Below are 114,096 nucleotides of genomic sequence, written 5' to 3'. Positions count from 1 at the left end.
GGATGGTATTCATGGATCGTGAAGTCCGGCATCTCCGGACGATGGAACTCAGGCATCAGTGCCAGCTGACGCTGCAGATGGCCGGAAACGGGGACATAGCCGTGTTCAGAGCGCTGCATACCGATGGTCCCACCGGTGTAGGCAACGTAAATCGATTTTTTTTGCATAGCATCGCTTAGGTTGGTCGTAGACAGGCGCAGTATAAAGAGACGCAGGAAAAAATACAGTGTCGGTCGCTGGCTTTGTGGCGGTGTTGGCAGGAGAGGGAAAAAGGCTGCCCCGGGAGACGGGGCAGCCGCTGCGTACTAACGGATGTTGGCGCAGGTCAGGCAAAAGGCATAGCGGTTCTGCGGGTCGTTAAACGCCGCCAGCTTGTCGCTCTCCGCTTTCACCGTCTCGGCCGCCGCGGCGACTGGTGCAGGCAGCCAGGCCTGAATGGCCGCCGGCAGCGAGGCGCGTACCGAGCCGGTCAGGCTATCCAGCACCATCGAGAAGAAGGTCGGCTCTTCCTGATAGTAGTTGAGGTGCCAGGTTTTCAGCTTCGCCAGCTCGGCGGCTTTAGCCACCGCATCGTCGAAGTCGCCGAGGCTGTCGACCAGGCCGTTGGCTTTGGCATCTTCCCCGGTCCAGACGTGTCCCTGGGCAATCTGGTCGATTTTCTCCGGCGTGCTCTTACGGGCGTTAGCCACCAGGGTGATAAAGCGCTGATAGCCATTCTCAATGCTCAACTGCATCAGCTGCTGCACTTCCGGCGGCAGCGCTTTGGTGCTGGAGACATCCGCCAGCGGCGACGTGGCGACGCCGTCGGTATGGACGCCAATCGACCCGAGGGTATTTTCCACGGTGTTGATTACGCCAAAGATGCCGATGGAGCCGGTGAGGGTGCTCGGGTTCGCGACGATGTAATCCGCTGGGGTGGAGATCCAGTAGCCGCCAGATGCAGCCATGCCGCCCATCGAGACCACTACCGGTTTACCGGCGGCTTTGGCTGCCGCCAGCTCTTCACGGATAATTTCTGAGGCGGTCACGCTACCGCCCGGGCTGTTAACGCGCAGAACGATGGCCTTAATTTTCGGGTCGAGGCGCGCATCGCGAATTTGCGCAGCCGTGGTATCGCCACCAACGTTGCCCGGGGTCTCCTCGCCATCCATGATGGCGCCGTTGGCAAAGATCACCGCAATGGCGGAACCTTCGTCAGACGGTGTCTTCACGTTGTAGTCGTAATAGCTGATCGCCCGGTAATTGTTATCCGTTTTGCTCCAGCCAAACTGTTTGCTCAGCGCCTTTTCCACTTCCGTGGAGGTCGCCAGCTCATCCACCAGCTTATTGTCCAGCGCATATTTTGCCGTATCGCCGCCCACTTTACGCAGGCCATCGATAATGCCCTGGGCGCCCGGGAATAGCTGCTGGGCGGTGATCTGGCGGTTGGCGGCAATGGTGTTGAGGTAGTTCTGCCACAGTTCGCCAATCCAGCGGCTGTCCGCCTCGCGGGCGGCAGGGGACATATCATCGCGAATGAAAGGCTCGACGGCGGATTTATAGGTGCCGACGCGGAAGACATGGGTGGAGACCTTCAGCTTATCCAGCAGTGATTTGTAGTACAGCCCATTGGTGGCGAAGCCGTGCAGGTCAACCTCGCCCTGTGGTGAGAGCCAGATTTTGTTGGCAAAGCTCGCCAGGTAGTACTGGCCCTGGCTGTAGCTGCTGCCGACGGCATAGACCGGTTTGCCGCTGTCGCGGAACTCACGCAGCGCTTTACCGATGTACTGCATGGACGGCTGATCGCCGCCAACGAAGTTTTTCAGATCCAGCACAATACCGGTGATATTGCGGTCATCTTTCGCCTGGCGAATGGTCTGCACGATATCGAACAGAGAGTTCTCCTGCAGACGGTCCGAGCTGGCGCCAAACAGCTGGCGGCCAATTACGCCGAGCTTGCTGCTGGCGGAAGGTTTATCCACCACCACGCCGGTAATATCCAGCAACAGCGCGCCGCGCGCGGCATGTTCGCTGGTAGTGGTGCTGAACTGGCTCCAGATACCGATACACACCAGCACCAGCACCAGGAAGATCGCATTCAGAGCCAGTTTGCGAATAAAGTTGAGTATCCGCCACGTCCATTTAAAAAAGCTGGCAATCAGTCGCCAAAGGGTTCGCATGTCTTCTCCCTAACGTTATCTAAAAAGGGCAGGCCGCAGGGGCCGCCGCGTCTGGCTATCCTAAAGAGTGAGCCGTCGGTTGTCAGCAGGAATCACCGACCACGCTGTAACAAAATCCTTGTGCATGTTAATTTTATGAAAAATGACATCACAGGAGTTATACAGATGGATGCTCTCGATCTACTGCTTAATCGCCGGAGCGCTTCTCGCCTGGCGGAACCTGCCCCGGCTGGCGAACAGCTGGAAAACATTCTGCGCGCCGGACTGCGCGCCCCGGATCATGGCACCCTGCAGCCGTGGCGCTTTTTTATTATCGCCGATGACGGCCGCGAGCGCTTCAGCCAGCTGCTGGAAAAAGGGGCCACAGAGGCCGGCCAGGATGAGAAGGGAATAGAGAAAGCCCGCAATGCGCCGTTCCGCGCGCCGCTGATCATTACAGTGGTCGCGCACTGTGAAGACCACCCGAAGGTGCCGCGCTGGGAGCAGGAGATGTCCGCTGGCTGCGCGGTGATGGCGATGCAGATGGCGGCCCTGGCCCAGGGATTCAATGGCATCTGGCGCAGCGGAGCATTGACCGAGAGCCCGGTGGTGCGGGCCGGCTTCGCGTGCCGCGAGCAGGATAAAATTGTCGGCTTCCTCTATCTGGGGACGCCGCAGCTAAAAGCCTCAACCACCATTGCCCTGCCGGATACCGCGCCGTTTGTGACGCGCTTCTGAGTCGGTGCTTGTGATGCCGGGTGGCGGCTGGCGCCTTACCCGGCCAACGCATCCGGCTCTGACTGTCTGTAGGCCCGCGCAAGCGCAGCGCCGCCGGGCAAGGACAGCGGGCACGGAGCCGATTTTGTGCCGGGTGGCGGCTCGCGCCTGACCCGGCCTACGTTCGTACGACCTGTCGTTAATTTATTTACCATTGTTGCTGAAACTGCCGGTGCTGACGGCCTCAACATCGCTGAGACGTTCCCGGCAGGCCGGGGCAGCCCGCATGGATGCGGGCTGAGGGCCGTGTTTTGCAGGGACGCTGCCTCGGCCCGACCCGAAGCCTGCAGGGATAAGTCGAAGGCACCACGCAGTGGCGATGTTGCTGGCCGGAGCCCGGGGGTACAGGGGGCGGCGGCGACTGGCCGCCCCCTGTGCGCTCCCGGCGCCATGAGTGACATAACGCAGACGATTAACCGGGAGCGCAAACTACGCTGAAGCCACAGATAACATAAACAACCACACTGCAGTGCTTCCCCTCACCCTGGCCCTCTCCCGGAGGGAGAGGGAACCGTCCGGCTGGCCGCGCAAGCGCAGCGCCGCCGGGCGATGGCAGCAGGCTCGGAGCCGCATCTATGCCGGGTGGCAGCTCGCGCCTGACCCGGCCTACAACCCCTACCATTCGAATCAATCGCGGTTTTTGTAGCCCGGACAAGGCGCGCCAGGCGCCGCATCCGGGAGTTCAACGGCGATGACGTTACTTCTGCGTTTTGGCGAATTCGTCTTTGGCTTTCTGCAACTGCTGCTGGAAGGCCGGGTTGGTGTGCAGCGTAGCGACCACCGCGGAGCCGACGATGCGCGCCGCATCGACATCGCTCTGCCAGTGATAGCCGCAGATCACCCGGCTCTCGCCGAGCTCATAGCCGCGCTTCAAAATTTCATTTTGCCGCTGCGGGTTGATCTCCGCCAGCACCAGGGCGGTGGCCCAGCCGATAGAGGTATGCCCGGACGGGTAAGAGCCGTTTTTCGACAGCTTGTCCTGCTCGGTGGTGTTGCAGGTGGAGACGCCATAGAACGCAAACGGGCGAATGCGCATGTATTTCTCTTTCGCGCCGCGGGTCGCCAGATCGCCGGCGTCTTCAATCATATTGGTCAGCAGTTTGTGGAGCTGAGGCGCGTCTTTCTCGGTGATTGGGGAACCAAAGGCGCTGGAGAAGGCATTGGCCACGCCGCCCGCGCTGAGGTTGGCATCTTCTGCCGCCAGCTTCCCGCGCTCGGTATTGCGCAGCAGACGCCCCTGCTCATACATCGCCTGATCGTTTAAGAACGCGATACTGCCCACCGCCGGCGGCGGCGGCAACAGCGCCAGGCTGTCGATGGCCTGGGCATTGGTCAGATAGTAGAGATCGGGCTTGGTGGTGACATCGTTCCCGGGGGGAACCAGAGCAAAGGCGTTAACGGAGAAGAAACTGGCAGGCAAAGGGCAAGAACACGCTTTTTCATTAGAATTTCCTTACGTCATAATCATTCCAGAGAAGACAGTCCTGTGTTGTCACATTTCTGTCATCTTTAAGTAAAAGTGAAAATGGTCGGGAAAAAATTGCCGTGTCTCGCAAAAACGGCTTTTTGTCTGCTTAATGAGCAACCATACGCGATTTCAGACTGTCGTACTTACCACCCTGGCGTTTGGGCGCTAACATAGCGGGATTGCAATGACAGGAGATGTCCATGAGCGAGCAAGCCATTCGTTTAACGCAATACAGCCACGGAGCCGGTTGTGGTTGTAAAATTTCCCCGAAGGTGCTGGAAACCATCCTGCATAGCGAGCAGGCGAAGTTTGTCGATCCGAACCTGCTTGTCGGCAACGAAACCAGCGACGATGCCGCCGTCTATGATCTTGGTAACGGCACGTCAATCGTTAGCACCACCGATTTCTTTATGCCGATTGTCGATAATCCGTTCGACTTTGGCCGCATCGCCGCCACCAACGCCATCAGCGATATTTTCGCCATGGGCGGGAAACCGATTATGGCGATTGCCATCCTTGGCTGGCCGATCAACACCCTGGCGCCGGAAATTGCCCGTGAAGTGGTGGAGGGCGGGCGCTTTGCCTGCCAGCAGGCCGGGATCGCGCTGGCAGGCGGCCATTCCATTGACGCTCCGGAGCCGATCTTCGGTCTGGCGGTCACCGGCGTGGTGCCCACCGAGCGCATCAAGAAAAACAGCACTGCGCAGGCGGGCTGCAAACTGTATCTCACCAAACCGCTGGGGATCGGTGTGCTGACCACCGCGGAGAAAAAATCGCTGCTCAAGCCAGAGCATCAGGGACTGGCGACGGAAACCATGTGCCAGATGAACCTCGCCGGCGCCGCGTTTGCCGCCATCGACGGAGTGAAGGCGATGACCGACGTCACCGGCTTTGGCCTGCTCGGCCATCTCAGCGAGGTGTGCCGCGGGGCCGGCGTGCAGGCGCAGCTGCGCTATGCCGATATCCCAAAACTGCCGGGGGTGGAAGGCTATATTGCCGCCGGCGCGGTGCCGGGCGGCACCGGGCGCAACTTTGCCAGCTACGGCCATCTGATGGGCGAGATGCCGGCGGAGTGGCGGGACCTGCTGTGCGATCCGCAGACCTCCGGTGGCCTGCTGCTGGCGGTGACTCCGGAAGCGGAAGCCGAAGTCCAGGCCGCTGCGGCGGAGTTCGGCATTAAGCTGGCCGCCATCGGCGAGCTGGTCACCGCCCGCGGCGGACGACCCATGATCGAGATCCGTTGATTCGATGCGGTTGTTTATTGCGGAAAAACCGAGTCTCGGTCGGGCTATCGCCGATGTGTTGCCTAAACCGCACCGCAAAGGCGATGGCTATATTGAGTGCGGCAACGGGCAGGTGGTCACCTGGTGTATCGGCCATCTGCTGGAGCAGGCGCAGCCGGACGTCTATGACAGCCGCTATGCCCGCTGGAATCTCACCGACCTGCCGATTGTGCCGGAGAAATGGCAGCTACAACCCAAACCCTCGGTCACCAAACAGCTCAATGTGATCAAGCGTCTGCTTGGCGAGGCGCAGGAAGTGATCCATGCCGGCGACCCCGACCGTGAGGGGCAGCTGCTGGTGGACGAAGTACTCGATTACCTGCAGCTGGCGCCGGAGAAGCGTCAGCAGGTGCAGCGCTGTCTGATTAACGATCTCAACCCGCAGGCGGTGGAGCGGGCGATCAATCGCCTGCGCGCCAACAGCGAGTTCGTGCCGCTCTGCGTGTCGGCGCTGGCGCGGGCGCGTGCCGACTGGCTGTACGGCATCAATATGACCCGCGCCTATACTTTGCTGGGGCGCAACGCCGGCTATCAGGGGGTACTGTCCGTGGGGCGGGTGCAGACCCCGGTACTTGGCCTGGTGGTTCGCCGTGATGAAGAGATTGAAAACTTCGTCGCCAAAGACTTCTTCGACGTGAAGGCGCATATCGTCACGCCGCAGGAGGAACGTTTTGTCGCCACCTGGGTGCCAAGCGAAGCCTGCGAACCTTATCAGGATGAAGAAGGGCGTCTGCTGCATCGTCCACTGGCTGAGCACGTGGTTAAGCGCATCGAAGGCCAGCCGGCGCTGGTGACCGGCTATAACGATAAGCGCGATTCCGAACCCGCGCCGCTGCCGTTCTCGCTGTCGGCGCTACAGATTGAGGCGGCCAAACGTTTCGGCTTCAGCGCGCAAAACGTGCTGGATATCTGCCAGAAGCTGTACGAAACCCACAAGCTCATTACCTACCCGCGTTCGGATAGCCGCTACCTGCCTGAAGAGCACTTCGCCGGCCGTCATGCGGTGCTGAATGCGATTGCCGTCCATGCGGCGGACCTGCTGCCGCAGCCGGTGATGGATCCGGAGATCCGCAACCGCTGCTGGGATGATAAAAAGGTCGATGCGCACCATGCGATTATCCCGACCGCCCGCAGCAGCCAGGTCAAGCTCACCGATAACGAAGCGAAGGTCTACCACCTGATCGCCCGGCAGTATCTGATGCAGTTCTGCCCGGACGCGGTGTTCCGCAAATGCCAGATTGACCTCGAGATCGCCAACGGCAAGTTTGTCGCCAAGGCGCGTTTTCTGGCAGAGGCTGGCTGGCGGACGCTGCTGGGCAGCAAAGAGCGCGATGAAGAGAACGACGGCACGCCGCTGCCGGTGGTGGCCAAAGACGATGAACTGCTGTGCGAGAAGGGCGAAGTGGTGGAGCGTCAGACGCAGCCGCCGCGCCACTTTACCGACGCCACGCTGCTGTCGGCGATGACCGGGATTGCCCGTTTCGTGCAGGATAAAGATCTGAAGAAGATCCTACGCGCCACCGACGGTCTCGGCACAGAAGCGACCCGCGCCGGGATTATCGAGCTGCTGTTCAAGCGCGGTTTCCTGACCAAAAAGGGGCGTTATATCCACTCCTCGGACGCTGGCCGGGCGCTGATTCACTCCCTGCCGGAGATGGCCGCGCGTCCGGATATGACCGCCCACTGGGAATCGGTCCTGACGCAGATCAGCGAAAAGCAGTGCCGCTATCAGGACTTTATGCAGCCGCTGGTGGGGACGCTGTTCCAGCTGATCGATCAGGCGCGGAGCACGCCGGTGCGTCAGTTCCGCGGCCTGGCCGCGCCAGCCGGGGCGAAAAAACCGTTCACTAAAGGTAAAGGCAAGTCGAAAGGGAAAAAAGCGGCAGACGATGCTGCGCCGCCGCCGCAGTAACCCGCCGGTGGTCGCGAGGATGCGAATCCCCGCGGCCACCGCTTCTCCGCCAGCCAGGTCAATGGTCTACACTAAACAGCCGGGCAGGGCTTGACGACTTCCCCCCCTGAATGCGTCTTCGCGCTTGCCGATAATGTTGCTCATTTCTCTCACCGGCGATAAGGAGGACCCGTGAAATATATCGCTATTAGCCAACCGGGCGGCCCGGAGGTATTGCAGATCCGCGAAGGAGAAATCCCTGCTATTGGGGAGAATGAGGTGCTCATTGAGGTGAAGGCCGCCGGCGTCAACCGGCCGGATATCCTGCAGCGCCAGGGGCTGTACCCTATGCCCAAGGACGTCACCCCCGTACCTGGCCTGGAGGTGGCAGGCGTTGTGGTTGAGGTCGGCGCGCAGGTCACAGCGTTTGCGCCCGGCGATCGCGTTTGTGCGCTCACCAACGGCGGCGGCTATGCCGAATACTGCGCCGTGCCGGCAGGCCAGACGCTGCCGATCCCGGCGGGCCTCAGCTTTAGCGAAGCGGCCGCCATTCCGGAAACGTTCTTCACCGTCTGGGCGAATGTCTTCCAGCTGGGTAAGCTGCAGCCTGGCGAAAGCATCCTGATCCACGGCGGCGCCAGCGGGATTGGCACCACCGCGGTCCTGCTGTGCCACGCGCTGGGGATGACCGTCTATGCCACCGTTGGCCAGGACGAAAAAATCGCTGCCCTACGTCCCTATGCTACGGCGATTAACTACAAAACCGATGATTTTGCGGAAAAAATCGGCCAGCTGACCCACGATGAAGGCGTGGATGTCGTTCTGGATATCGTTGGCGGCCCTTACTTTAACCGCAACCTTGGACTACTGAAAAAGGATGGGCGGCTGGTGATCATCGGCTTTATGGGCGGACGAATCGCTCATGAGGTTGATATTCAGACCCTGATGCTCAAGCGAGCCACCGTCACCGGCTCAACCATGCGCGGCCGGACGGCGGCGGAGAAACAGGAGATTGCCGAGGCGCTGCGGCGCCACGTCTGGCCGCTGCTTGAGGCAGGGAAATGCAAGCCGATGATCTACGCCAGCTACCCGATGGCGGAGGTTGCCGAGGCGCATGCTTGTCTGGACAGTGGTCAGCATCTGGGAAAAGTGGTGATCACGATGACGTCGTGAGACGCATCCCGGCGGGCAGCCGCCGGGATGGCGTCAGGGGAGGTTAAATCACGCCCTGGGCCAGCATGGCATCCGCGACCTTCACGAAACCGGCGATATTCGCGCCGCGCACGTAGTTGGTCTGCTTTGCTTCGCCGCCGTACTGCACGCAAGCGTGGTGGATATCCAGCATGATGTGATGCAAACGGGCATCCACTTTTTCCGCTTTCCAGCCCATGCGCGCGGCGTTCTGCGCCATCTCCAGACCGGAAGTCGCCACGCCGCCGGCGTTGGCCGCTTTGCCCGGGGCAAACAGCACGTCAGCTTCCAGGAACAGGTCGGTTGCGGCGATGGTGGTCGGCATGTTGGCGCCTTCCGCCACGGCCTTCACGCCATTGGCAATCAGCTGGCGGGCGGCATCGACGTCCAGTTCGTTCTGGGTCGCGCAAGGCAGGGCGATATCCACCGGCACTGACCACGGCTGCTGGCCTTCAAGATAGGTGAGGCCAAATTCGCGGGCGTAGTCGGCCACGCGGCCATGGGCACGCTCTTTAATGTCGATCAGGCGGGCCAGTTTTTCTTTGGTGAAGCCCGCTTCGTCAACGACGGTGCCGTTGGAGTCAGAGGCGGTGACCACCCGCGCGCCAAGCTCCATCGCTTTCTCAATGGCGTATTGCGCGACGTTGCCGGAGCCGGAAACCGCCACGCGAGCGCCTTCGAAGCCGAGGCCGTGACGTTTGAGCATCGCTTCGGTGAAGTAGATCAGACCGTAACCGGTGGCTTCCGGACGGATCAGGCTGCCGCCAAAGGAGAGGCCTTTACCAGTAAAGACGCAGGCGCTGTTGTTGGAGAGCTTGCGCATCATCCCGGCCATAAAGCCGACTTCGCGGCCGCCGACGCCGATATCGCCCGCCGGTACGTCGGTATCCGGGCCAAGGTGGCGATAGAGCTCGGTCATCAGCGCCTGGCAGAAGCGCATCACTTCGCCATCGCTCTTGCCTTTAGGATCGAAATCGCTGCCGCCTTTCCCGCCGCCCATCGGCAGGGTGGTCAGGGCGTTTTTGAAGGTCTGCTCGAAGCCAAGGAATTTGAGAATCGACAGGTTAACCGACGGGTGGAAACGCATCCCGCCTTTATACGGGCCGATGGCCGAGTTGAACTGCACGCGCCACGCGCGGTTGACCTGGACCTGATTGCGGTCATCCACCCACACCACGCGGAACTGGATCACGCGCTCCGGTTCCACCAGACGTTCCAGCAAAGCAAGCTGACGATAGCGCGGATTTTCCTCAAGGAAAGGCCACAGGGTGGTCATCACCTCCCGGACGGCTTGAGCAAATTCGGTTTGATGAGGATCGCGCTGTTGAACGCGGGTGAGAAAGCCTTCCAGAGTGCACGTCTGATCCATAGATATAAGTTCCCCTTATGGTTGTGGTTGCATGTATTTATTATGATTCGGTCCTTGAAAAAACCGATTTTCCGACTATAACACCGCTAATCCTTAGGCAAGCAAGGAAAAATTAAGCCGACAACAAAATTTATAATTGTCCGCCCGTCATAACTAAAAACGATGATGAGGCGGCGGGCGGATCAGCGGCCGGAAAGGGTCGGGCGCTGGGCGATAAAGGCATGCAGCAGAGGAATATCGGCCGGGGCGAGATCGAGGGTTAAGGCGTCAGCGGGCAGGCACCAGCGCAGCTGAGTGTGATAGTGGGCCAGCGGTATGCCCTGAAAGTGCGGCACCCACCAGGCGTGCAGATGGATCTGGCGGCCGGAGACTTCCCGCTGATGGCTGGCGATATAGCATGCCGGGTGGGCGATGATGCCCATCTCCTCCTGTAGCTCGCGGGCCAGCGCCTGCGGCTGGCTTTCACCAGGCTCCACTTTGCCGCCAGCGAACTCCCACATCCCCGGCTGGTCGGCGTGGGGCGGACGCTGCGCCAGCAGAATCTTGCCATCCTGTTCAATAATGGCTGCGACAACATCAATCATTTTTAGCATAAGCATCAAGGTGAATAAGACGAATCTGGCCTATTATCACCGCCATAGACCTTGACTGACAACCGCCAACCCTGCTGGAGACCTCCGTGCTTGATAGCCACCTGCATCCGCGCCTCAAACCCCTGCTTAATGCTGTCGCCGGCGCGCTTGACCGCCCGGGTATTTCACCGGACGGGCTGACGCTCCTCGGTTTTGCCATCGGCGTGCTGGCTCTGCCCTTTCTGGCGCTGGGGTGGTATAGCGCGGCGCTGGTCGCTATTCTCTTCAACCGCCTGCTGGATGGTCTGGACGGCGCTCTGGCGCGGCGGCGCGGGCTCACGGACGCGGGGGGCTTTCTCGATATCGCACTGGATTTTCTCTTCTACGCCCTGGTGCCGTTCGGCTTTATTCTGGCAGATCCGCTGAACAATGCCCTGGCGGGGGCCTGGCTGCTGTTTGCCTTTATCGGCACCGGCAGCAGCTTTCTCGCTTTTGCCGCACTGGCGGCCAGGCATCAGATCGCCAATCCCGGCTACGCCCATAAATCGCTGTACTATCTTGGGGGCCTGACGGAGGGGACGGAGACCATCCTGTTGTTTGTCCTCGGCTGCCTGTTTCCGGCGCATTTCGCCTGGCTGGCGTGGCTGTTTGGCGCGCTGTGCTGGCTGACGACGGCGACGCGCATCTGCAGTGGCTACCAGACCTTAAAGCGGGTGGTGTGAGCGGGAAAGCGCGCGTCGCCGGCTGGGGGCGACGCGCTGAGGCGGGGCGAGTTACTGACTGCTTTCCGGGCCACGCTCTCCGCGGGCAACCGGATTGTGCGGGTTGCTGCTCCATTCGTACCAGCCGCCGTCGTACACCGCGACGTGCGGCCAGCCCATGGCGCGGGCATACATGAAGGTTTCCGAGGCCCGCCAGCCGGTCCCGCAATAGAACGCCACCTGCTGGCTCGGCAGAATGTTCCACTGGCGCCACAGGGTAGCGATATCGTCAGCGCTGCGCATGGTGCCGTCCGGGTTATGGAAATCCTCCATGTGCGTGGAGTCGCTCCCGGCGTGGCCCCAGCGGGCGCCGGCGATGTCGCCCTTCGACTTGATATAGCTGTAGCCGCTGGTGGTGCCGATAAACTCCGGCCACGAGCGGACGCTGACCAGCGAGGCGTCCTGACGATGCAGCAGCCCGCGGGCTTGTTCGGTATCCAGCATCAGCTGCGGCTGGCTGGGGATCGGCGCGCCGAAGTCCTGCGCCGGCTGCTGCGCCGGCGGCATGCCGCGCTCGACCGGCAGCCCGGCGTCGGACCAGGTCTGCCAGCCGCCGTCAAGCAGGCGCACGTCTTTGACCCCGGCGTACAGCATGATCTGCGCCACCCGCGCTGCGGCGTAGACGTCGCGACCGTAGAGGATCACCGTGGTGTCATGCCGGATGCCGTGCTTCGCCAGCATCGCTTTCAGCTGTGCGTCGGACACTTTATTCCACAGCGGTTCGCTTTCCACCTCATTGGTATCGATATAGCCCGCGCCAGGGATATGGCTCAGCAGATAGAGTTTCGGCGCTCCCCATGCGGCTTCGAACACTTTCCAGTCGCCGGTCGGGGCGGCGGCTACGCGTTTTCCCTGCTGCAGGTCGTGCAGCCACTGGGGGTAGACCAGCTGTTCAAAGTGCGTCAGCTTTTGCAGGCGGTCGGTCTGGCTCAGCGCATCGCTCAGGGTGCTGAGCCGGGTGAAGCCCGCTTGTTTCAGCCGCGCCGCGACGCTGGCATTATCTTCCGGGTTGCCGTACAGCGCGACGGGGGTATCCGGCTGGATCTGGTGCTGCTTAGCCCAGGCGCGGAGCTGATCGTCGCTCATGGCGCCGAGCCAGCGGGCGGAAAGATTCAGGGCCTGCGGCTCATGACCTTCGGGGCCGTTGGCGCGCTGCGGCCAGCCGTTGTAATAAGCGCTCAGGCGGGTGTCAATGGCCACGCCGTGCTGCTGTTGCAGGTGGGAGAGAGTGAGCGCTGGCATGGTTTCAGCGGCGCAGGTGGTGGAAGCAGCAAGCCCCATAAGCAGGGCGAGTGCGGTCAATTGAGAAACACGTTTCATCGAAATGCCCGACGGTAAAAAGTGGAGGGCGTATTCTCCGCTCGCCAGGCGCCGATTTCTTTGCGGTAACGCAGGTTTGCACGCTATTGCTCTTCATTGCCAGGTCTCCATCGCCAGGCAGCGTCCCGCCGGCGGACCGTCCTCGCGATCGTGGGTCACCAGGATCGCCGGAATGGCCTGGCGGGCCAGTTCCTCAAAAACCCAGCGGCGGAACGCGGCGCGCAGGGTGGCATCCAGACGGCTGAAGGGTTCATCGAGCAGCAGCGCCTCGGGGCGCGCCAGCAGGGCGCGCAGCAGGCTCACCCGCGCCCGCTGCCCGCCGGAGAGCGTGGCCGGGTCGCGTGGGGCGAAGCCATGCAGCCCGGCGCGGCTGAGCGCTTGCTCCACTGCGGCTTTTCGCGCCTCGCCGCGCACACTCTCCGGCAGCGCCAGCTGTAAATTTTGCCCGACGCTGAAATGGTCGAACAGTAACGGGTCCTGAAACAGGATGCCGATGCGTCGATGCTCCGTCGGCAGCGTATCGCAGCGACGTCCATTGAGCCACAGCTCGCCCTCGGCGCGGAAGTCGCCGGCCAGGGCGCCAATCATCCAGGCAAACAGCGTCGATTTTCCGCTACCGGAGGGGCCCATCAGCGTCAGCACTTCTCCAGGCGCCACCGAAAAGGCGACCTCCCGCAGCAGCGGCTGACGTTTCACGCTCAGGGTCAGATGGTTTACGGTTAGCACTAGCGAAGTCCTCGTCGATAGCGGCCCGCCAGCCAGGCGAGAAGGGCCGTCAGGGTAAAGCATACCGCCGGCAGCAGTAATTGCCACAGCGCCTGGGCGGCGAGCGTCTGCACCTCGCCGCCGCTGCTGAGCGCCACCGCCTGACTGGTGAGCGTCGGGATACGGCCTGCCCCCAGCCATAGCGTCGGCAGATACTGCGCGATGCTCACGGAAAAGCCCACCGCCAGCGCGGTCAGCAGCGGGCGGGTCAGCGAGGGCAGGGTCAGCAGCCAGAAAATACGCGTGGGCCCCCAGCCGAGCGTGCGGGCGATAATCGCCATCCGCGGGTCGCGCTGGCGCCAGGCCGGGCGCAAAATAAACAGCATCCATGGCACCACCCACAGCAGATGGCCCCACAGAACGGTCCACCATTCGCCGTCTAGCCAGGCGTACAGCGCCAGCCGGTACTGGCCAGCGGCCAGCGGCAGGGCCGGGAGGACCAGCGGCAGCCAGACCCAGCCATCTCCCCGCGTCGGGCCGCAGGCCAGCCACAGCAGGCAGACAGCCGCGCCGAGGGCGCAGGCCGCCAGCGCCAGGCCAAGGCTGTTGCCGAGGGCATCCATCTGCGGTGGCGCTGAGCGCGCCAGCCCCGCCAGCAATAGCGCGCCCAGCAGACCGCTCAGCGGCAGCAGCGCCGCCAGCAGGCGGCCGGGCAGGGCATGAGGATGAGGGTGACGAATACCGCGCAGATTGGGCTGGTACTGGCGCTGTATCCGCCACCCTCCCCAGGCCACCAGCGCCAGCCCGCCGAGGATCGTCATCAGTAACAGGCTGGCCAGCGCCCCTTTGGCCTGCTGCAGGTCATCGCCCTGGCTTAACCACTGCCACGCCAGCCCGGCGAGAGTGGGCGGATTGCCGGGCCCCAGCACCAGGGCGACATCGACCGCCGACAGACTCCAGGCGGTGGCGGCCAGCAGCACCATGCCGAGGGCGGGCAGCAGGGCGGGCAGCACCAGCCAGCGCAGGCACTGCCAGCGGCCGTAGCCGAGGCTCTTCAGCGCGGTCGCCTGGTCGGCGAGGCGTTTCTCCCCCAGCAGGCCATAGATCACCCACAGCATAAAGGCGCTCTCTTTCAGGGCCATCGTCAGGCCAAGCCCGATGCCATACCGGTCGACCGGCGGCGTCAGAAGCGGCAGCCACTGCCAGATCCAACCCCCTTCGGCGAACAGCAGCAGCGCCGCCGTCGCCAGGGCAAGATGGGGTACCGCCAGCAGCAGCGGCAGACGGGAAGCCAGTCGCCGCCAGCGGAGCGAGGGCCAGAGGGCAGCGACGACGGTCAGGGCGATCAGCAGCGCGCCGCCGACGGACAGCAGCGTCGAGACGAGCGTGGCGGCCAGCGCCTGGCCCAGCTGCGGGTCGGCGAACAGCGCCCGCCAGTGGGCCGGGGAGCGCGCAGCGCCCACCAGTTCCCCGGCGGCGGGGAGCAACGGCAGATAGATCGCCGCCATCGTCCCCCAGGCCAGCAGGATCAGTGGGTACCGTAGCGGCGCAGCCATTCCTGCTCCAGCGCGTCAACCCATGCCGCGTGCGGCTCGGCAAGCACCGGCGGTAGATCCTGCGGCACGGTAGCCGCCAGCGCCTGGCGCTGGCCTTCAGGCAGACGCTGCGGGTCCAGTACGCTCGGATCGCCCCAGACGGCGGCATCGGCCTTGCGCAGCTGCGCTTCAGGCGAGAGCAGGAAATTGGCCACCACTTTGGCGCCAGCGACGGCGCGGGCGTTAGCCGGGATGGTAACGAAATGGACGTTACCGAGGGTCCCCGCGGTGAAGCCGAAGCTGTAGCTGTCCGTCGGTAATTCGCCGCTGGCGGCTTTCTGCCGGGCGTGCAGCGGGTTAAACGTGAGTGATAAGCGGAGGGTGCCATTGTTGAGCATGGTATCCATCCGTGCCGGCGACGCCGGGAAATCCTTGCCCGCCCGCCACAGGGCCGGGTGCAGCGCATCGAGATAGCGCCACAGCGGGGCCGTGACCGCCGCGAAGGTCGCCGTCTGCGGCGGCTGGCGCAGGGCGGCCGGCTGGTCGGTGAGGGCGATCAGCAGTTGCTCCAGCAGGGCGGTGCCGGTGAAGTCCGGCGGCCGCGGGTAGGTCACGCTGCCGGGATGGGCCCTGGCGAAGGCCAGCAGCGCCTGCGGGCTGGTGGGTGGCTGCGGCGTTTGCCCGCGGCGGGCGATAAACGTCAGCTGGGCGCTGCCCCACGGCGACTCCGTACCGTCGGTGGCGACAGAAAAGTCCTCCCGAACCGGCTTTTGCAGATCGACAAAGCGCCAGTTGGGCAGTGATTCGGCCCAGCCGGTGAGCAGCAGGTTGGCCTGCTTAAGCGTGCGAAAGTTTTCGCCGTTGATCCACAGCAGATCCACCGACCCGCCCCGGCGACGGCCGGCCTGCGCCTCGCTCTGGATGCGTTTCACTGCGTCGGCGGCGTCGGCGATGGGGACAATATGCAGGTCGATCGCGTAGTGGCGTTTGACCTCCTCGCTGACCCACGCCAGATAGCGGTTGACGGCCGGGTCCCCGCCCCAGGCGTTAAACCAGACGGTCTGCCCGCGGGCTTCCGTTTGGATCTGCCGCCAGCTGTCGTTGGCATTAACCGCCAGCGGCCAGAGCAGCAGCAGGCACAGACAGAGGCTGAAATCACGCAAACGGCGCATCGTTACTCCTTATTCTGCGGGGAAGAGGTGGGCATCTGACAGAACCCCTGGGCCGGGATCGCCATCGCGGCATTGAACCGCGCTGATAAATTTTGCAGGCCGATCAGGGCGGTCAGCTCGGTGAGCGCCCTGGCGTCAAAATGCGCGGCCATCGCGCTGCGCAGGGCATCATCCACCTCCGGCGGCGTCTGGGTGGCGGCTTCGGCATAGGCCAGCGCCAGACGCTCTTTTTCGCTGAACAGCGTACTGCTGCGCCAGTCGGCGACCGCCAGCAGCTTGTCCTGGCTGCCGCTCCGCGCCGCGAGGGTCATGCTGGTGATATCGATACAGAATTCACAGTGGCACAGTTGGGCGATGCGGGCGCTGACCAGCGACCGCAGCACCGGATCCAGCGGCGAGCGGCGGCGTTCAATGTAGCCCACGAACAGCGAAACCAGGTAAAACAGCCATGGGATCCGTCCCCACCAGCGAATGGGGCTCAGCACCTGGCCGTAATGCCGGCGGTGCAGCCAGGCCTGCGGACGAAGGATCAGGGGGACAGAATCCAGCGGGGGTAAGCTCATGGCGACGATCTCTTATGACGTTCACGGTAAATATTTTTGGCGATAGAGATGACCACCGCCAGGGTAAAAAGCAGCGAAAGCCCGGTGGCCAGCCAGAAGGTGCCCCCGGTGAGCAGACTCCCGGCCCAGGAATAGACGATAGTCGCCGGCAGCTGGCCCACGCCGGTGGCCAGCATAAAGGGCCAGAAGCGCAGCGAGGTTAGTCCGGCGGCATAGCTGACCGGGTCAAACGGCACAAACGGCAGCAGGCGGCAGACCAGGATCGTCTGCGGGCCAAAGCGAGTGAAATAGCCGTCGACGCTGCGCAGCACCGCGCGGCCGGTGAGTTTTTCCACCACTTCGCGCCCCAGCGCTCTGGCGATGCAGAAGCAGAGCCCGGCCCCGACCATGGCGCTGAACCACGACAGCGCACCGCCCCAGAAGGCGCCGAACAGGGCGGCGTTCGCCAGGGTAATCAGGAAAGCCGGCAGCGGAGCGACGATCGCCTGGAGGATCATCAGCGCAAATGAGACCAGCGCGGCCTGCGGCCCCCAGGCGGCGATAAACCCTCTGACCTGCTGCGGATCCAGGGAGGCTAACGCCGTCAGACTCTGCTGCAGAAAGGCACGCCCGCCGGGGAACCACCACCAGGCGGCCAGCCCGGCGACGGCCACCACGGCAAGGGCCAGCCGGGCGCGGCGCAGGTGACGGCGATCAGGTTGGGTCATGGCGTACCTCCTCGCCGGGCGTTGCCATACGGCGGGCGCGGGCAAACCGTTTGCCCATCTGCACCAGGGCAAACAGCAGCCCGCCGGCGAGGCTCAGTTTGAGCGCGAAGGCGAGAGTTACGCCCTCGCGGGCCAGCTCGCTGGCCATTACCGAATAGATGACCAGGCCCGGCAGGGTGGTCACGGCGGAGATCAGGGTAAAGAGCCAGAAAGGGATCGCCGTCAGGCCGTAGGCGTAATTCTGAATGTTGTAGGGAAAGAGCGGCACCAGGCGGGTGAGGATCAGGAAATCGCAGCCGCTGCGGGCGATACCGCGCTCAATCGCCTGAAAGGCGGCGGTATGGCCCACATAGCGCTGCAGCAGGTCACGCCCAAGCCAGCGGGCGATTAAAAACGACAGCGCGGAGGCGAGGGTGGCGGCGGCAAACGAGAGCAGGGAGCCTGTCAGCGGGCCGAAGAGCATCCCGCCGGCGATCACCAGCAGGCTGCCGGGGATCAGACACAGGGTGGCAATGATAAACAGCGCGACATAGACCAGATATCCCCAGGCGCCCTGATGGCGCAGGGTGTCCTGAAGCAGATGAAGGTGAGTCAGCAGATCGTGGAGACCGACGCGATGGCTGATAACGGCCAGCGTGGCCACCAGCGCGAGAAGTCCCAGCCCTTTACCAATGGCCGGATGACGGCTTCTTTTGCATGAGGGGTGCTCCTGTACAGTCTGGACGCAGTGGACATCAAAAAGTGCGCGCGACAGTATCCTGTTCCGACGACCGTCACAATGGTTTACCGTCGCTTTGTTGATTTTGCTCAGGAAATTCTGCCCCCCGCACCGCGGGAGGCGAGAGAAGGGCGTAAATTATGGCCGGAAGGTGGCCCACACCGGCGCGTGGTCGGACGGTTTTTCCATTCCGCGGATCTCATAATCGATTCCGGTCTCCACGCAGCGCTGGGCCAGAGGCTGGCTGGCCAGCAGCAGGTCGATGCGCAGCCCGCGGTTATCGTCGAAGCCTTTGGAGCGGTAATCGAACCACGAGAAGTGCTCCTGATTGTCCGGATTAGCCTGACGCCAGGTATCCACCAGGCCCCAGCCCAGCAGGCGATCCATCCACTCCCGCTCTTCCGGCAGGAAGGAACATTTGCCGGTACGCAGCCAGCGTTTGCGGTTCTCTTCACCAATACCGATATCGAGATCGGTGGGACTGATGTTCATATCGCCCATGATCAGCACCGGATTCTCTTTGTTGAGTTCGGTCTCCAGATAGTTCTGCAGATTCTGATAGAACGCCGCTTTGGCCGGGAATTTGGTTTCATGATCGCGGCTTTCACCCTGTGGGAAATAACCGTTAATCACCGTGACGTTGCCGAAAGGCGACGGGATCTCCGCCATGATGATGCGGCGCTGAGCCTCTTCGCCATCGTCCGGGAAACCGCGGCGGACGGCAATCGGCGTGTCTTTGGTCAGCAGCGCGACGCCATAATGGCCTTTTTGTCCATGATAAAAGACGTTATAGCCGAGTTTGGCGACCTCTTCGAGAGGGAACATATCGTCGTGAACTTTGGTTTCCTGCAGGCCAATCACGTCCGGCTGGTGTTTTTCGACGATGGCGGCCAGTTGGTGTGGGCGGGCGCGCAGGCCGTTGATATTAAAAGAGACGAATTTCATAGTCGCTGCCACTGTGCAAGGTGAATAGTGCAGGGATGGTAGCAGAAATTCGCCTGGCTGGCTGCCACCGGATGCGTCATTCTGCCAATCGCTGCGCATGAGCGTGCCGTGGTTGCCCCTTTTACGGGCATGCCGCGCCAAAAAAGGGCAAATATCTACGATAAATTTCGCAGAGGATCACAATTACAGAATTATATCTTACCGTTGCATAACTTATCTTCTTTAATCACTGTTTATCCCCCTTTATCGGATACTTATTCACTAAATATGCATTTTATGTGAATAGCGTTCGGCTGTAACTCCTTGATTTTGCGTTATCTCAACCGGTTTATGCATTTTTATCGCTGGCTGGCACGAACCGTGCAATCTACATTTACAGCGTAATAACTCATATTTATTAACATTATTGCTACTTTTAATTTACCGGAAGAGGTCGATATGTCTCAGTCAATTACGCGTAACCACTTTGATGAATGGATGATGCCGGTCTACGCGCCAGCGGCGTTTATTCCGGTGCGGGGCGCCGGGTCGCGGCTGTGGGATCAGCAGGGCAAAGAGTATATCGATTTTGCCGGCGGCATCGCCGTGAACGCGCTGGGGCACGCCCATCCGCGTCTGGTGCAAGCTCTGACCGACCAGGCCGGCAAATTCTGGCATACCGGCAACGGCTACACCAATGAGCCGATCCTGCGTCTGGCCAAAATGCTTATCGATGCCACCTTCGCCGACCGGGTCTTCTTCTGTAACTCCGGCGCTGAGGCCAATGAGGCGGCGCTCAAGCTGGCGCGTAAATATGCCCACGATCGCTTTGGCAGTGAGAAAAGCGGCATCGTCGCTTTCCAGAACGCCTTCCACGGGCGGACGCTGTTCACCGTTTCGGCGGGCGGTCAGCCGGCCTACTCCCGGGATTTTGCCCCGCTGCCGCCGCAGATCCAGCATGCGGTGTTTAACGATCTCGAGTCGGCAAAGGCCTTAATCAATGACCAAACCTGCGCGGTGATCGTCGAGCCGGTGCAGGGCGAAGGGGGCGTGGTGCCGGCCAGCGGCGAGTTTTTACGCGGCCTGCGCCAGCTTTGCGACCAGCACAACGCTCTGCTGATTTTCGATGAAGTGCAGACCGGGGTCGGGCGCACCGGCGAGCTGTATGCCTATATGCACTACGGCGTGACGCCCGATGTGCTGACCACCGCCAAAGCGCTGGGCGGCGGTTTCCCTATCGGCGCGCTGCTGGCGACAGAGGCCTGCGCCAGCGTGATGACCGTCGGTACCCACGGCACCACCTACGGCGGCAACCCGCTGGCCGGGGCGGTGGCCGGCGAGCTGCTGTCGATCGTCAACACCCCGGAAGTCCTCTCCGGTGTCAGACAGCGCCACCAGTGGTTTTGCGAGCGTCTGCAGGCGATCAACGCCCGCTATGGTCTGTTCAAGGAGATCCGCGGCCTGGGACTGCTGCTCGGCTGCGTACTGAACGACGCCTGGGCCGGGAAGGCGAAAACGCTCAGCAACCTGGCGGCGGAAGAGGGGGTGATGATCCTGATCGCCGGCGCTAATGTGGTGCGTTTTGCGCCGGCGCTGAACGTCAGTGAAGAAGAGGTGAATAGCGGGCTGGATCGCGTCGAGCGGGCCTGCGCGCGTTTCGTGGCAGGAGTTTCATCATGATGGTTATTCGACCGGTGGAGCCGGGCGATTTGCCCGGGCTGCTGAAGCTGGCAGCGGAGACCGGCGGCGGGCTGACCTCGCTGCCGGTGGATGAAGCGACCCTCGCGGCGCGGATCGCCCGCTCGCAGCAGACCTGGCGCGGCGAGCTACCGAAAAGCGAGCAGGGCTATGTCTTTGTGCTGGAGGAGAGCGAAAGCGGCGCGGTGGTGGGCATCTGCGCGATCGAGGTGGCGGTGGGGCTCAACGATCCCTGGTATAACTACCGGGTCGGCACCCAGGTCCATGCCTCGAAGGAGCTCAACGTCTATCAGGCGTTGCCGACGCTGTTTCTCAGCAACGACCATACCGGCAGCAGTGAGCTGTGTACCCTGTTCCTCGACCCGCAGTGGCGCAAAGAGGGCAATGGCTATCTGCTGTCGAAATCGCGCTTCTTATTTATGGCCGCCTTTCGCGAGCGCTTCAATGAGAAGGTGGTCGCCGAGATGCGCGGGGTGATTGACGAGCAGGGCTACTCGCCGTTCTGGGAGAGCCTGGGCAAACGCTTTTTCGCCATGGAGTTTTCCCGCGCCGACTACCTGTGCGGCACCGGACAGAAGGCTTTCATTGCCGCCCTGATGCCCAAGCATCCGCTGTATATCGATTTCCTTTCCCCTGAGGCGCAGGCGGTGATCGGCAAGGTTCATCCGCAGACCGCCCCGGCCCGGACGGTGCTGGAGAAAGAGGGGTTCCGCTACCTGAACTACATCGATATTTTCGACGGCGGCCCGACTCTGGAGTGCGACATCGACAGGGTGCGGGCGATCCGCAAAAGCCGTCTGGTGACCACCGAGGCCGGTGAAACCCCACCCGGTGACTGGCCGCTGTGCCTGGTGGCGAATGAACAGTATCACCAGTTCCGCGCTCTGCTGGTGCATGCCGACCCGGATGGCGACACCCTGACCCTCAGCGCCCGCGAACTGGATATGCTGAAGTGTCATGCCGGCGACCAGGTGCGCATGGTGCGCCTGATCCCTGAGGAGAAAACCGCATGAGTCTGTGGATTAATGGCGAGTGGCGGCCCGGTCGTGGGCCAGGTTTCAGTAAACAGGATCCGGTTAACCTGAAGGTTGTGTGGCAGGGCGAAGCGGCGGATGCCGGGCAGGTTGCTGAGGCGGTGGCGGCTGCCCGCCAGGCGTTCCCGGCCTGGGCGCGGCTGCCGTTTGCCGCCCGTCAGGCGATCGTTGAAAAGTTTGCCGCCCTGCTGGAGGCCAGTAAGGCTGAGCTGACGGCGATGATCGGCGCCGAGACCGGAAAGCCGCGCTGGGAGGCGGCCGGGGAAGTGACGGCGATGATCAACAAGGTGGCGATCTCGGTGAAGGCCTACCACGTCCGCACCGGCGAACAGCACAGCGATCTGCCCGACGGCGCCGCCACGCTGCGTCACCGGCCGCACGGCGTGCTGGCGGTGTTTGGCCCCTATAACTTTCCCGGCCATCTGCCGAACGGGCACATCGTGCCGGCGCTGCTGGCGGGCAATACTGTGGTCTTTAAACCCAGCGAACTCACCCCGTGCAGCGGCGAAGCGGTGGTGAAACTATGGCAGCAGGCCGGCCTGCCCGCCGGGGTGCTCAACCTGGTGCAGGGCGGTCGGGAAACCGGCGAGGCGCTCAGCGGTCAGGCGGATATCGACGGGCTGCTGTTTACCGGCAGCTCAACCACCGGTTTTCATCTGCATCGCCAGCTGGCCGGGCAGCCGCAGAAGATCCTCGCGCTGGAGATGGGCGGCAATAACCCGCTGATCGTCGACGATCCGCGGGACGTGGATGCCGCGGTGCATCTGACCATCCAGTCCGCCTTTATTACCGCCGGCCAGCGCTGCACCTGCGCCCGCCGTCTGCTGGTCCGGCGCGGCGAGGCGGGCGATGCCTTCCTCTCCCGGCTGGTGACGGTGTGCCAGCGGCTGATCCCGGCGGCGTGGGACGCCGAGCCGCAGCCGTTTCTCGGCGGGCTTATCTCTGAACCGGCCGCGCAGAAAGTGCATCAGGCATGGCTGCAGCGGGTCGCCGCTGGCGCGGTCACGCTGCTGGAGCCACGTTTATTGCAGGCCGGAACGTCGCTGCTAACGCCGGGGATTGTCGACATGAGCGACGTGGCCAATGTTGAAGATGAAGAGGTGTTTGGCCCGCTGCTTGGCGTCTGGCGCTACGACACGTTCGAGGAGGCGATTGCCTTAGCCAACGCCACCCGCTTCGGCCTCTCCTGTGGGTTAATCTCTCCGGAACGGGAGAAGTTTGATCGACTGCTGCTCGAGGCGCGGGCAGGGATAGTCAACTGGAACAAACCGCTGACCGGGGCGGCGAGTACCGCGCCGTTCGGCGGCTCCGGGGCGTCCGGTAACCATCGTCCGGGGGCCTGGTATGCCGCCGATTATTGCGCCTGGCCGATGGCCAGCCTTGAATCGCCGACCCTGACGCTGCCCGCCAGCCTGAACCCGGGGCTCGACTTTCTGGTCGGGGAGGCGTCATGACCGCCCGCGAAGTCAACTTTGACGGTCTGCCCGGGCTGACCCATCACTACGCCGGGCTCTCCTTTGGCAATGAGGCTTCCACCCGGCACCGCCACCGGGTGTCGAACCCGCAGCTGGCGGCAAAGCAAGGGCTGAAAAAAATGAAAGCCCTCGCCGACGCCGGCTACCCGCAGGCAGTGATCCCGCCGCACGAGCGACCGAACGTGCCGCTCCTGCGCCAGCTGGGCTTTAGCGGCAGCGATGAGCAGGTGGTGGCCCGGGCGGCGCAGCAGGATCCGGATCTGCTGTCGGCGGTAAGTTCGGCCTCGGCGATGTGGGTGGCGAACGCGGCGACGGTCTGTCCCTCCGCCGATTCGCTGGATGGCCTGGTGCACCTGACCGTGGCGAATCTGCAGGATAAATTCCACCGCGCCAGCGAAGCACCGACCACAGAGGCGCTGCTGCAGGCGATATTCCCCGACCGCACGCGATTTGCCATCCATCCGTCGCTGCCCGCCTCGGCCTGGTTTGGCGACGAAGGGGCGGCGAACCATAACCGTCTCGGCGGCGAGTATGGCGCCCCCGGCGTCCAGCTCTTTGTCTATGGCCGCCGCCGGGGGAGCGAGGAGGCCCCGCGTCGCTATCCGGCGCGGCAAACCCTTGAGGCCAGCCAGGCGGTAGCGCGCCTCAATCAGGTCAATCCCCGTCAGCTGATCTTCGCCCGCCAGCATCCGACGGCGATCGACACGGGGGTTTTTCATAACGATGTTATCGCGGTGAGCAACCGTCAGGTCCTGTTCTGCCATGAGCAGGCCTTTGCCGACCAGACCGCGCTTCTCCAGCAGCTGGCGCAGCGGGTGCCGGGTTTTACGCCGCTGGTGGTCCCCGCCAGTCGGGTCACGGTGGCAGAGGCGGTTGCCACCTATCTGTTCAACAGCCAGCTGCTGAGCAGGGCGGATGGCAGCATGGCGCTGATCCTGCCCCACGAAGCGCAGGAGCATGCCGGCGTCTGGGAATACCTCAATGAGCTGCTGGCCGGGGACAACCCCATCGCCGCGCTACAGGTGTTCGATCTGCGCGAGAGTATGGCCAACGGCGGCGGTCCGGCGTGCCTGCGCCTGCGGGTGGTGTTGACGGCCGAGGAGTATCAGGCGGTCAATCCGCACGTCCTGATGAACGATACGCTGTTTGCCACCCTCAATGACTGGGTGGATCGCTACTATCGCGATCGCCTCACCCTGGCCGACCTCGCCGACCCGCAACTGCTGCGGGAAGGGCGTGACGCGCTGGATCGGTTGACCCAGATCCTGCAGCTCGGTTCGGTTTATCCATTTCAGCAATAAGGGGGCGCGGTGGAACATTTTCTGGCATTAACCCTGGCGGGGCGTTTGCCCCACCATTTTCACGGCGAGACGGCGCACTTTCGCTGGCACTGGTTGGGTGAGGGGATCCTCGAGCTGACGCCGCATGCGCGCTGCGAGCGCGGGCTGGTACTCTCCTGCGCCATTCATGGCAACGAAACGGCACCGGTGGAGATAGTCGACCACCTGGTGCAGCGACTGGTCCGGGAGGCACTCCCGCTGCGCTGGCGGTTGCTGGTGATCGTTGGCAACCCACCGGCGCTGCGGGCGAATAAGCGCTATCTGCACAGTGATATGAACCGGATGTTTGGCGAGCGCTGGCGGCAGTTTCCGCTCAGTGAGGAGACGCAGCGGGCGCAGCGGCTGGAGCAGGCGGTGGCCCGCTTCTATCGCGACCACGATGGTCCTCGTTGGCACCTCGATCTGCATACCGCGATCCGCGGGTCGCTACATCCGCGCTTCGGCGTGCTCCCGGCCCGCGATACGCCGTGGGAGGAGGATTTTCTTCACTGGCTGGGCGGCGCCGGGCTGGAGGCGCTGGTGTTTCATCGTCAGCCAGGCGGGACCTTTACCCACTTCAGCTGCGAACGGTTCGCGGCGCTGGCCTGCACCCTTGAGCTGGGCAAAGCGCTGCCGTTGGGTGAAAACGATCTGACGCAGTTTGCCGCCGCCGAAGGCGCGCTTTCCCGGCTGCTGGTGGGGGATCTGGCCATTGCCGACGCCCCGGCGCCGCTGCGCTACCGGGTGGTACAGCAGATCACCCGCCATAGCGATGATTTCCACTTGCATATGGCGGATCAGACGCTGAACTTCACCCCCTTCGAACCCGGCACGCTGCTGGCGGAGGAGGGCGAGGCGCGGTATGTGGTGGGGCCTGAGCCGGAGTATGTCCTGTTTCCCAATCCGACAGTGGCTAAGGGACTGCGCGCCGGCCTGATGCTGGAGAAATTATCCTGAGGGCAAGCCGTCCGCCGGGCGGCCTGCTTTATTTCGCGCGTCTTTTTTCACCATCTTATTTTTTCGTGCGCCAGTGTAAATTTGCAGATTATTCCTGGTAAAATGCTTTGTTTTTAATCTCCCCTCCTTTATACTCTCCATAATTTCTCTGAAAAACAGTGGGTTATTTGTTTTTTATTGCAATTCTTCGGCTAAATTCCTTATTTTCTCCATAATTGGCGAGAAACTGTTTTTTACACTTTCATTGTTTTACTCTTGCTCTGACTAATTGACGATTAACGTCGTAAAGTTAATCTCGTCAACACGGCAACGCGCCGTAAGAATAACGTAAAGTAAGGATTGAATGATGAAGAAACTCACTGCACTGTTTGTTGCCTCTACTCTGGCTCTGGGCGCGGCTAACCTGGCACACGCCGCCGATACCACCACCGCGCCGAGCGACAGCAAGCCGATGATGATGCATCATAAAGGCGGCCCGGGTCAGCATGACATGATGTTTAAAGGCCTGAACCTGACCGATGCGCAGAAGCAACAGATCCGCGACATCATGAAGAGCCAGCGTGAGAACATGAAGCGTCCGTCCCTCGACGAACGCCGCGCGATGCACGATCTGATCGCCAGCGACACCTTCGATAAGGCGAAAGCGGAAGCGCAGATCGATAAGATGGAAGCGCAGCATAAAGCGATGGCGCTGTCCCGCCTGGAAACGCAGAACAAGATCTACAACATTCTGACTCCAGAGCAGAAAAAACAGTTCAATGCTAATTTTGAGAAGCATCTGACAGAACGCAACGCGCCGGCAGGTAAAATGCCTGCACCTGCTGAATAATGTAGCGCACTGAATCAAGACCGCCGGTCTTGCCCAATAATGCCATCAGGCGTTGGGCAGGGCCGGCGGTTTTTTTATTGGTGGTTTCTCAGCCAAGCGGGTGCAGCGGATAGTGACCGCTGAGCAAAGGCTTACAGAGGATCTTGTAACCATCCTGGTCGAATCCGGCGGGCAGACGGGTCAACTCCGCGGCCTGGTCGAGCGAGTCGACGGCCCCCAGCCACAGCCAGTTATGAATGACGTGATACTGCGTCATATCCGGGCCGCGCTCCTCCAGCGCCACTGGCCCCGCCCACGGCCAGCACACCAGCTGCAGTTTACTCATCTGCGCCAGCAGGCGCTCGCTGTGCGCCTCCACGCTCTCCTTTCCACAGCAGGCGCCGGCGCAGCGGCCCAGCGCGGAGCGAAAGCAGGCGCGGCCGCGGCTGAGCGGTTCCAGACCAAGCAGGCCATAACAGAGGCGCTGTTCGTCGGCAAGGCTCTGCAGCATCTGCAGCGCCGCCCGCCGGTTGGCGAACAGGCCATAGAGATGCTGCTGGTGCGAGAAATCAACCTCGCGGGCATAGACAATCTGCGGCCGGTGGTCCGCAAGTCGCCAGGCGCAGAGCTGCTTGTTACGCCGTAGCCGCTTGTTAAACAGCGGCTGCTGCTCTTTAATCAGCCGCGCCTCCAGCAGCAGCGCTCCCAGCTCGCCTGCGGTGCGCTGCCAGGTGATACGCCGCGACTGACGCAGCATCGCGGCCTCTTCGGGCGTGCGCAGGTGAGATAACACACGGCTGCGAAGGTTGACGCTCTTACCGATATAGAGCGGCATTGTGTCGCTGTCGCCGTGAAACTGATAGACGCCCGGCAGCTTTGGCAGCGCCTCCAGCCACGGGCGAAGATGTTCGGGATATTCATAGATCGCCGCCGCTTCAAACTCCAGACGCGGGGCAGATTGCTTTCTGGCCACAATAACTCCTGATACTGTCTATCTATCCAGTATAGCAGGCGGTTTTTGCGGCGAAAAGCGCAAAAAATAACCCCGGCGCGGGCCGGGGCGGGGAGGGACTATTTTTTCCAGAAATCGTCAAAGACGGTGATCGGTGGCCGACGCTTGTGTTCGGTTTTCAGATACCAGCCTTCGATCGTTTTGGCGATACTGGGATCCAGCGTTTTGCCTTCCAGATAATCGTCGATGTTCTCGTAGGTGACACCCAGGGCCACTTCATCCGGCAGGGAGGGGCGATCGTCTTCCAGGTCGGCGGTCGGCAGCTTCTTATACAGATGTTCTGGGCAGCCGAGATGGGCCAGCAGCTGTTTGCCCTGACGTTTGTTCAGGCGGAAAATTGGGTTGATGTCGGTGCCGCCGTCGCCATATTTGGTGAAGAAGCCGGTAATCGCTTCCGCCGCATGGTCGGTGCCGACCACCACCCCTTTGGTCATTCCGGCGATGCTGTACTGGGCCTTCATCCGCTCACGGGCTTTTTCGTTACCGCGAACAAAGTCGCTCAGTTCGATCCCCGCTTCGCGGAGCGCCTGTTCACTGGCCAGTACCGAGGCTTTGATATTCACCGTCAGCACCCGGTCAGGCTGGATAAAGGCGATGGCGTCCTGGCAGTCCTGCTCATCCGCCTGCACGCCATAGGGCAACCGAACGGCAATAAACTGCAGGCTGCTGTCGCCCGTTTCGGCACGCAGTTCATTAATCGCCATCTGGCACAGTTTCCCCGTCAGGGTGGAGTCCTGGCCGCCGCTGATACCCAGCACCAGCGATTTAATAAACGGGTAGGTCTGCAGGTAGGACTTCAGGAAATCGACGCTGCGGCGGATCTCGCCGGCGACATCAATCTGCGGCTTTGCGCCCAGCGCCTGAATAATCTCTTGTTGTAGCGTCATCGCGCCCTCCGAAAGTGAATCTGTTTGGCAAGCTGTTGGCTTAAAGCTACCTCTTTGCCGCTGAAACGACAAGGACCGGGGTTTTGACTGCCGGAAAAGAAGGCAATCAATGACATAGGATTTCATTATAGATGCCACTGCGCGGGAGAAACCGCCGGTCGGCAGCGGCGCGTCAATCCTGTTTACGCAATAACACAATCAGACATGATTTCGCTGTTCGGCTTGAAAAATAACACTATTTATTCCAGGCTTATCGTTACACAGTAGAAAAGAGGAACCAAAATGAACAAAAGCTTAGCAGGAATACTGGGCGTCACCGTCGCGTTAACCTTACTGGCGGGCTGTACCGCTTACGATCGTACCAAAGACCAGTTTACCCAGCCGGTGGTGAAAGATGTGAAGAAAGGGATGTCGCGTCAGCAGGTGATGCAGATCGCTGGGAAACCTTCAACGGAAGTGACCATGGTTCATGCCCGCGGCACCTGCCAGACCTACATCCTCGGTCAACGGGATGGTAAAGTAGAGACCTACTTTGTGGCCCTCGACGACACTGGCCATGTGATTAACTCCGGCTACCAGACCTGCGCCGAGTATGATACTGACCCGCGCAACGCCAAGTAAGCTTCCTACTGTTTACTGAGCCCTACGTAAGCCCGACCACTGGTCGGGCTTTTTTGTGAGTACTGATGCTTATTTAATTGCGCGAATTATTTGGGTGAAAATGTGAGGGTAGTCAAAACCAGAGGTCAATGAGAGACAATTCTGTTCAACAGCGAATTATCCTGGCGGCTCAGCTTGCCGTATACTCAACCCATAAACAGAATTAACCGGATGTTACCAGTCTTACCGGCTCTCAGCGGTTGCTGAAGGCCCTGGTCTCACACATTGAGGAAGCGTTCATGGAAAAGAAACACATTTATCTCTTCTGCTCGGCAGGCATGTCTACATCACTGCTGGTCTCCAAAATGCGCGCGCAGGCAGAAAAATACGAAGTCCCGGTCATTATTGAAGCCTATCCCGAAACCCTGGCAGGTGAAAAGGGACCGGAAGCCGACGTGGTATTATTAGGACCACAAATTGCGTATATGTTACCGGAAATTCAGCGCCTGCTGCCGAATAAACCGGTAGAAGTCATCGATTCTCTTCTGTATGGCAAGGTGGATGGTTTAGGTGTATTGAAAGCCGCCGTCGCGGCCATTAAGAAAGCTGCAGCACAATAATTTTAACTTTTAAAACTCGATGTATTTTGACGCCTGGCGGCACCCTGTTGCCGGACGTCAAAAAATAAAGAGTTTATTTTCCCGTCAAAGAGTAATTTCATACATCATCGCCGTAATAGTTTATTGCGGCTTTTAAGGGTATTGACTATGAGTAAAGTGATCGACTCGCTTGAAAAGGTACTCCTTCCTTTTGCAGTGAAAATAGGAAAGCAGCCGCATATTAATGCGATTAAAAACGGATTTATTAAGTTAATGCCGTTGACCCTCGCCGGGGCCATGTTTGTATTAATTAACAACGTTTTTCTGAGCTTCGGCGAAGGCTCTTTCTTTTATTCTATGGGCATTCGACTGGATGCCTCCACCATTGAAACCTTAAACGGCTTTAAGGCTATCGGCGGGAACGTCTATAACGGTACCCTCGGCATTATGTCGCTGATGGCGCCGTTCTTTATCGGCTCCGCGCTGGCGGAAGAGCGCAAAGTTGACCCGATGGCCGCGGGCCTGCTGGCTGTGGCGGCCTTCATGACCGTGACCCCGTATAGCGTGGGCGAAGCCTATGCGGTGGGCGCCAACTGGCTGGGCGGGCAGAACATCATCTCCGGGATGATTATCGGTCTGGTTGTCGCGGAACTGTTCACCTTCGTGATCCGTCGTAACTGGGTGATCAGACTGCCGGACAGCGTGCCAGGGTCAGTATCGCGCTCTTTCTCCGCGCTGATCCCGGGCTTCTTGATCCTCTCTATCTTCGGCATTATCTCGTGGGCCCTGTCGAGCTACGGCAGCAACTTCCACCAGATCATCATGGACTCGATCTCCACGCCGCTGGCGGCGATGGGCAGCGTGGTCGGCTGGGCATACGTTATCTTTAACTCCCTGCTGTGGTTCTTCGGCGTGCACGGTTCCCTGGCGCTGACGGCGCTGGATAACGGCATCATGACCCCGTGGGCGCTGGAAAACATCGCGCTGTACAACCAGTACGGCTCGGTTGATGCGGCTATCGAAGCAGGCAAACAGTTCCACTTCTGGGCCAAGCCGATGCTCGACTCCTATATCCTGCTGGGTGGCTCCGGGGCAACGTTGGGTCTGATTATCGCCATCTTTATCGCTTCCCGTCGCGCTGACCATCGTCAGGTGGCGAAGCTGGCACTGCCGTCAGGCATCTTCCAGATTAACGAACCGATTCTGTTTGGTCTGCCGATCATTATGAACCCGGTGATGTTCATCCCCTTCGTGCTGGTCCAGCCGATTCTGGCGGCCATTACGCTGGCGGCCTACAGCCTGGGGATTATCCCACCGGTGACCAACCTGGCGCCGTGGACCATGCCGACCGGTCTGGGAGCGTTCTTTAACAGTAACGGCAGCGTGGCCGCCCTGCTGGTGGCCCTGTTCAACCTTGGCGTCGCGACTCTGGTCTACCTGCCGTTTGTGGTGCTGTCGAATAAAGCGCAGACCGTCATCGAGCAGGAAGAGAGCGAAGAAGACATCGCTAACGCACTGAAATTCTGATACCGCGCGGTACGGGCAGTGCCCCGTACCGCCTGATAAATGAGGGAAATATTATGTTTGATCTGGACAACATCGACGCGGTAGAAACCCCGGAAAATGACCTCGAAGAGGTGGTGATGGGGTTGATTATCAACTCCGGACAGGCCCGCAGCCTGGCCTATGGTGCGCTGAAGCAGGCGAAGCAGGGCGATTTTGCCGCGGCGAAAGCGATGATGGAGCAGTCGCGCCAGGCGCTGAGCGAGGCGCATCGCGTGCAGACCCAGCTTATCGAAAGCGACGAGGGCGAAGGCAAAATGAAGGTCAGCCTGGTGCTGGTGCATGCTCAGGACCATCTGATGACCTCGATGCTGGCCCGTGAGCTGGTCGCCGAATTGATTGAGCTGCACGAGAAGGTACAATAGGCCATCGCGACGATGAGGCAGCCCAGGATGATGACCACCGAGATCAGTACCGCCAGAGAACAACAGCTGTTCAACGGGAAGAACTTTCATGTGGTCATCTATAACAAAACGGAAAGCGTGAGCGGGCTTCACCAGCATGATTACTACGAATTTACCGTGGTATTAACCGGGCGATATTACCAGGAGATCAATGGCAAACGGGTGCTGCTGGAGCGCGGGGATTTCGTCTTTATCCCGATGGGTTCGCACCACCAGAGCTTTTACGAATTTGGGGCGACGCGCATCCTTAACGTCGGCATCAGCAGACGCTTCTTTGAGAAACATTATCTGCCGCTGCTGCCGTTTGGCCTGGTGGCCTCGCAGGTTTACGCCGTGCAGAGCGCTTTTCTCGGCTACGTTGAGTCGGTCATCGCCTCACTCAATTTTCGCGAAACGGAATTTGACGAATTTATCGAGCTGGTTTCCTTTTATGTCATTAACCGTTTACGCCACTATCGCGAAGAGCCGGTTGCCGATGTTATTCCGCAATGGCTAAAAAATACCGTTGAGGCCATGCACGATAAGCTGAAATTCGGGGAGGGCGCGCTTGAGAATATGGTTCGTCTCTCGGGAAAAACGCAGGAATATTTAACCCGGGCGACCCAGCGCTATTATGGTAAAACGCCGATGCAGATAATTAATGATATCCGTATTAACTTTGCCAAAAAACAGCTGGAAATTACCAACTATTCGGTGACGGATATTGCGTATGAATCCGGGTACAGTAGCCCGAGCCTGTTTATTAAAACCTTTAAAAAACTGACGTCGTTTACGCCGAGCAGTTATCGCAAACATTTGACCAGTATTAATTAAACCCGTGCGGTTTTAGCCGCCAGGTTTATACCGTAAATCATTCAAATTAACTGTCCGCATTGTTGCGGAGAGCGGCCTGCGTCCAGGCGTAGCGCCCAAGGGAGAAAAAGATGAGCCAGAAATTAAAAGTAGTCACTATTGGCGGCGGCAGCAGCTATACCCCGGAATTACTGGAAGGCTTTCTGAAACGTTACCATGAACTGCCGGTCACTGAACTGTGGCTGGTGGACGTGGAAGAGGGCCAGGAGAAGCTCGATATTATCCATGCGCTGTGCGAGCGGATGGTGGAAAAAGCCGGCGTGCCGATGAAGGTCTATAAAACGCTGGATCGCCGTGCGGCGCTGCAGGGCGCGGATTTTGTCACCACCCAGCTGCGCGTGGGCCAGCTGAAGGCGCGTGAAAAAGATGAGCGTATTCCGCTGAGCCACGGCTACCTGGGCCAGGAGACCAACGGGGCGGGTGGGCTGTTTAAAGGGCTGCGCACCATCCCGGTGATTTTCGATATCGTAAAAGATGTGCAGGAGATTTGCCCGGACGCGTGGATCATCAACTTCACCAACCCGGCGGGCATGGTCACCGAGGCGGTCTATCGCCACACCAGTTTCAAACGCTTTATCGGCGTGTGCAACATTCCTATCGGCATGAAGATGTTCATCACCGACGTGCTGCAGCTCAGCCCGAGCGATGAGCTGAATATCGACCTGTTCGGTCTGAATCATCTGGTGTTCGTCCGCGACGTGCTGGTTAACGGCGTCTCGCGCTTCGATGAACTGCTGGACGGCGTGGCCTCTGGCCGCCTGACCGCGAACTCGGTGAAAAATATTTTCGACCTGCCGTTTAGCGAGGGGCTGATCCGCTCCCTGCGCCTGATCCCATGCTCCTATCTGCTCTACTACTTTAAGCCAAAAGAGATGCTGGCGATTGAGATGGGCGAGTACTATAAGGGCGGCGCGCGCGCTCAGGTGGTACAGAAGGTGGAGAAACAGCTGTTTGAGCTATATAAAAATCCAGATCTCAAGGTTAAGCCGAAGGAGCTGGAGCAGCGCGGCGGCGCCTATTACTCCGATGCCGCTTGCGAAGTGATCAACGCTATCTATAACGACAAGCAGACTGAGCACTATGTGAATATCCCGCATCATGGCCACGTGGATAATATCCCGGCGGACTGGGCGGTCGAGATGAGCTGCACCTTAGGTCGCGACGGCGCGAAGCCGACGCCGCGCATCACCCATTTCGATGAGAAGGTACTGGGGCTTATCTACACCATCAAGGGGTTCGAAGTGGCGGCCAGCCAGGCGGCGATCAGCGGCGAGCTGAATGATGTGCTGCTGGCGCTGAACTTAAGCCCGCTGATCCATTCCGATCGTGACGCCGAGCAGCTGGCGCGGGAGATGATTCTGGCGCATGAAAAATGGCTGCCGAACTTTGCGGCGACTATCGAAAAACTGAAATCTTAACAGGAGCGGCCAATGGAACGCGTATTGATCGTCAATGCCGACGACTTCGGCCTCAGTAAAGGGCAGAACTACGGCATTATCGAGGCCTGCCGCAACGGCGTGGTGACATCGACCACGGCGCTGGTCAACGGCGCGGCCATTGACCACGCCGCCCAGCTAAGCCGCAGTACCCCGGAGCTGGCGGTCGGCATGCACTTTGTGCTGACGCTGGGCGAGCCGCTGTCGGCCATGCCGGGATTAACCCGCGAAGGCCGGCTGGGCAAATGGATCTGGCAGCAGGCAGAAGAAGGTCGCCTGCCGCTGGAGGAGATCGCCCACGAGCTGGCGTGTCAGTACCGTCGTTTTGTCGATCTCTTCGGTCATGAGCCGACGCATCTCGACAGCCACCACCATGTGCATATGATCGCCCCGATCTATCCCATCGTGGCGGCCTTTGCCCGCGAGAAGGGTATCGCGTTACGTATTGACCGCCAGGTGGCGGCGCAGAGTGGGCTCGATCAACAGGCGGCGCGCAGCAGCGCAGGCTTCAGCAGCGAGTTTTACGGCGAAGCTGTCTCTGAGGAACTGTTTCTGCAGACGCTGGATGCCTCAATCGCCCGCGGGGAGCGTTCCCTGGAGGTGATGTGTCATCCGGCTTTTGTCGATCAGACCATTATGGGCAGCGCCTACTGCTACCCGCGGCTGGGTGAGCTTGATGTGCTGACGTCTGCCGCGCTGAAAGCGGCGGTAGCCGACCGGGGTTATCGTCTGGGAACCTACCGCGACGTGTAAGCCCGATGGGGGAAAGGGAAAGTGAATCAAGCCCGGCACCGTGTGCCGGGCTTTTTACTACGCCGGAATAGCGGCGATTTTTGGACTTCTCGACCACACGCGATGCGCCGTCATCAGGGCGAGCAGTGTGTCCGCCGCTGGCGTGTCGAGAGCATCGGTGACGATGACCCCCTCTTCACCCTGGGCTGGGACCTGCAGAACGGACGTCAGCTGTCGCGCATCCCCTGCCAGCAGGATCGGCTTCAGATGCTTATAGGCTTCCAGCAGGTAATAGCGCGCGTCGCCGCTCTGGCTCAGGGCGCTGAGGTCGCCGCCAGGCACCACTACCGCATCCACCGTCAGCGATGGGGAACCGGCGAAGGTGCCGGCGATCGGCAGGGGAGAGCCATCGTCGGCGATGACTTCGCCCATCCGCGAGTAGAGCAGCTTGCTGTGCACGCCCTGGGCCTGCAGCGCCTGCAGGAGATGGACCAGATCCTGCGCCGAGGTGCGTTCGTTGAGCAGGACGGCCACTACACGGCCTTTCACATCCCCTTCGGCGTCGGCGTAGAGGCTGAGGCTGGGGTCTTTCTCCACGCCGTTGACCGGGGAAGGCAGGGTAATGTTACGCTGATAATCGCTCAGTTCGATACCTAAGTTCGCCCCGACCGCTTCCGCCAGCTTAGTATCAATGTGGGCCAGATGATCGACCACCCGCTCGCGGATCCAGGTGCGGACCACTTTGCTGAGTTCAAAGCTGAAACCATCGATAATATGCTGCTGCTCAATCGGCGTCTGGCTCAGCCAGAACAGACGCGGCTGGGCGTAATATTCGCCGAACGAAGGGCTGCGCTGGCGGATTTTTTCGCCGTCGACGCGCTCGGCGAGGGACTCAAAGCCGCCGCGTTTGGCCGCTGGCGGCGTCTCGCGCGGCCAGTTGTCGTTAATGGAGTTGGGCTCGTAGTTGGCCGGATTGGTGTCAATGTCCATCCGGTGCATCCCGTCGCGCTGGAAATTGTGATACGGGCAGGTTGGACGGTTGATGGGGATTTCATGGAAGTTCGGCCCACCCAGGCGGCTAATTTGCGTATCGGTGTAAGAGAAGAGGCGCCCCTGCAGCAGCGGATCGTTGCTGAAATCAATGCCCGGTACGATATGCCCGGGATGAAAGGCCGCCTGTTCGTTTTCGGCAAAGAAGTTGTCCGGATTGCGGTTGAGGACCATCTTGCCAACCCGTAAGACCGGCACCAGCGCCTCGGGGATCAGCTTGGTGGGATCGAGCAGATCGAAGTCAAAATCAAACTCGTTCTCCTCGGGGATGAGCTGCAGGCCAAGCTCAAATTCCGGGTAGTCCCCGGCTTCGATGGCCTCCCACAGGTCGCGGCGATGAAAATCAGGGTCGCGGCCGGTCAGCTTCTGCGCTTCATCCCACACCAGCGACGCCTTGCCGGCCACCGGTTTCCAGTGGAAGCGGACGAAGGTGGCTTTGCCCTCGGCGTTGATCAGACGGAAAGTGTGGATCCCAAAGCCTTCCATGGTGCGATAGCTGCGCGGGATGCCGCGATCCGACATCGCCCACATCACATTGTGCAGCGTTTCCGGTTGCAGGGAGACATAGTCCCAGAAAGTATCGTGGGCGCTCTGTCCCTGCGGGATGGCCCAGTGAGGCTCAGGCTTCACAGCGTGGACAAAATCGGGGAACTTCATCGCGTCCTGGATGAAGAAGACCGGTGTGTTGTTGCCGACCAGGTCAAAAATCCCTTCGTCAGTGTAAAACTTGGTAGCGAAGCCGCGAATATCGCGGACGGTGTCCGCCGACCCCGCGCCGCCCTGCACGGTGGAGAAGCGCACAAAGACCGGGGTGATCTTATCGGCTGCCGAGAGAAAATCGGCTTTGGTCAACGCTGTCAGGCTTTTGTAGGGCTGGAAGTAACCGTGGGCCGCTGAGCCGCGGGCATGAACGATACGCTCCGGAATTCGCTCATGGTCAAAGTGGGTGATCTTCTCCCGCAGAATAAAATCTTCCAGCAGCGTTGGGCCGCGGGCGCCGGCGCGCAGCGAATTCTGATCGTCGGCAATACGTACGCCCTGGTTGGTGGTCAGCGGATAGTCTTCTCCGCCTTTACGCTGCGGCTCCAGGGCGTCAAGTTTGCTGCTGTGGGTTTCCGGTGCTTTCAGGCTGCCGGGGGCGGTCGGTTCGGCGCCTGGGGCGGTGGGTTTCGGCGTGGGGCGCCACTCCTGGTCATCCGGCGCCAGCGAGTCGAGCCCCGGTTTCGCTTCCTCGCTGTCGTGGACCGGTGCCTGCTGGTGGTGAGGGTTTGGGTGCTTATCAGACATTACTCGTCTCCTGCTTTCATTGCTAAAAGTGGTCGTTGATAAACCAAAACCCTTCTAACTATAGAACATTACGCTGCCTGCGCCCGGCGCAGGGGCAGGGAGTTATCCTAAAATGCGCATCGGCGGCAGGGGGGCGACGAACGGGCCCACAATCGGCTATGATAGAGGTTTCTGTTTCCCGCTCTGTTTAGTGAATCCATTTGTTATGAAACCATTGCGCCAACAAAATCGCCCTGTCATTAGCTACGTGCCGCGCGTGGAGCCTGCGCCTCCGGAACATGCCGTGAAAATGGACCATTTTCGCGATGTCTGGATTTTGCGCGGGAAGTATGTCGCCTTTCTGCTGATGGGGGAGCATTTTCGCCGCTCGCCGGCGTTCAGCGTGCCGGAGTCGGCCCAGCGCTGGGCTAACCAGGTGCGTCAGGAAGGTGAGATTGAAGCCTGAGTCTGCTGCAGAAATAAAAAAACCGCTGATAATCAGCGGTTTTTTTGTGCTTACCGTTTAGCGATGCGCCAGTTCGGCCTCTTCTTCGCTATCGAAAATCGACTTGTCGGTCTGGCGCAGCCACTGGCTGGTCAGGGTCCCGGCGGTCATTGAGCCGTTAACGTTCAGCGCGGTACGCCCCATGTCGATCAGCGGTTCGACGGAGATCAGCAGCGCTACCAGGGTCACCGGCAGGCCCATCGCCGGCAGAACGATTAGCGCGGCGAAGGTGGCCCCGCCGCCCACCCCGGCGACGCCCGCCGAGCTGACGGTGACGATGCCCACGAGGGTGGCAATCCACATCGGATCCAGCGGGTTAATGCCCACGGTCGGCGCGACCATGACTGCCAGCATGGCCGGGTAGATGCCGGCGCAGCCGTTCTGGCCGATGGTGGCGCCAAAGGAGGCGGAGAAGCTGGCAATCGACTCCGGTACGCCGAGACGACGGGTCTGGGCTTCCACGTTCAGCGGAATCGACGCGGCGCTGGAGCGGCTGGTGAAGGCGAAGGTGATCACCGGCCAGACTTTACGGAAGTACTTCAGCGGGCTGATGCCGTTAATCGCCAGCAGCAGGCCGTGGACGACAAACATAATGCCCAGCGCAATGTACGAAGCTACCACGAAGCCGCCAAGTTTGATGATGTCCTGCAGATTCGACCCGGCAACCACTTTGGTCATCAGGGCCAGTACGCCGTAAGGGGTCAGCTGCATCACCAGACGAACCAGCTTCATCACCCAGCCCTGCAGGGTATCGATGGCCGTCAGCACGCGCTGGCCTTTTTCCACATCCTCTTTCAGCAGCTTAAGCGCTGCCACGCCGAGGAATGCCGAGAAAATGACGATACTGATGATGGAGGTCGGGTTAGCCCCGGTCAGGTCAGCAAACGGGTTCTTCGGCACAAAGGAAAGGATCAGCTGCGGTACGCTGAGATCGGCCACTTTTCCCACATAGTTGCTCTGGATGGCGTTCAGACGGGCTGTTTCTGCGCTGCCCTGAACCAGACCCTCGGCGGTGAGGCCGAACATATTGGTCACCAGCACGCCAACCAGCGCAGCGATAAGCGTGGTGAACAGCAGAGTGCCGATGCTCAGGAAGCTGATTTTTCCCAGCTGAGAGGCATTATGCAGCCTGGCCACCGCGCTCAGGATCGAGGCGAAGACCAGCGGCATCACAATCATTTGCAGCAGCTGGACATAGCCATTACCGACGATATTGAACCACTGGATGGAATCCTTCAGCACCTGGCTGTCAGACCCGTAGATCAGCTGCAGCGCCAGACCAAAGACCACACCAATGGCCAGACCAACCAGCACTTTCCTGGCCAGGCTCCACTGTTTATGGCGAGTTTGCCCCAGCGCAAACAGTAATACGGCGAACACGACTACGTTCGCTATTAATGGAAAGTTCATCCCCGTTCTCCTGATATTTTTATAACCTGGGCTGGTGGATAACCAGCTCTTATGACGGCAAGGTTAGCAGAAGGCGTTATCAAGGACTTATATTCAAATGGAATGGGTTATAACCAAATGGTGTTTTCCGGCGGTTTATCGGCCACTCTGATGACTAATGAAGCGATTGAAGGTGATTTGCAGGGAATTGATCACTCCGGAAGACCAGCGTATTGCGCTGTTGTCCGCCAGCGTCTGCGGCATCCAGACGGCATAGACGAACAGCGCCATGCATAAAGCGCGCTCCAGTTGGTTACCCTTGCGCGGCGCGAGGATCGGCAGCCGGAAGCGCCAGCGGCAGGGCCACAGCAGCGGCACCCCGGCGGGGGTGAGCATATCGGCGAGGATGTGGCTGAGATAGCCCAGCACCAGGCCCTGGAGGGCGTCCGCCGGGACAATCCAGCTGTCAGGCACCTTGAGGTAGAATAGCGTCAGCGCGCCAAAGACGGCCAGCAGGCTGTGGGTGAAGCCGCGGTGGCCAAAGGCCCGCGCCACGGGCTTTGAGATCCAGCTCAGTCGTTGGCCGAGAAATGACTTAGGGTGATCGATGTCCGGCAGCAGGCAGGTCAATACCGCAGAGGGCACAATATGCCACCAGTCGCCCTGCGCCAGCACCGGCGTTAACTCTGCGTTTTTGGCAAATACTGCGCAGGCGATTGAAAAGAAGAGATGGCCTTCCGCCGTCATGATAACACACCCTAAACTGTCGATTCATACAGTATAGGGTTTTTATACAGTGTACGGAAGAGGTGACGGTGTAACTCTTTGTCACAAATTTTCAGCGCGCCAGCCATCCGCCATCAACGGCAAGCGTATAGCCGTTAATATAGTCGGCGGCAGCCGAGGCGAGAAACACCACCGGCCCCTGCAGGTCTTTGGGTTCTCCCCAGCGACCGGCGGGAATGCGCTCGAGGATCGCCTGGTTACGTTCTTCATCTTCACGCAGCGCCTGGGTGTTATTGGTGGCCATATATCCCGGCGCAATGGCGTTGACGTTGATGCGTTGGCCTGCCCATTCGTTGGCCAGCAGGCGGGTCAAACCCAGCACGCCGCTTTTCGAGGCGGTATAGGAGGGGACGCGGATCCCGCCCTGAAACGAGAGCATCGAGGCGATGTTAATGATTTTGCCGCCATCGCCCTGGCGAATGAACTGCCTGGCGACCGCCTGGCTGAGAAAGAAAACCGCTTTGAGATTCAGATCGATCACCGCGTCCCAGTCGCTTTCCGTGAAGGTCAGGGCATCATGGCGGCGGATAATCCCGGCGTTATTGACCAGAATATCGACCCGACCCATCGCCGCCACCGCCTGGTCGACCAGCACGCTCATCTCATCCTGACGGCTGAGATCCGCCTGAATGGCATGAAAGCGGCGACCCAGCGCCTGAACCTGTGCTGCCGTGTCATGGGGAATTTTACGGTTGATGCCGACGATATCGCACCCGGCCTGCGCCAGGCCCAGCGTCATTCCCTGTCCCAGGCCGGTATCGCAACCGGTCACGATGGCGACCTTACCCGTCAGGTTGAAGGCGTTCAGTACCATATTCACCTCTGTCAGCTGATCTTCAGGCGTACGATGACGCCACCTGTGACCAGCATAGAGGCAGGAAAACAAAATTACAATAAAAATGAAACGTCGTTTTGATTTTATTACTGGCGGCGTGACAGCGATCGCGTCACCCGCCAGCGGCCTTACCCGAGCAGGGCTTCGGCTGTCAGGGCCTGCAGTGACGGGAGCTTGACGTCCGCCAGCACGAAGCGCGGGTCGCGGCTGTTCTCCGCTTCCGGTACCACGATAGCGCGCATGCGCGCGGCTTTGCTGGCGATCATGCCGTTGACCGAATCCTCCAGCGCGACGCAGCGCTGCGGGTCGACTCCCAGGGCAGCGGCGCAGTTGAGGTATACCTGCGGGTGCGGTTTGCTCCAGGGCAGATGTTCCGCGGAGGCGAGCGCATCAAACTGGTCACGCAGTTCGAACATGTTGAGCACTTTCTCCAGCATCACCAGCGGCGAGGCCGAGGCCAGGCCCACCTTTAAGCCCTGAGCTTTACACAGGGCCACTGCCTCGCGTACGCCCGGTAGCAGCGGGCGTGAGGCTTCCACCAGCTCGATGGCCCGGCGGATAATGCGCGCGGTGGCTTCTGCGCGATCGACGCCGTGCCACGGCTGCTGCGCATACCACAGATCCACCACCAGGTCGATTCGCAGACCAAGCAGGTCGGGCAGTTCATCGCGGCGGCGGGTATCCACCCCCAGGCTTTCCATGACCTCGACCTCCGCCTGATCCCAGAGCGGCTCAGAGTCAATCAGCAACCCGTCCATATCAAAAATCGCGGCCTCAATGCGGCGCTTCGCTGACATATGTCCTTCTCCTGTTGCGTAATCAGATAAACGAATCGGCATTCATGGTATATCATACCGCGCGTTATTGGGCGAAATTCGCCGTGGAAGATAGACTTATACCCGACACATTCGGGTCAGCGAGGAGCGCCTGCGCCACGCAACAGGCGGCAGGCGAATCACCAACGCGTCTTTAACAAGGGGAACTCATGACGTACCAACAAGCTGGACGCATAGCGGTTATCAAACGCATTTTGGGATGGGTCATCTTTATTCCCGCCGTGCTGTCGACGCTGATTTCTGTGCTCAAATTTATGTATGAGCACAGTGAAAAGAAACCCGGCATTGACGCGGTAATGATGGATTTTGCGCATGTCATGATTGAGATGATGCGCTTTAACACGCCGTTCCTGAACTTTTTCTGGTACAACTCGCCGCTGCCGGATTTCCACCACAGCCTGAACATCGGCTTCTGGATCATCTTCATTCTGGTGTTTGTTGGCATGGCGCTGCAGGCCTCCGGCGCGCGGATGGCGAGGCAGGCGAAATTTCTTCGCGAGGGGATTGAGGATCAGCTGATCCTCGAGCAGGCCAAAGGCGCAGAAGGGTTATCCCGTGAGCAGCTCGCTGAGCGGATCGTGGTACCGCGCCATACCATCCTGGTGCAATATTTCCCGCTGTATGTGCTGCCGGTGATCGTGATTATTATCGGCTACTTCTTCTTCTCGCTACTGGGCTTTCTGTAAGCCAGGTGCCCGGTTAGCCGGGCGCCATCTTATTCTGCCGGCAGAGCCCGCGGTTTACCCTGATTATCGACAGCAACGTAGATAAACAGCGCTTCCGTCGCCTTATAGCGCTGGCCAATCGGTTCAGAAGAGACTTTTTTCACCCACACTTCGATGTTAATCGTCACCGAGGTGTTGCCGCGCTTCACGCAGCGGGCGTAGCAGCACACCACGTCGCCGACGGCGACCGGGCGTAAAAAGGTCATCCCATCCACGCGCACGGTCACCACGCGACCCTGAGCGATCTCTTTGGCCATGATGGCGCCCCCGATATCCATCTGCGACATCAGCCAGCCGCCAAAAATATCCCCGTTGGCATTGGTATCCGCCGGCATCGCCAGGGTGCGTAAAACCATTTCGCCCTTCGGGGCAAGATCTGTAGTTGTCATGCTCTACTCTGTTGTGGTCAAAGACGATCAGCGGGATGCTACTATGAAAACGGGGCGGAGAGAATAGGGGAAAGCGCCCGCAGAGGCGGGCGCGGCACTTCAGAAGGAGAGGGTAACGCCGGCGTAATACGCGCGGCCAGGCTCATTGTAGGTCGAGGCGCCGGCATTTTCGCGATACAGTTGTTTATCAAACAGATTACTTATTCCGGCATTCAGGCGAATATCCCGGTTTAGCTGATACTGAGTACCAATACCCACGATGGAATAGGCGCCAACCTCGGTGGTGGCAAGGGTCCCGGTTTCGTTGCGGATCTCCGCATACTGACGCGGCTTCTGACGGCCATAAAGCGTCCAGTTCACATTCGCAGACAGGGCGTCGTTTACCTGCCAGTCGAGCATCGTGTTAACGGTATATTTCGGGATAACCGACAGCGGATTGCCTGTCTCTTTACTTTCTGATTTGAGCATCCAGGTGGCATTGGTCCGCCAGCTGAGGACATCTCTCAGCACCGGGATCAGCAGATTTCCTTCCAGCCCCTCGACCACGGCTTTGCCGCCGTTCTGCCACTGCAGAATATTATTGCCGCTGGAGGTATAGCCCAGCACCTCGGTTCCGGAGACGATTTTGTTTTTGTAATCGTTGCGGAACCAGGTAACCCCGGCAGCGTAACCATTAAGGTTGAATTCGATACCGATCTCTTTGTTAATACTGATCTCCGGATCGAGGTCAGGGTTGCCCAGCAGATAGCAGCTGCCTTCAGCGATAGTGTTCGGACAACCGTTGCCGCGGGTGGAGAGCAAATAGCCTTCACTGGATTGATAGAGGTTAGGCGCTTTAAACACGCGCGCGATACCGGCCTTCAGCGTGAACATATCGCTCAGCGCCTGAGACAGATTGAGGCTTGGGCTCCAGTTGCTGCCAAACTGATTATGATAATCGAAGCGGATGCCGGGGATCAGGTTGGTGCCAGGCACGGCTTCGATATTATCTTCCAGATAGATACCGGTGAGGGTGGCGCTGTTTTTGGTACTACGTTGCGTAGGGTCGCCCGAGGTCCCAGGGATAGTCTCGCCGTTGCTGTTAGTGGCCTGCATTGATGCCGGGTCGTCGAGCTGATCATGGTTCCATTCCATTCCCAGCGTCAGCGTCTGGTCCGCCAGCCAGAAGAAAGGCACATTGAATTCCGAGGTAGTACGCCAGGATTCCAGACGGCTGGTGGCATAATCCTCACTGTTGATCATGCCCTCGACGCGGCCGGTGGAGCCTTCCTGCAGGCGGGTATTGTTGGTTTTCTCGTAGTAAACACCGGCTTTGGACTGGCCCCAATCCCATAGACCGTTGTAGGTCAGTCCCCAGGACTGGCGATAGAGGCGATTAGTTTCGTGGCCGTACAGGGAGTCCACCAGCCCGTTCGGGCTAAGATTGCCGTTGCTGTACTGGGTATCACCAGCATAGATATTCCCCTGACGACTATAGGCATAGCTGAAATCGAGGATCTGTTGCGGGGTCATTTTCCATGACAGCAAGGCGTTAATATCTTTATTGCGTACCCCTTCGCGCCCCGCAGCGTAAGAGCCGTTTTGCGCATGGTTAATATCCCAGGCGTCGGGTTCCGTTTTATTGATATTGCCATACAGGCGCATCGTCAGCGCTTCGCCGGCCAGTGGGCCGCTGAGATTGAAGTTAGCGCGATTGGTCGTGCCTTCCTTGTTGTTTTCCGGCTGGTTGGTAAAGAAAGACAGCGAACCGTGCCAGTTGTTGGTCGGGCGTTTGGTAATGATATTGACCACTCCGCCCGCCGCGCCGGAACCATAGCGCGCGGCTGCCGGACCGCGGAGAACTTCAATCCGTTCGACCATCTCTGCAGGTACCCAGTTGCTGTCGCCCCGGGTATCGCGTTCACCGCGCCAGCTATAGCGAACCGCGTTACGTGACGTGACCGGTACCCCATCTATCAGGATCAGGGTGTTCTCCGGCCCCATGCCACGGATATCAATCTGGCGGTTGTTGCCCCGACTGCCGCTGGCGCTGTTGCCGGTCAAGTTCACCCCGGGCATTTTACGGATGATGTCTGAGAGATCGTTGACCGGCGGCTGCTTAGCAATATCATCTGCCGTGATAATCGACACCCCGGGCTGTTGCTTAAGCACCTCTTCCGCCGTACTGCGCACAATCATCGTTTCGGTATCTTGTTCTGATTCTTCAGCAAAGGCGTTAGGGGCGAGGAGACTGGATATGACCAGCGCCAGGGTCGTGGGGACAGAATATTGCGGCGATCTCATGTAAATATCCTTTTCAAAGCAATGCAAAATGAGATCGAGAATATTAATGATAACCATTATCATTACAATGTAACGAGATGAATCTCCATAAAATCCTCACAATTACCGCAACTTTTTATGCAGTTGAGAGAAATCGTGAAGAGAGCCTGCACAGTGTGGCCGGGAAGCTGTCAGCGTATGCGCTGAGGTTGTGTGGTTGAAGGGAATGTTTGCCAGCGCAGTGAGATTATAGGGGGCGAGCGCGGCGCGCGATGGCGCGCCGGCGGAGGAGTTAGTGGTGGTCGTCCTGCGGCATATGGCGGTAGATGTAGATCCCGCTCAGCAGGGTAAAGACCAGCGTGAGGGCGGTTAAGCCAAAGACCTTGAAGTTCACCCAGATATTCTGCGGCAGCCAGAAGGCGATATAGATATTGGCCAGCCCGCAAAGGATAAAGAACACCGCCCAGGCCAGGTTAAGCCGCGACCAGACCTGCTGCGGCAGGGCCAGCTCTTTGCCCAGCATGCGCTGAATCAACGGCTTTTTCATCACCCACTGGCTGAACAGCAGCGCGCCGGCGAACAGGGCATAGATCACCGTCACCTTCCATTTAATAAACTCATCATTGTGGAAGAAGAGAGTTAACCCGCCGAAGACGGCCACCAGCACAAAGGTGATCAGCGCCATTTTTTCGACTTTACGGTAGCGTACCCAGCTGTAGATCAGCACGATAGCGGTCGCGACGATCAGCGCGGTGGTGGCGGCGTAGATATCGTAAAGCTTATAGAAGGCAAAGAAGACCACCAGCGGTAAAAAATCCAGAAACTGCTTCATACATCGATCCCGTCTTTCAGGACGGACCGGGGAAGACCCCGATCCTGGTTAAGATTAGTTGCGGATAAGCATATACACGCGGAATAAATAGATCAGCAACAGGGCGGATATCAGGTTGCTGATGGTATTGATGACCACCGCGCCGACGTTTGGCGTCAGGACAGCAAAGCTGGAAGCGAACAGTAACAGCAGGGTTTTTGCCACCAGCCAGCCAATGATAGCCGGCGCCACCAGCCGCAGATTGGCCCACGCCAGGCGCATGCTGCTGCGCATGGCGCTGAGGATACCCATTTTGTCCTGCACCAGCATGATCGGCGCAAAGGCTAACACGATGGCCAGCAGCACGCCGGGCACCAGGACCAGCATCATCCCCATCTGCACCAGGAAGGTAGTGAAGAGGATCAACAGCAGCAGCTTCGGCAGCACCGGGGCTGAGGCGCCGATGGCACGCAGGGCGCTAACGCGATGACCGGCGGAGACCAGCTGGATCAGCAGCAGAACGCCGCCGGCGAGGATCGCATTGCCCACCAGACCCGAGAAGGTTGATGCCGCCGAGGCGCGCAGCAGAACCTGCTGCTGCTCCGGCGTCATGTTCTGCACCAGCTCAAACAGCCCGGCGCTACCGGCGAGGTTATCGCCTTCGCTGAGTATCGACAACTGCTCGTCACTGGGTGAAAAGGCATGGCCAAGTACTACCGTAATAAACGCGCACAACAGCGCAATCAGCAAAATGGTAATGAACTGATTACGAAAAAAATTCCCGGTGTCACGGTAGACGGACTTCGCCGTGATAGACATGCATTCTCCTTGAGTGTCGCAGGTGTTAACTAGCCGGCGATTGTACCGCAAATCGTTCCCTCGTAGCACTCTCTGCACCATTCAGGGCAGGTATATCTTTGTAAAGAGGCCGCAATGGCGGTAGGCCATAGCGCGCCCGCGCCCGGTTGCAGGCGTCATTTTCCTCACCATTCTCACCGGACATGGCGAATTCGCGGCACGGTGAGGGACGGTTTTCATAAATAGTGCAGTGGACGGCGTCACCGATGTCGCCTGACAGCGCCGCGCAGCGGCTCTGGCGCTGGTTGGTGCCGCTCATGCAGCGCAGGAAAGGGGTCAGCGGCTCGGTCAGCGCGGAAGGCACCAGGCCACCCGCGTCGTCGGCTTCCGCCCAGTAGAAAGAGACACGAAAATACGCACAACAGGCACCGCACGTCATGCACGGGTTGATTTCACTCATAATTACACCTGAAAAAAACGCATCAACACAGATTGTCGGCAGTTAACTTATCCAGCCGCTTTTGCGGCGGCAAGAGGGGGAGAAATATTTTTTTCACGGAAAGTGAAAATTGATGTGAGAAGGATTCAGGGTGTTTCGATCGGTAGCAAAAATTAATCTGGATCAATAAATGTTAAATCTAAGGTTTTAGTGTGATCTAAAACAGATCAAACGTAACTCGTTATAGGTATATTTGGCCGCGCTGAAAAACCATAATGAGGAAGTGGATATGAAGAAGTTAGCAGCGGCGGCATTAATTCTTAGCACGCTTTCCACCGGCAGCGTCTGGGCGCATGAAGCGGGTGAATTTTTCATTCGTGCCGGGACCGCCACCGTCCGACCGACGGAGGGCTCTGACAATGTGTTAGGCAGCCTTGGCAGTTTCAACGTCAGTAACAACACCCAACTGGGTTTAACCTTTACCTATATGGCCACCGATAACATCGGCGTGGAGCTGCTGGCGGCAACGCCGTTCCGCCATAAGGTCGGCACCGGGCCAACCGGGACTATCGCCACCGTCCATCAGTTGCCACCCACCCTGATGGCGCAGTGGTACTTTGGCGATGCGCAAAGCAAGGTGCGCCCGTACGTGGGGGCGGGTATTAACTACACCACCTTCTTTAATGAAGACTTTAACGATACCGGCAAGGCGGCCGGGCTTTCCGATCTGAGCCTGAAGGACTCCTGGGGCGCGGCGGGGCAGGTCGGCCTCGATTATCTGATTAACCGTGACTGGCTGCTGAATATGTCGGTGTGGTACATGGATATCGACACCGATGTGAAATTCAAAGCCGGCGGCGTGGACCAGAAAGTCAGCACCCGTCTGGATCCGTGGGTGTTTATGTTCTCCGCGGGTTATCGATTTTAAATCCTGCTGAAAACTGGCCAACGGATGGCCAGTTCATTGTCACGTCACACCTGTCTGCCGCAAGCCTTCGCCATCGATAGCGGATCACACTTCCGTCCACTGGCGCAGCAGGTTGTGATACATGTTGAGCAGGGAGAGGACCTCTTCTCCGTCGCCAAAGCGGGCCTTCAGAGACTGGATGGTGCGGTCCAGGTCGTAAAGCATCGCGCGCTGCTTATCGTCGCGGACCATCGACTGGATCCACAGGAAAGAGGCCTGACGTACGCCGCGGGTAACCGGGGTGACGCAGTGCAGGCTGCTGGCGGGATAGAGCACCAGATGCCCGGCCGGGAGCTTCACCCGGTGCTGGCCATAGGTGTCTTCAATCACCAGTTCACCGCCCTCATAGCTCTCCGGCTCGCAAAGAAACAGCGTCGCTGACAGGTCAGTGCGCATCCAGCCCGCCTCGCCGTTCTGGCGAACGGCGCCATCGACATGAAAACCGTAGGTCTCCCCTGGCCCATAGCGGTTAAACAACGGTGCGGAAATCGTCCGCGGCAGCGCGGCGGAAAAAAACTGCGGGTGGCCGCGCAGCGCGTCGAGCACGGCGGCTTGCAGGCGGGCATACAGCGGCGTACGGGTATCGATCTGTTGGTTCTGTTTGACGGCCGCCCCCTGGCTGCCCACCGTAACCCGTCCGTCGACCCACTCGGCCTGCGCCAGCTGCCGGGTAAATTCCGCCACCTGGTCTGCCGATAGCACGTCAGGAATGTGATACATCATCGCGGTGTTCTCTCTAAAAGGTGGGGCGCAACGGCCCCACGCACAGACTCAGAAGTGGACGTTCGCCGTCAGCATAAAGGTACGGGGTTCGCCCGGATGATAGCGATAGCCGCTCTTGTTGATGGAGGCCACGTAATCGGTATCAAACAGGTTGTACATATTGAGCTGCAGATCGAGGTTGCTGTTGACCCGATAGCCCAGTTTGGCGTCGGCGACCCAGTAGCCCTCGGTGTGATCCGGGGTACCGACCGCGCCATCGCTGCCCCGGCGCAGGCTTCCGACATAGCGCACACCGCCGCCGACGGACAAATCGCTGGTGGCCTGATACTGCGTCCACAGCGTAAAGGCATGTTTCGGGGTGTAGGCCAGGGCGGAAGATCCATCCTGCGCTACGTTCTGTCCCTCCGTCACTGTCGCATGCTGCTGCGTGTAGCCGGCGATGATCGTCCAGTCCGGGGTCAGGTTTCCGGTTGCGGAGAGTTCATACCCCTCCACGCGCTTTTTGCCGTACTGCGACCAGGTTCCGTCATCGTTGGCGGCCACTTCGTTTTCAATATCGGTACGGAATAACGCCGCGCTGAGCAGCAGACGGTTGTCGAAGATTTGCCACTTAGTGCCCAGCTCGCTGGATTTCGCCTTCTGCGGCTTAAAGTCGGTTCGGTTGGCGCTGTTGCCGCTACCGCTGGCGGCCAGGGCGAAACTGCTGCCCCCCGGCGGCTGCTGTGAGATGGCGTAGTTGACGTAGACATTGCCCTGCTCGGTTAAGCGGTACAGTGCCCCGGCTTTCCAGTTAACCAGATTGCCGGATTTGGCGGTATCCACGGTGGTGACCGGGCTGCCCGTCGACTGGCCGGGCGGGCAGGCGATAGCCCCGCGTCCGCTGCCGCCGCAGGCGGTGGCGCTGTCATATTTAGTATGATAATTGTCGAGACGTAGCCCGCCGTTGACCTCAATCCGTTCGGTCAGCGTCAGCGTATCGAAGGCATAAATCCCGAAGGTATCAGTCTGGCCGTTGGCATTCGCCCCGTTTCTGTCCAGCCCGCCAATCGACAGGTTGCTCACCGGATGGTAGAGATTCACCGCCGGCGCGGTCATGGCGTTCACGCCATAGTTGGTCTGGTTTTCCCGGGTAAACTCCACGCCGGCGCTGACGTCATGGCCTATCGAGCCGGTATTGAAGGTCGAGGTGATATTGGTCTGGTTGGTCAGAATGCGGTTGCTGACATCTTTGGTATTAACCAGACGCGACCAGCTCCAGGTGTTGACGTCATTGATATCGGGGGCGGTGATATTGCTCGCGCCGCCCATCACCGCGGTCAAAAGATACTCCTGTTTCACCCGCGACCAGCGGGTGGTATTGCGCACGGTGGTATTGTCCGTCAGATCGTGCTCGAAGCGCAGAGTGCCGCTGTCGGTGGTGGATTTATCATAATCGGAGTCGGTGCCATAGAAATTGCTGGTATCGACCTTACCGGCGGAGTTGAGCGCGGCATACTTCGGCGAAGGCGCCGAATAGCCCGGCAGGCCGACGGTGGGGATCCCGCCATCCGGGGTGTTGTTCTGCCGGACGTGCAGATAGTTCAGATACAGACGAGTTGGGGTATCGAGGCCGAAGGCCAGCGACGGCGCGATGCCATAGCGTTCGTTTTCAATGCTATCCCGACCGGCGTCATGGGTTTTTTCCCCCATCAGGTTCAGACGGAACGCGGCGCTGTCGCTAAACGCCTGGTTCAGGTCGAGCGTTCCCCGACGCGACCAGGCGCTGCCGATGCTGGCCGAACCGTCGATCCCGGAGTCAAGGCGCGGCTGCTTGCTGATCATATTGATCGATCCTGAGGGCGCGCTGCGGCCATAGTCCGTGCCGGCGGGTCCTTTGATGACTTCCACCTGCTGGGTGTTGAAGGTATCGCGCGTCACGCTGCCGATGTCGCGGATGCCGTCCACATAGATGCTGTTAGAGGTATCCACGCCGCGCATGTAGATGGCATCCCCGGTGGTTGAACTGCCATTCTCGCCGGCATAAAACGCCCCGACGCCGGGGACGTTTTTGAGGGCGTCAGTCAGGTTGGTGACGCCCTGATCTTTAATCACCTGTTCCGGGATCACGGTGATGGTGCGGGTGGTATCGACCAGCGGTTTATTGAACTTGGGATCGGCGGAGGCGCCGGGAGAGTAGAGTGAGGGCGGAGTGGCTTCCACCACCAGCGTCTCTTCACTATTTTTGACTGATTTTTCCGCTGCGATGCCCGTTGCCGGTGAGGCCCCCAGACACAGACCCGTAAACAATGCCAATGAGTTGAAACTGCCAAACGGCAGAGAAGCGTTTTTTTCCATGATAAATGCAGGCTTATTTTTTGTTATGAGCACATACCACACCGCGCAAAAGCGACGTTTTTCGTCGTCTGGCTTGCGCTGACCCGGTGTGATTCTATAAATGATAAAAAGAATAGTTATCATTCGCCTTAATATTTACATAGAAATGTTGACGTTTAAACATATTTCTTCATCGCGATTTACATAGTTCATAAATTTTGAACGAAAAGGGCGGGGATGAAGCAAAAGAGCGGCTGGAAGAGGCCGGTGACAGGCCGCGCCGCGAGGTGACAGGCGCCAGGGCTAACCCGGCGCTTCGTGGTTTTTGGCATAAAAGATGCCCTCCTTCTGCGCGAGGAGAACGCCGTTCTGGAAATTGGTGTAATGAAAAATAGCGGCCCACCGATCCCTCTGCAGGCACTGTTCCGCGACCGCGTTATTGGGGGGACGACCAGCGAGCGTTCTCCCGCCGCGTGACGGAGAACAATGCCGCGCCGTATGTCGTCTGGAGCAGGCGGCGGGCCACTGCTGGCTGCGGCAACTGGTGCGTGAGGTGTGTCGCCAGTAAAAAAAAGCCCGCACAAGTGCGGGCAAAAATACTGGAAGCAATGTGAGCAATGTCGTACTGAATACCTGAGTTGTTTACTCAACTATTCAGTAATGAGAAAGATAATATTTCTCATTTAAGATATCAACCCCATCTTTTGTGCGGAAGCGATTTTTTATCCGAGGGTGAAAACCGTGCGCTTCTGGCTGTCGTCCTGCGGCCAGGCCGCCGCGATCTCCTGCAGCGGCCGCGGGGTGGTGGCGATGGTGAATTTACCCGGCACCGCCGCCTGCAGCATTTCACCTGTCGCCGCCAGCAGCTGCGGCATCGACAGGCTACCGATACCGCTGCCCATCAGCACGAGCGGTGCGGAACGCAGAACTGCGCCATTTAACGCGATATCGGCGCCAGCCAGGGACCCCACCTGCACATAGCGCACCGGTCTGCCGGCTGGGGTATATTTCGCCAGGGCCGGCAATAACACTTCCGCGCTGTGTCCCCACAGGTAATCGATGACCACGTCAATCTGCGCAGCGCTGGTCGCTGAAAATTGCCCGCTCAAGGTTTTATCATCAGCGGTTAAGTGAATACACTCATCGGCGTCCAGCGCCGCCAGTGTCTGCGCATTCCGTCCGGTTGCAATGATTTTTTTCGCTCCCAGATAGCGGGCAATCTGCACCGCCAGCTGACCGGCGCTGCCGGTGGCGCCGTTAATCAGCACCGTTTCACCGGCCTGGATCTGGGCGCGAGTCACCAGAGACGCCCACGCGGACATGCCGGGATTGGCCATCGCCGCGGCGCTAACATCATCGAGCGCATCCGGCACCGGCAGGCAACTCTGCAGGGCAACCGGCGCCTGCTGCGCCATACTGCCGAAGGGGGCGGTGGGGAAGGCGAAATAGACGCGCTGGCCCTGAGGTGTGGTGCCGACGCCATCGATACCGGGCACAAAGGGCAGATTGCCGTCGAAGCTGTAATGGCGTCCGGATGCGCGGGCCTTAACCACATGGCTCAGCGCGGCGGCGCGGACGTCAATGATCGTCTGGCCGGGCGCGGGCTGCGGGTCGATAAAATCGGCCCAAACCGGGCCTTCTGCGAGGTCAAAAACCACGGCTGCTTTCATAAATTATCTCCTGTCGGGAATTATGTGTAAAATACACATATTGTTTTACAGCACTATACGCGGAAAATTAATATATGCAAGATGCACATAATGACTACGACATTACCGACTTTCACGGCGCGCTACTGGATATCATCAGCGTGATGAACCAGCCGCTGCGCGACGAGCAGATCCTCCAGGCGGCCGGCGTCCAGCTGGAACAGATGCTGTTTCCGCTGCTGGTGGCGGTAGGGCGCCATGGCCCGGTAGGGGTGGTTGAGCTGGCGGATCATTTAGGGCGCGATTACACCACCGTCAGCCGCCAGGTGAAAAAACTGGAAGCCCAGGGACTCGCCTGTAAGCAACCTAACTGTCATGACCGACGGATCAGCGAAGTGACGCTTAGCGCCAGCGGACAACAGATGATCGACAGTATTGCGGTAGCGCGGCGGCGGTTAATGAATCAGGTGCTGGCGCAGTGGCCGGAAGAGGAGGTGCAAGCGCTGTTTCGCTTAACGCGCAAATACGCCGACAGTTTGCAGCAACCGAGCTAAATTCTCGCGTGCTAACAATCATCTTGTTCGTCACAAATCACGGGTCAGCTCGTCGATGTTGTCGGAAAGTATCTCCAGCAGGGATCGTACATAGATATTGTTATTTCCCTGATGCCACATCGCGCTGAGGGGAAGGCCTTCGATATGTTTTTTGGGCGTGAGCGCAAGGTATTTCACGCCGTCCGCATTCATGTCTTTATAGGACGCAGGCACCAGAGCAATGCCGAGTCCTGCGGCAACAAAACTCAGGATAGTCTGCTTCTCTTCAGCATACTGCGCGATAACAGGCATGCTGCCACCTTCCTTGAAAATATTCATTGTCAGGTCATGGCTGTGACGCCGGGTGCGTCTTTCCGGCAAGATAACAGGCTCGTGCCGAAAGTCATTGATACTGACTTCATCATAACTGACCAGCCGGTGGTTAGTGGGCACGGCGAGCACGCAAGTTTCATTGGCGATAAATCGCGTTGTCAGCATGGCATCAATGTGTTCCGGCGGGCGCACAAAAACCACATCCAGCCACCCTGAAATGAGTCGGGGGATAAGTTTGTGAGATTTATCTTCTGTAAGATGAATATCTGCTTCAGGAAAACGCCTGACGAAAAGATTAAGCAATTCAGGAAGTAATCCTTTGGCTGCGCTGTCGATAGCCCCGATCCGCAACGTTCTTTTCTGCAACAGGCTATTTTTCCGGAATCGCTGCCGTAGCGCATCGAAATCAGCAATGACCGTTTTGGCCTCATTTAAAAAGGCGGCGCCTTCAGGTGTTAGCGACACGTTGCGGGTCGATCGATTCAGTAGCCTGATCCCCAAATCATCTTCCAGCAGTTTGATGAAGCGACTCAGTGACGCAGGCATCATTTCGAGTTTACGGGCAGCCCGGCCAAAGTGAAGCTCATCACCTAATACCACAAAGCAACGTAGCTGATTTATATCCATTTTTTCACCAAAACCTGATTATACAAATTATTTATATAAAGCTGTGCCGATGATAAAGCGGTTCAAAACTTCATACTGGGATTATTACAAAACGATAACAACCCTACATCACTATGGAGCATCCCGTCATGAATAACGACCTCGAAAAGAAGGTGATGCGCAAAGTTACCCTGCGCATTATTCCTTTCATCATGCTGCTGTACTTCATTGCCTTCCTTGACCGAGTCAATATTGGCTTTGCCGCCCTGACCATGAACCAGGACCTGGGGTTTTCACCCACCGTTTTTGGGCTGGGCGCCGGCATTTTCTTCCTGGGTTACTTTCTGTTTGAGGTGCCGTCAAACTTAATTCTCCATAAAGTGGGCGCCCGCATCTGGATCGCCCGCGTCATGATTACCTGGGGATTCGTCTCTGGCTGCATGGCTTTTGTGCAGGGCACGACGAGCTTCTACATTCTGCGTTTTCTGCTCGGCGTGGCGGAAGCCGGTTTCTTCCCGGGTATCATTCTCTATCTCAGCTACTGGTTTCCTGCCGCCAGGCGTGCGCAGGTCACTGCCATCTTTATGGCCGCAGCCCCCCTGTCGACAGCACTGGGATCGCCGGTTTCGGCCGCTTTGCTCGAGATGCATGGCTTCCTCGGCTACGCCGGCTGGCAGTGGATGTTTGTACTGGAAGCTTTCCCGGCGCTGGTGCTCGGTGTTGTGGTTCTGTTCTTCCTGACGGATCGTCCGGCCAAGGCCAAATGGCTGACTGATCAAGAGCGTGCCTGGCTGGAAAACGCCATGCAAGACGAGGAGCGGGCACGGGCGGCAAAACAGAGCCATTCCAGTGCATGGCGAGGGCTAGCGGATATACGCGTCCTGGCGCTGGCGCTGGTCTATTTCGGTACCTCAGCCGGGCTGTATACGCTTGGCATCTGGTCCCCGCAAATCATTCGCAGTTTCGGTGCTTCCTCGCTGGAGATTGGTTTCCTGAACGCCTTTCCGGCGGTGATCGGCGTCATCGCCATGATCCTCTGGGCGCGTCATTCCGATCGAACCAAAGAGCGCAGCTGGCACGTCATTGGCGCCTGTCTGCTGGCGGTTGGCGGGCTGATATACGCCGGTAATGTCAGCACATTGTTTACCGTGATGCTTGCCTTAACGCTGGTCACTGTGGGGATTAGCGCATCAAAACCCCCTCTGTGGAGCATGCCAACCCTGTTCCTCAGCGGCCCGGCTGCGGCCGCTGGCATTGCCGCTATCAACTCCATCGGCAACCTCGGTGGTTTCGTCGGCCCGATGATGATTGGCGTGATCCGCGAGCAAACCGGTAGCTACAGCTGGGGCCTGTATTTTGTCGCCGGATTGCTGGCGCTCTCGGCCCTCGTGGTCGTGATTCTTTCTGCCAGAGCGAACAAATCGCCGACGGCAGAGCTTCCACATCCTCATACTCATTAACTGGAGAAGTAACGATGCGTCACTACAAAATTGCTGCCATCCCTGCGGACGGTATCGGACCGGAAGTCATTTCGGCAGGTATTGAAGTCTTGCACGCGCTGACGCGCCACGATCCGCAACTGAAATTTGATATAGAGACCTTTGACTGGGGGTCAGACTATTACAAAAAACATGGCGTGATGATGCCGGAAGAAGGACTGAACATGCTGAAAGCATTCGATGCCATTTACTTCGGCGCGGTGGGGGCACCGGATGTCCCTGACCACATCACACTCTGGGGCCTGCGGCTGCCTATTTGCCAGGGCTTTGACCAGTACGCCAATGTGCGACCCACCAAAATTCTGCCGGGCGTCACTTCACCGCTGCGCAACCGCGGGCCGGGCGATCTTGACTGGGTCATCGTGCGTGAAAACTCTGAAGGTGAATATTCTGGTAACGGCGGCCGTGCGCACCGTGGTTTACCTGAAGAAGTCGGTACCGAAGTGGCAATCTTTACCCGTGTTGGGGTAACGCGCATTATGCGCTATGCCTTCAGACTGGCGCAGTCTCGGCCACGTAAACTGCTGACCGTGGTAACCAAATCCAACGCCCAGCGCCATGGCATGGTGATGTGGGATGAGATTGCCGCTGAAGTGGCGCAGGAATTCCCGGATGTGCAGTGGGACAAAATGTTGGTCGATGCCATGACGCACCGTATGACGTTGCATCCCCAGACCCTGGATACCATCGTTGCCACCAATCTGCACGCCGATATCCTTTCCGATCTGGCTGGCGCGCTGGCGGGTAGCCTGGGCGTAGCGCCGACCGCGAATATTGATCCTGAACGCCGCTTCCCTTCCATGTTCGAACCGATCCATGGTTCCGCATTCGATATCACCGGCAAAGGGATTGCGAACCCCATTGCCACTTTCTGGACCGCGGTACAGATGCTTGAACATCTGGGCGAACGCCATGCCGCTGCGCTGATTATGGAAAGCATTGAGTATGTGTGTGAAAAAGGCATTCTGACGCCAGATGTCGGTGGCTCAGCCAATACCGCGGAGGTGACACGCGCCGTGGTGCACTACATTGACGCTAAAGCTGACATTGCCGAGACCGCATAACCATGAATAACGAACAGGCTGCAGAGATCCTGCAGGATATCTTTCAACATGCGGTCAACAGTGCCCGCGCCGGGCCGGTGACCCTGGCTAACCTGCCGGAAAAACCTCGCGGCCGTTGTGTGGTGATCGGTGCGGGTAAAGCATCCGCGGCAATGGCGGCTGCCGTAGATGCAGCCTGGCCGGATGTGGCGGTGTCGGGCGTGGTGGTGACGCGTTACGGTTACGCGGTTCCTGCGGGCCGCATCCGCATTATTGAGGCGGCTCATCCCGTATCAGATGCCATGAGCGAGGTTGCCGCAATGCTGATTGTGGAGACGCTGCGCGGTTTAACTGCCGATGATCTGGTGCTGGCATTGATTTCAGGGGGAGGGTCGGCGCTGATGGCGCTGCCCGCCCCGGGGTTAACGCTGGCAGATAAGCAGACCATCACCCGGGCCCTGCTCCATAGCGGGGCCAGCATCAAAGAGATGAATCTGGTACGTCGTCATCTCTCAGCGGTGAAAGGCGGAAAGCTGGCGACCATGGCGCAACCGGCGCGCATCGTATCACTGATTATCAGCGATGTGCCTGGCGATGATCCGACGGACGTAGCGTCTGGCCCCACCGTTGCCGATAACAGCGCACCACGTGATGCGCTCCGGGTACTGCAGCGGTATGGCATTGCGATCCCGAAGCCCGTTAGCGAACGGCTAAACCAGCCGGCCGGCCCGATGGAAAACGCCGCGACAGGCGAGGTCAGGCTTATCGCCACGCCGGCGATGGCGTTAGCGGCGGCGGGGCTGGCCGCACGACAACATGGGCTCACCCCCCTTATTTTGGGGGATGCGATAGAAGGTGAAAGCAGGGAAGTGGCGGTGGTCATGGCCGGTATGGCGAAATCGGCGAAGCAGTATGGTCACCCGATTTCAGGGCCTGCTGTACTGTTGTCAGGTGGCGAAACCACGGTGACAGTAAACAACACTCCGCCTGGAAAAGGGGGCCGCAATACCGAGTTTTTACTCAGTCTGGCCTGTGCGCTCCAGGGGGAACACGGTATCTGGGCCATGGCGGGAGATAGCGATGGTATTGATGGCACAGAAGATGCCGCAGGTGCGATCGTCTTCCCGGATACGCTTGCGCGCGGCAAGCTGAGCGGTCTTAATGCAGTGCAATATCTGGATGGCCATGATAGTTACTGCTATTTTCACGCGCTTAATGATTTGCTGATCACCGGCCCGACGTTAACCAACGTCAATGATATTCGGGCAATATTGATTGCCTGACTGTATCGCTCTCCTGTGCCAGGGAGAGCGATATTTTTCCCTTTCTACATTGTTCAAATCTTCGGTATCCGCCCGCCATCCATTTCCACGCTAAAGCGTATCGCCTGGCGCCAAGGTGTCGATCATCGTTCCGTCTGATGTGTTGGCGTGCAAGATGACATGGAGGGGAAGGTAACGCGAGGAAATCGCCGCCTGGCGCAATACCAGGCGGCTAACGGTCAGGCGGTTTTGGTCGCCGCCTTCAGGCTCTGGACGAAGGCTTTCAGTTCGTCGAGCATGGTCTGCGGCTCATCGAGGTGGTGTTCGATGATTTTGACGATGGCGGAACCGGAGATAGCCCCGGCGGCCCCGGCGTCAATGGCGGCGCTCACCTGCTCCGGCGCGGAGATACCAAAGCCCTGCAGCGGCGGCGCGGCGTGATATTCTGCCAGCTTCTCCACCAGGTGGTGCAGCGGCAGCGCGGCGCGATTTTCCGCACCCGTCACCCCGGCACGCGACAGCAGATAGGTGTAGCCGCGGCCATAAGAGGCAATCTGGCGCAGTAAATCGTCATCCGCATTGGGCGGGCAGATGAAAATCGGCGCGATGTTATGGCGCATCGCCGCCTGGCGGAACGGGGCGGACTCTTCCACCGGCACGTCGGCCACCAGCACCGAGTCGACGCCGACGCGGGCGCACTGGGCATAGAACGCATCGATGCCCGGGCTGAAGACGAGGTTGGCGTACATCAGCAGGCCGATTGGGATGGTCGGATGCTTCTGGCGGATCGCCGCCAGCATCTCAAAGCACTGCGCCGGGGTCACTCCGGCGGCGAAGGCGCGCAGGGCCGCGCCCTGGATGGTCGGGCCGTCCGCCAGCGGGTCGGAGAAAGGGATCCCCAGCTCAAGGGCATCGGCGCCGCCTTCGATCAGCGCATCGATAATTTTGAGCGACTGCTCCGGTCCCGGATCGCCGAGGGTGACAAAGGGAACGAAGGCGCCTTCCTGGCGATTTTTCAGTTGGGCAAACAGCGTCTCATAGCGTTCCATCAGATTTCCCCTCGCGCTTTCAGGATGTCATGTACGGTGAAAATGTCTTTGTCGCCGCGACCGGAGAGGTTAACCACCAGCAGCTGCTCTTTTTCCGGGTTCTCGCGCATCATCTTCAGCGCGTGGGCCAGAGCGTGAGAGGACTCCAGCGCCGGGATAATCCCTTCGTGGCGGGAGAGCGCTTTAAACGCGTCCAGCGCTTCGTTGTCGGTGATCGACACATAGTCAGCGCGACCGGTGCTGTTCAGAAACGCGTGCTGCGGCCCAACGGACGGGAAGTCCAGCCCGGCGGAAATGGAGTAAGACTCTTCGATCTGGCCGTCGGCGGTTTGCATCATCGGCGACTTCATACCGAAGTAGATCCCCACGCGGCCATGCTTCAGCGGCGCGCCGTGCTCGCCGCTTTCGATACCGTGCCCGGCCGGTTCCACGCCGATCAGGCCGACGTTGGTTTCATCAATAAAGTCGGCAAACATGCCGATGGCGTTTGACCCACCGCCAACGCAGGCGATCACCGCGTCCGGCAGACGTCCCTCTTTTTCGAGGATCTGCGCTTTAGTCTCTTCGCCAATCATGCGCTGGAATTCACGTACAATGGTCGGGAACGGATGCGGACCGGCGGCGGTGCCCAGCATATAGTGCGCCTTCTCGTAGCTACCAGACCAGTCGCGCAGCGCCTCATTACAGGCATCTTTCAGCGTGGCGGAGCCGCTGTGCACCGGGATCACCTCGGCACCCATCAGGCGCATACGGAAGACGTTCGGCGACTGGCGCTCGACGTCCTTGGCGCCCATGTAGATACGGCATTTCAGGCCGAGCAGGGCGCTGGCCAGCGCTGAGGCGACCCCGTGCTGACCGGCGCCGGTCTCGGCGATAATTTCGGTTTTACCCATCCGTTTGGCCAGCAGGGCCTGGCCCAGCACCTGGTTGGTTTTGTGCGCGCCGCCGTGCAGCAGATCTTCGCGTTTCAGGTACAGGGTGGTGCGAGTACCTTCGGTCAGATTCCGGCATTTGGTCAGGGCCGTCGGACGTCCGGCGTAGTTTTTCAGCAGGTCAGTGAATTCCGCCTGAAAGGCCGGGTCCTTCTGCGCGCTGACAAAGGCTTCTTCCAGCTGGCGCAGGGCGGGCATCAGGATCTGCGGCACATACATGCCGCCGAATTCGCCGAAGTAGGGGTTCAGTAAAGTGCTCATTATTGCTCCTTAATATGCGCGCAGCGTCTGGAATACGGAGGCCAGTTTGCTGGCGTCTTTAATCCCGGGTTGCGACTCTACGCCTGAATTGAAATCGAGTCCGGCACAGCCGCTTTTGGCCGCTTCCACACAGTTATCGGCACCCAGGCCACCCGCCAGCATGACGTTGCGCAGATCCTGGCCCTGCAGCAGGCTCCAGTCAAAGCGCTGGCCGCTGCCGCCCTGGCCGTTGTCGAACAGGTACTTGTCGACATGGCGGAGCGTACGGGCCGGGAGGGTTTCACCAACGCTCAGCGCTTTCCAGATACGGACGTTGTCCGCGAGGGCGTCGCGCAGCGCGTCGATATAGGCCTGGTCCTCATCACCGTGCAGCTGCACGGCGGCCAGCCCCAGAGCCTGCGCGCGGGCGACCACCTCGTCCAGCGGCGCATTGCGAAACACGCCGACGTACTGCAGCGGCGCTGCGGCGATCACCGCTTTGGCCTGGGCGTCATTCACCGCCCGCGGCGAAGTCGGGACGAAAATCAGGCCACCGTAGATGGCGCCGGACTCCCAGGCCACCTGGGCATCCTGCGGGCGCGTCAGGCCGCACACTTTATTCTCGCCGAGCAGCACGCGTTTAACCGCCGCTTCCAGATCCGCCTGCTCCATCAGGGCGGAGCCGATCAGGAAGCCGTTGGCGAAGTGGCTCAGCTCGCGCACTTCAGCATAGGTATGGATGCCGGATTCGCTGATCACCGTGACATCCGGGCCGAGACGCGCCGCCAGCTGACGGGTGCGGTTAAGGTCAATCGACATATCGCGCAGGTCGCGGTTGTTAATGCCCACCACCTTCGCCTTCAGGGCGATGGCGCGCTCCAGCTCCTCTTCGTTGCTGACTTCGGTCAGCACGCCCATATTCAGGCTGTGCGCCACCGCGGAGAGCTGGCGGTACTGCTCATCGTCGAGCACCGAGAGCATCAGCAGGCAGGCATCGGCCTGATAGTAGCGCGCCAGGTAGATCTGGTAAGGGTCGATGGTGAAGTCCTTACACAGGATCGGCTGCGGCGCGACCTTGCTGACGATCGGCAGAAAATCGAAACTGCCCTGGAAATATTTCTCATCACACAGCACTGAGATCGCCGAGGCGTAGTGTTTGTAGATGCTGGCGATCGCCGCCGGATCGAAATCTTCGCGAATCAACCCCTTCGACGGCGAGGCCTTTTTGCACTCGAGAATAAACGCGGTGCGGGTGCCGGCCAGCGCGTCATAGAAATTGCGCTGCGTCGGGACCACTTCATTCTGAAAACTGGCTAACGGTTGTTGTTGTTTGCGGGCTTCTACCCAAATCGCTTTGTCGGCAACGATTTTTGCTAAAACGGTCTGCATTCTTTACCCTCTTGCCGCTAAGGCAGTCACTCTGTCATAGGCCGCGCCGCTGTGCAGCACATCCAGTACCTGCTGAGCGTTAGCTTTCAGATCTTCATGCCCGTGTAAACGCATCAACATGGCGACGTTGGCGGCGACGGCGGCTTCGTGAGCGGCTTCACCTTTACCTTGTAGCAAGCGCGTCAGAATGTCACGATTTTCTTCCGGCGTGCCGCCCGCCAGCTGCGCCTGATGGTAAGGCGTCAGGCCGAAGTCGTCAGCGGTCAGCTGATAGCTTTTGATTTCCCCGTTATGCAGTTCGGCGACCACCGTGGGCGCATGCAGCGAGACTTCATCCATCCCGCCGCTGTGCACCACCGCCGCGCGCTGATAGCCCAGCACGCGCAGGGTCTCGGCGATCGGCAACACCAGTTCCGGGCTGTAGACGCCAATCAGCGCCAGCGGCGGATGCGCCGGGTTGATCAGCGGCCCCAGCACGTTAAACAGGGTGCGGGTCTTCAGCTGCTGACGGACCGGCATCGCGTGGCGGAAACCGGTGTGGTATTTCGGCGCGAACAGGAAACAAACCCCCAGCTCATCGAGCGCCGCGCGGGATTTATCGGCGTTCATATCGAGATTGATGCCGAAGGCCGCCAGCAGGTCAGAAGAGCCTGATTTACTGGAGACGCTGCGGTTACCGTGTTTCGCCACTTTCAATCCACAGGCCGCAGCGACAAAGGCGCTGGCGGTGGAGATATTGATGCTGTTGCTGCCGTCGCCACCGGTGCCGACGATGTCGGCAAACAGGTAGTCCGGGCGCGGGAACGGCGCGGCGTTTTCCAGCAGCGCGGTGGCGGCGCCGGCAATTTCCTGCGGCTGCTCGCCGCGCACTTTCATACTGACCAGCGCGGCGGCCAGTTGCTCAGGCTTCACTTCACCGCGCACGACGGCGGAGAACAACTGGTGGCTCTCCTGCTGGCTCAGGGTTTCCGCCTGATAGAGCTTCTCAAGGATCGGCTGGAGGGTGTTAGTGTGCTCCAGCTTCTGCAGCGCCCAGGCCAGGGTCTGCTCCAGCAGCCGTGCGCCCTGAGTGGTAAGGATCGATTCCGGATGGAACTGGAAGCCGCACACCCGGTCCGCATCGTGACGCACCGCCATCACCATACCGTTGAAATTGGCGTTAATCGTCAGCCCGGCGGGAATATTGCTGCCAACCAGCGAGTGGTAACGCGCCACCGGCAGTGGGTTAGCCAGACCGGCAAACATGGCCTGGCCGTCGTGCTCAATGCTGGATGCTTTGCCATGGAGGATCTCGCCCGCCTGGCCGACATAGCCGCCGTAGGCTTCGACAATAGCCTGATGACCGAGGCAGATGCCGATGATCGGCAGCTTGCCACGCATACGGGTCAGCAGTTCCGGCATGCAGCCAGCTTCGCTCGGCGTACCCGGGCCCGGGGAGAGCATCAGCACCGGGTTGTCCATGGTGCCCAGACGCTCAATCAGCGCCTGCGCCGGGACGGAGTTACGGTAAATCACCACGTTATGACCATTGGCCCGCAGCTGGTCTGCCAGGTTATAGGTGAAAGAATCGATATTATCGAGCAGCAGAATGTCAGCCATCAGAAAATCTCCTTCGCGTGATGGGCCTGGGCAATGGCGCGCAGCACCGCGCGGGCTTTATTTCGGGTCTCATCCGCTTCCGACTGGGGAACCGAGTCGAGCACAATGCCGGCTCCGGCCTGGACGGTAGCGATACCCTCCTGCACGTAGGCGGAACGGATGACGATGCAGGTGTCGAGGTCGCCGTGGGCGGTGAAATAGCCCACCGCGCCGCCGTAGCTGCCGCGGCGTTTACCTTCGGCGGCGGCAATCAGCTGCATGGCGCGGACCTTCGGTGCGCCGCTGAGGGTGCCCATGTTCATGCAGGCGCGGTAGGCGTGCAGCACATCGAGGTCCTGACGCAGTTCGCCGACCACGCGGGAGACCAGATGCATCACGAAGGAGTAACGGTCAACCTTCGTTAAATCGGCGACATAGCGGCTGCCCGGGGTACAGATGCGGGCCAGGTCATTACGCGCCAGATCCACCAGCATCAGGTGTTCGGAAAGCTCTTTATGGTCGGTGCGCATTTCCAGTTCGATGCGGCTGTCAAGATCGCGATCCAGCGAACCGTCGGCGCGGCGGCCGCGTGGCCGGGTGCCGGCGATAGGGTAGATCTCAATCTGACGGCTGACGGCGTCATATTTCAGCGAACTCTCCGGCGAGGCGCCGAACAGGGTGAAATCGTTGTCCTGCATAAAGAACATGTACGGGCTGGGGTTGCTCTTCTTCAGCACATCATAAGCGGCCAGCGGCGACGGGCAGGGCAGCGAGAAGCGACGGGAAGGAACCACCTGGAAGATTTCCCCGGCGCGGATCGCGCGCTGCATTTTGCGCACCACCGCGCCGTACTCTTCATCGCTCTGGTCAACGTCGCACTGCATTTCGGCCACAGTGGTAACCGGCAGCGGCGCCGGCGGCTCGTTCAGTTGCTGACGCAGCTGGCTCAGGCGCTGCTCCAGGCGCTGTTTTTCACTCTCCAGCGGGGTGAACAGGCTGGCCTGAATGCGGGTATGCTTGGTCTGATGGTCGATGACCAGCAGAGTTTCTGCCAGATAAAAGCAGTAGTCCGGGCAGGCGGTGTCGCTCTGCAGCGGTGGAAGATCTTCAAAGCCGGCGACCAGGTCATAGGCGAACAGGCCGCCGAAGAACATCGCTTCACGCTCGTTGGCCGGGACGGTCACCAGCTCCTGCAGGAGACGGAAGGCGTCAAACACCGACAGTGAGCAGAGGCGGGCGTCTTCATCGAGCAGGGTGCTGACCGCGGGGAAGGTCAGGATGCGGCCGTTGGGCTGGCGCTGATTGGCGATCCCGGAGGGCAGCGCGCCGTCCAGCAGTTCCAGCAGCGCGGCGCCGTTAGCGGAAAGTGCCTGAATAGTGACAGTGTCACCAAGAGCGGTGATGCGCAGCGCGCTGTCGACCAGCAGCAGGCTTTTTAAGTCATCTTTGCTGTCGATATCAGCGGATTCCAGCAGCAGCGTGGCCGGACGGGCGCCACACAGTTGGTGGAATAACGCCGTCGGGTTCTCCCGGTAGATGGCGTCGCTGGTGAGAAGCTCGAGTGCCGGTTTGGATGTTTGCATTATTGTTCTCGCCTGTTCGTATTATTTTTGTCCAATAAAAAGCCCGCTCATTGGCGGGCCGGGTATCTGTATGCTGAATGCAAAACGCGATCACGCCGCCCGTTATCAGGAGGTGCGCCACCAGCTGTGCAGAGTGATAAAGTGCATTTTCATCGTGATACCCCTTCATGTGAACTTGCGTACTAGTTAACTAGTTCAATGGAATAAAGTCAACCCTTGTTTGCAGATTTTCTCTGCCTGTCGGTATGATAATGCGCTTATTTACGTTGATGTCCAGCAGGAGTCCTTTTGAGCGACAGCCAATATGCAGTGATTTACGATCTGCACAGCCATACCACCGCCTCTGACGGGCGGCTGACTCCGCAGGAACTGGTCCATCGCGCCCATGAGATGCGCGTAGGCACCCTGGCGATCACCGACCATGACAGCGTGGCGGCGATCCCGGCCGCCCGGGAAGAGATCGCCCGTGCCGGATTACCCTTAACGCTGGTAAACGGCGTCGAGATTTCGACGCTCTGGGAGAATCACGAAATACATATCGTGGGTCTGAATATTGATATTGCGCACCCGACGATGACCGCGCTGCTGGAGGAGCAGAAAGCGCGACGCCAGCTGCGGGGCCAGATGATTGCCGAGCGTCTGGAGAAGGCGCGGATCCCTGGCGCCTGGGAAGGGGCGCTGCGGCTGGCAGACGGTGGCGCCGTCACCCGCGGCCATTTTGCTCGTTTTCTGGTGGAGGCCGGCCATGCGAAAAACATGGCGGAGGTCTTCAAAAAATACCTTGCCCGCGGGAAAACCGGTTACGTGCCGCCGCAGTGGTGTACAATAAAACAAGCGATTGATGTCATTCATCATTCTGGCGGCAAGGCGGTGATAGCCCATCCCGGGCGCTACGATCTCTCCGCCAAGTGGTTGAAGCGGCTGTTGGCCCACTTTAGCGAGCAGGGCGGTGATGCCATGGAAGTGGCCCAGTGTCAGCAGGCGCCCCATGAACGCGCCCAGCTGGCCACCCTGGCCGTGCAGTTTGGTCTGCTGGCGTCACAGGGCTCCGATTTTCATCAGCCCTGTGCGTGGATCGAGCTTGGCCGTAAGCTCTGGCTTCCTGCCGGCGTGGAAGGCGTCTGGCACAGCTGGGAAGCGGCCGCCAAATAAAAATTGAGAGGGAAGTATGAGCCAGTTTTTTTATATCCATCCGGATAACCCGCAGGCGCGGTTGATTAACCAGGCGGTGGAGATTGTGCGTAAGGGCGGGGTGATCGTTTATCCGACCGACTCCGGCTACGCCCTGGGCTGCAAAATTGAAGACAAGGGCGCGATGGAGCGGATCTGCCGTATCCGTCAGTTGCCGGACGGCCACAACTTTACCCTGATGTGCCGCGATCTGTCCGAGCTGTCAACCTACGCTTTTGTCGACAACGTGGCGTTTCGTCTGATGAAAAACAACACGCCGGGCAACTACACCTTTATCCTCAAGGGGACCAAAGAAGTACCGCGCCGGCTGCTGCAGGAGAAACGTAAAACCATCGGCATGCGCGTCCCGTCTAACCCTATTGCTCAGGCGTTGCTCGAAACTTTAGGCGAACCGATGCTGTCCACGTCGCTGATGCTGCCTGGCAGCGACTTTACCGAGTCCGACCCGGAAGAGATCAAAGATCGTCTGGAGAAAGTGGTGGACCTCATCATTCACGGCGGTTTCCTCGGGCAGCAGCCGACCACGGTTATCGACCTGACGGAAGATACCCCGGTTGTGCTGCGCGAAGGCGTCGGCGACGTGAAGCCTTTCCTCTGATCGTCATCGTCGGGCGGTGGTTCATGCTCCGCCCGGCACCCCGCGTTTCCTTCCTGACGGCACGACAATCAACCACAGCGCCAGACCGATCAGCAGTGCGCCGAGAATCAGCCCTTTTTGTATGGTTTCTCCGAGGCACAAATAGCCCCACAGCGCCGCAAAAGGTGGGATCAAAAAGGTCACGGACAGCGAACGCAGCGGTCCTATATCAGCAATCAGGCGAAAATAGAGAATATACCCTGCTGCTGTACAGACCACGCCCAGCATGGCTATCGCTATCCACGGCAGGCTCTGTCGCCAGTCTATGACCGGACCATACCAGCCTGACCAGAGAAAGAAAGGCAACAGAAACAGCGTGGCGCCGACCTGGCTGCCCAACGCGACGCGCTCAGCCTCAAGGCCGCCCCGCTGCTGGATCCAGCGACGGGTCAGAAAGCCAGCCAGGCCGTAACAGGCGGTCGCGATCAGGCAGGCCCCGATCCCCGGCAGCAGGAGGGCGGCGCTGAGGCTGGAGGTTGGGCTCGCAATGACTGCCACGCCAATGGCGCCCAGTAACGCGCCGCCGCCTTTGCGCAGGGTTAACGGTTCCGCAAAGCATAACGCGCCGATAAGCATTCCCATCATCGGCGCCGTGGCGTTGAGCGTGGCGGAGTACCCTGCCGGCAGCCACTGTGCGGCAAGGCAGTACATCAGAAAAGGAAGGCCTGAATTAATGACCCCCAGCTTCAGAGTGGATATGAATTTTCCCTGATACCCGCTCCATTTACCCTGCACGCCGAGTAACAGCCCGAGCGCGATAGCGGCAAACAGTACGCGAAGAAAAGCGCTGGTCATCGCCCCGAAGGCCGGGGTGGTGATGCGCATAAACAAAAAACTGGCGCCCCAGAGAGCGGCGAGCAGCAGCAGGCGGCCATAGTCGATAACACGCATGATTGACTCCTTGTATTCACGAAGGAAGTCAACTGTAGAACTCACGTGCAGCGTCCGACAAACGCGTTATGCTTACATGATTAAGTTATTCTTAACTGAGATGCCATGTCGATGAAACTTCCACCGCTGAATGCGCTGCGCTGCTTTGAAGCGGCGGCACGGCTGCTTAGTCTGAAGCAGGCCGCCAGTGAGCTTTGCGTTACGGCAAGCGCCGTCAGCCAGCAAATTGCCCGCCTCGAGGAAGCGCTGAATACCCCGCTTTTTATTCGTACTCCCCGACAGTTACAGTTAACGGAGGTGGGGGAGATCTACCTGCGGGCCGTTCAGCCCGCCTTTCTCCAGATAGCCGCCGCCACCCAGCGCCTGCAGGTGCCCGCGGGGCCAGAAAAGGTGACGCTCAGCTGTACCAGCGGCTTCGCCATTCAGTGGCTGCTGCCGCGGCTGGCTGATTTTGAACGACGTTATCCAAAGATTGAGATCCAGATCGGCACCACCAACCGGCGAGTAGATTTGCTGAGTGAAGGGATCGATTTTGCCGTGCGTCATGGTGTCGGCGGCTGGCCGGAACTGCAGGCTTACCGCCTGCTGGATGACGACCTTATCCCGGTCTGTAGTCCGCAACTGATTGCTCCGCGCCGGTCCCTCGCCGATGCGGGCGATCTGCTGCAGTATCCGCTGCTGCACGATGAGCATCGTGAAGACTGGGCGCTGTGGTGTGAGGCCGTGGGGCTGGAGCCGGACCGCGCGCGCCGCGGTCCGGTGTTCACTGATTCCAACGGCGTGACGGAGGCGGCGTTCGCTGGTATGGGGATGGCATTACTGCGACGTTCATTCATAGCGTCTGCGCTGACGCAGGGGCGGCTGGTTAATCCTCTGGCGCAGCCCATCGCCTGTCCGCTGGCCTATCATCTGGTTTACCACGAGACCGCGCTGCTGGCGCCTGCCAACCGCTGTTTTCGCGACTGGCTGCTCGGCCAGCGCCCGGCTGTTGTTGAGGAGGGCGCGCAGTGAGGAGGATCACTGTCCGGTAAAGATCTCTATGTGTGAAGGCGCACAGGAGAATGAGGAAAATCTGTTCCATACTCAAGGTGCGATACGGCGAACAGAAGCTTTCCCGACGAAGTTAGTGTAGTATGTTCGGCCACGATTACGGGCTCGCGGTGAATGTTTTGCGCATGCCAGCGAGACTTTACGTAAAAAGTATATACGTAACAATGAGTTGTTCATACAGGCCTCATTGTTTCATAAAGCATACCAGACGCCTGGGAAGGCGACACCTTAAGGAAGCTCAATGAGCGAGAAACTGCAAAAAGTGCTGGCCCGCGCCGGCCACGGCTCCCGCCGTGAAATTGAAGCGAAAATCGAAGCTGGCCGCGTCAGCGTCGACGGAAAAATCGCCACCCTCGGCGATCGTGTGGAAATCGTCCCCGGTTTAAAAATTCGTATCGATGGTCATCTGATCTCGGTGAAAGAGTCTGCTGAGCAGATCTGTCGCGTGCTGGCTTACTATAAGCCGGAAGGCGAGCTGTGCACCCGTAACGATCCCGAAGGGCGCCCGACGGTGTTTGATCGCCTGCCAAAACTGCGCGGCGCGCGCTGGATTGCCGTTGGCCGTCTGGACGTGAACACCTGTGGCCTGCTGCTGTTCACCACCGATGGCGAACTGGCAAACCGCCTGATGCATCCGAGCCGTGAAGTCGAGCGTGAGTACGCCGTTCGCGTTTTCGGCCAGGTGGATGATGATAAGCTGCGTCAGCTGTCTCGTGGCGTGCAGTTAGAAGATGGTCCGGCAGCATTTAAAACCATCAAATTCACCGGCGGTGAAGGGATTAACCAGTGGTACAACGTCACCCTGACCGAAGGGCGTAACCGCGAAGTGCGTCGCCTGTGGGAAGCGGTCGGCGTGCAGGTCAGCCGTCTGATCCGCGTGCGCTATGGCGATATTCTGCTGCCGAAAGGCCTGCCGCGCGGCGGCTATACCGAACTGGACCTGGCGCAGACCAACTACCTGCGCGAGCTGGTGGAGCTGACGCCGGAAACCAGTTCTAAAGTTGCTGTCGAGAAAGACCGTCGCCGGATGAAAGCCAATCAGATCCGTCGGGCGGTGAAGCGTCACAGCCAGACCAGCGCTAACCCGCGCCAGGGTAACAACAGCAATCGTCGTTCCAGTACTCGCAATAAGACCAACGGTTAATGTTGTGCGTTCCGGTGGATTGCCGCCGGAACGCGTCCTGCCTTTCGCCGTATCAGGCCCTCAGTAGTCAATTCCCATCTGCGCTTTGATCCCGGCATCAAACGCATGCTTGACCGGACGCAGTTCGCTGACGGTATCCGCCAGTTCAATAATATCGCGATGGCAGCCGCGGCCGGTAATGATCACCGACTGATGGGCAGGACGCTCACGCAGGGCGCTTAGCACCGACTCCAGCGGCAGGTAATCGTACGCCACCATGTAAGTCAGCTCATCCAGCAGCACCAGATCGAGCTGGTCGTCAGCCAGCATACGGCGGGCATGCTCCCAGACCGCCAGACAGGCGGCGGTGTCGCTGTCGCGATCCTGGGTGTTCCAGGTGAAGCCTGTCGCCATCACCTGAAATTCGACGCCGTGGGGTTCCAGCAGGTTACGCTCACCGTTAGGCCAGGTCCCCTTAATAAACTGGATCACGCCGACTTTTTTGCCGTGGCCGACGGCGCGGGTCGCGGTGCCAAAGGCGGCGGTGGTTTTGCCTTTGCCGTTGCCGGTAAAGACCATCACAATGCCGCGTTCGTCCTGGGCTGCCGCCACCCGGGCGTCAACTTTATCTTTCAGCCGCTGCTGGCGTTCGCGGTAGCGTTCATCACTCATTGGGCAATTCCTGGCTTACGGCCCGGTTGGGCGTCAAAGGTCATTCCCGTCTTGCGGCGACTGTCGTCACCCATCAGCCACAGATAGACGGGCATAATGTCAGCGGGGGTCTTCAGTTTTAGCGGATCTTCCGTCGGGAAGGCGCTGGCGCGCATCCCGGTGCGGGTGCCGCCGGGGTTGATGCAGTTCACCCGCAGATGACGGCTTTGGTACTCGTCGGCCAGCACCTGCATCATCCCTTCGGTGGCGAATTTGGAGACCGCATAGGCGCCCCAGTTGGCGCGGCCCTGACGACCAACGCTGGACGAAGTGAAGACCAGCGAGCCCGCATCCGAACGGAGTAATAAAGGAAGAAGCGCCTGGGTCAGCATAAAAGTGCCATTGACGTTCACCTGCATCACCTGCTGCCAGACCTCCGGCTTCTGCTCGTCCATGGGGCAGATGTCGCCGAGCAGGCCGGCGTTGTGCAGCACGCCGTCAAGACGGGGATAGTGCATACTTATCTGCTGCGCCAGCTGCTGGCACGCCTGCGGCGTGCAGGTTAGCAGGTCGAGGGTAAACCAGCGGGCGGGAATGCCGCCCTCGCGTTCAATCTCCTGGGCGACGGCGCGCAGTTTTTCGTCGTTGCGGCCAAGCAGAATCACGCTGGCGCTATAGCGCGCGTAGGTCAGGGCCGCTTCACGACCAATCCCGTCGCTGGCGCCGGTGACCAGGATGATGCGATCTTTCAGCAAGTGGCGTTGCGGTTGATAATGCACGGCGACTCCTTGGGCGATCGGTTCCCGATCGCGCTTCATCTTTGGTATCTCACTTTTGCGCTGTTATGCCTGAAAGTGCTCGCCATTGCAATCGGCGAAGCGGAAAGTATTCAGAAAATTAATATCTTGCAACGATTTCAGCCTCGCTGAAAAAAAACGGAATCCGCTGCGCACAAGACACAAAGCACAAAGACTTCTCGTCAGGGGCTGATGTACACTGTGCAGCAACGTCAGTGCTTTACACAAGGTGAAAACGTGGAATTACTTGCTCAGTACGGCTTATTTTTAGCCAAGATCGCGACGGTTGTCGTCGCTATCGCGGTGATTGCCGCTATTATCGTCAACCTGGCCCAGCGTAAGAAGCAGCGCGGCGAACTGCGGGTGACCAATCTTAGCGAGCATTACAAAGAGATGAAGGAATCGCTGGCGGTGGCGCTGCTTGACGGCCCGCAGCAGAAACAGTGGCATAAAGCGCAGAAGAAAAAGCAAAAACAAGAGGCGAAGGCCGCGAAAGCGCGGGCGAAGCTGGGTAACGTGGAGCCGGAAGGCAAGCCGCGCGCCTGGGTGCTGGATTTCAAAGGCAGCATGGATGCCCATGAGGTCAACAGCCTGCGGGAAGAGATCACGGCGGTGCTGGCGGCGGCGAAAGCGCGTGACCAGGTGGTGATTCGTCTGGAAAGCCCCGGCGGGGTGGTGCACGGTTACGGGCTGGCAGCCTCTCAGCTGCAGCGGTTACGCGACAAACAGATCCCGCTGACGGTGGCGGTTGACAAAGTGGCGGCCAGCGGCGGCTATATGATGGCTTGCGTGGCGAACAAAATCGTGTCGGCGCCATTTGCGATCCTTGGCTCCATTGGCGTGGTGGCGCAGATCCCTAACCTCCATCGCTTCCTGAAGAACAAAGATATTGATATCGAACTGCATACCGCCGGGCAGTACAAACGGACGCTCACTATGCTGGGCGAAAATACCGAAGAAGGGCGGCGCAAGTTCCGTGAGGATCTCAATGAGACGCACCATCTGTTCAAGGATTTCGTCCATCGGATGCGTCCGGGACTTGATATTGAGCAGGTAGCTACCGGCGAGCACTGGTACGGGGTGCAGGCGCTGGAAAAAGGGCTGGTGGATGCGGTTGAAACCAGCGATGAGCTGTTGCTGGGGCTCATGGAGAGCCACGAGGTGATCGGGGTGCGTTATCAACAGCGTAAGAAAATGCTCGACCGCTTCACCGGTAGCGCCGCGGAGAGCGCCGATCGACTTCTGCTGCGCTGGTGGCAGCGCGGTCAGAAACCGCTGATGTAAACAACATAACGCGAGGCCAGGGCCTCGCGTTATCGTTTCCACCGGCCTTAATCGACCAGGTGATACTTGTCTGACAGCTCGTGGGCGAGGTACTTAAACATGTTAAATACCGCCGTACTCTTCGGCGTCGGTAAGCCCTGCTCGTCAAGATAAAACTCACCGCTAAACACCAGGACATTGTTGCGCTGAACGACGTCGGTGGCTTCGATACCGGCTAACGTATCCTCATGTTCGCGAATAAGTTTGTTGGCTTTTTCGAGCAGCGTCTGGCGATCGATAGGTTGGGTTGTACCTTGCATAACGGACTCCTCTTTTTCTCCGCGCGTAGTTTACGCCGCGCGGCGGCGTGGGGCAAATTTTCCATGGACAAAACAGGGTTAATCGTAACCAGTGGAGAAACAGCCGTTTACTGGCGGGTTTCGCTTTTGCATGCTAATAAAGTTGCGTAACGAATTTTATCAGGTACAGTGTGACGCTTTCGGCGATCTGGCAACAGATTTGCTTGACATTCGGCCAAAAATTCTTCGTGCTATGTCACCTGACGAAAAAAAGTCAGCAAACTCAAACGCCTGGTTTTACGGAGATGAAGCGGGTGTTCAGGGTTGATATTCACCGACGGTGCCGCAACATATGAGGCAGTCGCCAGTGGAGGGTGTATGAATGTGCGATGTATTCCTGGATGAATCAAATTAGGTAAAGGTGAATATGGGTAAAGCTCTCGTTATCGTTGAGTCCCCGGCAAAAGCCAAAACGATCAATAAGTATCTGGGTAATGACTACGTGGTGAAATCCAGCGTCGGTCATATCCGCGATTTGCCGACCAGTGGATCAGCTTCCAAAAAGAGCACCGACTCTACCGCCACCAAAGGGGCTAAAAAGCCTAAAAAGGACGAACGTGGTGCTCTGGTTAACCGCATGGGCGTGGACCCATGGCATGACTGGAATGCGCACTATGAAGTACTTCCGGGTAAAGAAAAGGTAGTTTCAGAACTCAAACAGTTGGCGGAAAAAGCTGACCACATCTATCTCGCAACCGACCTTGACCGCGAAGGGGAAGCCATTGCCTGGCACCTGCGGGAAGTGATCGGCGGCGATGAACAGCGTTACAGCCGCGTGGTGTTCAATGAGATCACCAAAAACGCTATTCGTCAGGCCTTCGAAAAGCCGGGCGAACTGAATATCGATCGGGTTAACGCCCAGCAGGCGCGCCGCTTTATGGACCGCGTGGTGGGCTATATGGTCTCGCCGCTGCTGTGGAAGAAAATTGCCCGTGGTCTTTCTGCCGGGCGCGTGCAGTCCGTTGCGGTCCGCCTGGTGGTGGAACGTGAGCGTGAAATCAAAGCCTTCGTCCCGGAAGAGTACTGGGAAGTTGATGCCAGCACCACCACGCCGGGCGGCGACGCGCTGCCTCTGCAGGTGACTCACAAAGACGATAAGCCGTTCCGTCCGGTCAGCCGTGATGAGACCATGGCGGCGGTATCGCTGCTGGAAAAAGCCAGCTACAGCGTGCTGGAGCGAGAAGACAAGCCGACCAGCAGCAAGCCGGGCGCGCCGTTCATCACCTCCACGCTGCAGCAGGCGGCCAGCACCCGTCTCGGCTTCGGCGTGAAAAAGACCATGATGATGGCTCAACGTCTCTATGAGGCGGGGCACATCACCTATATGCGTACCGACTCCACCAACCTGAGTCAGGACGCGCTGAACATGGTTCGCGGTTATATCAGCGACAACTTTGGCAAAAAATATCTGCCGGAGAGCGCTAACCAGTACGCCAGCAAAGAAAACTCGCAGGAAGCGCACGAAGCGATTCGTCCTTCTGATGTGAGCGTGCTGGCGGAAACGCTGAAAGATATGGAAGCCGATGCGCAGAAGCTCTATCAGCTGATCTGGCGCCAGTTTGTCGCCTGTCAGATGACGCCGGCGCAATACGATTCCACCACGCTGACCGTGGCGGCGGGCGATTTCAAACTGAAAGCACGCGGTCGTACCTTACGTTTCGACGGCTGGACCAAAGTCATGCCGGCGCTGCGCAAGGGCGATGAAGACCGGACGCTACCGGTGGTTAAACAGGGCGACCGCCTGAGCCTGGTGGAGCTGACGCCTGCGCAGCACTTTACCAAGCCGCCGGCGCGCTTCAGCGAAGCTTCGCTGGTCAAAGAGCTGGAAAAACGCGGTATCGGCCGTCCTTCCACCTACGCTTCGATCATCTCGACCATTCAGGATCGCGGCTACGTGCGGGTGGAAAACCGTCGTTTTTACGCGGAGAAAATGGGCGAAATCGTCACCGATCGGCTGGAAGAAAATTTCCGCGATCTGATGAACTACGACTTCACCGCGCAGATGGAAGATCGTCTCGACCAGGTGGCCAACCACCAGGCCGAGTGGAAAGAGGTGCTGAACCACTTCTTCGGCGATTTTACCACTCAGCTGGAGACCGCAGAGAAAGATCCGGAAGAGGGCGGCATGCAGCCGAACCCGATGGTGCTTACCAGCATCGACTGCCCGACCTGTGGACGTAAAATGGGCATCCGTACCGCCAGCACCGGTGTTTTCCTCGGCTGTTCGGGCTATGCTCTGCCGCCGAAAGAGCGTTGCAAAACCACCATCAACCTGGTGCCGGAAAACGAAGTCCTCAACGTGCTGGAAGGCGATGACGCGGAAACCAACGCGCTGCGTGCCAAACGTCGCTGTCAGAAGTGCGGGACCGCAATGGACAGCTACCTTATCGATCCTAAGCGTAAACTGCACGTGTGTGGTAATAACCCGACCTGTGACGGCTATGAGATTGAAGAGGGCGAGTTCCGCATCAAGGGCTATGACGGTCCGGTAGTGGAGTGCGAGAAGTGCGGTTCTGAAATGCACCTGAAAATGGGGCGTTTCGGCAAGTACATGGCCTGTACCAACGACGAGTGTAAGAACACGCGTAAGATCCTGCGCAACGGCGAAGTGGCTCCGCCGAAGGAAGATCCGGTGCCGCTGCCGGAGCTGCCGTGCGAGAAGTCTGACGCGTACTTTGTGTTGCGCGACGGGGCGGCGGGTGTCTTCCTGGCGGCCAACACCTTCCCGAAATCACGGGAAACGCGTGCGCCGCTGGTGGAAGAGCTGTACCGCTTCCGCGATCGTCTGCCGGAAAAACTGCGCTATCTCGCCGATGCGCCGCAGCAGGATCCGGAAGGTAATAAAACGCTGGTGCGCTTTAGCCGTAAAACGAAACAGCAGTATGTGGCTTCCGAAAAAGAGGGTAAAGCGACCGGCTGGTCAGCCTTCTTTATTGACGGTAAATGGACTGAAGCCAAAAAGTAATCGTGCAGTATCAGGCAGGAAAAGCGCGCTTTTCCTGCACTAACGGCCGGCAGAGGCAGTGGATGCCTCTGCCGCGCCGTTTCCCCTTCTGGATGATCTTTTCTTCCCCTTATAACCACCTATATTATTTTTCGTTAGTGTCTATACACTGTTGATATAAATGATATAGTGGTTATAGCTAATCCCTTTTTTATTATTAAAACGTCTTATACATCATCGCTTTCAGGATGCGTTGCGGCGCCACTACGGCCAACTGCCGGGAGGCCGGGCCTCACGGTCGACAAGTTGCCTGAACGTAAAGTGTATTAAGCGGCTTCATTTTACGCGCAAACGGATATCAGCATGAAACTACAACAGCTTCGCTACATCGTAGAGGTGGTGAACCATAACCTGAATGTTTCATCCACCGCCGAAGGGCTTTATACCTCCCAGCCGGGCATCAGTAAGCAGGTCCGCATGCTGGAAGATGAGCTGGGCATCCAGATTTTCGCCCGCAGCGGCAAACATTTAACCCAGGTGACGCCTGCCGGGCAGGAGATCATCCGTATCGCCCGCGAGGTATTATCGAAAGTCGATGCGATTAAATCTGTCGCCGGGGAGCATACCTGGCCTGATAAAGGGTCGTTATATGTGGCGACGACCCATACTCAGGCGCGCTATGCGTTACCGGGGGTGATCAAGGGCTTTATTGAACGCTACCCGCGCGTGTCGCTGCATATGCATCAGGGCTCGCCAACCCAGATTGCAGAAGCCGTATCGAAAGGCAACGCCGACTTCGCCATCGCCACCGAGGCGCTGCATCTGTATGACGATCTGGTGATGTTGCCATGCTATCACTGGAACCGGTCGATTGTGGTGACGCCTGAGCATCCTCTGGCCGCGAAGGGCTCGGTTTCCATTGAAGAGCTGGCGCAGTACCCGCTGGTGACTTATACCTTTGGCTTTACCGGCCGTTCGGAACTGGATACCGCGTTTAACCGTGCGGGTCTGACGCCGCGCATTGTCTTCACCGCCACTGACGCCGACGTGATCAAAACCTATGTTCGCCTGGGGCTTGGGGTCGGGGTGATAGCCAGCATGGCAGTCGATCCGGTCTCTGACCCGGACCTGGTGAAGCTGGATGCGAACGGCATATTCAGCCACAGCACCACCAAAATTGGTTTCCGCCGCAGCACCTTCTTACGAAGCTACATGTATGATTTTATTCAACGTTTTGCACCCCATCTGACCCGGGATGTCGTGGATACCGCGGTGGCTTTGCGGTCGAATGAAGATATTGAAGCGATGTTTAAAGATATAAAACTTCCGGAAAAATAACCCTTAAAAAAATAATGGCATTCCCTGTGGGGAGTGCCATTGACTATCATGGTCCTAATTTAACATCTTAAACCTCGAACCAATCACAAAATTAATAATTTCTGGCAACACGTTTGTCATTATGCCCGCCGCGATCAAATAACCGGTTAAATATATTCCATCAGGCCTAAATTCACTGGATTAATCTTTTATCCATAATTAAGATTTATCTGTACCTGATGATTTGAGCAATTGGTGGTGACAATATGATAAGTAATATCGATTACATGAAACTGGCGATGTCATACGAGAATGACAAAACCGAAATCGATCCCGTTCTGCGTAGTCGCGTATGGGGCGTAGTGTTGGTAGGGCTGGCGATGTTCTGGAGCATCATCGCGCTTACCATCTGCAACATCTGGATTGTCAGCTAAAGCTGTAGGTCATCGTTGTAGATACATGTCATTTTTATGACAGTGAAAGGAAACTGTAATATAAAATCAGTGACCGGCAATACAGGGAGAATATATTTTGCCGCTGGATTCATCCAATCTGAAATCACTCACAAGAGCTAATCATAGCCAGCTGGCCGATTAGCTCTTTTTTTGTCCTCGTGTACTAATACAATATCGTCTTAATCATCGCTTCTGCACTATTTTGGTGCTATTTCTCCGATTCCAGGATAATTCCCGATTAATCACTGTCGACCTCGGCGCATTTAGCAATTTGGGTTGTTATCAAAGTGTTATGCTCGGTATGTGTTATCTTTAATGGAGACCCTGAGGAGAATCAGGGTATGCCATCCCTGAGATAAAGGAGGAGCTATGTCGTCAACCCTACGAGAAGCCAGTAAGGACACGCTGCTGGTCAACGAGAAAACCTGGCATTACTACAGTCTGCCGCTGGCAGAGAAACAGCTGGGCGATCTCAGTCGACTGCCTAAGTCGCTGAAGGTGCTGATGGAGAACCTGCTGCGCTGGCAGGACGGTGACTCGGTGACAGAAGAAGATATTTGTGCCCTGGCCGGCTGGCTGCAACAGGCCCATGCCGACCGGGAGATCGCTTACCGTCCCGCGCGCGTCCTGATGCAGGACTTTACCGGCGTGCCGGCAGTCGTGGATCTGGCCGCCATGCGCGAGGCGGTGAAGCGCCTGGGCGGCGACACCGCGAAAGTGAATCCGCTGTCGCCCGTCGATCTGGTGATCGACCACTCGGTCACTGTCGACCGTTTCGGCGATGACGAGGCCTTCGAAGATAACGTCCGTCTGGAAATGGAGCGTAACCACGAACGTTACGCTTTTCTGCGCTGGGGACAACAGGCCTTCAGCCGCTTCAGCGTAGTGCCGCCGGGCACCGGTATTTGTCACCAGGTCAACCTGGAATACCTCGGTCGGGCCGTCTGGAGCGAAGAGGTGAATGGGAAGTGGATGGCGTGGCCGGATACCCTGGTGGGCACCGACTCTCATACCACCATGATTAACGGTCTCGGCGTACTGGGCTGGGGTGTGGGCGGGATTGAAGCGGAAGCCGCCATGTTGGGTCAGCCGGTGTCGATGCTGATCCCGGATGTCGTGGGCTTTAAGCTCAGCGGCAAACTGCGCGAAGGCATCACCGCCACCGATCTGGTGCTGACGGTCACCCAGATGCTGCGCCAGCACGGTGTCGTCGGCAAGTTTGTTGAATTCTACGGCGATGGCTTGGATACCTTACCCCTGGCCGATCGCGCCACTATCGCCAATATGGCCCCGGAATATGGCGCCACCTGTGGTTTCTTCCCGATCGATGATGTGACGCTTAGCTATATGCGTCTGAGCGGCCGTAGCGAAGAACAGGTCGCCCTGGTGGAAGCCTATGCCAAAGCGCAGGGCATGTGGCGCCAGCCGGGCGATGAGCCGGTCTTTACCAGCACCCTGGCGCTGGATATGGGCAGCGTTGAGGCAAGCCTTGCCGGGCCGAAACGGCCGCAGGATCGCGTGGCGCTCGGCGATGTGCCGAAAGCCTTTGCTGCCAGCGGCGAGCTGGAAGTTAACCATCCTCAGCGTCAGCGCCAGCCGGTGGATTATACGCTGAACGGGCATCACTATTCGCTACCGGACGGCGCCGTGGCCATTGCGGCCATTACTTCCTGTACCAATACCTCCAACCCCAGCGTGCTGATGGCCGCCGGTCTGCTGGCGAAAAAAGCCGTCGAGCGTGGCCTGCAGCCGCAGCCGTGGGTAAAAGCTTCCCTGGCGCCAGGCTCGAAAGTGGTGTCGGATTATCTGGCTCATGCCGGCCTGACGCCTTACCTCGACCAGCTCGGCTTCAATCTGGTGGGATATGGCTGTACCACCTGTATCGGTAACTCCGGTCCGTTGCCGGAACCTATCGAAGAGGCGATCAAAAAGGGCGATCTGACCGTCGGGGCGGTGCTTTCCGGTAACCGTAACTTCGAAGGGCGTATCCATCCGCTGGTGAAAACCAACTGGCTGGCCTCGCCGCCGCTGGTCGTCGCTTACGCCCTGGCGGGGAACATGAATATCGATCTCACCCGCGAGCCGTTGGGGCAGGGCAGCGATGGCGAACCGGTTTATCTGAAAGATATCTGGCCGAGCGGGGAGGAGATTGCCCGTGCGGTGGAACAGGTCTCCACTGAGATGTTCCGCAAAGAGTACGCGGAAGTGTTTTCCGGTACCGAGGAGTGGAAAGCAATCAAGGTGGAGGCGTCAGATACCTATGACTGGCAGGAGGACTCGACTTATATTCGCCTGTCGCCGTTCTTTGACGAGATGGGCGTCGAACCGCTGCCGGTAGAGGATATTCTTGGCGCGCGGATCCTCGCCATGCTGGGCGATTCAGTGACCACTGACCACATTTCGCCGGCGGGGAGCATCAAAGCCGATAGCCCGGCAGGCCGCTATCTGCAGGAGCATGGGGTTGCCCGGCGCGACTTTAACTCCTATGGTTCCCGTCGCGGTAACCATGAGGTGATGATGCGCGGCACCTTCGCCAATATCCGTATTCGTAACGAAATGGTACCGGGAGTGGAAGGCGGTATGACCCGACATCTGCCGGACCGCGAACCGGTGGCGATCTACGATGCGGCGATGCAGTATAAAGCGGAAGGCATACCGCTGGCGGTGATTGCCGGTAAGGAGTATGGCTCAGGTTCCAGCCGCGACTGGGCGGCGAAGGGGCCGCGCCTGCTGGGCATTCGGGTGGTGATTGCCGAGTCCTTCGAACGTATCCACCGCTCCAACCTGATCGGGATGGGGATTTTGCCGCTGGAGTTCCCGCAGGGCGTCACCCGTAAAACGCTGCAGTTGACCGGGGAAGAGCGGATTGATATTAGCAATCTGCAGTCGCTTCAGCCTGGCGCTACGGTGCCGGTGACCCTGACTCGCCCTGACGGCTCGCAGGAAGTGATCCCTTGTCGGTGCCGTATCGACACCGCGACCGAGCTCACCTACTACCGCAACGACGGCATCCTGCACTACGTTATCCGCAATATGCTGTAAAACAAAGGGCCAGCATCGCTGGCCCTTTCTCTTTTATTCAATCGGTTTATTCCGCCGGCTTGCTGTTCAGCAAATGGCCCATTTTGGCGGCTTTAGTATCCAGGTAGTGAGCATTTTTCGGGTTACGCCCGACGATCAACGGTACCCGCTCCACAATGTTGATCCCGGCTTCGGTAAGAATTTCCACTTTTTTCGGGTTATTGGTTAATAACCGAACCTGCTCAACGTTGAGCAGTTTGAACATATCGGCGCACAGGGTGAAGTCGCGCTCATCGGCGGCGAAGCCCAGCTGATGGTTCGCCTCAACGGTGTCGTAGCCCTGATCCTGCAGCGCGTAGGCGCGGATTTTATTCAATAAACCAATGTTGCGTCCTTCCTGGCGGTGATAGAGCAGGATCCCCCGACCTTCTTCGGCGATATGCGACAGGGCCGCTTCCAGCTGAAAGCCGCAATCACAGCGCAGGCTAAACAGGGCATCGCCCGTCAAACACTCTGAATGGACGCGGGCCAGGACCGGCGACTGCCCCGAGATATCGCCATACACCAGCGCGACATGATCTTGTCCGGTTGCCAGTTCTTCAAAACCCACCATCAGGAAATCGCCCCATGGGGTTGGCAGTTTGGCTTCTGCCACACGTTTAAGCTGCATGTGATTCTCCAGATTCTGTCAGCACCTGAATGTGCTTTCTGTTTGCCGCTATTTTGCCACAAGGCCGGGACGTTCTCCTAATCGCGAACGGTTAGCCGCGTGGAAAGCGCACAAACGAACTACTTTCCGCTATGATGTTCATCTACAAGGAGAAGGAGAGAAAATGCTGTTGATTGCCCGACGAACCGCTCTCGCGGCGGCGCTGCTGCTTGTTATGCCTGTTACGGTCTGGCTGTCTGGTTGGCTGTGGCAGCCAGGACTGCCGGTTGCTATGTTGAAAACCCTCTGGTGGGTGACGGAAACGGTGACGCAGCCGTGGGGAATTATCACGCATGTTGCACTGTGCGGCTGGTTTCTCTGGTGTCTTCGCTACCGGCTGCGCGCGGCACTGATCCTGTTCCTGATTCTTGCCGCCGCCATCCTGGTGGGACAGGGGGTTAAATCCTGGGTCAAAGCGCGGGTTCAGGAGCCGAGACCCTTTGTCATCTGGCTGGAAAACTCAAGACAGGTGCCGGTGACGCAATTCTATGCGTTGAAGCGTAAAGAACGCGCTAAACTGGTGCATGCCCAGCTGGCGCAGGCGCAGGACATTCCGCCGTTTTTACGCAAGCACTGGCAGAAAGAGACAGGCTTTGCTTTCCCGTCGGGTCACACGATGTTCGCCGCCAGCTGGGCGCTGCTGGCCGCCGGGCTGCTGTGGCCGCGTCGGCGTTGGGGCACGGTCGCCGTGCTGCTGGTATGGGCGACGGCGGTGATGGGCAGTCGCCTGGCGCTGGGCATGCACTGGCCGCTGGATCTCATTGTCGCCACGCTGATCTCCTGGCTGTTGGTCACGGTGGCCTGCTGGTTGACGCAGCGCCTGTGCGGGCCGCTCTCGCCGCCGGGAGAAGAGGCGCAGGATATTAAAAAACGGATGCCCGAAGCAGAATAATGTTGATTTTAGCGGCATCCGACCGCATATCCTGTACAGTTGCCATGCTTTTTCATTCCACCGCTGCGGCGAAAATGATACTTTATAGGGCTGAAAGCGGGCTTTTTTTCGCGCAACCCACATAACGGGAAGTCATGTGAAATATTTACTCATTTTCTTACTGGTGCTAGCAATCTTCGTCATTTCAGTGACGCTGGGGGCGCAGAATGACCAACAGGTCACGTTCAACTATTTACTCGCGCAGGGTGAATTCCGCATTTCGACACTGCTGGCGGTGCTGTTCGCCGCAGGCTTTGCCATTGGCTGGCTGATCTGCGGCTTGTTCTGGCTGCGGGTGCGTGTCTCGCTGGCGCGCGCGGAGCGAAAAATTAAGCGCCTTGAGCACCAGATTGCCCCCGTCAGCCCGGTCGCTGTCGACGCAGGCGTGCCTGCCGTGAAGGAATAACCTCTTATGCTGGAGTTGTTGTTTCTGCTTTTACCCGTTGCCGCCGCCTACGGCTGGTACATGGGGCGCAGAAGTGCACAACAGTCCAAACAGGACGATGCGAACCGCCTGTCACGGGATTACGTGGCGGGGGTTAACTTCCTGCTCAGCAACCAGCAGGATAAAGCCGTCGATCTGTTCCTTGATATGTTGAAAGAGGATACCGGCACCGTTGAGGCCCACCTGACGCTCGGTAACCTGTTCCGCTCGCGCGGCGAGGTTGACCGCGCGATCCGTATTCATCAGAGCCTGATGGAAAGCGCATCGTTAACCTACGATCAGCGCCTGCTGGCCGTCCAGCAGCTGGGGCGCGACTATATGGCCGCCGGGTTGTACGATCGTGCGGAAGATATGTTCAAACAGCTGGTGGATGAGACCGATTTCCGCCTGAGCGCTCTGCAGCAGCTGCTGCAGATCTACCAGGCGACCAGCGACTGGCAGTCAGCGATCGAAGTCGCTGAACGGCTGGTGAAGCTGGGTAAAGAGAAACATCGTGGCGAAATCGCCAATTTCTGGTGTGAGCTGGCCCTGCAGCAGATGGCGGCCAACGATCTGGATAAAGCGATGGCGCTGCTGAAGAAAGGCGCCGCCGCAGACCGCAACAGCGCCCGGGTCTCAATAATGATGGGCCGGGTGTGGATGGAAAAGGGTGATTACGCCAAAGCGGTAGAGAGCCTTGAGCGGGTTATCGATCAGGATAAAGAGCTGGTCGGTGAGACGCTGGAGATGCTGCAGACCTGCTACCAGCAACTGGGTAAAGCCGAAGAGTGGGAGGTTTTCCTGCGCCGTTGTGTGGATGAGAACACCGGGGCCACCGCTGAACTGATGCTGGCGCAGATCCTCGAGCAACGGGAAGGGGTCGAAGCCGCGCAAAACTACGTTACCCGGCAGCTGGAACGTCACCCGACCATGCGCGTCTTCCATAAGCTGATGGACTACCATCTCAACGAAGCGGAAGAAGGGCGCGCTAAAGAAAGCCTCGGGGTGCTAAGAAACATGGTCGGCGAGCAGGTGCGCAGCAAACCGCGCTATCGCTGCCAGAAATGCGGCTTTACTGCTCATACGCTCTACTGGCACTGCCCATCCTGCCGCTCGTGGGCCACCATCAAACCCATTCGCGGTCTCGACGGCCAATAAAGTCAAAAAAAATCCCTCCATTAGTTACAACATACTCATCGTTTTTCTCCTCTCCAGGCGCGGCCCCGGCAGCGCCATCGTCCGGCCAGCGCTACTACAGCAGCCTGTTATTTTGTTAGCATCACAGGTAGAATGCTGCCCGTTTACCTTTTTTGCGCCGCCCTGGCGCCCATCAACACTAAGGTCTGGTCATGACGTCTACAGCTATCACATCTTCCCGCGCTGTCACATCCTCTCCCGTTGTGGTTGCGCTCGACTATGATAATCGCGATAAAGCGCTGGCATTTGTCGACCGCATCGACCCGCGAGACTGCCGCCTGAAGGTGGGCAAAGAGATGTTCACCCTGTTGGGCCCGCAGTTTGTTCGCGATCTGCACCAGCGCGGGTTTGAGGTGTTCCTTGACCTTAAGTTTCACGATATCCCCAATACCACGGCCCGCGCGGTGGCGGCGGCGGCCGAACTCGGCGTATGGATGGTGAATGTCCATGCCTCCGGCGGCGCGCGGATGATGACCGCCGCGCGTGAAGCGCTGCTGCCGTTTGGTAAAGAGGCTCCGCTGCTGATCGCTGTCACCGTACTCACCAGCATGGAGGCCAGCGACCTGCAGGATCTGGGCATTACCTTATCCCCGGCTGATTACGCGGCGAAGCTGGCAGCGCTGACCCAACGCTGTGGTCTTGACGGGGTCGTGTGCTCAGCTCAGGAGGCGGTGCGCTTCAAACAGGAGCTGGGGCAGGCGTTTAAGCTGGTGACCCCGGGGATCCGTCCGCAGGGGAGCGAGGCTGGGGATCAGCGGCGGATTATGACCCCCGAGCAGGCCCAGGCGGCGGGGGTGGATTATATGGTTATTGGTCGCCCGGTCACTCAGTCGGCCGATCCTGCCGCAACGCTGCGGGCAATCAACGTCTCGTTGTCAAAGGAGGCATAATGAGCGATTCCAATAGCCGCCTGGTCTACTCCACGGAAACCGGGCGTATCGACGAAGCGAAACCGGCGCCGGTGCGGCCTAAAGGCGATGGTATTGTCCGTATTCAGCGCCAGACCAGCGGTCGCAAGGGCAAAGGCGTGTGCCTGATTAGCGGCATCGATGCTGACGATGCCGCGCTGAACGCCCTGGCTGCAGAGCTGAAAAAGAAATGTGGTTGCGGCGGCGCGGTGAAAGATGGTGTGATCGAGATCCAGGGTGACAAACGGGATTTGCTCAAATCGCTGCTCGAGGCGAAAGGAATGAAGGTTAAGTTAGCCGGTGGCTGAGTGCTATTTCGGCAATAATTAAAGTAATGCTGAAATAACAAGGCCGCGGTGAATGCCGCGGCCTTGAATGATTTAACGTGCGTAAGTCAATTCGTGTGAATTATTCTTTTATTTCGTCAGGTAATTATATTATTTGCCAACCTGGTGACCAATAATACCACCGACCGCCGCGCCACCCAGGGTTCCGAGTGCGCTACCGTCAGTTAACACCGCACCACCGATGGCGCCGGCGCCAGCACCGATAGCGGTGTTACGGTCACGTTTAGACATGTTAGAACAAGCGCTCAGAGACATTGCTACAGTGACAGCCAGAACGACGGCAGCCATTTTTTTGCTCGTTGAAGTCATCATTTTTTTCTCCTGAATAATCTATTCATGGATACTACGCTCCTTTAAGCATAGCCTGAAATAGCAGCTTTAGGGCAATTCCATGAAGTTAGGGTGCGCAGGTGTCACGAAAATCACGCAGGTGATAGTCACTTCCTGTTATATCGCTAATAATAATTTTACTTTTTTTTAAATGTATCGTCAGGTAAAAAATCTTAATTAGCGGCTCGGAATACTCTCAGAGCGTAATATCGCCCCGAATGGCGCATTGGCATGGCTCGGGGCGGGTAAAGATCAGACGTATGGCACGATATCGACGGTCAGGCCGCTGTGCAGTAACTGGTCGCGGCAGGCGGCCGGCAGGCGATCGTCGGTAATAACGCGGTTAAAGCGCCCGGCGGGACCGAGGGGATAGGGATGAACCGCGCTGAATTTCGAGCTGTCGCTGAGAATAATCGCTTCACAGTGCTTTTCCAGCACGGCGTTAACCACATCCGCACGCATCATATCGCGACCGGTAAAGCCGGTTTCTGCCTGCCAGCCATCGATCCCGATGAAGGCTTTGCTGAAATGCACCTGCTGGATGAACTGGCGGGTCAGCGGGCCCACCATGCTTTCACTGCGTTTCTGGTAAATCCCGCCCAGCAGGATCACCTCTCCCGGCGTCTCTTTCAGCAGATGGGCGATATAGCTGCTGACGGTTATGATGGTGATATCGCCGCGTTCGGCGAGGGTGCGCGCCAGCAGGGCGTTGCTGCTGCCGTTTTCGATGAATACCGTTTCGCCGGCGCTCACCAGCGCCGCCGCCCGGCTGGCCAGTTCACGTTTAATGGCGAAATGGGTCATCATGCGGGTTTCAACATCTTCACTGTCCAGTGGGACTGCATAGCCATGGGTGCGGCGCAAATAGCTCTGCTTTTCCAGCAGATTCAGATCCTGGCGAATGGTGACCTCTGAGACACCGGTCATCTTCGCCAGATCGGCGACGCTCATCCGGCCTTTATCAATGACCACTTGCAAAATACTTTGTTGTCGGGCGTTCATAGCAACATCACTGTTAGGGGGCTATATGGCGAGCAACCGGTATGAGTCACCGGTTGCGGCATGGGCGATAATCAGATTTCCCAGGGAGCCTTGGGCTGGTTTTTTTGCTCAGCGTCGTCCGCTGCCAGTGCCAGCAGCTCCGCTTTGAGGATTTCCAGATTATGGATCGCAGAGTGGTAATCACCGGCAACCAGAATATCCAGCACGGTATCGATACGTTGGGCGAGCAGGTGGGCATTCACATCTGACATGGCATTATCCTGGTAACAAAAACGAATGAAATCAATGATGCTAAAAATGGATGAAAAAGAGAAGCGAAAAAAACGCACAACCTTAATCGGTGCGACGGAAATAGCAGGATGGAGAGGAAAGAAGCAGCGGTTCCCGGAGGAACCGCTGTGAAGAGGCGTCAGACTGCCGGACGCGCAATAATGCTGCGGGTTTCCATGCGGACTTCGGCGATGGTGACATCGATAACGTCAGTCACTTTGTAGACCACCTCACCCTTGATCTGCACGGTGCCGTTCTCCTGGCTGCACACCAGTTCGTCGCGAACGGCGTGGAGGAAGGGGGCCGGAATAAAGGCGACCGCGCCATTGTCCACCAGGCGCACGCGCATCCCGCCGCGGCTGATGTCGATGATCTCCGCCGCAAAGCGGGTATCGGTCCCGGCTTTATCGTTGAGGAAACGGGCATACAGCCAGTCGGCGACGTCGCGCTCTGCCATCCGGTTAAGACGACGGCGCTCCGCCATCTGTACGGTGGCATCATCCTGCGGGCGCGCAATGGTCTCGCCTTTGATGATGGCCTTCAGCAGACGGTGGTTGATCATGTCGCCATATTTACGGATCGGCGAGGTCCAGGTGGCATAGGCCTCAAGGCCGAGGCCAAAGTGCGGGCCCGGCTCGGTGCTGATTTCCGCAAACGACTGGAAGCGGCGGATGCGGCTGTCGAGGAATCCGGTCGGCTGGGCGTCCAGTTCCCGGCGTAGCTTGCAGAACCCTTCCAGCGTCAGCACCTCCGTCGGGTCGACGTGCACGTCGTGGGTTTTCAGCAGCGCCGCCAGCTGTTCGGTATTCGCCGGGTCGAAGCCGGTATGGACGTTATAAACGCCGAAGCCGAGCTTGTCGCGCAGAACGCGGGCGGCACAGATGTTGGCGGCGATCATCGACTCTTCGACAATACGGTTGGCAATGCGACGTGGTTCCGCGACGATATCCAGCACTTCGCCTTTTTCGCCAAGAACGAAACGGTAGTCCGGACGGTCTTTGAACACCAGCGCATGGGTCTGACGCCATTCGCTACGACGCTGGCACACGTCCTTCAACAGTGTAATTTGCTGCGCGATCGCGTCGCTGCCCGGCTGCCAGCTGCCGCGGCCTTCCAGCCAGTCAGAGACATCGTCATAGGCCAGCTTGGCTTTCGACTCGATGGTGGCGGCAAAGAACTCGATGTTGTCTTCGATGGTGCCATCGGCCGCCAGAGTCATCTGGCAGGCCAGCACCGGGCGCACTTCGTTAGCGCGCAGGGAGCACAGGTCGTCTGACAGCTCGCGGGGCAGCATCGGAATATTGAAGCCCGGCAGATAGTTGGTAAAGGCGCGCACTTTTGCGGCCTTATCCAGCTTGCTACCTTCGGCAATCCAGGCGGTCGGGTCAGCAATGGCGACCGTCAGCAGCAGTTTGCCATCAGCAGTGGATTCGACGTACAACGCATCGTCCATATCTTCGGTGCTGGCGCTGTCGATAGTGACGAAGTCGAGAGCGGTTAAATCGCGGCGCGTCAGCCCTTCATCGAGCATTTCCGTGGCCACGCCGTCCGGCGCTTCTTTTTCGAGGTTATGGCGCGCCAGGGTTACCCACCAGGGGACGAAGTGATCGTCGCTGAAGGTGATGAACTGGGTCAGCTCCGCGTAAAACCCGCGGTCGCCTTTTAACGGATGACGGCGCATCTCGGCGACGGCCCAGTCACCCTGTTTGAAATCATGCTCAACGCCACGGGCGGCGCGGCAGGGAATGGCATCTTTCAGCAGCGGGTGGTCAGGAACGATAGCGAGGCGATCGTCTTTCTTCTGGACTTTACCGACGAAACGGGTCAGGAACGGCTCAACCAGGGTTTCTGGTTCGGCGCTTTCGCGATCTTTTTCAGAATGGATCACCGCGACGATACGGTCGCCATGCATCACTTTTTTCATCTGCGGCGGCGGAATGAAGTAGCTCTTCTGAGCGTCCACTTCGAGGAAGCCAAAGCCCTTTTCCGTGCCCTTAACGACCCCTTCCGCGCGCGGCGTCTGGGAATGCAGTTGCTGTTTAAGCTGCGCTAGCAGCGGGTTATCCTGAAACATAATTAGGTATTTTCGTGGCTAAAAGAGCGGCTGACATTTTTACGCGAATATGCCTGCCGCAGCAAGCGCTGTTTCAGCAATTTACGTCTGCTGACGCACATTGCCGAGGGCGATTTTCAGACGATTCATCCATCCGCACAGCCCGCTCCAGGTCAACAGATCGATCGCTTGTTCCGCAGAGAGTCCATATTCCGCGAGGGGCGTTAACTGGGCGGCGCTAAACCGGTCCGGCGAGCGGGTTAACAGCTGCACCGCGGTCACGAGAGACCGGGACTGAGGATGCTGCTGGAGCCAGTGATGGAGGGCCTGGTCGCCCTCCCGCAGATGGCTGGCGAACTCCTCTTCACCCTGCCAGTGGGGGAGCCAGGCGTCAAAACAGGTGGGGCTGCCATTGGTGCGCGCCGCGAGTAAGGCGACCTGCGGGCCAAAGGTATCATCCGTGCTGAGCTGGCGGATCAAGGTCTCCAGAGGCGTGAACAACGGTGGGTCGCAGGCCAGCAGTGGGGCCAGCTCACCCAGACCGGGCAGCGACTGCCAGCCGGCGATGCGCCGCTGGCGCTCATCATCGGCATACTGCAGATCGGGATCCTCAAGGTCGCTCTGCCACTCTCCTGGTGGCGCGGTGAACAGTTCGGCAGGGGCCTCCTCTTGCTGAGGCATGCCGGGGATCCAGCGCACCGGATAGCCCAGCGCCGCCTGCAGGACGGCAATCGCCCGGGCCTGGAAGCCCACGAAACCGATAATCTGGTTGATCAGGATAATATCCCGGCTGGTTAAACCCACTTCGTCCAGCTGGCTGCGCGAGAGGGCGTTAATGACGGAGGGCGAACTGGCGAGCTGACGAGCATACTGAGTGATCTGCGCCAGGCGACGGTTGCTCTCGCGCGAAGAGTCAGGGCCAGGGAGGGGAGCCAGGCGGGCGGCATAGTGGTTACACAACCGCTGGACACCATAAACCTGGGCGACAGTCAGCGCGGTGCTCAGGCGATCGTAGGCGGTAAAGGTCTGCAGGCGACTCACCGCCACCTGGTCGGGAAACAACCGCTCTGCCAGCTGGCGAGCGGGGTGCAGCCAGCCTGCGTGGATGTGTAGCCAGGCTTCCGGCAGCGTCAGGTCCAGCAAAAAGCGGTCTTCAACATGGGCGGCTTCAGGGACAAGCGGTAGAACATCCACCGGGCAGATTGTTGACTGGGTTTCGTGATACCAGTGGTTTTTGCCATTCACGCGGCGTGGCTCCATGGGCTTTCCTTGTTCGGTATGTGGCGAACCGCCGTTCCGCGGATCGTTTATGCAGAACTATCCTGGCGTAACCCGGAAGCAGGAGAAAATATTGATACGTGCTAACAAATAGCCGATTGGAATAACAGGGGGAGCGTAAGGGATGGGGGGAAGGAAGAACCCTCCTCACCGGGGTGAGGAGGGAAAGAACTTACTTCAGTTCCAGCTCGTTCATGGCGGCGATATTGAACCCGCCGTCAACGTGAACGACTTCACCGGAGATACCCGCGGACAGGTTAGAGCACAGGAAGGCTGCGCTGTTGCCCACATCTTCAATGGTGACGGTGCGACGGATCGGGGTGACCGCTTCGCAGTGCGCCAGCATTTTACGGAAATCTTTAATGCCAGAAGCAGCCAGCGTACGGATCGGACCGGCAGAGATGGCGTTAACGCGAACGCCTTCCGGACCCATGGCGTTAGCCATATAGCGGACGTTAGCTTCCAGAGAGGCTTTGGCCAGACCCATTACGTTGTAGTTCGGGATCGCGCGCTCTGCGCCCAGGTAGGAGAGCGTCAGCAGAGCAGAGCCCGGGTTCAGCATGCTGCGGCAGGCTTTGGCCATCGCCACGAAGCTGTAGGCGCTGATGTCGTGCGCGATTTTAAAACCGTCGCGGGTGACAACGTCAACGTAGTCGCCGTCTAACTGGTCAGCCGGGGCAAAACCGATAGAGTGGACGAAACCATCGAATTTCGGCCAGACTTTTTCCAGCTCGGTGAACAGCGCGGTGATGCTCTCATCTTCAGCAACGTCGCACGGCAGCACAATGTCAGAACCCAGCGCGGCAGCAAATTCTTCTACGCGACCTTTCAGTTTTTCATTCTGATAGGTGAATGCCAGTTCCGCGCCTTCGCGGTGCATTGCTTGCGCAATACCGTAGGCGATGGACAGTTTGCTGGCGACGCCAGTGATCAAAATGCGCTTACCGGAAAGAAAACCCATAGCTTTAATCCTTATCGTTATTGCTTATTTTTACTTTAACAATCATAACGTTAACATTGTTATTTCAAAATAACTCAAATTTAGCCGGGAATTATATCCCACTGACGACCCCTTGTGTCACGATATTTTTCAGCCGCGCCAGCGGCGTGCGGAGCAAAAGCGTATCGCGATAGCTCCAGTATACTCTCTCTTCTGATGATTATTTGAGCGCGATCTCCGCCAGCAGCAGACACCCGTTGGCACTGAGGGGGTGCAGCTCGCCAGGGGATTCACCGCGCCAGCAGAGACCGCTGCCGGCCACACTTCGCTGCCCGGCCAGATCCCACTCGCCCTGAAGAACATAAGCGACTCCCTCAGTGGCAGGGCGTTGCTGGTCGTTTATCACCTTTACTCTCGCCGAGGCACGTCCGCGCTGGGTCATGATATTGAAGTCCAGCCCTGGCTCAACGATCCCGACGCTGGACAGCGCCCATTCGCCGGGGAACGCCCACGGCTGCCAGAGCGTCAGCGGATGGTCGATGTCCCCGCCGCACAGTCGTAGTGGTTGTCCCGCCAGCAGGGTGATCACCCGATCGACGCCGGGGAAGGGGGAAAAAGGACCATCCGCCTGCAAAGTGGCGATGCTGGCTCGCCAGAGAAAGGGGGCGTCTGTGGAAGGAACGGCGATAATTTCCCGGGTGGCACCGGCACCGTTCTTCCACGGCGTGATGGGTAAGGTGGCGATATCAAAAAAAAAGATCATGGTCTGCTCGGCGGAATTCAGAGGGTGGATGGTTTTTGTTACAAGTGTGTCGCAACATGCTTACAAATTATTTACAACAGGGCTCACAAATCCATCATCGAGCGCGTGTGTGGGTTTGTCAATGCTTGTATATACATGAGCAGTCATCTACGAATTATCTTATCGCAGTGACCAGAGCCATCATGACAAAACGCGATCGGGAGAATGAAAATGCAACAGCGTATTACTTTCCGCCAGGCCTGCCTGGTCACCCTGTTTTCGGGGCTACTGCTGTCTGGTGGCTCAACATACGCTAAAGAGTGGAAATCAATCACCATCGCTACGGAAGGCGGCTATGAACCCTGGAACCTGACGCTTCCCGGAGGGAAGTTGAGCGGCTTCGAACCTGAGCTCATGGCGAATTTATGCCAGCGGATGCAGATCGAATGCAAGCTGGTGGTACAGAACTGGGATGGCATGATTGCCGGACTTAACGCCGGAAAATATGACGTGATCATGGACGCTATTGTCGTCACCCCGGAGCGATCGAAGGTCGTGGCGTTTACCCAGGCCTACGCTGCCACGCCGGCCTCTTTCATTGCGGTAAAAGGGTCGCTGCTCCCTCCGTCTCCGACGGTCAAGCTTCATGATGATGAGAAAGAGATTCAGGCGGCGATTGCGCCTCTGCGCGCGGCGTTGAAAGGGAAAACTATCGGCATCGCTTCCGGCACCGTGTACACCCCGTTTATTGATAAGTATTTCAAGGATATCGCTGATATCAGGGAATATAACAACTCAGCGGATGCGATCCTCGACCTGCAGGCTGAGCGCATCGATGCGGTGTTTGATGATATTACCTTTGCCAACACCACCCTGTCGCGACCGGAGAATAACAATCTGGCATTGAGCGGTCCGCTGATGAGCGGGCCGATCTGGGGAGGCGGTGAGGCGATGGGCGTGCGCCTCACCGATCCCGATCTCAAAGCGAAACTGGATAGCGTCATTCAGGCGGCGCTGGCCGATGGGACGGTAAAAAAACTGAGCGAGAAATGGTTTAAAAGCGACGTTACCCCCTGAGTGAGGCTCTCATGTTGAATCTTCTGAGTTTTGGTGAAAACGGGTGGGGGACGCTGATCCTCAGTGCCACGCTGACCACGTTGCTGCTGTCGCTCGCCGCGCTGGCCGTCGGTGCCGGGGTAGGCGGCGTCATTGCCGCCGCAAAGCTGTCCCGGCATGCGCCAGCGCGCTGGTTTGGCGCCGCCTGGTCGGTAGTATTCCGCGGTATCCCTGAGTTACTGGTGATCTACCTGTTCTATTTTGGCGGCTCAGGGATGATTTCATGGGTGGGGCGACTGTTTGGCGCTGACGGTTTTATTGAGGTTCCGCCCTTTCTGATTGGCGCCCTGGCGATTGGTTTGATCTCCTCCTCGTATCAGGCGGAAGTCTACCGTGCTGCTCGCCTGGCGCTGATGCCCGGTGAAGTGGAGGCGGCTACCGCTATCGGCATGCCGCGCTGGCGGATCCTGCAGCGCATTCTGTTGCCGCAGATTGTCCGTTATTCGCTGCCTGGGTTATCCAACGTGTGGCAAATGAGCCTCAAAGATTCGGCGCTGGTATCGGTGACCGGCATCGTTGAGCTGATGCGCGCCAGCCAGATTGCCGCTGGCTCGACCCGCGATTATTTCCTGTTCTATCTGATCGGCGGCGGCTGTTATCTGATCCTGACGCTGCTCTCTAACCGCGCGTTTACCCGGGCGGAGAGCCATCTCAACCGCGCCTGGCTGCGTCGCAGCGCCGCGCAGGCGTAAGGAGCCCGTATGTTTATCGATTTTGCCTTCCTCGGTGAGACGTTATTGAAGCTCGGCGCGGCGCTGCCGGTGACGCTGGGGCTCTTTATTTGCTCTTTTATCCTCGGCGGCGTACTGGCCCTCGGCGTTTTAGCGCTGCGAATGAGCCACTGGCCGCTGGCTAGCGGTTTCGCCAAAGGCTATATCCTGATCTTTCGCGGTTCGCCATTGCTGATCCAGCTGTTTCTCATTTATTACGGGCTGGGTCAGTTTGGGGTGATCCGTCACAGTTTCCTGTGGCCGCTGCTGCGCGAACCCTTTATCTGCGCCGTTCTGGCGCTGGCGCTCTGTACAGCGGCCTACACCGCGGAAATTCTTCGCGGCGGGTTGCTGGCGATACCGCCGGGTCAGATTGAAGCCGGTCAGGCTTGCGGCATGTCGCGCTGGCTGTTGTTGCGGCGGATCATTGCCCCGGTGATGCTACGTTATGCACTGCCAGCCTACTCCACGGAGGCTATTCTGCTGGTCAAGTCTACGGCGCTGGCAAGCCTGGTGACCGTCTGGGACGTCACCGGGGTGGCGCAACAGATTATTCAGCGTACCTACCGGACGATGGAGGTATTCCTCTGCGCGGCGGCCATCTATTTGCTGCTTAATTTCATCATTGTGCAGCTGTACGCCCTGCTAGAACGGCGATTAACGCCGCATACCCGGCAAAACCCGGCGACCGTGTCGCTCAAGCCGATAACCAAAGGAGAGTAAGATGCTCGATTCACGTCCGGTGACCTTATCGGTCAGCGATATTCATAAGTCCTTTGGCTCCCTGGATGTCCTGAAGGGGATCACCATCCAGGCCCGGCAGGGCGATGTCATTTCGATCCTCGGCGCCAGCGGCTCCGGTAAAAGTACGCTGCTGCGCTGCATTAATCTGCTGGAAACGCCCGATGCCGGGGTGGTCAGCGTCGGTGGCGAGACGATTGAAATGAAGCACCATGCCCGCGGGCATCGGCTGGCGGCGAATCCCCGGCAGATAGAGCGCCTGCGTTCGCGGCTGGGGATGGTCTTTCAAAGTTTTAACCTGTGGTCGCATATGACGGTCCTGCAGAATGTCATTGAGGGGCCGCATTATGTGCTCAAACGGGATAAACGGACCTGCATTGAACAGGCTGAGCAACTGCTGGAGCGGGTGGGGATGTTGAACCGAAAGGATTTCTATCCGGCACAGCTCTCCGGCGGCCAACAGCAGCGCGTGGCAATAGCCCGCGCGCTGGCGATGGAGCCAGACGTCATGCTCTTTGATGAACCCACCTCAGCGCTGGATCCCGAACTGGTCGGCGAGGTGTTAAAGGTCATGCGCAGCCTGGCGGAAGAGGGGCGGACGATGCTGGTGGTCACCCACGAACTGGGATTCGCCCGCCATGTCTCCAACCGGGTGGTATTTATGCACCAGGGGACGATTGACTGCGACGGTGCGCCTGAGGCGCTATTTGGCACTCAGGGTTCCGCGCGCTTTAAGCAATTTATCTCCAGCCATCAACAGCCAGGACAGGTCGTATGAATATGATCCAGTGGGGCGATGCACCGATACGCTGGCAGGAGGTGGCTTGTGTCGCCCGGGGCGAGGCGATCTTGAGCCTCAGCGAAAGCGCCTGGGCGCGTATCGAGCAGGGGCGGGCGATTGTCCAGCATATCGTTAGCGCCGGTCAGGTGGCCTATGGGATCAACACCGGGCTGGGGGCGCTGTGCAACATTACGCTGCCGGAAGCGCAGTTACACCAGCTGTCGCGCAATACGCTGCTCAGTCATGCCTGCGGGGTGGGGCCGCTGCTGGAGGTCGCCCCAACCCGGGCCATTATGTGCGCCGCGGTGGCCAATTTCAGCCACGGTAAATCCGGTATTTCCGCCGGGATAGTGCAGCAACTGCTGATGTTTTTGCAGCATGGCGTCACCCCCCAGGTGCCCTCTCAGGGGTCGGTTGGCTATTTAACGCATATGGCGCACATTGGCCTGGCCCTGATGGGAGTCGGCGATGTGCTATGGCAAGGGCGAACGTGGTCTGCGGCAGAGGTCCTGTCGCAGCTGAATCTGCAGCCCATCGCGCCGGGAGCGAAAGAGGGGCTCAGTCTGGTCAACGGTACGCCGTGCATGACCGGCCTGGCTTGCCTGGCCTTAGACGACGCCGAGCGCTTAATGAACTGGGCCGATGTGACCGGGGCGATGAGCTTTGAAGCGCTGCGCGGCCAGCTTGTGGCGTTTGATGCCGAGATCCTGGCGCTGAAAGCCAGTCCCGGGATCCAGACCAGCGGCCAGCGGCTGCGTGAGCTGCTGGCGGGCAGCCGTCTGCTGGCCGAAAGCGAAGGTCTTCGCACCCAGGATGCGCTGAGTCTCCGCTCGATGCCTCAGGTGCATGGCGCCTGCCGCGATCAGTTTAGCCATGCGCAGACGCAGATAAATATCGAACTTAACGCCTGTACCGATAATCCCCTAATCCTGGGCACCCTTGAGCAGTGGCGGGTGGTGTCCCAGGCGCATCCCCATGGTGAATCGGTGGCAATGGCCTGCGATTTGCTGGCTATTGCCATGGCTGAGCTGGGCGCTATCGCCGAACGACGTCTTGACCGGCTGGTGAATCCTCTGGTGAGCGGCTTGCCAGCGTTTCTGGTCGCCCGACCCGGGGTGAATTCAGGCATGATGATTGCCCAGTACGTCGCCGCGTCGCTGTGCGCGGAAAATAAGCAGCTGGCGCAGCCGGCGGTGCTGGATAATTTTGTTACCTCCGCTTTGCAGGAGGATCATTTAAGCCTGGGTACCAGTGCTGCGCTGAAATTGCAGCGCCTGCTCGGCAACCTCTATCAGATCCTGGGTATCGAATATTTACTCGCGGCCCAGGGGCTCGATTTTCACGAGCCGCAGACGCTGGCGGCGGGTACACGTCGGGCGCGCGATCTGCTGCGCCAAAGCGTGCCTGGCTGGGAGGAGGATCGCTGGCTGGCGCCAGACATCGCCAGCGCAGTGGCTATCCTCAAGCGGAACGCTGGCCACGCGCCGGCATGACGTCACCAGCGAGATAAGTGAGACGGGGCTATTTCCCGTCTTTGCGCCAGGCGTCGGCGGTGAGAGCTTCACCGAAGTGGCCGGCGATCAGGCGTCGGGTCAGGTCGTGCAGCGGCGAGGCCAGCACATCGGCAGTGCTGCCGCGCTCGACCACTTCGCCGTTATGCATCACCAGCACTTGATCGCTGATGTGCTTCATCATTCCCAGGTGCTGAGTGACATAGATATAGGAGATGCCCTGTTTCTCCTGCAGCTCCAGCATCAGATTGATGAGCTGGGAGCGCATCGACATATCCAGCGAGGCCAACGCCTCATCGCAGACGATGACCTTCGGGCGCAGGATCAGCGCCCTGGCGAGGCCGAGACGCTGCTTCTGCCCGGGCGCCAACATATGGGGGTAATAGCTGACGTGGTCCGGCAGCAGACCGACCATGCGCAGCGTGTCGATAATCTGCTTTTGCCGCGCCTCGGCGTCGAGGTCGGTATTCAGCCGCAGTGGAAAATCGAGGATCTGCGAGATGCGCTGGCGCGGGTTCAGTGAGGTCGACGGATCCTGAAAGATCATACGAATCTTCTGGCTGCGGTAGGAGTAGTCCCCGAAAGTCAGCGGATGGTCGTCGATCAACAGCTCGCCGCTGGTGGGTTCCACCATGCCCGCCAGCATCTTGGCGAGGGTGGATTTCCCGGAGCCGTTCTCGCCGATAATCGCCAGCGTCTGGCGTTCACGCAGGGTAAAACTCAGCGGCTTGACGGCCTCCACCGTCTGGCGGTGAAACCAGCCGGTGCGGTAGCGAAAGGTCTTACTGAGTTGGCGAACTTCCAGCAATGTTTCGACCATTTCACTCTTTCTCCATGTTCAGCGGGAAATGACAGGCGTACAGATGGTTGCGCGCCCCGGTAAGACGCGGCGTTTCGATACACTCGCGCTGGGCGTAAGGGCAGCGCGGCCCCAGACGGCAGCCGATGGGCAGCTGCTCCAGCAGAGGGATCGCCCCTGGCAGGGTGTTGAGGCGGCTTTTATGCGGCATGGCGCTGCCAAAATCCGGGATCGCGCGGATTAACGCCTGGGTATAGGGGTGATGCGGCAGGGTGACCAGCTCTTCGCTGGGCCCGCTCTCCACCGTCTGCCCGCAGTACATGACGTTGATTTTATCCGCCCATTTGCTGAGCATCTGCAGATCGTGGCTGATCAGCAAAATGGTGGTGTTGTTGTTCTGATTGAGCCGCGTCAGCAGGCGGATAATCTGCGCCTGAGTCGTTGGCTCCATGGCGTTGGTCGGTTCATCGGCGATCAGTAGGCGCGGCTGGTTGGCCAGGGCGATGGCAATCATCACCTTCTGGCACTCGCCCTCGGTCAACTGATAGGGGAAGCTGCGCATGGCATCTTTGTGATCTTTAATGCCGACGCGGTGCAACAGCTCGATGGCCCGGCGCTTACGCCAGCCCAGCCGTTGCCACCAGCGCCCCTTGTAGGTCCAGCCGGGGATACTCTGAATCAGCTGCTGGCCGATACGCTCAGAGGGATCAAGACAGGACTGCGGCTCCTGAAAAATCATCGACACGTTATGGCCGATCAGTTTCCGCCGCTCGCGGTTCGACAGTCGCAGCAGGTCGATGTCATCGAAACGCATGCGGTCGGCGGTGACCCGCCAGTTGTCTTTGGTCACCCCGCAGATAGCTTTGGCAATAAGGCTCTTCCCGGAACCGGATTCGCCCACCAGGCCGCGGATCTCGCCTTCAGTCAGGGTCAGACTGACGCGATCGACGGCTTTCACCCAACCTTCGTTGGTTCTAAATTCGATAGTTAAGTGACGAATATCGAGTAACGGCATTATTCTACCCCGGCAATGATCGCCCGGCGAATACCGTCGCCCAGCAGGTTGACCAGCAGTACGCTGAGCATAATCGCCGCCCCGGGCAGCATCACAGTCCACGGTGCGACATAGATAAGCTCCAGCGCATCGCCCAGCATGGCTCCCCATTCCGGCGAAGGCAGCTGGGCGCCGAGATCAAGAAAGCCCAGCGCGGCAATATCCAGAATAGCCATCGACAGGGCGCGGGTGATCTCGGTCACCAGGCCAGAGGCAATATTGGGCAGAATGGCGAACAGCAGAATGTTCAGCGTCGAGGCTCCGTCGAGGCGGGCGGCGATAATGTACTCTTTCTCCAGCTCGTCGTGGACCAGGCTGTAGACGGAACGCACCATGCGCGGGAGCAGCGCCAGCCAGACGGCGAACATCGCATGGCTGAGGTGCGGCCCGGCAAAGGCGACGACGATAATCGCCAGCAGCAGCGAGGGAATAGAGAGCAGGGTATCGAGAATATGGTTCATCACTGCCGAGCGCAGGCCGTGAGTCGACCCGGCAATCACGCCCAGCACCAGGCCAAACAGCGTCGCGCCGAGGGTGACGACAAAAGCGCCACCGACGGTTGGCGCCGCGCCGCTCAGCAGCCGGCTCAGCACATCGCGGCCCAGGTCATCGGTCCCCAGGAAGAAGGAGACTTCGCCATAGCGCGACCAGGACGGCGGCAACAACTGATAGCCAAGGAACTGCTGATCGATACCATAGGGGGCGAACCAGCCGCCGAAGACGCAGAGCAGCAACAGGCCCGCGCAGCCGTACAGGCCGATCATCGCCGTGGTGTCACCATAGAATTTACGCCATACGGTGCGCAGCGCGCCGGGCGGACGCTTTTCCAGATAAACGCTATCGTAGGGCATATGAATCCGTTTTAAGTTTGTTAGTCATGCTTTAAGTCTTTTCAAAAATCCCGCTAATACCAACACTTTGCCAGCATGGAGTGCTTTAATTTTGTGTGTTCTGCATTGATTTGAAGGTAATCAATTTAAGTAAAATGTGTACACTGATGTGTATATCGTCTTCCGGAGTGTACATATTGCTTACCGACACAAAATTAAGAAAAGCTCTTGGCAAAAAGAGAGACCAGATCGAGGTCATATCGGGCGCTTATGGTCTGAATGTCCGGTTGTCTACTTCCGGCAGTATAACATTTTTTTACCGCTACAGATGGAACGGGAAAGCCGCTCTGCTAACGATTGGCGATTATCCAACCACCTTCTTATCTCAAGCTCGCGAATGTAGACAGCAGTTCAGGGCCTGGTTGACAGAAGGACTCGATCCGAGACGGCAAACAGTTCTGGAGAAACAGAAAAAAATCGAAGCACTTACCGCTAAAGAGGCTTTCGATTACCGGGAAAAGTATTACTGCATCCCTGAAGGTCTTGTGAAAATCAAGGTTAACCGGCGACTTCAGTAACCATATAGCGCCTGTGCTGGGGAACATGATTGTTGATCAGACCACTAAAGCGCACTGGCTTAACCTTTTTGATGGCATGGGGTGAAGAGTTGTCACTGGTCAGATGCTGGGGCTGATGCAGCGTACGTTCCGTTTCTGCTCCAATCGAGGGGTAATTAATGTGAACCCAATTGAGAGCCTTAGACGCTCTGACGTAGGTCTCACAGCATCCGTAAAAGATCGCAGATTGATTGATGAGGAAATCAAAACAGTTTGGAACATCCTTCCTGAATTGAAGGACAGACAACAGCTGATAATGAAGTTTCTCATCATGACTGGCTGCCGGAGTACAGAGATCAGGACAGCAAGATGGGAGTGGTTCGATTTCCAGGAGCAAACGTGGACCATTCCGGCAAGCGATTATAAAACCGGGAAATCGGTCAGAAGGGCACTTCCCGAGGCAGTAGTAAGAATGATGTTAGCAGAGAAGGAAACGTCAGTTTCAACACACGTTGTGACACTGTCACGTTACAGGGGGCCAGAAGATGACAGACCGCCACTACAACCAAACGTCGCTCTGTTTTCTGCTCAGATTAAAGCTAAAACAAGCATGAAACCCTGGTCTCTCCATGACCTCAGGCGAACAGTGGCGACACGCCTTTCTGAAGGACGTGAACGAAATCCGCCGTCAGTGGGTGCTAGCCTTCAAGGAAAACGGGATTAACACCATGGAGCAGATTGACGCGGGCATGCGCGTGGTTCGCCGTCAGGAGCGTCCATTTCTGCCGTCGCCTGGCCAGTTCATCAAGTGGTGCAGGGAAGGGCGATGTGTGCTGGGGATCACCACCGCTGAGGTGATGGCTGAATACTGGAAATGGCGGAAGCTGGTATTTCGATATCCGAGCAGCGAACAGAATCCGTGGCTGAAGCCAGTTTTTTACCATATTTGCCTCGAACTGCGGCGCCGTGGAACAGATTGCCAGTTGAGCCACAAAGAGCTTGAGCGTGAAGCTTGCGATATGTGGGAAAAACGTGTGCGGGAAGGTGAGCCTATCCTACCGGTACGGCGCGCGTTGGTAACTCTAGTGACGCCAAAAGGGCCTACACCTGCTGAGTTGCTTAAGGAAATGTATGCACGTTCAAAAGCTGTTGAGAAAGGTTGAGCGCCCCTAAGGCAGAAGGCTAAAAGAGAACCCACTCATATATGGGGTGGAGTAAAACACCCACCCCATATAACATGTAAGGAGATGCCTAGCTTACGCCTTAATTTCTACTACTTTTAGGCTTAACGCCACCCTTTCTGCCCAATCCAAATCCAACTCTATATAAATCAGGCATATCGACTCGGCCATCTTTTTTGGTTTCAATCAATCCTAGATTTTCAAGGTCTTCTCGAATACCTGACCAACCTCGTTCTGCATGTTGAGCAGGTAAACGATTGGTATTAACCTGCTGTGGACCTAATGGAAACTGAGCTGTCCATCTTTGTTCAACTGAATCACTATCACAAGGAACATTAAGTCCTTTTAAGGTAGATAATATATCAGGAACCCAAGGATAATCTTCTGCAACCTCGGTAACACGAATCTCGGATGCTTGTTGGATACCTCGCTTAAGGCTCTCATAATGTAAAGCAAATTCATGATTAGGATAGCGAGAAGTAGAGTCTTGAGCCGCTTGACTAATTGCTGCTAAAAAGGATCTTGGCGAGGTTTGGCCGCGGCCATCTGATAAATGGTTTACGGACCAAGTGTAAGGAACACCGCGTCTTTTATCTTTCCCCATCCATGGGCCAGCTAATTTTTCGAATGCTTTTCTTTGCGCATCGGTTTCTCTTTTCATTTCTTCTGGTAACTGAAAAGAATTATTGGCAGAGATTAGTTGCTTAGAAGTTACGTTTTGACAGATTTCCCTTAAAACGTTACCTTGTCCATCAATTACATTGATTAATCTTTGCCAAAGCAGACCATGAAGATCATGCCTACTCCATGTCAACTCTGCTTTAGTCGCTAATATTTTAGATGCATCAGGGAAATTGAATACTGTTCTAGCAGCTTGATCTTCTCGTAAGAAAACTTTTGCAGTTAAACCTGTATATGATTTTAACCATAAAACAGTTCGCAAAAGTCCGCGTACAATTTCATCCATTTTTTGCCAATCGTTGCTTGTTCTGTCCAATGCATCAAAAATAATTAACCCATCCCAACTGCGCGCAGAGGTCATTAGTCTCGCAGCTTTTTCAGGCTCCGATTTGAACCAATCGATTGTTTCTTTCCATGTAGCGTTTGGGATCGCGATACTGGATTTAGAGGCAACCCAGCGAATGATAACTGTTCTCCAAATATCATAAGGCTCATAATTATCTTTAAGCAAAAGTTGAAAAGTATCTTCGTTAGGATAGCTGTTGACATCATCAACATTAGAGAAACCAACAAAAATTTCGAGGTTCTGCAGTTCAGGAACATATTCCTGCATTGTCGCTCGGAGATGATGTGATTTAAGAACTGCTGTCCAAAAAGACTTACCAACACCCCTTCCACCAACAACTATATGAGAAGCAAGTTTCAATGCTTTAACATGAGATAAAGGGACATATAAATCGCCAGCATCAGGTTCATTTCCAAAGCTACTGGATTCTAGAGACGCGAGGGATATCGCCTGCCTAATTTTTTGAACATCAATCATCAGATTTCTCCGGGATGAAAATACTCTCAATACCTTCTATCAAAGGTCCAAAAATTGATTTGATAGAGTTTTCATCTATTGTTGCTAGTCTGCCATGGAGCGTTAAAGAACCTGTGAAGCTACGATGCCATTGAATTGCCCACGGGTTATGAGGCGCACCTTCATCAGAACTATCGAAATTCCATCCCTCGACCAATGAATTAACTTTCCATTTGATTATTCCATTAGTTGTCGGGCCGACTGTACCGCTTGGGGCTGCTTCAATCTCATCGTATAAATTATCTGCGAAAAGATTATATGAATTCTCACGAAGAGACATGAGATAATCTATTTTATCTGTTTCAGGTACCATTGCGGCAACAATTTGTAATCTTTCTCTAATGTCTTGTGCAACCTCATTTTTAAGCCAGTGCTCGAATAATATTTTATAGCCATTCCAAGTTTGCAGCCCATCCAAGGCGAATAATAATATTAGATTAGCTCCCAAATCTGTAACACAGCATGATGCTATCTCATCAATTCCAGAACGTGAATCAATCAAAATTACATCTGGTGAAATGTTTTTTTCAAGCTGATCTATAAGACGATTTAGTCTTTGAGACCATTTTTCTTTTCGACCATGTTGATCTATTTTGGGCATCCATACTCTGCCTAGTTTGGATACATATTCACCAGCTTCAGCACCATGAGCCGGAACCACAAAAATTTCACCATCGTGGGAAAGTAAGCTGGTTGAAACCATGGATTCAATTATATGATCACCATTGTCAACTAAGTCTTCAATGAGCCAATCTGTTATGCCAAACTTTGGTTGACGATCAATCGGTAAAAGAGCGGTGGACAAACCTGGGGACTCAAGATCAAGGTCTAAAACTAAAACTTTTTTTCCTTGCTGTGCGAGTTGCCACGATACCGCAGCTAATGATGTTGATCGCCCAACGCCACCCTTTATAGAGAAAAAAACCACTCTTGGGGAGTTTTTTGTTAGTTGTGACACGTTTCCCCAAGAAGATTCATTGGCATATCGATCTGCAAGGAAAACGTTTGAAAAACCATCGATTCTGCTTACTTGTGCACCATTCTTAACGAATTCTATATCATTCTCATACAATGTCGCAACATTATGATAATGACCTTCTAAATGAGTCGATAAATCATTTTCAAGGGCATGTAAACGCTCAATCTCCTGGGGACTTTCTTTGATTTTTTCAGGCGCAACTAGACGAACTCTTCCATTCAAGTCGCGATTCAAAACTAACCAATCCAAACTTTGAACAAAGTTGCTATGTGAACACAAAACTTGGGCAGATAAAGGTAAAATTTGATCGAAAGTTATCATACTAAGCCTGCTAATTTTGCATTTTTAATCAACTGGTTAACTTGTACTGCCGCCGCCTGATGCGGGGAGACTTTTACAGCATCAAAGCTTGATTGGTTATGATAACGTTGAGACGCGCTCCAATCGTTAAATGGATTAGTTCCGCTCAGTTGGTAATTTGCACCACTTGAGTGCGATGAGCGATAACTTTCGAACCTATCCCATACTTTGTCTGCGTGAACACTATCCGATTGATTTGCAGGCATTTGTTTCACGTTATTGAAAGGCATTCCAAACGCTAACATTAGAGATTTAAGACCACATTCTACTGAAAAACCATACAACTGGTCTGCGTTAGCGTATCTCCCAGATGTAAATAGTTGGTTGGCATCTTCTAAATGCCTTTCATGCGAATCAACGAAATCAGCGTTCATTTGTTGACCTTAATTGTTGAAATTGACTTTAGATCGAAATGTTGTATTAAAATACTATATATAGAAAGTCTTGAACACCCTGAATCACCACGGGTTTAACAGACACCTCAGAGTCATTTATGGAGTGCCCCCGAGCCCGTAGACAAATCTGCCCTATAGTTTGAGCATAGGAGGAGTCTATGGGCACACCACGTTTTACCCCTGAATTTAAGGAAGAGGCCGTCCGCCAGATCACCGAGCGGGGCTATTCCATCGCTGAAGTATCTGAACGGCTCGGCGTGTCGGCGCACAGTATTTATAAATGGCTCCGGGCTGTTAAGCCTGACAACAGTGAACAGCAGGCACAGGATTTACTTGATGCCAGAACAGAAATTCTCAGGCTGAAAGCACAGCTTAAACGCGCTGAGGAAGAGCGGGATATTCTGAAAAAGGCAGCGCGGTACTTTGCAAGGGAGCCCGACTGAAGTACCGCTTTATCAACGATCACCGTGAAATCTGGTCGATCGTTACAATGTGTCGGGTTCTCAAGGTTGCCCGTGCCAGATTTTATGTCTGGCTCAACAACCCTGTATCTGCCGGAGAAAAGGATAACCAGCGACTGCTGGCGCTCATCCGCGACTCCTATACGCTGAGTGGTAGGGTTTATAGTTATCGCCGAATCCATGGCAATCTTCGTGAAATTGGTGAAGTGTGCAGCAGAAACCGGGTCGCCAAAATCATGAGGAAAAACAGGATACAGGCCATACATGGTTATAAAGTGCCACGCGGGACACGGGGACGACCGTCACTGATAGCGCCTAACCGCGTACAGCGTGAATTTACTGTGGTAAAGCCCAATCAGGTCTGGGTAACAGATATTACCTATATCCGCACCTGGCAGGGCTGGCTGTATCTGGCAGTGGTCATCGATCTCTTCGCCCGTAATGTGGTGGGCTGGTCGATGAAACCAACACTGTCGCGCGAGCTGGCACTGGATGCGTTGCTGATGGCGGTCTGGCGGCGTAAGCCTTCAGAAATGTCATTGTGCACAGCGATCAGGGTAGTCAGTATGGCAGTGATGACTGGCAGCGGTTCTGCCGGGCCAACAATCTGGCGCCAAGCATGAGCCGTCGCGGAAACTGCTGGGATAATGCAGTGGCAGAATCGTTCTTCAGTTCACTCAAAAAAGAGCGCATCAGGAAGCGGATATATAAAACTCGGGGCATGGCCCGGGCGGATATTTTCGATTACATTGAAGTGTTCTACAACCGTAACCGACGCCACAGCCACCTCGGTGGCGTCAGCCGGAGGCCTTCGAAAAGGCCTCGCCGTGAGGACAGAAACTGTCTACCGGAGCGTGGTCACTCCAGTATTTTGCAGGGCAGGGGATCCAGACAACCTGGCAGATGAAGCGAGAAATGCTTTCGCCTCGGTACACCACTAGATACACTGACTTGCTCAAAGTCAGGTGATTCAGTCCATTAACAATACTCATTGTGCTTCTACCAGAGTCCGCATTGAGAGAAAACTCACGTTATGCTTACAATCGGTTTGTAATACCTACGTTATTTATGATAATTCAGTACGCGATTGAATCTAACGATTGAAGATTGGTTTGTTTTTTATTTGTATATTCATACTCAAGTAGACAATAAAATGAGTCAATGTAAAGAAACTTTACGAGATGCCTATCGTGCGATGGTTTACGTATCTCAACATACGCCAGCTACGGCAAGACGTGTTCGAACTATTTTGACACATTCATATCCTGATCTTCTTGCATCGTACACACGCTTCTCAGGTTATGTTTCTCAAGCTGCATTGGAAGAGGCTGCAGTTAATGGATATAGAAAAGGTGTATTTATTCGAGAGCATCATCTAAGAATGCAATCCTCCTTAACAGAGTGGATTAAACAAGGCTTTCTTGATCATGGTTTTAAAACTTTTGAAGACAAAGTTATTGAGTTATCTGAAATCCATATCACTCTTAAAAGTGAAAATAGCAAGTTGATATCAAAAACAGCAAGCTACCAAAATCTTGGCATTTCGCTGATTTACTGGGAGGATATACCTCCGATTAGCCGTCATGTTTTTCATAAAATTCTCAAAGGAAAGGTGAAAAATCTTGTAGAATTCCCCATATAGATATATTCAATGGAGTTGGGATTAGCGGCCGATAATTATTGGTGGCAAATTAATTATCTATTGCTAATAGATGTGGTAGTGAGGTCTGCTGTGTGGGGAGTGAAGTTTTGATTCATTAAATGCAAGTTCATTGCACAAAGTAATCAATCACGTGTAACAACTTCGCATTTATGCTCAGATGAGTTGTTTTATCAATTCTGGTCCTTGATTTTTTACATTACCAACCGCGCTCGAAACGAGGTGCCATGTAAAATGGTCTGCTGGTACTGCACCATCTGTAATTATTTCCTCCGCGTCTTTTCCTCCAGTATCCTGCCTCAACCATTCTCGCGCTGCTTCCGGCGTCAGAACCAGCGGCCGGCGGTCGTGAATATCGACCAACCCCTGATCGTCCGCAGCGGTGACAATCAGAAAGCCTTCGGCTTCGTCTCCACGTTCAAATGGTGTACTCCCGATCGCCGCCATGAAGATGGGCTTGCCATCTTTACGGTGGATGAAATAGGGCTGCTTCTTGTCGCCTTCTTTTTTCCATTCGAACCATCCATCAGCAAAGCAGATCGCCCGGCCATGTTGCCAGAGAGGTTTAAACATTCTGCTGGCGGCCGCCGTTTCAACGCGTGCGTTAATCAGAGGCGGTTTATCCCACCACCCGGGTGCGTAACCCCAGTGAACCGGATCGAGGTGCAGCTGTTCGTTTCGTTCGCTCAGAAGCAAAACTTTAGTCCCCGGCGCCACGTTGTACCGGCCGATTGGTTCTGGATCATAGGCGATATCCCGATCAGCTTCTTCTGCAAGATAAGCCAGGTATTCTTCGCGTGTCTGTGATTGGGCAAATCGTCCGCACATGGTTACCTCCAGTCTTCAGACTGAAAGTATAGAAGGTGTGGAGGAAACGTAGGAAGGGAACTCCGACAGCCATCTAACTGATGACTGTCGGAGATGACGTCAAAAACAATGTGTACAAAATTGTGTATTAAAATCAGGAAAATTGCACAATTTAAAAATTTAACTCATTGTTTTTAATTGACAAAAGTATTTATTTTGTAGGTGCTATCGTAGGGCATACCATTCCTTATGTTTCAGCGGGTTAGCCATGGCACCGAGGATATCGGAAATCACGTTGACGATAATGACCAGTGCGCCAATCACCATGACGCCGGCGGAGATCGCCGCGTAGTCCTGCTGGCGGATCGCGTTGATCAGCCAGCGTCCCAGTCCGGGCCAGCTGAACACCATCTCGGTGATCATCGCCAGGGTGAGCATGGTGGAAAACTGCAGGCCGAGGCGCGGGATCACCGGCGGCAGGGCGTTGTGCAGTACATGGCGCAGTAAAATTTTGCGTCGCGACACGCCGCGGGTGGCAGCCGCTTTGACATAGTTGGTGTCATACACCTCGCTGGTGCTGATGCGCATCAGGCGGATCACCTCGGTGGTGGGCGCCACCGCCAGGGTCAGCACCGGCAGCACCATATGCCGCGCGGCGCTGACGATCATCTCATGGCGCCATGGCGAGTCCGAGATCCAGGCGTCAATCAGCGCAAAACCGGTGACGGTTTTCACCTCATACAGCAGATCGAAGCGGCCAGAGACCGGAAACCAGCCAAGAGTCAGCGAGAAGAAGAGGGTCAGGAGCAGCGCCAGCCAGAACACCGGGATCGAGAAACCGACCAGCGCGACGGCGCTGATCAGGGTATCAGGCCATTTGTTGCGCATTACGCCAGCGATCATGCCCACCGGAATGCCAATCAGCAGGGCAAAGCCGAAGGCGAGGATGCACAGCTCCATGGTCGCCGGGAACACCTCGCGCAGCTGCTCAGAAATCAACTGGCCGTTAATGCTGGAGACGCCAAAATCCCAGTGCAGCACCCCTTGAAACCAGAACAGCCACGCATTCCACAGGGAGGCGCCCTGTAGCGGCGCATGAGGGGTGAAATAACTCAGGCTGAAGCCGATAAAGGTCAGAAAAAAGAGGGTGACCAGCAGCAACAGCAGACGACGCAGGGTAAAAATAATCATGGTTTTTTCACCTCTTCGGTTTTCTCCCGCGATACGCCAGCGAACGAAGCGTTACCGAAGGGGCTCAGCACGAGGCCTTTCATATCATAGCGATAGGCCTGCAAACGCAGCGAGGAGGCCAGCGGCAGGACCGGCAGTTCGCGGGCGAGGATCCGCTGTGCCTCTTTGTAAGCGTCTATCCGCGAGGAGAGCTGCTGCGAAAGCAGCGCTTTTTGCAGCACGTCATCAAATTCCCGGTTACACCAGTGGGCAAAGTTGGTTTGTGAGGCGATCGCCGCGCAGCTCAGCAGCGGCCGGAAAAAACTGTCCGGATCGTTACTGTCCGTCGCCCAGCCGGAGAGCGTCAGGTCATGGTTCATGTCCATCAGCCGCGCCTCCTGGAAGCGCCCCTCCACCGGCATGATGATCACCTTGACGCCAATCTGCGCCATATCCGCCTGGATCAGCTCCGCCGTTTTCAGCGGGCTGGGGTTCCATGCCTGAGAGCTGGTGGGCACCCACAGCTTGAGGGTCAGATTTTCCAGCCCCAGGGCCTTCAGGCGGGCGCGGGCTTCCTGGGGATTGTACTCAGTAATTTTAGCGTCGTTATCGTAGGCCCACGAGGCGCGCGGTAGCATGGATGCCGCCGTCTCTGCGGTGCCGTAGTAGATGGACTGCATCAGGCGCTGGTTGTTAATAGCCAGCGCCAGCGCATGCCGCACCTCAGGGTTGTCCAGCGGCGGCTTGGCGGTGTTGAAGGCCAGCCAGGCAATGTTCATTCCCGGGCGCAGCGTCAGGCGCAGGCGCGGATCGTCGCGCAGGATCGTCAGCTGGCTGGCGGCGGGCCAGGCCAGCACGTCGCATTCCCCGGTGAGCAGTTTCGACAGTCGGCCGGTACCACCGGAGCCGAGGTCCACCACCACCTGCGGCATCAACGGTTTGCCGCGCCAGTAGTCGGGGTGACGCTGCAGACGGATATATTGCCCGGAGCGGTACTCGGACAACTGGAACGGACCGGTACCGACCGGCTGGCGATCCAGCTGCTCCTGGCGGTCGTCTTGCGTTAAGCGGGCGGCATATTCGGCAGAGGTAATTGACGCATAGTGAGTGGCCAGATGCCAGAGGAACGAGGCGTCCGGCCGCTTGAGGCGAAACTCCACGGTCTGATTATCCAGCTTACGCACACTCTCCACGCTGTCAGCAAACTGCAGACTGTCGAAGTAAGGGAAGCTGCTGCCGTTGACGTTGTGCCACGGATGGTCGCGGTTAAAAATACGGCCAAAGGTAAAAATCACATCATCCGCGTTGAAGTCCCGCGTCGGCGTAAACCATGCCGTGCGTTGAAACGGGACATGGCGGCGCAGGTGGAAGCGGTAGGTGGCGCCGTTATCAAGGACTTCCCAGCTCTCCGCCAGCTCGGGGACCAGCCGGTAGGTATAGGGATCGACGTCAAGCAGACGATCGTAGATCTGAGCGGCCAGCGTATCGACAATCAGGCCGCTGCTGACTTTCTGCGGATTAAAGGTATTCACCTGGCCGCTGACGCAATAGACGAAACCGCTGTCGCGGATATCGGCGCGGTCAGGGAGCACAGGGGCGGCAAAGGCCTGCCCACACAGCAGGGAAACGGCTGCCAGGAGAGATGACAATTTCAGGCGCATATTTTCTGTTTGATTATAGAGTTGAACTCTATCTTATTAAGATTTATAGACATTCACCACCGCCTTCAACAAGCCTGAGGGATAATGCGGTTACCGGGAGCGTATAGTATTCAGTCAATTGATTAAAATAGTAGCGGAACCGAGTCTGTATATTGAAACATGGTAACTTTTTATCGCCGATATCGCCAGTCAGGTCTGTTTGGCCGCGGTTTGCCAGACGATGAAACAGACGCTGACGCCGGGGAGATATATTCAGTATAGCGGGGAGAAAGCAGAGGGACTGACGGGCAGAGGGCGAGCCCGTCAGAAAATTAAACAGAGGGTTTCGCTCGCTTATCGTGACAACGTCACTTTTTGGTAATCCATATTCCGCAGGTCCTCCAGCAGCCCGGGGCCAACCGGCTGCCACTGCAATCGCTCACGGGTCCATGCTGAGCTGGCGCGCAGGTCAAGGGCGGTAAACGGCGCAAACCAGCCGAACCAGGCGTCGACCTGCGACTCATCCAGGTGGGTCAGCGGCAGGTTTAATCCCTGAGCAATTACCGTAGCAATATCGCGTAACGCGATCCCCTCTTCGTCCACCGCATGGTAGCGCTCGCCGGCCGCGCCCTGCAGCAGGGCGCTAACGTACAGTCGCGCGACGTCATTGACATGGGCGGCGGACCAGCGGTTGCTTCCCTCGCCGCGCAGGGCCACCGCCCCGTTGGCGACCGCGCGTTCGATATAGCTGGTCAGTAGCCCCTGGCGCACGGTGTCATGCACCTGCGGCAGGCGAACCACCCGAACATCCACTCCCGCCTCCAGCAGTTGCTGACCGGCGAGCTCAGAGGCGGTGCGCGGGCTGGGGTGCCCTGAGTTGAAGAACGACTCCCGGGCCGGGACGCCGCTCCCGTCGTCGCCCATCAATGTGCCGGAGGTGATGACCAGCGGCCGCGCGCTGCCTTGCAACGCCCGACCCATGGTCAGGATCGCCTGGCGGTCTTTCTCGCAGTTGGCGGCAAAGCGGCTGAAGTCGTGGTCGAAGGCGGTATGGATCACCGCGTCAGCGCCCTCGACGCCAGCCAGTAGCGAGTCCGGGGCGTCCAGCGTGCCGCGGTGCACCTCGACGCCTGCCGCTTTCAGGGTCTGCGCTGCGGTGTCGCTGCGCGCGAGGCCGATAACCTGATGGCCCGACGCCTGCAGGGCCGGAAGAATACGTGAGCCGATAAATCCGCTCGCGCCGGTAAGAAATATACGCATCATGGATCTCCTGAACGGGTTTCAGGCGTATCCTACCTGCGATGTCATACTATAAAAGTAGAGACATTATCGGGGTATAAATTCTAACAGGCAGAACCCACAGGCAGATGATGAACACTTCTGACAACCATGCTTTAGGCGATTTTCTCCGCGCCCGGCGCCAGCGCCTCGATCCGGCGACGTTTGGCTTCCCGGCGGGACGCCGGCGCACGCCGGGTCTGCGCCGCGAAGAGGTCGCGCAGCTCGCCAGTATCAGCCCGACCTGGTATACCTGGCTTGAACAGGGGCGCGGCGGGGCGCCCTCCCGCGAGGTGCTGGAGCGGATCGCCTGCGGTCTGCGGCTGACCACCCCGGAGCGCGAGCATCTGTTTATTCTCGCCTTTGGCCATCCGCCGCAGACGCGTCTGACGGTGACAGATGATATGACGCCGCGGCTGCAGCGGGTGCTTGACGCTTTTACTATTCCGGCGATTATCCGCACCGCCAGCTGGGACGTCATCGCCTGGAACGCGGCGGCGGCCAGGGTGCTGACCGACTACAGCCAGCTACCGCTGGCGGAGCGCAACGTACTGCGTCGCCTGTTTACCCGACCTGAAGCCCGCTGCACGCTGGAGGACTGGCAGACGGTGGGGCAGCTTATCGTCAACGCTTTTCGCGCCGACGTCACCCGGATGGGGGCGACGACGGAAACTGACCAGTTGATCGCTGAACTCACGCAGCAGAGCGTTGAGTTCGCCCGTTTCTGGCAAAGCCATGACGTCGCCGGCCACGGAGAAGGCTATAAGCGCATTCACCATCCGCAGATGGGCCCGCTCGATCTGGAGTTCACCTCTTTTGCCGTGGAAGGCCGCCCCGATCTGTCGCTGCTGGTTTTCAACCCGGCGACGACGGAGAGCCAGCGCAAAATTCACGGATTGCTTGCGGGGGCGGGATCCTCGCCGGGAGCGCGCTGAGGCGTAAATTCGTACAGCGCCAAAGCGTTGCTTTCCAGCGAGTCGACCCGCAGCCAGTGTCCGTCAAGCCGGGCATCTTCCACACTGAGCGCCGGACGAGCCCGATGCATCAACCACTGGTAATCCTCAGCGTCGGGGCCGCTGCGGCTGCGAAAGGCGTCGACCAGCGGGAATAACGCGCCATGATGCTGATCGAACAGGTGCTGTTTGACGCGCCAGCCGCCCTCCAGGCCCTGCAGCCGCACGCTGTAGGGCTGGCTGAAACGCTGGATAAAGGCCGCTTCGCTGGAGAGCCAGGGATTGTAGACCACCGTATTGCGCAGCAGCAGCTGGTAGTGCCCCTGGTGGTGAAGCAACAGCAGGTTTTTATCCTGAAACAGGATCTCGCCGCGCAGCCGCCGCCAGAGCCACAGTACCCAGTAAACCGGGCGAGGCAGCCCGTGCAGATAGTGCAGCGCCAGGCTGGAGGTATCGAGTTTCCCGTTAGCGCGGGCTTCGCCCTGGAGGCCTGAATTTAACCAGAAGCCCGCCAGCCAGACCTGGTCCGCCACCCCCAGCAGATTATCCATCAACAGCGCGCCGCGAAAAAAGCGGCCGTTGGTATCCCGCGTATCGCCGGTCAGGGTATTCCAGGAGAGCAGCCACAGCGGCAGGTTAAGCTGTCGCTGGCGCAGGGCGCTGTGGATCTGCCGCAGCTTGTGCAGCGGATAATGTTCGCTGGAGGCCAGGCGGCTGCTGTCTGCCTGCGCCAGATCCAGTTGTTCGTTGGCATCTGCCTGGCAGGCGAGAAAATCCGCCTCCGCCAGCAGCGGTGAGTGAAACAGCGGATCGTTCCCGGGATCGCTGGGAGCAAAGCGGTGCCAGATCCCCAGCTGCGGCTGCGGCAGCAGGCGGTGAAGAACCTCGCGCTGCTGGCGCCAGGCCGCCTGGCGGGTCGCTTCGCTGGCCTGCGGCGACCAGTGCCAGACAAAGCGCCAGCTGTTGAGCGTGGCCGGCGGAAAATGGTTGGCGGCGAGCAGCAGAAACCGCTGCAGCAGGTCGCTGCGGGTGGTGACGCCGGTGTGGAGGATCACGTTCCAGCCCATCGCCGCCAGCCAGCTAAAAATCTGCTGCAGGTTATACCAGCAGGCGTAGCCGGCCATCTGCGGATCGTCCCAGCCGGTGCCGAACAGCCGGCTGCTGAGAAAGGGATCGTTGATATCGATGGCATACACCGGCAGGGCGCGGTGCAGCTGCTCCAGTTCCCGGCGCACATCCTCCCGTAGCAGGTCGTCCAGCTCGCGCACGGTCACCACCATCCGGGTATGGCGCAGCACAGCGGCGCGCGCCGGGCGATCGTGCAGGTTGATCTCCCGGGTCTGCGGCGGATTGATCGGCAGCGGGGGACTTTCCCGGTCGCGTGGTTCCGGTTCATTGAGGCGAGCATAGAGCCGGTCGACAGCGACCAGCTGCCAGCGGTCGGCCTGCGGCGGACGCGGTCGGGCAAGCTCCCGGGGATGCTGTTCACGATACTGGCGCGGCGTCACGCCGTGCTGGCGCTTAAACAGATCGCTCATCATACGGTTACTGGCGAACCCCTGTTCGCGGGCGATTTGCTGGGCGGGTTTGCGGGTGGTCAACAACTGATCGGCGGCGTGGCGCAGGCGCAGCGCGGTGAGGTACTGAACAAAACTCACCCCGACTTCTTTGTGAAATAAGCGTGACAGCCAGGCCTCGGAGACAAATTCCGCTGCCGCCACCTCCTGCAACGAGAGGCGGCGCTGATAGTTGGCGTCGATCCGCGCCACCACGCTGGCTATTCGCCGGCTCCAGTTCTCCGCTCCGCGGCGCGGCGTGGAGGCGATGGGCTGGCTGAAGCGCGTGGCCAGCAGGAGCGCTATCTCACTCAGCCAGCGGTTGGCCTCCAGTCGGTAATGGCCGGGATGCTTGACCAGGCCGCTCACCAGCAGCTGGCGCATCAGGCGGCGCAGGCCGTCCTCCGCATCCCGGGTGCGCGGCGTTATCTGATAGTCGACAGCAAAAAAAGCGCTGTCAAGGCGGGTCAGCCAGCTGGCGGAAAGGGTCAGGATCATCACTGCGTTGGTACCGGCGCTGCGCAGACTCCAGCGACGGTTGCGGTTAACGATCGCCAGCTCGTCGGCGGCGAGCGGCTGCGGCACACCTTCCGCCTCCGTCAGATTTACGCTCCCCTCCAGCACCCATAGCAGCGTCAGCAGATCGCCTTCTGTCTGGTTCAACTGACGTACATCGCGCACGGTGACGCTAAAGTCGCCTGAATGCTGCTCCACGTGACACTCCTCCGCAGACAAAAAACAACCCGTTATTTTTTGTCATAACTGATATGTATGAAAAACAGTCATTGATTTCTCGTCAATATAAAACAAAAAAGCGCACCTGAAAGCTGTTTCACCCGCATAAACTCGAAAGTGTCGTGCAAACACAACACAGGAATAACAAAAATGACACATCCGTTGCTTGAAGCCTTGCAGGTCAACGAG

Annotated in this window: 105 protein-coding genes, 4 pseudogenes and 1 other annotated feature (2 of these 110 cut by a window edge); of the genes and pseudogenes, 52 read left to right on the top strand and 57 right to left on the bottom strand. The window is 58.1% G+C overall.

What is annotated here, in order from left to right; genetic code table 11:
• Both ansA and sppA read right to left on the bottom strand, forming a co-directional pair.
• Positions 1-167: the 5' portion of an asparaginase gene (gene ansA, locus DTA24_RS17270; RefSeq protein ID WP_008807624.1), read on the bottom strand. The gene continues 853 nt to the left of window position 1, outside the view; 167 of the gene's 1,020 nt are visible here — the first part of the coding sequence; its start codon is at positions 165-167; the stop codon falls past the left edge of the window.
• Positions 168-305: 138 nt separating this feature from the next.
• Positions 306-2,159, bottom strand: coding sequence for a signal peptide peptidase SppA (sppA, locus tag DTA24_RS17265; protein WP_046622221.1), 1,854 nt, complete (start codon positions 2,157-2,159; stop codon positions 306-308).
• A 165-nt stretch (positions 2,160-2,324) separates the two neighbouring features.
• Here sppA and DTA24_RS17260 point away from each other — a divergent pair, with 165 nt between their 5' ends.
• Positions 2,325-2,876: an NAD(P)H nitroreductase gene (locus DTA24_RS17260; protein ID WP_022065511.1), complete on the top strand. Its 552-nt coding sequence runs from the start codon at positions 2,325-2,327 to the stop codon at positions 2,874-2,876.
• A 736-nt stretch (positions 2,877-3,612) separates the two neighbouring features.
• Here the strand turns inward: DTA24_RS17260 and phoC are convergent.
• Positions 3,613-4,358, bottom strand: a pseudogene (phoC, locus tag DTA24_RS17250) (acid phosphatase PhoC).
• A 225-nt stretch (positions 4,359-4,583) separates the two neighbouring features.
• On the opposite strand from phoC, the gene selD reads away from it, so the two are divergent.
• The 3 genes from selD to DTA24_RS17235 all read left to right on the top strand — a co-directional run bounded on the left by selD (position 4,584) and on the right by DTA24_RS17235 (position 8,730).
• Positions 4,584-5,627, top strand: a complete 1,044-nt coding sequence (gene selD / locus DTA24_RS17245; protein WP_012542093.1) for a selenide, water dikinase SelD — start codon at positions 4,584-4,586, stop codon at positions 5,625-5,627.
• Between the two features lie 4 nt (positions 5,628-5,631).
• On the top strand, positions 5,632-7,578 hold the full coding sequence (locus tag DTA24_RS28640) for a DNA topoisomerase III (RefSeq protein WP_123836978.1): 1,947 nt from the start codon (positions 5,632-5,634) through the stop codon (positions 7,576-7,578).
• A gap of 171 nt (positions 7,579-7,749) precedes the next feature.
• Positions 7,750-8,730, top strand: coding sequence for an NAD(P)H-quinone oxidoreductase (locus DTA24_RS17235; protein WP_123836977.1), 981 nt, complete (start codon positions 7,750-7,752; stop codon positions 8,728-8,730).
• A gap of 43 nt (positions 8,731-8,773) precedes the next feature.
• Here the strand turns inward: DTA24_RS17235 and gdhA are convergent, their stop codons facing one another.
• On the bottom strand, positions 8,774-10,117 hold the full coding sequence (gene gdhA / locus DTA24_RS17230) for an NADP-specific glutamate dehydrogenase (RefSeq protein ID WP_008807617.1): 1,344 nt from the start codon (positions 10,115-10,117) through the stop codon (positions 8,774-8,776).
• A 182-nt stretch (positions 10,118-10,299) separates the two neighbouring features.
• Positions 10,300-10,710 (bottom strand): pyrimidine (deoxy)nucleoside triphosphate diphosphatase, encoded by a 411-nt coding sequence (locus tag DTA24_RS17225; protein WP_038422809.1) that lies wholly within the window; start codon positions 10,708-10,710, stop codon positions 10,300-10,302.
• Positions 10,711-10,796: 86 nt separating this feature from the next.
• On the opposite strand from DTA24_RS17225, the gene DTA24_RS17220 reads away from it, so the two are divergent.
• A complete protein-coding gene (locus DTA24_RS17220; protein WP_032735328.1) occupies positions 10,797-11,411 on the top strand; it encodes a CDP-alcohol phosphatidyltransferase family protein in 615 nt (204 codons plus the stop codon).
• A 51-nt stretch (positions 11,412-11,462) separates the two neighbouring features.
• Here the strand turns inward: DTA24_RS17220 and DTA24_RS17215 are convergent, their stop codons facing one another.
• The 8 genes from DTA24_RS17215 to xthA all read right to left on the bottom strand — a co-directional run bounded on the left by DTA24_RS17215 (position 11,463) and on the right by xthA (position 19,115).
• Positions 11,463-12,770 (bottom strand): sulfurtransferase, encoded by a 1,308-nt coding sequence (locus tag DTA24_RS17215; RefSeq protein ID WP_032735330.1) that lies wholly within the window; start codon positions 12,768-12,770, stop codon positions 11,463-11,465.
• 93 nt (positions 12,771-12,863) lie between these two features.
• Positions 12,864-13,496, bottom strand: coding sequence for an ATP-binding cassette domain-containing protein (locus DTA24_RS17210; RefSeq protein WP_023297432.1), 633 nt, complete (start codon positions 13,494-13,496; stop codon positions 12,864-12,866).
• Complete coding sequence (locus DTA24_RS17205; protein ID WP_123836976.1) at positions 13,496-15,031, bottom strand: ABC transporter permease subunit; 1,536 nt, start codon at positions 15,029-15,031, stop codon at positions 13,496-13,498. The genes DTA24_RS17210 and DTA24_RS17205 overlap by 1 nt, the downstream gene beginning before the upstream one ends.
• Positions 15,004-16,182 carry an ABC transporter substrate-binding protein gene (locus tag DTA24_RS17200; RefSeq protein WP_123836975.1) on the bottom strand — a complete coding sequence of 393 codons (1,179 nt, stop codon included), beginning with the start codon at positions 16,180-16,182 and terminating at the stop codon, positions 15,004-15,006. Before DTA24_RS17200 ends, DTA24_RS17205 begins: the two co-directional genes overlap by 28 nt.
• Before the next feature lie 2 nt (positions 16,183-16,184).
• The gene (locus tag DTA24_RS17195; RefSeq protein WP_012542084.1) at positions 16,185-16,745 is read right to left on the bottom strand and encodes a carboxymuconolactone decarboxylase family protein; all 561 of its coding nucleotides are present in this window, start codon (positions 16,743-16,745) and stop codon (positions 16,185-16,187) included.
• On the bottom strand, positions 16,742-17,452 hold the full coding sequence (locus DTA24_RS17190) for a TVP38/TMEM64 family protein (protein ID WP_055323424.1): 711 nt from the start codon (positions 17,450-17,452) through the stop codon (positions 16,742-16,744). Before DTA24_RS17190 ends, DTA24_RS17195 begins: the two co-directional genes overlap by 4 nt.
• Positions 17,439-18,095, bottom strand: coding sequence for a TVP38/TMEM64 family protein (locus DTA24_RS17185; protein WP_016160754.1), 657 nt, complete (start codon positions 18,093-18,095; stop codon positions 17,439-17,441). The genes DTA24_RS17190 and DTA24_RS17185 overlap by 14 nt, the downstream gene beginning before the upstream one ends.
• Positions 18,096-18,308: 213 nt before the next feature.
• Positions 18,309-19,115 carry an exodeoxyribonuclease III gene (xthA, locus tag DTA24_RS17180; RefSeq protein ID WP_012968464.1) on the bottom strand — a complete coding sequence of 269 codons (807 nt, stop codon included), beginning with the start codon at positions 19,113-19,115 and terminating at the stop codon, positions 18,309-18,311.
• A gap of 438 nt (positions 19,116-19,553) precedes the next feature.
• Between xthA and DTA24_RS17175 the strand changes: the two genes are divergently transcribed.
• The 6 genes from DTA24_RS17175 to spy all read left to right on the top strand — a co-directional run bounded on the left by DTA24_RS17175 (position 19,554) and on the right by spy (position 26,406).
• Positions 19,554-20,774 (top strand): aspartate aminotransferase family protein, encoded by a 1,221-nt coding sequence (locus tag DTA24_RS17175; protein WP_064170177.1) that lies wholly within the window; start codon positions 19,554-19,556, stop codon positions 20,772-20,774.
• Positions 20,771-21,805, top strand: coding sequence for an arginine N-succinyltransferase (gene astA, locus DTA24_RS17170; protein WP_002901491.1), 1,035 nt, complete (start codon positions 20,771-20,773; stop codon positions 21,803-21,805). Before DTA24_RS17175 ends, astA begins: the two co-directional genes overlap by 4 nt.
• The gene (gene astD / locus DTA24_RS17165) at positions 21,802-23,280 is read left to right on the top strand and encodes a succinylglutamate-semialdehyde dehydrogenase (protein WP_110196101.1); all 1,479 of its coding nucleotides are present in this window, start codon (positions 21,802-21,804) and stop codon (positions 23,278-23,280) included. The genes astA and astD overlap by 4 nt, the downstream gene beginning before the upstream one ends.
• Complete coding sequence (gene astB / locus DTA24_RS17160; RefSeq protein ID WP_110196100.1) at positions 23,277-24,602, top strand: N-succinylarginine dihydrolase; 1,326 nt, start codon at positions 23,277-23,279, stop codon at positions 24,600-24,602. Before astD ends, astB begins: the two co-directional genes overlap by 4 nt.
• A gap of 9 nt (positions 24,603-24,611) precedes the next feature.
• Entirely contained in the window at positions 24,612-25,577 is a 966-nt protein-coding gene (gene astE / locus DTA24_RS17155; RefSeq protein WP_110196099.1) for a succinylglutamate desuccinylase, read from the top strand.
• Between the two features lie 343 nt (positions 25,578-25,920).
• Positions 25,921-26,406 carry an ATP-independent periplasmic protein-refolding chaperone Spy gene (gene spy / locus DTA24_RS17150; RefSeq protein ID WP_008807744.1) on the top strand — a complete coding sequence of 162 codons (486 nt, stop codon included), beginning with the start codon at positions 25,921-25,923 and terminating at the stop codon, positions 26,404-26,406.
• Positions 26,407-26,494: 88 nt separating this feature from the next.
• On the opposite strand, the gene cho is transcribed toward spy, so the two are convergent.
• Positions 26,495-27,358, bottom strand: coding sequence for an excinuclease Cho (gene cho / locus DTA24_RS17145; protein WP_008807745.1), 864 nt, complete (start codon positions 27,356-27,358; stop codon positions 26,495-26,497).
• A gap of 98 nt (positions 27,359-27,456) precedes the next feature.
• Positions 27,457-28,284: an ammonia-dependent NAD(+) synthetase gene (gene nadE, locus DTA24_RS17140; RefSeq protein WP_008807746.1), complete on the bottom strand. Its 828-nt coding sequence runs from the start codon at positions 28,282-28,284 to the stop codon at positions 27,457-27,459.
• Positions 28,285-28,566: 282 nt separating this feature from the next.
• Between nadE and osmE the strand changes: the two genes are divergently transcribed.
• From osmE to chbG, 8 genes are all read left to right on the top strand, one after another.
• The gene (gene osmE / locus DTA24_RS17135) at positions 28,567-28,905 is read left to right on the top strand and encodes an osmotically-inducible lipoprotein OsmE (protein ID WP_008807747.1); all 339 of its coding nucleotides are present in this window, start codon (positions 28,567-28,569) and stop codon (positions 28,903-28,905) included.
• Positions 28,906-29,183: 278 nt separating this feature from the next.
• Positions 29,184-29,504 (top strand): PTS N,N'-diacetylchitobiose transporter subunit IIB, encoded by a 321-nt coding sequence (gene chbB / locus DTA24_RS17130; RefSeq protein ID WP_002901547.1) that lies wholly within the window; start codon positions 29,184-29,186, stop codon positions 29,502-29,504.
• A 19-nt stretch (positions 29,505-29,523) separates the two neighbouring features.
• Positions 29,524-29,640: a hypothetical protein gene (locus DTA24_RS28280; protein WP_012542074.1), complete on the top strand. Its 117-nt coding sequence runs from the start codon at positions 29,524-29,526 to the stop codon at positions 29,638-29,640.
• Positions 29,641-29,651: 11 nt separating this feature from the next.
• Positions 29,652-31,010, top strand: a complete 1,359-nt coding sequence (chbC, locus tag DTA24_RS17125) for a PTS N,N'-diacetylchitobiose transporter subunit IIC (RefSeq protein ID WP_008807749.1) — start codon at positions 29,652-29,654, stop codon at positions 31,008-31,010.
• 53 nt (positions 31,011-31,063) lie between these two features.
• Positions 31,064-31,411 carry a PTS N,N'-diacetylchitobiose transporter subunit IIA gene (gene chbA, locus DTA24_RS17120; RefSeq protein ID WP_004140356.1) on the top strand — a complete coding sequence of 116 codons (348 nt, stop codon included), beginning with the start codon at positions 31,064-31,066 and terminating at the stop codon, positions 31,409-31,411.
• A gap of 27 nt (positions 31,412-31,438) precedes the next feature.
• Entirely contained in the window at positions 31,439-32,263 is an 825-nt protein-coding gene (gene chbR / locus DTA24_RS17115; RefSeq protein WP_012968458.1) for a transcriptional regulator ChbR, read from the top strand.
• A gap of 110 nt (positions 32,264-32,373) precedes the next feature.
• The gene (locus DTA24_RS17110) at positions 32,374-33,720 is read left to right on the top strand and encodes a 6-phospho-beta-glucosidase (protein ID WP_008807751.1); all 1,347 of its coding nucleotides are present in this window, start codon (positions 32,374-32,376) and stop codon (positions 33,718-33,720) included.
• Positions 33,721-33,732: 12 nt separating this feature from the next.
• Entirely contained in the window at positions 33,733-34,491 is a 759-nt protein-coding gene (chbG, locus tag DTA24_RS17105; RefSeq protein WP_012542072.1) for a chitin disaccharide deacetylase, read from the top strand.
• A gap of 57 nt (positions 34,492-34,548) precedes the next feature.
• On the opposite strand, the gene katE is transcribed toward chbG, so the two are convergent.
• Complete coding sequence (gene katE / locus DTA24_RS17100; protein WP_032732834.1) at positions 34,549-36,807, bottom strand: catalase HPII; 2,259 nt, start codon at positions 36,805-36,807, stop codon at positions 34,549-34,551.
• Between the two features lie 205 nt (positions 36,808-37,012).
• Here katE and cedA point away from each other — a divergent pair, with 205 nt between their 5' ends.
• A complete protein-coding gene (gene cedA, locus DTA24_RS17095; protein ID WP_004151919.1) occupies positions 37,013-37,252 on the top strand; it encodes a cell division activator CedA in 240 nt (79 codons plus the stop codon).
• Between the two features lie 57 nt (positions 37,253-37,309).
• Here cedA and DTA24_RS17090 read toward each other — a convergent pair whose 3' ends face one another.
• The 4 genes from DTA24_RS17090 to hxpB all read right to left on the bottom strand — a co-directional run bounded on the left by DTA24_RS17090 (position 37,310) and on the right by hxpB (position 41,098).
• The gene (locus tag DTA24_RS17090; protein ID WP_008807755.1) at positions 37,310-38,701 is read right to left on the bottom strand and encodes an L-cystine transporter; all 1,392 of its coding nucleotides are present in this window, start codon (positions 38,699-38,701) and stop codon (positions 37,310-37,312) included.
• A 135-nt stretch (positions 38,702-38,836) separates the two neighbouring features.
• Complete coding sequence (locus tag DTA24_RS17085; RefSeq protein ID WP_002901611.1) at positions 38,837-39,427, bottom strand: metal-dependent hydrolase; 591 nt, start codon at positions 39,425-39,427, stop codon at positions 38,837-38,839.
• Between the two features lie 91 nt (positions 39,428-39,518).
• Entirely contained in the window at positions 39,519-40,280 is a 762-nt protein-coding gene (kduD, locus tag DTA24_RS17080; RefSeq protein ID WP_049008974.1) for a 2-dehydro-3-deoxy-D-gluconate 5-dehydrogenase KduD, read from the bottom strand.
• 149 nt (positions 40,281-40,429) lie between these two features.
• Positions 40,430-41,098, bottom strand: coding sequence for a hexitol phosphatase HxpB (gene hxpB, locus DTA24_RS17075; RefSeq protein ID WP_012968454.1), 669 nt, complete (start codon positions 41,096-41,098; stop codon positions 40,430-40,432).
• A gap of 188 nt (positions 41,099-41,286) precedes the next feature.
• Between hxpB and DTA24_RS17070 the strand changes: the two genes are divergently transcribed.
• Positions 41,287-41,823 (top strand): YniB family protein, encoded by a 537-nt coding sequence (locus DTA24_RS17070; protein WP_008807758.1) that lies wholly within the window; start codon positions 41,287-41,289, stop codon positions 41,821-41,823.
• Between the two features lie 29 nt (positions 41,824-41,852).
• On the opposite strand, the gene yciA is transcribed toward DTA24_RS17070, so the two are convergent.
• From yciA to DTA24_RS17045, 5 genes are all read right to left on the bottom strand, one after another.
• Positions 41,853-42,251, bottom strand: coding sequence for an acyl-CoA thioester hydrolase YciA (gene yciA, locus DTA24_RS17065; protein WP_008807759.1), 399 nt, complete (start codon positions 42,249-42,251; stop codon positions 41,853-41,855).
• Positions 42,252-42,350: 99 nt separating this feature from the next.
• A complete protein-coding gene (locus DTA24_RS17060) occupies positions 42,351-44,534 on the bottom strand; it encodes a TonB-dependent siderophore receptor (RefSeq protein ID WP_032730986.1) in 2,184 nt (727 codons plus the stop codon).
• Between the two features lie 271 nt (positions 44,535-44,805).
• Positions 44,806-45,345, bottom strand: a complete 540-nt coding sequence (locus tag DTA24_RS17055; protein WP_008807761.1) for a septation protein A — start codon at positions 45,343-45,345, stop codon at positions 44,806-44,808.
• Positions 45,346-45,399: 54 nt separating this feature from the next.
• Positions 45,400-46,143: a YciC family protein gene (locus DTA24_RS17050; protein WP_008807762.1), complete on the bottom strand. Its 744-nt coding sequence runs from the start codon at positions 46,141-46,143 to the stop codon at positions 45,400-45,402.
• A gap of 25 nt (positions 46,144-46,168) precedes the next feature.
• Complete coding sequence (locus tag DTA24_RS17045) at positions 46,169-46,582, bottom strand: YkgJ family cysteine cluster protein (protein WP_008807763.1); 414 nt, start codon at positions 46,580-46,582, stop codon at positions 46,169-46,171.
• Between the two features lie 268 nt (positions 46,583-46,850).
• Between DTA24_RS17045 and ompW the strand changes: the two genes are divergently transcribed.
• Positions 46,851-47,489: an outer membrane protein OmpW gene (ompW, locus tag DTA24_RS17040; protein ID WP_012542066.1), complete on the top strand. Its 639-nt coding sequence runs from the start codon at positions 46,851-46,853 to the stop codon at positions 47,487-47,489.
• A gap of 84 nt (positions 47,490-47,573) precedes the next feature.
• Here the strand turns inward: ompW and ybiX are convergent, their stop codons facing one another.
• From ybiX to DTA24_RS17025, 3 genes are all read right to left on the bottom strand, one after another.
• A complete protein-coding gene (gene ybiX, locus DTA24_RS17035; protein WP_008807765.1) occupies positions 47,574-48,251 on the bottom strand; it encodes a PKHD-type hydroxylase YbiX in 678 nt (225 codons plus the stop codon).
• Between the two features lie 48 nt (positions 48,252-48,299).
• Positions 48,300-50,618: a catecholate siderophore receptor Fiu gene (locus tag DTA24_RS17030; RefSeq protein WP_163594452.1), complete on the bottom strand. Its 2,319-nt coding sequence runs from the start codon at positions 50,616-50,618 to the stop codon at positions 48,300-48,302.
• Between the two features lie 668 nt (positions 50,619-51,286).
• Positions 51,287-52,234: a quinone oxidoreductase family protein gene (locus tag DTA24_RS17025; RefSeq protein WP_023297444.1), complete on the bottom strand. Its 948-nt coding sequence runs from the start codon at positions 52,232-52,234 to the stop codon at positions 51,287-51,289.
• Between the two features lie 74 nt (positions 52,235-52,308).
• Between DTA24_RS17025 and DTA24_RS17020 the strand changes: the two genes are divergently transcribed.
• Positions 52,309-52,767 carry a MarR family winged helix-turn-helix transcriptional regulator gene (locus DTA24_RS17020; protein WP_123836974.1) on the top strand — a complete coding sequence of 153 codons (459 nt, stop codon included), beginning with the start codon at positions 52,309-52,311 and terminating at the stop codon, positions 52,765-52,767.
• A 30-nt stretch (positions 52,768-52,797) separates the two neighbouring features.
• Here the strand turns inward: DTA24_RS17020 and DTA24_RS17015 are convergent, their stop codons facing one another.
• A complete protein-coding gene (locus DTA24_RS17015; RefSeq protein WP_110196869.1) occupies positions 52,798-53,706 on the bottom strand; it encodes a LysR family transcriptional regulator in 909 nt (302 codons plus the stop codon).
• Positions 53,707-53,834: 128 nt separating this feature from the next.
• On the opposite strand from DTA24_RS17015, the gene DTA24_RS17010 reads away from it, so the two are divergent.
• From DTA24_RS17010 to DTA24_RS17000, 3 genes are read left to right on the top strand one after another with little or no spacing between them, the layout of a single operon-like run.
• On the top strand, positions 53,835-55,145 hold the full coding sequence (locus tag DTA24_RS17010) for an MFS transporter (protein ID WP_080923319.1): 1,311 nt from the start codon (positions 53,835-53,837) through the stop codon (positions 55,143-55,145).
• Between the two features lie 14 nt (positions 55,146-55,159).
• Entirely contained in the window at positions 55,160-56,248 is a 1,089-nt protein-coding gene (locus DTA24_RS17005) for a tartrate dehydrogenase (protein ID WP_008807772.1), read from the top strand.
• A gap of 2 nt (positions 56,249-56,250) precedes the next feature.
• Positions 56,251-57,510 (top strand): glycerate kinase, encoded by a 1,260-nt coding sequence (locus DTA24_RS17000; protein WP_044650113.1) that lies wholly within the window; start codon positions 56,251-56,253, stop codon positions 57,508-57,510.
• Between the two features lie 218 nt (positions 57,511-57,728).
• On the opposite strand, the gene trpA is transcribed toward DTA24_RS17000, so the two are convergent.
• Genes trpA through DTA24_RS16975 form a run of 5 tightly spaced genes read right to left on the bottom strand, consistent with a single transcriptional unit; the run spans position 57,729 to position 64,260 of the window.
• Positions 57,729-58,538 (bottom strand): tryptophan synthase subunit alpha, encoded by an 810-nt coding sequence (gene trpA, locus DTA24_RS16995; RefSeq protein ID WP_064171121.1) that lies wholly within the window; start codon positions 58,536-58,538, stop codon positions 57,729-57,731.
• The gene (gene trpB / locus DTA24_RS16990; protein WP_012968449.1) at positions 58,538-59,731 is read right to left on the bottom strand and encodes a tryptophan synthase subunit beta; all 1,194 of its coding nucleotides are present in this window, start codon (positions 59,729-59,731) and stop codon (positions 58,538-58,540) included. Before trpB ends, trpA begins: the two co-directional genes overlap by 1 nt.
• Before the next feature lie 9 nt (positions 59,732-59,740).
• Positions 59,741-61,099, bottom strand: a complete 1,359-nt coding sequence (gene trpCF / locus DTA24_RS16985) for a bifunctional indole-3-glycerol-phosphate synthase TrpC/phosphoribosylanthranilate isomerase TrpF (RefSeq protein WP_008807775.1) — start codon at positions 61,097-61,099, stop codon at positions 59,741-59,743.
• 3 nt (positions 61,100-61,102) lie between these two features.
• Positions 61,103-62,698: a bifunctional anthranilate synthase glutamate amidotransferase component TrpG/anthranilate phosphoribosyltransferase TrpD gene (trpD, locus tag DTA24_RS16980; protein ID WP_004148109.1), complete on the bottom strand. Its 1,596-nt coding sequence runs from the start codon at positions 62,696-62,698 to the stop codon at positions 61,103-61,105.
• On the bottom strand, positions 62,698-64,260 hold the full coding sequence (locus DTA24_RS16975; RefSeq protein ID WP_012542057.1) for an anthranilate synthase component 1: 1,563 nt from the start codon (positions 64,258-64,260) through the stop codon (positions 62,698-62,700). The genes trpD and DTA24_RS16975 overlap by 1 nt, the downstream gene beginning before the upstream one ends.
• 33 nt (positions 64,261-64,293) lie before the next feature.
• Positions 64,294-64,389, bottom strand: a sequence feature (Trp leader region).
• A gap of 159 nt (positions 64,390-64,548) precedes the next feature.
• Here DTA24_RS16975 and rnm point away from each other — a divergent pair.
• Together rnm and DTA24_RS16965 are read left to right on the top strand one after the other, a co-directional pair.
• Positions 64,549-65,412, top strand: coding sequence for an RNase RNM (gene rnm, locus DTA24_RS16970; RefSeq protein WP_012542055.1), 864 nt, complete (start codon positions 64,549-64,551; stop codon positions 65,410-65,412).
• A gap of 16 nt (positions 65,413-65,428) precedes the next feature.
• On the top strand, positions 65,429-66,049 hold the full coding sequence (locus tag DTA24_RS16965) for an L-threonylcarbamoyladenylate synthase (RefSeq protein ID WP_008807778.1): 621 nt from the start codon (positions 65,429-65,431) through the stop codon (positions 66,047-66,049).
• Between the two features lie 21 nt (positions 66,050-66,070).
• On the opposite strand, the gene DTA24_RS16960 is transcribed toward DTA24_RS16965, so the two are convergent.
• Positions 66,071-66,979: a DMT family transporter gene (locus DTA24_RS16960; protein ID WP_123836973.1), complete on the bottom strand. Its 909-nt coding sequence runs from the start codon at positions 66,977-66,979 to the stop codon at positions 66,071-66,073.
• A gap of 111 nt (positions 66,980-67,090) precedes the next feature.
• Between DTA24_RS16960 and gcvA the strand changes: the two genes are divergently transcribed.
• Together gcvA and rluB are read left to right on the top strand one after the other, a co-directional pair.
• Positions 67,091-67,990, top strand: a complete 900-nt coding sequence (gene gcvA, locus DTA24_RS16955; RefSeq protein WP_008807780.1) for a transcriptional regulator GcvA — start codon at positions 67,091-67,093, stop codon at positions 67,988-67,990.
• Positions 67,991-68,270: 280 nt separating this feature from the next.
• On the top strand, positions 68,271-69,173 hold the full coding sequence (rluB, locus tag DTA24_RS16950; RefSeq protein WP_008807781.1) for a 23S rRNA pseudouridine(2605) synthase RluB: 903 nt from the start codon (positions 68,271-68,273) through the stop codon (positions 69,171-69,173).
• A 60-nt stretch (positions 69,174-69,233) separates the two neighbouring features.
• On the opposite strand, the gene cobO is transcribed toward rluB, so the two are convergent.
• Positions 69,234-69,824, bottom strand: coding sequence for a cob(I)yrinic acid a,c-diamide adenosyltransferase (gene cobO, locus DTA24_RS16945; RefSeq protein ID WP_002901749.1), 591 nt, complete (start codon positions 69,822-69,824; stop codon positions 69,234-69,236).
• Positions 69,821-70,582: a YciK family oxidoreductase gene (locus DTA24_RS16940; RefSeq protein ID WP_012542052.1), complete on the bottom strand. Its 762-nt coding sequence runs from the start codon at positions 70,580-70,582 to the stop codon at positions 69,821-69,823. The genes cobO and DTA24_RS16940 overlap by 4 nt, the downstream gene beginning before the upstream one ends.
• Before the next feature lie 255 nt (positions 70,583-70,837).
• Between DTA24_RS16940 and sohB the strand changes: the two genes are divergently transcribed.
• The gene (gene sohB / locus DTA24_RS16930; RefSeq protein WP_008807783.1) at positions 70,838-71,884 is read left to right on the top strand and encodes a protease SohB; all 1,047 of its coding nucleotides are present in this window, start codon (positions 70,838-70,840) and stop codon (positions 71,882-71,884) included.
• A gap of 47 nt (positions 71,885-71,931) precedes the next feature.
• Here the strand turns inward: sohB and DTA24_RS16925 are convergent, their stop codons facing one another.
• Positions 71,932-72,183: a YciN family protein gene (locus tag DTA24_RS16925; protein WP_002901761.1), complete on the bottom strand. Its 252-nt coding sequence runs from the start codon at positions 72,181-72,183 to the stop codon at positions 71,932-71,934.
• A gap of 406 nt (positions 72,184-72,589) precedes the next feature.
• Between DTA24_RS16925 and topA the strand changes: the two genes are divergently transcribed.
• The 4 genes from topA (at position 72,590) to acnA (ending at position 79,980) form a co-directional block, all read left to right on the top strand.
• Positions 72,590-75,187, top strand: coding sequence for a type I DNA topoisomerase (gene topA, locus DTA24_RS16920; protein ID WP_008807785.1), 2,598 nt, complete (start codon positions 72,590-72,592; stop codon positions 75,185-75,187).
• Between the two features lie 342 nt (positions 75,188-75,529).
• Positions 75,530-76,504, top strand: coding sequence for an HTH-type transcriptional regulator CysB (gene cysB / locus DTA24_RS16915; RefSeq protein WP_008807786.1), 975 nt, complete (start codon positions 75,530-75,532; stop codon positions 76,502-76,504).
• 245 nt (positions 76,505-76,749) lie between these two features.
• A complete protein-coding gene (locus tag DTA24_RS16910) occupies positions 76,750-76,917 on the top strand; it encodes a YmiA family putative membrane protein (RefSeq protein WP_002901776.1) in 168 nt (55 codons plus the stop codon).
• 390 nt (positions 76,918-77,307) lie between these two features.
• Positions 77,308-79,980, top strand: coding sequence for an aconitate hydratase AcnA (gene acnA, locus DTA24_RS16905; protein ID WP_101856735.1), 2,673 nt, complete (start codon positions 77,308-77,310; stop codon positions 79,978-79,980).
• 46 nt (positions 79,981-80,026) lie between these two features.
• On the opposite strand, the gene ribA is transcribed toward acnA, so the two are convergent.
• On the bottom strand, positions 80,027-80,629 hold the full coding sequence (ribA, locus tag DTA24_RS16900) for a GTP cyclohydrolase II (RefSeq protein WP_008807788.1): 603 nt from the start codon (positions 80,627-80,629) through the stop codon (positions 80,027-80,029).
• A 163-nt stretch (positions 80,630-80,792) separates the two neighbouring features.
• Here ribA and pgpB point away from each other — a divergent pair, with 163 nt between their 5' ends.
• The 5 genes from pgpB (at position 80,793) to yciH (ending at position 84,436) form a co-directional block, all read left to right on the top strand.
• A complete protein-coding gene (pgpB, locus tag DTA24_RS16895) occupies positions 80,793-81,560 on the top strand; it encodes a phosphatidylglycerophosphatase B (protein ID WP_008807789.1) in 768 nt (255 codons plus the stop codon).
• Between the two features lie 136 nt (positions 81,561-81,696).
• Positions 81,697-82,005 carry a LapA family protein gene (locus tag DTA24_RS16890; RefSeq protein WP_012542047.1) on the top strand — a complete coding sequence of 103 codons (309 nt, stop codon included), beginning with the start codon at positions 81,697-81,699 and terminating at the stop codon, positions 82,003-82,005.
• A 6-nt stretch (positions 82,006-82,011) separates the two neighbouring features.
• Positions 82,012-83,181 carry a lipopolysaccharide assembly protein LapB gene (gene lapB, locus DTA24_RS16885; RefSeq protein WP_008807790.1) on the top strand — a complete coding sequence of 390 codons (1,170 nt, stop codon included), beginning with the start codon at positions 82,012-82,014 and terminating at the stop codon, positions 83,179-83,181.
• A 191-nt stretch (positions 83,182-83,372) separates the two neighbouring features.
• Complete coding sequence (pyrF, locus tag DTA24_RS16880) at positions 83,373-84,110, top strand: orotidine-5'-phosphate decarboxylase (protein WP_022065864.1); 738 nt, start codon at positions 83,373-83,375, stop codon at positions 84,108-84,110.
• The gene (gene yciH, locus DTA24_RS16875; protein ID WP_008807792.1) at positions 84,110-84,436 is read left to right on the top strand and encodes a stress response translation initiation inhibitor YciH; all 327 of its coding nucleotides are present in this window, start codon (positions 84,110-84,112) and stop codon (positions 84,434-84,436) included. The genes pyrF and yciH overlap by 1 nt, the downstream gene beginning before the upstream one ends.
• Before the next feature lie 129 nt (positions 84,437-84,565).
• On the opposite strand, the gene osmB is transcribed toward yciH, so the two are convergent.
• From osmB to DTA24_RS16840, 7 genes are all read right to left on the bottom strand, one after another.
• The gene (gene osmB / locus DTA24_RS16870; RefSeq protein ID WP_002901783.1) at positions 84,566-84,784 is read right to left on the bottom strand and encodes an osmotically-inducible lipoprotein OsmB; all 219 of its coding nucleotides are present in this window, start codon (positions 84,782-84,784) and stop codon (positions 84,566-84,568) included.
• 273 nt (positions 84,785-85,057) lie between these two features.
• Positions 85,058-85,807 carry a DNA-binding transcriptional regulator YciT gene (locus DTA24_RS16865; RefSeq protein ID WP_008807793.1) on the bottom strand — a complete coding sequence of 250 codons (750 nt, stop codon included), beginning with the start codon at positions 85,805-85,807 and terminating at the stop codon, positions 85,058-85,060.
• Positions 85,808-85,878: 71 nt separating this feature from the next.
• On the bottom strand, positions 85,879-86,058 hold the full coding sequence (locus tag DTA24_RS16860; protein ID WP_012542045.1) for a hypothetical protein: 180 nt from the start codon (positions 86,056-86,058) through the stop codon (positions 85,879-85,881).
• A gap of 158 nt (positions 86,059-86,216) precedes the next feature.
• Positions 86,217-88,151 (bottom strand): exoribonuclease II, encoded by a 1,935-nt coding sequence (locus DTA24_RS16855; RefSeq protein WP_040975845.1) that lies wholly within the window; start codon positions 88,149-88,151, stop codon positions 86,217-86,219.
• 81 nt (positions 88,152-88,232) lie between these two features.
• Entirely contained in the window at positions 88,233-89,390 is a 1,158-nt protein-coding gene (locus tag DTA24_RS16850) for a carboxymuconolactone decarboxylase family protein (RefSeq protein WP_012542042.1), read from the bottom strand.
• 190 nt (positions 89,391-89,580) lie between these two features.
• Positions 89,581-90,369 carry an enoyl-ACP reductase FabI gene (fabI, locus tag DTA24_RS16845; protein ID WP_008807797.1) on the bottom strand — a complete coding sequence of 263 codons (789 nt, stop codon included), beginning with the start codon at positions 90,367-90,369 and terminating at the stop codon, positions 89,581-89,583.
• A gap of 199 nt (positions 90,370-90,568) precedes the next feature.
• Complete coding sequence (locus DTA24_RS16840; RefSeq protein ID WP_012968439.1) at positions 90,569-91,111, bottom strand: HutD family protein; 543 nt, start codon at positions 91,109-91,111, stop codon at positions 90,569-90,571.
• Between the two features lie 210 nt (positions 91,112-91,321).
• Between DTA24_RS16840 and DTA24_RS16835 the strand changes: the two genes are divergently transcribed.
• From DTA24_RS16835 to DTA24_RS16815, 5 genes are read left to right on the top strand one after another with little or no spacing between them, the layout of a single operon-like run.
• Positions 91,322-92,167 (top strand): transporter substrate-binding domain-containing protein, encoded by an 846-nt coding sequence (locus DTA24_RS16835; RefSeq protein ID WP_110195091.1) that lies wholly within the window; start codon positions 91,322-91,324, stop codon positions 92,165-92,167.
• 11 nt (positions 92,168-92,178) lie between these two features.
• The gene (locus DTA24_RS16830) at positions 92,179-92,898 is read left to right on the top strand and encodes an ABC transporter permease (RefSeq protein ID WP_082228044.1); all 720 of its coding nucleotides are present in this window, start codon (positions 92,179-92,181) and stop codon (positions 92,896-92,898) included.
• A gap of 9 nt (positions 92,899-92,907) precedes the next feature.
• On the top strand, positions 92,908-93,639 hold the full coding sequence (locus DTA24_RS16825) for an ABC transporter permease (RefSeq protein WP_012968438.1): 732 nt from the start codon (positions 92,908-92,910) through the stop codon (positions 93,637-93,639).
• A gap of 1 nt (position 93,640) precedes the next feature.
• Complete coding sequence (locus tag DTA24_RS16820; RefSeq protein WP_008807802.1) at positions 93,641-94,435, top strand: ABC transporter ATP-binding protein; 795 nt, start codon at positions 93,641-93,643, stop codon at positions 94,433-94,435.
• Complete coding sequence (locus tag DTA24_RS16815) at positions 94,432-95,931, top strand: HAL/PAL/TAL family ammonia-lyase (RefSeq protein ID WP_022065867.1); 1,500 nt, start codon at positions 94,432-94,434, stop codon at positions 95,929-95,931. Before DTA24_RS16820 ends, DTA24_RS16815 begins: the two co-directional genes overlap by 4 nt.
• 28 nt (positions 95,932-95,959) lie before the next feature.
• On the opposite strand, the gene sapF is transcribed toward DTA24_RS16815, so the two are convergent.
• From sapF to sapC, 3 genes are read right to left on the bottom strand one after another with little or no spacing between them, the layout of a single operon-like run.
• Positions 95,960-96,769 (bottom strand): putrescine export ABC transporter ATP-binding protein SapF, encoded by an 810-nt coding sequence (sapF, locus tag DTA24_RS16810; protein ID WP_004140269.1) that lies wholly within the window; start codon positions 96,767-96,769, stop codon positions 95,960-95,962.
• Between the two features lies 1 nt (position 96,770).
• Positions 96,771-97,763, bottom strand: a complete 993-nt coding sequence (gene sapD, locus DTA24_RS16805; RefSeq protein WP_008807804.1) for a putrescine export ABC transporter ATP-binding protein SapD — start codon at positions 97,761-97,763, stop codon at positions 96,771-96,773.
• Positions 97,763-98,653, bottom strand: coding sequence for a putrescine export ABC transporter permease SapC (gene sapC, locus DTA24_RS16800; RefSeq protein ID WP_072126112.1), 891 nt, complete (start codon positions 98,651-98,653; stop codon positions 97,763-97,765). Before sapC ends, sapD begins: the two co-directional genes overlap by 1 nt.
• A gap of 146 nt (positions 98,654-98,799) precedes the next feature.
• Between sapC and DTA24_RS16795 the strand changes: the two are divergent.
• Together DTA24_RS16795 and DTA24_RS16790 are read left to right on the top strand one after the other, a co-directional pair.
• Positions 98,800-99,901 (top strand): annotated as a pseudogene (locus DTA24_RS16795) (tyrosine-type recombinase/integrase); the annotation flags it as partial.
• On the top strand, positions 99,819-100,352 hold the full coding sequence (locus DTA24_RS16790; protein ID WP_117120202.1) for a replication protein P: 534 nt from the start codon (positions 99,819-99,821) through the stop codon (positions 100,350-100,352). The pseudogene DTA24_RS16795 and the gene DTA24_RS16790, both read left to right, overlap by 83 nt.
• A gap of 100 nt (positions 100,353-100,452) precedes the next feature.
• Here DTA24_RS16790 and DTA24_RS16785 read toward each other — a convergent pair whose 3' ends face one another.
• The 3 genes from DTA24_RS16785 to DTA24_RS16775 are packed head-to-tail and all read right to left on the bottom strand — an operon-like array spanning position 100,453 to position 103,626.
• Positions 100,453-101,874 carry a hypothetical protein gene (locus DTA24_RS16785; RefSeq protein ID WP_117120203.1) on the bottom strand — a complete coding sequence of 474 codons (1,422 nt, stop codon included), beginning with the start codon at positions 101,872-101,874 and terminating at the stop codon, positions 100,453-100,455.
• Positions 101,867-103,213: a ParA family protein gene (locus DTA24_RS16780; protein ID WP_117120204.1), complete on the bottom strand. Its 1,347-nt coding sequence runs from the start codon at positions 103,211-103,213 to the stop codon at positions 101,867-101,869. The genes DTA24_RS16785 and DTA24_RS16780 overlap by 8 nt, the downstream gene beginning before the upstream one ends.
• Positions 103,210-103,626, bottom strand: coding sequence for an SAM-dependent methyltransferase (locus DTA24_RS16775; protein ID WP_072041157.1), 417 nt, complete (start codon positions 103,624-103,626; stop codon positions 103,210-103,212). Before DTA24_RS16775 ends, DTA24_RS16780 begins: the two co-directional genes overlap by 4 nt.
• A gap of 179 nt (positions 103,627-103,805) precedes the next feature.
• On the opposite strand from DTA24_RS16775, the pseudogene DTA24_RS16770 reads away from it, so the two are divergent.
• The 3 genes and pseudogenes from DTA24_RS16770 (at position 103,806) to DTA24_RS16760 (ending at position 105,750) form a co-directional block, all read left to right on the top strand.
• A pseudogene (locus DTA24_RS16770) lies at positions 103,806-104,939 on the top strand (IS3 family transposase).
• A 36-nt stretch (positions 104,940-104,975) separates the two neighbouring features.
• Positions 104,976-105,077 (top strand): annotated as a pseudogene (locus DTA24_RS16765) (DUF4113 domain-containing protein); the annotation flags it as partial.
• Between the two features lie 184 nt (positions 105,078-105,261).
• Positions 105,262-105,750 carry a hypothetical protein gene (locus tag DTA24_RS16760; RefSeq protein ID WP_123836972.1) on the top strand — a complete coding sequence of 163 codons (489 nt, stop codon included), beginning with the start codon at positions 105,262-105,264 and terminating at the stop codon, positions 105,748-105,750.
• Between the two features lie 174 nt (positions 105,751-105,924).
• Here the strand turns inward: DTA24_RS16760 and DTA24_RS16755 are convergent, their stop codons facing one another.
• From DTA24_RS16755 to DTA24_RS16740, 4 genes are all read right to left on the bottom strand, one after another.
• Entirely contained in the window at positions 105,925-106,596 is a 672-nt protein-coding gene (locus DTA24_RS16755) for an SOS response-associated peptidase (RefSeq protein ID WP_123836971.1), read from the bottom strand.
• 204 nt (positions 106,597-106,800) lie between these two features.
• The gene (gene sapB, locus DTA24_RS16750; RefSeq protein ID WP_008805241.1) at positions 106,801-107,766 is read right to left on the bottom strand and encodes a putrescine export ABC transporter permease SapB; all 966 of its coding nucleotides are present in this window, start codon (positions 107,764-107,766) and stop codon (positions 106,801-106,803) included.
• Entirely contained in the window at positions 107,763-109,406 is a 1,644-nt protein-coding gene (sapA, locus tag DTA24_RS16745) for an ABC transporter substrate-binding protein SapA (protein WP_123836970.1), read from the bottom strand. Before sapA ends, sapB begins: the two co-directional genes overlap by 4 nt.
• A 333-nt stretch (positions 109,407-109,739) precedes the next feature.
• Positions 109,740-110,648, bottom strand: a complete 909-nt coding sequence (locus DTA24_RS16740) for an SDR family oxidoreductase (RefSeq protein ID WP_162499979.1) — start codon at positions 110,646-110,648, stop codon at positions 109,740-109,742.
• Between the two features lie 107 nt (positions 110,649-110,755).
• Between DTA24_RS16740 and DTA24_RS16735 the strand changes: the two genes are divergently transcribed.
• Positions 110,756-111,598 (top strand): helix-turn-helix transcriptional regulator, encoded by an 843-nt coding sequence (locus DTA24_RS16735; protein ID WP_008805238.1) that lies wholly within the window; start codon positions 110,756-110,758, stop codon positions 111,596-111,598.
• On the opposite strand, the gene DTA24_RS16730 is transcribed toward DTA24_RS16735, so the two are convergent.
• Positions 111,553-113,886, bottom strand: a complete 2,334-nt coding sequence (locus tag DTA24_RS16730; protein ID WP_042948059.1) for a helix-turn-helix domain-containing protein — start codon at positions 113,884-113,886, stop codon at positions 111,553-111,555. The genes DTA24_RS16735 and DTA24_RS16730 overlap by 46 nt on opposite strands.
• Before the next feature lie 171 nt (positions 113,887-114,057).
• Here DTA24_RS16730 and DTA24_RS16725 point away from each other — a divergent pair, with 171 nt between their 5' ends.
• Positions 114,058-114,096 carry the 5' end (the start) of a M20 aminoacylase family protein gene (locus DTA24_RS16725; RefSeq protein WP_008805236.1) on the top strand. It continues 1,131 nt past the right edge of the window, so 39 of the gene's 1,170 nt are visible here — the first part of the coding sequence; its start codon is at positions 114,058-114,060; the stop codon falls past the right edge of the window.

This window comes from Klebsiella sp. P1CD1 (assembly GCF_003790505.1).
Classification (GTDB): domain Bacteria; phylum Pseudomonadota; class Gammaproteobacteria; order Enterobacterales; family Enterobacteriaceae; genus Klebsiella; species Klebsiella variicola.
This window is presented reverse-complemented; position numbering and strand designations above follow the sequence as displayed.

Excerpts from the sequence above, each read along its gene's own strand:
- sppA (WP_046622221.1), bottom strand. The coding sequence starts at position 2,159 with ATGCGAACCCTTTGGCGACTGATTGCCAGCTTTTTTAAATGGACGTGG.
- DTA24_RS17260 (WP_022065511.1), top strand. The coding sequence starts at position 2,325 with ATGGATGCTCTCGATCTACTGCTTAATCGCCGGAGCGCTTCTCGCCTG.
- selD (WP_012542093.1), top strand. The coding sequence starts at position 4,584 with ATGAGCGAGCAAGCCATTCGTTTAACGCAATACAGCCACGGAGCCGGT.
- DTA24_RS28640 (WP_123836978.1), top strand. The coding sequence starts at position 5,632 with ATGCGGTTGTTTATTGCGGAAAAACCGAGTCTCGGTCGGGCTATCGCC.
- gdhA (WP_008807617.1), bottom strand. The coding sequence starts at position 10,117 with ATGGATCAGACGTGCACTCTGGAAGGCTTTCTCACCCGCGTTCAACAG.
- DTA24_RS17225 (WP_038422809.1), bottom strand. The coding sequence starts at position 10,710 with ATGCTAAAAATGATTGATGTTGTCGCAGCCATTATTGAACAGGATGGC.
- DTA24_RS17215 (WP_032735330.1), bottom strand. The coding sequence starts at position 12,770 with ATGAAACGTGTTTCTCAATTGACCGCACTCGCCCTGCTTATGGGGCTT.
- DTA24_RS17205 (WP_123836976.1), bottom strand. The coding sequence starts at position 15,031 with ATGGCTGCGCCGCTACGGTACCCACTGATCCTGCTGGCCTGGGGGACG.
- DTA24_RS17200 (WP_123836975.1), bottom strand. The coding sequence starts at position 16,182 with ATGCGCCGTTTGCGTGATTTCAGCCTCTGTCTGTGCCTGCTGCTGCTC.
- DTA24_RS17195 (WP_012542084.1), bottom strand. The coding sequence starts at position 16,745 with ATGAGCTTACCCCCGCTGGATTCTGTCCCCCTGATCCTTCGTCCGCAG.
- DTA24_RS17190 (WP_055323424.1), bottom strand. The coding sequence starts at position 17,452 with ATGACCCAACCTGATCGCCGTCACCTGCGCCGCGCCCGGCTGGCCCTT.
- xthA (WP_012968464.1), bottom strand. The coding sequence starts at position 19,115 with ATGAAATTCGTCTCTTTTAATATCAACGGCCTGCGCGCCCGCCCACAC.
- DTA24_RS17175 (WP_064170177.1), top strand. The coding sequence starts at position 19,554 with ATGTCTCAGTCAATTACGCGTAACCACTTTGATGAATGGATGATGCCG.
- astA (WP_002901491.1), top strand. The coding sequence starts at position 20,771 with ATGATGGTTATTCGACCGGTGGAGCCGGGCGATTTGCCCGGGCTGCTG.
- astD (WP_110196101.1), top strand. The coding sequence starts at position 21,802 with ATGAGTCTGTGGATTAATGGCGAGTGGCGGCCCGGTCGTGGGCCAGGT.
- astB (WP_110196100.1), top strand. The coding sequence starts at position 23,277 with ATGACCGCCCGCGAAGTCAACTTTGACGGTCTGCCCGGGCTGACCCAT.
- spy (WP_008807744.1), top strand. The coding sequence starts at position 25,921 with ATGATGAAGAAACTCACTGCACTGTTTGTTGCCTCTACTCTGGCTCTG.
- nadE (WP_008807746.1), bottom strand. The coding sequence starts at position 28,284 with ATGACGCTACAACAAGAGATTATTCAGGCGCTGGGCGCAAAGCCGCAG.
- osmE (WP_008807747.1), top strand. The coding sequence starts at position 28,567 with ATGAACAAAAGCTTAGCAGGAATACTGGGCGTCACCGTCGCGTTAACC.
- chbB (WP_002901547.1), top strand. The coding sequence starts at position 29,184 with ATGGAAAAGAAACACATTTATCTCTTCTGCTCGGCAGGCATGTCTACA.
- DTA24_RS28280 (WP_012542074.1), top strand. The coding sequence starts at position 29,524 with ATGTATTTTGACGCCTGGCGGCACCCTGTTGCCGGACGTCAAAAAATA.
- chbC (WP_008807749.1), top strand. The coding sequence starts at position 29,652 with ATGAGTAAAGTGATCGACTCGCTTGAAAAGGTACTCCTTCCTTTTGCA.
- chbA (WP_004140356.1), top strand. The coding sequence starts at position 31,064 with ATGTTTGATCTGGACAACATCGACGCGGTAGAAACCCCGGAAAATGAC.
- chbR (WP_012968458.1), top strand. The coding sequence starts at position 31,439 with ATGATGACCACCGAGATCAGTACCGCCAGAGAACAACAGCTGTTCAAC.
- DTA24_RS17110 (WP_008807751.1), top strand. The coding sequence starts at position 32,374 with ATGAGCCAGAAATTAAAAGTAGTCACTATTGGCGGCGGCAGCAGCTAT.
- chbG (WP_012542072.1), top strand. The coding sequence starts at position 33,733 with ATGGAACGCGTATTGATCGTCAATGCCGACGACTTCGGCCTCAGTAAA.
- katE (WP_032732834.1), bottom strand. The coding sequence starts at position 36,807 with ATGTCTGATAAGCACCCAAACCCTCACCACCAGCAGGCACCGGTCCAC.
- cedA (WP_004151919.1), top strand. The coding sequence starts at position 37,013 with ATGAAACCATTGCGCCAACAAAATCGCCCTGTCATTAGCTACGTGCCG.
- DTA24_RS17090 (WP_008807755.1), bottom strand. The coding sequence starts at position 38,701 with ATGAACTTTCCATTAATAGCGAACGTAGTCGTGTTCGCCGTATTACTG.
- DTA24_RS17085 (WP_002901611.1), bottom strand. The coding sequence starts at position 39,427 with ATGACGGCGGAAGGCCATCTCTTCTTTTCAATCGCCTGCGCAGTATTT.
- kduD (WP_049008974.1), bottom strand. The coding sequence starts at position 40,280 with ATGGTACTGAACGCCTTCAACCTGACGGGTAAGGTCGCCATCGTGACC.
- hxpB (WP_012968454.1), bottom strand. The coding sequence starts at position 41,098 with ATGTCAGCGAAGCGCCGCATTGAGGCCGCGATTTTTGATATGGACGGG.
- DTA24_RS17070 (WP_008807758.1), top strand. The coding sequence starts at position 41,287 with ATGACGTACCAACAAGCTGGACGCATAGCGGTTATCAAACGCATTTTG.
- yciA (WP_008807759.1), bottom strand. The coding sequence starts at position 42,251 with ATGACAACTACAGATCTTGCCCCGAAGGGCGAAATGGTTTTACGCACC.
- DTA24_RS17060 (WP_032730986.1), bottom strand. The coding sequence starts at position 44,534 with ATGAGATCGCCGCAATATTCTGTCCCCACGACCCTGGCGCTGGTCATA.
- DTA24_RS17055 (WP_008807761.1), bottom strand. The coding sequence starts at position 45,345 with ATGAAGCAGTTTCTGGATTTTTTACCGCTGGTGGTCTTCTTTGCCTTC.
- DTA24_RS17050 (WP_008807762.1), bottom strand. The coding sequence starts at position 46,143 with ATGTCTATCACGGCGAAGTCCGTCTACCGTGACACCGGGAATTTTTTT.
- DTA24_RS17045 (WP_008807763.1), bottom strand. The coding sequence starts at position 46,582 with ATGAGTGAAATCAACCCGTGCATGACGTGCGGTGCCTGTTGTGCGTAT.
- ompW (WP_012542066.1), top strand. The coding sequence starts at position 46,851 with ATGAAGAAGTTAGCAGCGGCGGCATTAATTCTTAGCACGCTTTCCACC.
- ybiX (WP_008807765.1), bottom strand. The coding sequence starts at position 48,251 with ATGATGTATCACATTCCTGACGTGCTATCGGCAGACCAGGTGGCGGAA.
- DTA24_RS17025 (WP_023297444.1), bottom strand. The coding sequence starts at position 52,234 with ATGAAAGCAGCCGTGGTTTTTGACCTCGCAGAAGGCCCGGTTTGGGCC.
- DTA24_RS17020 (WP_123836974.1), top strand. The coding sequence starts at position 52,309 with ATGCAAGATGCACATAATGACTACGACATTACCGACTTTCACGGCGCG.
- DTA24_RS17015 (WP_110196869.1), bottom strand. The coding sequence starts at position 53,706 with ATGGATATAAATCAGCTACGTTGCTTTGTGGTATTAGGTGATGAGCTT.
- DTA24_RS17010 (WP_080923319.1), top strand. The coding sequence starts at position 53,835 with ATGAATAACGACCTCGAAAAGAAGGTGATGCGCAAAGTTACCCTGCGC.
- DTA24_RS17005 (WP_008807772.1), top strand. The coding sequence starts at position 55,160 with ATGCGTCACTACAAAATTGCTGCCATCCCTGCGGACGGTATCGGACCG.
- DTA24_RS17000 (WP_044650113.1), top strand. The coding sequence starts at position 56,251 with ATGAATAACGAACAGGCTGCAGAGATCCTGCAGGATATCTTTCAACAT.
- trpA (WP_064171121.1), bottom strand. The coding sequence starts at position 58,538 with ATGGAACGCTATGAGACGCTGTTTGCCCAACTGAAAAATCGCCAGGAA.
- trpB (WP_012968449.1), bottom strand. The coding sequence starts at position 59,731 with ATGAGCACTTTACTGAACCCCTACTTCGGCGAATTCGGCGGCATGTAT.
- trpCF (WP_008807775.1), bottom strand. The coding sequence starts at position 61,099 with ATGCAGACCGTTTTAGCAAAAATCGTTGCCGACAAAGCGATTTGGGTA.
- trpD (WP_004148109.1), bottom strand. The coding sequence starts at position 62,698 with ATGGCTGACATTCTGCTGCTCGATAATATCGATTCTTTCACCTATAAC.
- DTA24_RS16975 (WP_012542057.1), bottom strand. The coding sequence starts at position 64,260 with ATGCAAACATCCAAACCGGCACTCGAGCTTCTCACCAGCGACGCCATC.
- DTA24_RS16965 (WP_008807778.1), top strand. The coding sequence starts at position 65,429 with ATGAGCCAGTTTTTTTATATCCATCCGGATAACCCGCAGGCGCGGTTG.
- DTA24_RS16960 (WP_123836973.1), bottom strand. The coding sequence starts at position 66,979 with ATGCGTGTTATCGACTATGGCCGCCTGCTGCTGCTCGCCGCTCTCTGG.
- gcvA (WP_008807780.1), top strand. The coding sequence starts at position 67,091 with ATGAAACTTCCACCGCTGAATGCGCTGCGCTGCTTTGAAGCGGCGGCA.
- rluB (WP_008807781.1), top strand. The coding sequence starts at position 68,271 with ATGAGCGAGAAACTGCAAAAAGTGCTGGCCCGCGCCGGCCACGGCTCC.
- cobO (WP_002901749.1), bottom strand. The coding sequence starts at position 69,824 with ATGAGTGATGAACGCTACCGCGAACGCCAGCAGCGGCTGAAAGATAAA.
- DTA24_RS16925 (WP_002901761.1), bottom strand. The coding sequence starts at position 72,183 with ATGCAAGGTACAACCCAACCTATCGATCGCCAGACGCTGCTCGAAAAA.
- topA (WP_008807785.1), top strand. The coding sequence starts at position 72,590 with ATGGGTAAAGCTCTCGTTATCGTTGAGTCCCCGGCAAAAGCCAAAACG.
- cysB (WP_008807786.1), top strand. The coding sequence starts at position 75,530 with ATGAAACTACAACAGCTTCGCTACATCGTAGAGGTGGTGAACCATAAC.
- DTA24_RS16910 (WP_002901776.1), top strand. The coding sequence starts at position 76,750 with ATGATAAGTAATATCGATTACATGAAACTGGCGATGTCATACGAGAAT.
- acnA (WP_101856735.1), top strand. The coding sequence starts at position 77,308 with ATGTCGTCAACCCTACGAGAAGCCAGTAAGGACACGCTGCTGGTCAAC.
- ribA (WP_008807788.1), bottom strand. The coding sequence starts at position 80,629 with ATGCAGCTTAAACGTGTGGCAGAAGCCAAACTGCCAACCCCATGGGGC.
- pgpB (WP_008807789.1), top strand. The coding sequence starts at position 80,793 with ATGCTGTTGATTGCCCGACGAACCGCTCTCGCGGCGGCGCTGCTGCTT.
- lapB (WP_008807790.1), top strand. The coding sequence starts at position 82,012 with ATGCTGGAGTTGTTGTTTCTGCTTTTACCCGTTGCCGCCGCCTACGGC.
- pyrF (WP_022065864.1), top strand. The coding sequence starts at position 83,373 with ATGACGTCTACAGCTATCACATCTTCCCGCGCTGTCACATCCTCTCCC.
- yciH (WP_008807792.1), top strand. The coding sequence starts at position 84,110 with ATGAGCGATTCCAATAGCCGCCTGGTCTACTCCACGGAAACCGGGCGT.
- osmB (WP_002901783.1), bottom strand. The coding sequence starts at position 84,784 with ATGACTTCAACGAGCAAAAAAATGGCTGCCGTCGTTCTGGCTGTCACT.
- DTA24_RS16865 (WP_008807793.1), bottom strand. The coding sequence starts at position 85,807 with ATGAACGCCCGACAACAAAGTATTTTGCAAGTGGTCATTGATAAAGGC.
- DTA24_RS16860 (WP_012542045.1), bottom strand. The coding sequence starts at position 86,058 with ATGTCAGATGTGAATGCCCACCTGCTCGCCCAACGTATCGATACCGTG.
- DTA24_RS16855 (WP_040975845.1), bottom strand. The coding sequence starts at position 88,151 with ATGTTTCAGGATAACCCGCTGCTAGCGCAGCTTAAACAGCAACTGCAT.
- DTA24_RS16850 (WP_012542042.1), bottom strand. The coding sequence starts at position 89,390 with ATGGAGCCACGCCGCGTGAATGGCAAAAACCACTGGTATCACGAAACC.
- fabI (WP_008807797.1), bottom strand. The coding sequence starts at position 90,369 with ATGGGTTTTCTTTCCGGTAAGCGCATTTTGATCACTGGCGTCGCCAGC.
- DTA24_RS16840 (WP_012968439.1), bottom strand. The coding sequence starts at position 91,111 with ATGATCTTTTTTTTTGATATCGCCACCTTACCCATCACGCCGTGGAAG.
- DTA24_RS16835 (WP_110195091.1), top strand. The coding sequence starts at position 91,322 with ATGCAACAGCGTATTACTTTCCGCCAGGCCTGCCTGGTCACCCTGTTT.
- DTA24_RS16830 (WP_082228044.1), top strand. The coding sequence starts at position 92,179 with ATGTTGAATCTTCTGAGTTTTGGTGAAAACGGGTGGGGGACGCTGATC.
- DTA24_RS16825 (WP_012968438.1), top strand. The coding sequence starts at position 92,908 with ATGTTTATCGATTTTGCCTTCCTCGGTGAGACGTTATTGAAGCTCGGC.
- DTA24_RS16820 (WP_008807802.1), top strand. The coding sequence starts at position 93,641 with ATGCTCGATTCACGTCCGGTGACCTTATCGGTCAGCGATATTCATAAG.
- DTA24_RS16815 (WP_022065867.1), top strand. The coding sequence starts at position 94,432 with ATGAATATGATCCAGTGGGGCGATGCACCGATACGCTGGCAGGAGGTG.
- sapF (WP_004140269.1), bottom strand. The coding sequence starts at position 96,769 with ATGGTCGAAACATTGCTGGAAGTTCGCCAACTCAGTAAGACCTTTCGC.
- sapD (WP_008807804.1), bottom strand. The coding sequence starts at position 97,763 with ATGCCGTTACTCGATATTCGTCACTTAACTATCGAATTTAGAACCAAC.
- sapC (WP_072126112.1), bottom strand. The coding sequence starts at position 98,653 with ATGCCCTACGATAGCGTTTATCTGGAAAAGCGTCCGCCCGGCGCGCTG.
- DTA24_RS16790 (WP_117120202.1), top strand. The coding sequence starts at position 99,819 with ATGACCTCAGGCGAACAGTGGCGACACGCCTTTCTGAAGGACGTGAAC.
- DTA24_RS16785 (WP_117120203.1), bottom strand. The coding sequence starts at position 101,874 with ATGATTGATGTTCAAAAAATTAGGCAGGCGATATCCCTCGCGTCTCTA.
- DTA24_RS16780 (WP_117120204.1), bottom strand. The coding sequence starts at position 103,213 with ATGATAACTTTCGATCAAATTTTACCTTTATCTGCCCAAGTTTTGTGT.
- DTA24_RS16775 (WP_072041157.1), bottom strand. The coding sequence starts at position 103,626 with ATGAACGCTGATTTCGTTGATTCGCATGAAAGGCATTTAGAAGATGCC.
- DTA24_RS16760 (WP_123836972.1), top strand. The coding sequence starts at position 105,262 with ATGAGTCAATGTAAAGAAACTTTACGAGATGCCTATCGTGCGATGGTT.
- DTA24_RS16755 (WP_123836971.1), bottom strand. The coding sequence starts at position 106,596 with ATGTGCGGACGATTTGCCCAATCACAGACACGCGAAGAATACCTGGCT.
- sapB (WP_008805241.1), bottom strand. The coding sequence starts at position 107,766 with ATGATTATTTTTACCCTGCGTCGTCTGCTGTTGCTGCTGGTCACCCTC.
- sapA (WP_123836970.1), bottom strand. The coding sequence starts at position 109,406 with ATGCGCCTGAAATTGTCATCTCTCCTGGCAGCCGTTTCCCTGCTGTGT.
- DTA24_RS16740 (WP_162499979.1), bottom strand. The coding sequence starts at position 110,648 with ATGATGCGTATATTTCTTACCGGCGCGAGCGGATTTATCGGCTCACGT.
- DTA24_RS16735 (WP_008805238.1), top strand. The coding sequence starts at position 110,756 with ATGAACACTTCTGACAACCATGCTTTAGGCGATTTTCTCCGCGCCCGG.